This is a genomic window from Roseobacter sp. TSBP12 (genome assembly GCF_009129705.1).
GTDB lineage: Bacteria > Pseudomonadota > Alphaproteobacteria > Rhodobacterales > Rhodobacteraceae > Celeribacter > Celeribacter baekdonensis_A.
Map to the genome: position 1 here is coordinate 1 of NZ_PYIB01000094.1, position 83,432 is coordinate 83,432.

General features: G+C 59.1%; 78 protein-coding genes and 4 pseudogenes. 48 read left to right on the top strand and 34 right to left on the bottom strand.

Annotated elements, in window-relative coordinates; genetic code table 11:
* Positions 1-465: 465 nt before the first annotated feature.
* Positions 466-864: a hypothetical protein gene (locus C8029_RS21465; protein ID WP_152003715.1), complete on the top strand. Its 399-nt coding sequence runs from the start codon at positions 466-468 to the stop codon at positions 862-864.
* Between the two features lie 279 nt (positions 865-1,143).
* Positions 1,144-1,976 (top strand): annotated as a pseudogene (locus C8029_RS21470) (IS110 family RNA-guided transposase).
* Between the two features lie 441 nt (positions 1,977-2,417).
* Here C8029_RS21470 and C8029_RS21480 read toward each other — a convergent pair.
* Positions 2,418-3,443, bottom strand: coding sequence for a LacI family DNA-binding transcriptional regulator (locus C8029_RS21480; RefSeq protein ID WP_009574077.1), 1,026 nt, complete (start codon positions 3,441-3,443; stop codon positions 2,418-2,420).
* Between the two features lie 309 nt (positions 3,444-3,752).
* Between C8029_RS21480 and C8029_RS21485 the strand changes: the two genes are divergently transcribed.
* The 6 genes from C8029_RS21485 (at position 3,753) to C8029_RS21510 (ending at position 11,949) form a co-directional block, all read left to right on the top strand.
* Positions 3,753-5,126: an ABC transporter substrate-binding protein gene (locus C8029_RS21485; protein ID WP_152003716.1), complete on the top strand. Its 1,374-nt coding sequence runs from the start codon at positions 3,753-3,755 to the stop codon at positions 5,124-5,126.
* A gap of 77 nt (positions 5,127-5,203) precedes the next feature.
* Positions 5,204-6,184 (top strand): carbohydrate ABC transporter permease, encoded by a 981-nt coding sequence (locus C8029_RS21490; RefSeq protein ID WP_152003717.1) that lies wholly within the window; start codon positions 5,204-5,206, stop codon positions 6,182-6,184.
* 11 nt (positions 6,185-6,195) lie between these two features.
* Positions 6,196-7,347 carry a carbohydrate ABC transporter permease gene (locus C8029_RS21495; protein WP_152003718.1) on the top strand — a complete coding sequence of 384 codons (1,152 nt, stop codon included), beginning with the start codon at positions 6,196-6,198 and terminating at the stop codon, positions 7,345-7,347.
* Between the two features lie 54 nt (positions 7,348-7,401).
* A complete protein-coding gene (locus C8029_RS21500; RefSeq protein WP_152003719.1) occupies positions 7,402-8,535 on the top strand; it encodes an ABC transporter ATP-binding protein in 1,134 nt (377 codons plus the stop codon).
* 83 nt (positions 8,536-8,618) lie between these two features.
* Entirely contained in the window at positions 8,619-10,220 is a 1,602-nt protein-coding gene (locus C8029_RS21505) for an alpha-amylase family glycosyl hydrolase (RefSeq protein WP_152003720.1), read from the top strand.
* A gap of 49 nt (positions 10,221-10,269) precedes the next feature.
* Entirely contained in the window at positions 10,270-11,949 is a 1,680-nt protein-coding gene (locus C8029_RS21510; RefSeq protein WP_009572940.1) for a glycoside hydrolase family 13 protein, read from the top strand.
* Positions 11,950-12,722: 773 nt separating this feature from the next.
* Here C8029_RS21510 and C8029_RS21515 read toward each other — a convergent pair.
* Positions 12,723-13,085 carry a carboxymuconolactone decarboxylase family protein gene (locus C8029_RS21515; RefSeq protein ID WP_009572941.1) on the bottom strand — a complete coding sequence of 121 codons (363 nt, stop codon included), beginning with the start codon at positions 13,083-13,085 and terminating at the stop codon, positions 12,723-12,725.
* Positions 13,082-13,840: an SDR family NAD(P)-dependent oxidoreductase gene (locus tag C8029_RS21520; protein WP_009572942.1), complete on the bottom strand. Its 759-nt coding sequence runs from the start codon at positions 13,838-13,840 to the stop codon at positions 13,082-13,084. Before C8029_RS21520 ends, C8029_RS21515 begins: the two co-directional genes overlap by 4 nt.
* 101 nt (positions 13,841-13,941) lie before the next feature.
* On the opposite strand from C8029_RS21520, the gene C8029_RS21525 reads away from it, so the two are divergent.
* Positions 13,942-14,832 (top strand): LysR family transcriptional regulator, encoded by an 891-nt coding sequence (locus C8029_RS21525; protein WP_152003721.1) that lies wholly within the window; start codon positions 13,942-13,944, stop codon positions 14,830-14,832.
* A 334-nt stretch (positions 14,833-15,166) separates the two neighbouring features.
* On the opposite strand, the gene C8029_RS21530 is transcribed toward C8029_RS21525, so the two are convergent.
* From C8029_RS21530 to C8029_RS21545, 5 genes are all read right to left on the bottom strand, one after another.
* Positions 15,167-16,402, bottom strand: a complete 1,236-nt coding sequence (locus tag C8029_RS21530) for an efflux RND transporter periplasmic adaptor subunit (RefSeq protein ID WP_226946429.1) — start codon at positions 16,400-16,402, stop codon at positions 15,167-15,169.
* Positions 16,399-17,676 (bottom strand): ABC transporter permease, encoded by a 1,278-nt coding sequence (locus C8029_RS22615; protein ID WP_226946430.1) that lies wholly within the window; start codon positions 17,674-17,676, stop codon positions 16,399-16,401. Before C8029_RS22615 ends, C8029_RS21530 begins: the two co-directional genes overlap by 4 nt.
* 30 nt (positions 17,677-17,706) lie before the next feature.
* Positions 17,707-18,762 carry an ABC transporter permease gene (locus C8029_RS22620; protein WP_226946431.1) on the bottom strand — a complete coding sequence of 352 codons (1,056 nt, stop codon included), beginning with the start codon at positions 18,760-18,762 and terminating at the stop codon, positions 17,707-17,709.
* Positions 18,762-19,469 carry an ABC transporter ATP-binding protein gene (locus C8029_RS21540; RefSeq protein WP_152003722.1) on the bottom strand — a complete coding sequence of 236 codons (708 nt, stop codon included), beginning with the start codon at positions 19,467-19,469 and terminating at the stop codon, positions 18,762-18,764. The genes C8029_RS22620 and C8029_RS21540 overlap by 1 nt, the downstream gene beginning before the upstream one ends.
* Positions 19,470-20,630: 1,161 nt before the next feature.
* Positions 20,631-21,641, bottom strand: coding sequence for a LacI family DNA-binding transcriptional regulator (locus C8029_RS21545; protein WP_152003723.1), 1,011 nt, complete (start codon positions 21,639-21,641; stop codon positions 20,631-20,633).
* A 165-nt stretch (positions 21,642-21,806) separates the two neighbouring features.
* Here C8029_RS21545 and C8029_RS21550 point away from each other — a divergent pair, with 165 nt between their 5' ends.
* The 9 genes and pseudogenes from C8029_RS21550 to C8029_RS21590 all read left to right on the top strand — a co-directional run bounded on the left by C8029_RS21550 (position 21,807) and on the right by C8029_RS21590 (position 31,594).
* Positions 21,807-22,865, top strand: coding sequence for a sugar phosphate isomerase/epimerase family protein (locus C8029_RS21550; protein WP_152003724.1), 1,059 nt, complete (start codon positions 21,807-21,809; stop codon positions 22,863-22,865).
* Positions 22,866-22,869: 4 nt separating this feature from the next.
* The gene (locus C8029_RS21555; protein ID WP_009572949.1) at positions 22,870-23,994 is read left to right on the top strand and encodes a Gfo/Idh/MocA family protein; all 1,125 of its coding nucleotides are present in this window, start codon (positions 22,870-22,872) and stop codon (positions 23,992-23,994) included.
* Positions 23,987-25,491 (top strand): annotated as a pseudogene (locus C8029_RS21560) (sugar ABC transporter ATP-binding protein). The gene C8029_RS21555 and the pseudogene C8029_RS21560 overlap by 8 nt, the downstream one beginning before the upstream one ends.
* Complete coding sequence (locus C8029_RS21565) at positions 25,488-26,492, top strand: ABC transporter permease (protein ID WP_009572951.1); 1,005 nt, start codon at positions 25,488-25,490, stop codon at positions 26,490-26,492. Before C8029_RS21560 ends, C8029_RS21565 begins: the two are co-directional and overlap by 4 nt.
* 34 nt (positions 26,493-26,526) lie before the next feature.
* Positions 26,527-27,461 (top strand): annotated as a pseudogene (locus C8029_RS21570) (ABC transporter substrate-binding protein).
* Between the two features lie 155 nt (positions 27,462-27,616).
* Positions 27,617-28,507, top strand: a complete 891-nt coding sequence (locus C8029_RS21575) for a hydroxypyruvate isomerase family protein (RefSeq protein ID WP_009572953.1) — start codon at positions 27,617-27,619, stop codon at positions 28,505-28,507.
* A 34-nt stretch (positions 28,508-28,541) separates the two neighbouring features.
* Positions 28,542-30,230, top strand: a complete 1,689-nt coding sequence (locus C8029_RS21580) for a GMC oxidoreductase (RefSeq protein WP_152003725.1) — start codon at positions 28,542-28,544, stop codon at positions 30,228-30,230.
* Positions 30,230-30,778: a gluconate 2-dehydrogenase subunit 3 family protein gene (locus C8029_RS21585; protein ID WP_152003726.1), complete on the top strand. Its 549-nt coding sequence runs from the start codon at positions 30,230-30,232 to the stop codon at positions 30,776-30,778. Before C8029_RS21580 ends, C8029_RS21585 begins: the two co-directional genes overlap by 1 nt.
* 63 nt (positions 30,779-30,841) lie before the next feature.
* Complete coding sequence (locus C8029_RS21590; RefSeq protein WP_152003727.1) at positions 30,842-31,594, top strand: 3-keto-disaccharide hydrolase; 753 nt, start codon at positions 30,842-30,844, stop codon at positions 31,592-31,594.
* Between the two features lie 69 nt (positions 31,595-31,663).
* Here the strand turns inward: C8029_RS21590 and C8029_RS21595 are convergent, their stop codons facing one another.
* On the bottom strand, positions 31,664-32,515 hold the full coding sequence (locus tag C8029_RS21595; RefSeq protein WP_152003728.1) for a sugar phosphate isomerase/epimerase family protein: 852 nt from the start codon (positions 32,513-32,515) through the stop codon (positions 31,664-31,666).
* 549 nt (positions 32,516-33,064) lie between these two features.
* Here C8029_RS21595 and C8029_RS21600 point away from each other — a divergent pair.
* The 5 genes from C8029_RS21600 (at position 33,065) to C8029_RS21620 (ending at position 37,990) form a co-directional block, all read left to right on the top strand.
* A complete protein-coding gene (locus C8029_RS21600; RefSeq protein ID WP_152003729.1) occupies positions 33,065-34,126 on the top strand; it encodes a Hint domain-containing protein in 1,062 nt (353 codons plus the stop codon).
* A gap of 224 nt (positions 34,127-34,350) precedes the next feature.
* On the top strand, positions 34,351-34,971 hold the full coding sequence (gene rpsD, locus C8029_RS21605) for a 30S ribosomal protein S4 (protein ID WP_009572959.1): 621 nt from the start codon (positions 34,351-34,353) through the stop codon (positions 34,969-34,971).
* A 249-nt stretch (positions 34,972-35,220) separates the two neighbouring features.
* Complete coding sequence (hisC, locus tag C8029_RS21610) at positions 35,221-36,309, top strand: histidinol-phosphate transaminase (protein WP_009572960.1); 1,089 nt, start codon at positions 35,221-35,223, stop codon at positions 36,307-36,309.
* The gene (locus tag C8029_RS21615) at positions 36,306-37,229 is read left to right on the top strand and encodes a prephenate/arogenate dehydrogenase family protein (protein WP_009572961.1); all 924 of its coding nucleotides are present in this window, start codon (positions 36,306-36,308) and stop codon (positions 37,227-37,229) included. Before hisC ends, C8029_RS21615 begins: the two co-directional genes overlap by 4 nt.
* Positions 37,230-37,453: 224 nt before the next feature.
* A complete protein-coding gene (locus tag C8029_RS21620) occupies positions 37,454-37,990 on the top strand; it encodes an extensin-like domain-containing protein (protein WP_009572962.1) in 537 nt (178 codons plus the stop codon).
* A gap of 3 nt (positions 37,991-37,993) precedes the next feature.
* On the opposite strand, the gene C8029_RS21625 is transcribed toward C8029_RS21620, so the two are convergent.
* Positions 37,994-38,995, bottom strand: coding sequence for a DUF2125 domain-containing protein (locus C8029_RS21625; RefSeq protein ID WP_152003730.1), 1,002 nt, complete (start codon positions 38,993-38,995; stop codon positions 37,994-37,996).
* A gap of 104 nt (positions 38,996-39,099) precedes the next feature.
* Here C8029_RS21625 and C8029_RS21630 point away from each other — a divergent pair, with 104 nt between their 5' ends.
* The 3 genes from C8029_RS21630 (at position 39,100) to C8029_RS21640 (ending at position 42,584) form a co-directional block, all read left to right on the top strand.
* A complete protein-coding gene (locus C8029_RS21630) occupies positions 39,100-39,672 on the top strand; it encodes a gamma-glutamylcyclotransferase (RefSeq protein WP_009572964.1) in 573 nt (190 codons plus the stop codon).
* A gap of 85 nt (positions 39,673-39,757) precedes the next feature.
* A complete protein-coding gene (locus C8029_RS21635; RefSeq protein WP_009572965.1) occupies positions 39,758-40,939 on the top strand; it encodes an AAA family ATPase in 1,182 nt (393 codons plus the stop codon).
* A gap of 1 nt (position 40,940) precedes the next feature.
* Entirely contained in the window at positions 40,941-42,584 is a 1,644-nt protein-coding gene (locus tag C8029_RS21640; protein ID WP_009572966.1) for a peptidoglycan -binding protein, read from the top strand.
* 6 nt (positions 42,585-42,590) lie between these two features.
* On the opposite strand, the gene C8029_RS21645 is transcribed toward C8029_RS21640, so the two are convergent.
* The 3 genes from C8029_RS21645 to gloB form a co-directional block, all read right to left on the bottom strand.
* On the bottom strand, positions 42,591-43,562 hold the full coding sequence (locus tag C8029_RS21645) for a M23 family metallopeptidase (protein WP_009572967.1): 972 nt from the start codon (positions 43,560-43,562) through the stop codon (positions 42,591-42,593).
* Between the two features lie 89 nt (positions 43,563-43,651).
* Entirely contained in the window at positions 43,652-45,985 is a 2,334-nt protein-coding gene (gene clpA / locus C8029_RS21650) for an ATP-dependent Clp protease ATP-binding subunit ClpA (RefSeq protein ID WP_009572968.1), read from the bottom strand.
* A 238-nt stretch (positions 45,986-46,223) separates the two neighbouring features.
* On the bottom strand, positions 46,224-47,003 hold the full coding sequence (gene gloB, locus C8029_RS21655) for a hydroxyacylglutathione hydrolase (protein ID WP_009572969.1): 780 nt from the start codon (positions 47,001-47,003) through the stop codon (positions 46,224-46,226).
* Between the two features lie 62 nt (positions 47,004-47,065).
* Here gloB and C8029_RS21660 point away from each other — a divergent pair, with 62 nt between their 5' ends.
* The 8 genes from C8029_RS21660 (at position 47,066) to C8029_RS21695 (ending at position 54,995) form a co-directional block, all read left to right on the top strand.
* Positions 47,066-47,815 (top strand): class I SAM-dependent methyltransferase, encoded by a 750-nt coding sequence (locus C8029_RS21660; RefSeq protein ID WP_009572970.1) that lies wholly within the window; start codon positions 47,066-47,068, stop codon positions 47,813-47,815.
* Between the two features lie 288 nt (positions 47,816-48,103).
* Positions 48,104-48,952, top strand: coding sequence for a DUF481 domain-containing protein (locus C8029_RS21665; protein ID WP_009572971.1), 849 nt, complete (start codon positions 48,104-48,106; stop codon positions 48,950-48,952).
* A 520-nt stretch (positions 48,953-49,472) separates the two neighbouring features.
* On the top strand, positions 49,473-50,033 hold the full coding sequence (locus C8029_RS21670) for a F0F1 ATP synthase subunit delta (protein ID WP_040402703.1): 561 nt from the start codon (positions 49,473-49,475) through the stop codon (positions 50,031-50,033).
* Positions 50,033-51,568 (top strand): F0F1 ATP synthase subunit alpha, encoded by a 1,536-nt coding sequence (gene atpA / locus C8029_RS21675; protein ID WP_152003731.1) that lies wholly within the window; start codon positions 50,033-50,035, stop codon positions 51,566-51,568. The genes C8029_RS21670 and atpA overlap by 1 nt, the downstream gene beginning before the upstream one ends.
* A gap of 23 nt (positions 51,569-51,591) precedes the next feature.
* Complete coding sequence (locus C8029_RS21680) at positions 51,592-52,464, top strand: F0F1 ATP synthase subunit gamma (RefSeq protein WP_152003732.1); 873 nt, start codon at positions 51,592-51,594, stop codon at positions 52,462-52,464.
* A gap of 19 nt (positions 52,465-52,483) precedes the next feature.
* Complete coding sequence (gene atpD / locus C8029_RS21685; RefSeq protein ID WP_009572975.1) at positions 52,484-53,908, top strand: F0F1 ATP synthase subunit beta; 1,425 nt, start codon at positions 52,484-52,486, stop codon at positions 53,906-53,908.
* A gap of 136 nt (positions 53,909-54,044) precedes the next feature.
* Positions 54,045-54,455, top strand: coding sequence for a F0F1 ATP synthase subunit epsilon (locus tag C8029_RS21690; protein ID WP_009572976.1), 411 nt, complete (start codon positions 54,045-54,047; stop codon positions 54,453-54,455).
* 270 nt (positions 54,456-54,725) lie between these two features.
* Positions 54,726-54,995, top strand: coding sequence for an H-type lectin domain-containing protein (locus tag C8029_RS21695; RefSeq protein WP_332835021.1), 270 nt, complete (start codon positions 54,726-54,728; stop codon positions 54,993-54,995).
* Positions 54,996-55,081: 86 nt separating this feature from the next.
* Here the strand turns inward: C8029_RS21695 and C8029_RS21700 are convergent, their stop codons facing one another.
* The gene (locus C8029_RS21700; protein ID WP_009572978.1) at positions 55,082-56,098 is read right to left on the bottom strand and encodes a ribose-phosphate pyrophosphokinase; all 1,017 of its coding nucleotides are present in this window, start codon (positions 56,096-56,098) and stop codon (positions 55,082-55,084) included.
* 209 nt (positions 56,099-56,307) lie between these two features.
* Between C8029_RS21700 and C8029_RS21705 the strand changes: the two genes are divergently transcribed.
* Complete coding sequence (locus C8029_RS21705; RefSeq protein WP_009572979.1) at positions 56,308-56,907, top strand: 2-hydroxychromene-2-carboxylate isomerase; 600 nt, start codon at positions 56,308-56,310, stop codon at positions 56,905-56,907.
* Here C8029_RS21705 and C8029_RS21710 read toward each other — a convergent pair.
* The 8 genes from C8029_RS21710 to C8029_RS21745 all read right to left on the bottom strand — a co-directional run bounded on the left by C8029_RS21710 (position 56,904) and on the right by C8029_RS21745 (position 63,419).
* Positions 56,904-57,938 (bottom strand): threonine aldolase family protein, encoded by a 1,035-nt coding sequence (locus tag C8029_RS21710; protein ID WP_009572980.1) that lies wholly within the window; start codon positions 57,936-57,938, stop codon positions 56,904-56,906. The genes C8029_RS21705 and C8029_RS21710 overlap by 4 nt on opposite strands.
* On the bottom strand, positions 57,938-58,387 hold the full coding sequence (locus C8029_RS21715) for a YcgN family cysteine cluster protein (protein ID WP_009572981.1): 450 nt from the start codon (positions 58,385-58,387) through the stop codon (positions 57,938-57,940). Before C8029_RS21715 ends, C8029_RS21710 begins: the two co-directional genes overlap by 1 nt.
* Positions 58,384-59,310, bottom strand: a complete 927-nt coding sequence (locus tag C8029_RS21720) for a bifunctional riboflavin kinase/FAD synthetase (RefSeq protein ID WP_009572982.1) — start codon at positions 59,308-59,310, stop codon at positions 58,384-58,386. The genes C8029_RS21715 and C8029_RS21720 overlap by 4 nt, the downstream gene beginning before the upstream one ends.
* A 27-nt stretch (positions 59,311-59,337) precedes the next feature.
* Positions 59,338-59,781, bottom strand: coding sequence for a MaoC family dehydratase (locus C8029_RS21725; protein ID WP_009572983.1), 444 nt, complete (start codon positions 59,779-59,781; stop codon positions 59,338-59,340).
* 179 nt (positions 59,782-59,960) lie between these two features.
* Positions 59,961-60,836, bottom strand: a complete 876-nt coding sequence (locus C8029_RS21730) for a TIGR01459 family HAD-type hydrolase (protein WP_009572984.1) — start codon at positions 60,834-60,836, stop codon at positions 59,961-59,963.
* A 96-nt stretch (positions 60,837-60,932) separates the two neighbouring features.
* Positions 60,933-61,412, bottom strand: coding sequence for a GNAT family N-acetyltransferase (locus tag C8029_RS21735; protein ID WP_009572985.1), 480 nt, complete (start codon positions 61,410-61,412; stop codon positions 60,933-60,935).
* A 62-nt stretch (positions 61,413-61,474) separates the two neighbouring features.
* The gene (locus C8029_RS21740; RefSeq protein ID WP_009572986.1) at positions 61,475-62,395 is read right to left on the bottom strand and encodes a manganese-dependent inorganic pyrophosphatase; all 921 of its coding nucleotides are present in this window, start codon (positions 62,393-62,395) and stop codon (positions 61,475-61,477) included.
* A 124-nt stretch (positions 62,396-62,519) separates the two neighbouring features.
* Positions 62,520-63,419, bottom strand: coding sequence for a hypothetical protein (locus tag C8029_RS21745; protein ID WP_009572987.1), 900 nt, complete (start codon positions 63,417-63,419; stop codon positions 62,520-62,522).
* A gap of 119 nt (positions 63,420-63,538) precedes the next feature.
* On the opposite strand from C8029_RS21745, the gene C8029_RS21750 reads away from it, so the two are divergent.
* From C8029_RS21750 to C8029_RS21765, 4 genes are all read left to right on the top strand, one after another.
* A complete protein-coding gene (locus C8029_RS21750; RefSeq protein WP_009572988.1) occupies positions 63,539-64,201 on the top strand; it encodes a DUF2161 domain-containing phosphodiesterase in 663 nt (220 codons plus the stop codon).
* Between the two features lie 233 nt (positions 64,202-64,434).
* Positions 64,435-64,722 (top strand): co-chaperone GroES, encoded by a 288-nt coding sequence (locus C8029_RS21755; protein WP_009572989.1) that lies wholly within the window; start codon positions 64,435-64,437, stop codon positions 64,720-64,722.
* A gap of 42 nt (positions 64,723-64,764) precedes the next feature.
* Positions 64,765-66,408, top strand: coding sequence for a chaperonin GroEL (gene groL / locus C8029_RS21760; protein WP_009572990.1), 1,644 nt, complete (start codon positions 64,765-64,767; stop codon positions 66,406-66,408).
* Between the two features lie 299 nt (positions 66,409-66,707).
* On the top strand, positions 66,708-67,208 hold the full coding sequence (locus tag C8029_RS21765; protein WP_009572991.1) for a GNAT family N-acetyltransferase: 501 nt from the start codon (positions 66,708-66,710) through the stop codon (positions 67,206-67,208).
* A gap of 6 nt (positions 67,209-67,214) precedes the next feature.
* On the opposite strand, the gene C8029_RS21770 is transcribed toward C8029_RS21765, so the two are convergent.
* The 3 genes from C8029_RS21770 to C8029_RS21780 form a co-directional block, all read right to left on the bottom strand.
* Positions 67,215-68,297 (bottom strand): 5-(carboxyamino)imidazole ribonucleotide synthase, encoded by a 1,083-nt coding sequence (locus C8029_RS21770; protein WP_152003734.1) that lies wholly within the window; start codon positions 68,295-68,297, stop codon positions 67,215-67,217.
* A complete protein-coding gene (gene purE, locus C8029_RS21775) occupies positions 68,290-68,775 on the bottom strand; it encodes a 5-(carboxyamino)imidazole ribonucleotide mutase (protein WP_009572993.1) in 486 nt (161 codons plus the stop codon). The genes C8029_RS21770 and purE overlap by 8 nt, the downstream gene beginning before the upstream one ends.
* A 99-nt stretch (positions 68,776-68,874) precedes the next feature.
* Complete coding sequence (locus C8029_RS21780) at positions 68,875-69,093, bottom strand: YdcH family protein (RefSeq protein WP_074645749.1); 219 nt, start codon at positions 69,091-69,093, stop codon at positions 68,875-68,877.
* Between the two features lie 210 nt (positions 69,094-69,303).
* Here C8029_RS21780 and C8029_RS21785 point away from each other — a divergent pair, with 210 nt between their 5' ends.
* The 3 genes from C8029_RS21785 (at position 69,304) to C8029_RS21795 (ending at position 70,716) form a co-directional block, all read left to right on the top strand.
* The gene (locus C8029_RS21785; protein ID WP_009572995.1) at positions 69,304-69,717 is read left to right on the top strand and encodes an Hsp20 family protein; all 414 of its coding nucleotides are present in this window, start codon (positions 69,304-69,306) and stop codon (positions 69,715-69,717) included.
* Between the two features lie 4 nt (positions 69,718-69,721).
* A complete protein-coding gene (locus C8029_RS21790) occupies positions 69,722-69,961 on the top strand; it encodes a DUF1150 family protein (protein WP_009572996.1) in 240 nt (79 codons plus the stop codon).
* A 272-nt stretch (positions 69,962-70,233) separates the two neighbouring features.
* Positions 70,234-70,716 (top strand): cytochrome b, encoded by a 483-nt coding sequence (locus tag C8029_RS21795; RefSeq protein WP_009572997.1) that lies wholly within the window; start codon positions 70,234-70,236, stop codon positions 70,714-70,716.
* Between the two features lie 75 nt (positions 70,717-70,791).
* Here the strand turns inward: C8029_RS21795 and C8029_RS21800 are convergent, their stop codons facing one another.
* Positions 70,792-72,504: a bifunctional sulfate adenylyltransferase/adenylylsulfate kinase gene (locus tag C8029_RS21800; protein ID WP_009572998.1), complete on the bottom strand. Its 1,713-nt coding sequence runs from the start codon at positions 72,502-72,504 to the stop codon at positions 70,792-70,794.
* Positions 72,505-72,809: 305 nt separating this feature from the next.
* On the bottom strand, positions 72,810-73,754 hold the full coding sequence (gene trxB / locus C8029_RS21805; RefSeq protein ID WP_009572999.1) for a thioredoxin-disulfide reductase: 945 nt from the start codon (positions 73,752-73,754) through the stop codon (positions 72,810-72,812).
* Between the two features lie 345 nt (positions 73,755-74,099).
* Here trxB and C8029_RS21810 point away from each other — a divergent pair, with 345 nt between their 5' ends.
* The gene (locus tag C8029_RS21810; protein WP_009573000.1) at positions 74,100-74,600 is read left to right on the top strand and encodes an Lrp/AsnC family transcriptional regulator; all 501 of its coding nucleotides are present in this window, start codon (positions 74,100-74,102) and stop codon (positions 74,598-74,600) included.
* Positions 74,601-74,712: 112 nt separating this feature from the next.
* Here the strand turns inward: C8029_RS21810 and C8029_RS21815 are convergent, their stop codons facing one another.
* The 5 genes from C8029_RS21815 to lgt all read right to left on the bottom strand — a co-directional run bounded on the left by C8029_RS21815 (position 74,713) and on the right by lgt (position 78,953).
* On the bottom strand, positions 74,713-75,522 hold the full coding sequence (locus C8029_RS21815; protein ID WP_193217712.1) for a Hint domain-containing protein: 810 nt from the start codon (positions 75,520-75,522) through the stop codon (positions 74,713-74,715).
* Between the two features lie 242 nt (positions 75,523-75,764).
* Positions 75,765-75,911, bottom strand: a complete 147-nt coding sequence (locus C8029_RS22175) for a hypothetical protein (protein WP_193217713.1) — start codon at positions 75,909-75,911, stop codon at positions 75,765-75,767.
* Between the two features lie 317 nt (positions 75,912-76,228).
* A complete protein-coding gene (pgeF, locus tag C8029_RS21820) occupies positions 76,229-76,987 on the bottom strand; it encodes a peptidoglycan editing factor PgeF (RefSeq protein WP_152003736.1) in 759 nt (252 codons plus the stop codon).
* On the bottom strand, positions 76,984-78,063 hold the full coding sequence (locus C8029_RS21825) for a class I SAM-dependent methyltransferase (protein WP_152003737.1): 1,080 nt from the start codon (positions 78,061-78,063) through the stop codon (positions 76,984-76,986). Before C8029_RS21825 ends, pgeF begins: the two co-directional genes overlap by 4 nt.
* The gene (gene lgt, locus C8029_RS21830; protein WP_009573004.1) at positions 78,060-78,953 is read right to left on the bottom strand and encodes a prolipoprotein diacylglyceryl transferase; all 894 of its coding nucleotides are present in this window, start codon (positions 78,951-78,953) and stop codon (positions 78,060-78,062) included. Before lgt ends, C8029_RS21825 begins: the two co-directional genes overlap by 4 nt.
* A 102-nt stretch (positions 78,954-79,055) precedes the next feature.
* Between lgt and C8029_RS21835 the strand changes: the two genes are divergently transcribed.
* From C8029_RS21835 to C8029_RS21850, 4 genes are all read left to right on the top strand, one after another.
* Complete coding sequence (locus tag C8029_RS21835) at positions 79,056-79,304, top strand: accessory factor UbiK family protein (RefSeq protein ID WP_009573005.1); 249 nt, start codon at positions 79,056-79,058, stop codon at positions 79,302-79,304.
* A 318-nt stretch (positions 79,305-79,622) separates the two neighbouring features.
* Entirely contained in the window at positions 79,623-80,123 is a 501-nt protein-coding gene (locus tag C8029_RS21840) for a type III secretion system chaperone family protein (RefSeq protein WP_009573006.1), read from the top strand.
* Positions 80,124-80,278: 155 nt separating this feature from the next.
* The gene (gene proC, locus C8029_RS21845) at positions 80,279-81,082 is read left to right on the top strand and encodes a pyrroline-5-carboxylate reductase (protein ID WP_152003738.1); all 804 of its coding nucleotides are present in this window, start codon (positions 80,279-80,281) and stop codon (positions 81,080-81,082) included.
* Entirely contained in the window at positions 81,082-81,423 is a 342-nt protein-coding gene (locus C8029_RS21850) for a tRNA-binding protein (RefSeq protein ID WP_009573008.1), read from the top strand. Before proC ends, C8029_RS21850 begins: the two co-directional genes overlap by 1 nt.
* 44 nt (positions 81,424-81,467) lie before the next feature.
* On the opposite strand, the gene C8029_RS21855 is transcribed toward C8029_RS21850, so the two are convergent.
* Positions 81,468-82,055: a thymidine kinase gene (locus tag C8029_RS21855; RefSeq protein WP_009573009.1), complete on the bottom strand. Its 588-nt coding sequence runs from the start codon at positions 82,053-82,055 to the stop codon at positions 81,468-81,470.
* Positions 82,056-82,462: 407 nt separating this feature from the next.
* Between C8029_RS21855 and C8029_RS21860 the strand changes: the two genes are divergently transcribed.
* On the top strand, positions 82,463-82,927 hold the full coding sequence (locus tag C8029_RS21860; protein ID WP_009573010.1) for a hypothetical protein: 465 nt from the start codon (positions 82,463-82,465) through the stop codon (positions 82,925-82,927).
* A gap of 116 nt (positions 82,928-83,043) precedes the next feature.
* On the opposite strand, the pseudogene C8029_RS21865 reads toward C8029_RS21860, so the two are convergent.
* A pseudogene (locus tag C8029_RS21865) lies at positions 83,044-83,432 on the bottom strand (DEAD/DEAH box helicase); the annotation flags it as partial.

Here is an 83,432-nt window from a genome sequence, read left to right on the forward strand (position 1 = left end):
GCCAGACTCCCGTGTTGCCGCATTGCGGCTTCCCGAGACCGGCCATTCGCGCAGCGTGCAACATTTTCGAGGGGCGAAGGTCCGGTGAGCGGGACATAGCGCCAATTCGCCGCAAGCAACCCAATGTCTGCTGTATCTAATCTGTTCGTTGTCCGGAACTACTCCGGGTCGAAAGAATGGGCGTATCACCGGCCTTTTCGGAGAAGTGTTTCGCGACCAGCAACCATCCGGTCTACCGTTACGGACTAATCGCCATAGAGTAAGCTCGCATCCTCGGCTAAACGGAACCAAACGGTGCATCTGAATCTGAGAACTAACATGAGAACTTGCCTTATAGCGGTCCTTCTAATCTTCGGCCTTCCCTTACACGCGGAAAGCCGATCGTCGCTAGCAGCAGCGATAGAAGACGCCGCGACCAACGCGTTCAAAGATGAGCGGCATTCTGTAGAGATAGAAGGCTGTCAGATGACAACCTACAGGTGGCGAGACAGACCTGAACAAGGCTGGGTTCTGTGGACATCTGTTCAGGTTGATATGGTCGATGCCGAGATCAATGAAAACAAACTCCGGCCAGGGGAGAAATTTGGTTACGCTGTTCTCGATCCGGGACCACCAGAAATCGGATTTGGGCTTATTGGCTTTACAATGCGTCCCTCAACTCTTGCACGACAAGAACGCTCCATCCTGCGGGAGCCATCGAGAGAAACCCACCCCTCTCCGAGAGGGGGTGGCTCTACGCATTACTATGAGTATCGGGAAGAGTTCATCTTCACGCTGGAAGGGCCGGGCGTATCAGAAAAGGTGCGCAAGTTCCCGGCACTGTATGACCGATATGTCAAAGCGTACTGCACCTTTACGGGGTGAACTCCAAAGCAGCCGCTCGCGCACAACGCAGCATGTGTGACTCTGGGCTCAAACCGGACTTGCGTCGGCGCGGCACGCGAATCTTAACCTTTCAGGCCTCGGCGCGACCAACCGGATGACCTCTTATCAGCCAAAGGGGACATGATCTTCGCGCCCGCAGCATCGGAGCCTCTAGGCAAGAGGGCGGGAAGGTGATGGGGTGGATGGCTCCTGCTCCAACCGGCGTCGCGATGCGCCATAGTGCAGGTGTCAGAATCTGCTTATGAGAGGAGCCACCCCATGCAAGTTACCACAATCGGCGTTGATCTGGCGAAGAACGTCTTCCAAGTCCGCGGTATTACAGAAAGCGAAGAAGTGGTGTTCAACCGCCCGCTGCGACGAGCGCAATTTCTATCGTTCTTTGAAAAACTGGATCCCTGCCTGGTCGGCATGGAATCGTGCAGCAGCGCCCATCACTGGGCGCGCGACCTTTTGGTTCGTCAAAGAACGCAGTTGATCAACGGCTTGCGAGGACGGTTGCCGAGTTCGGCATTTTCATTCCGAGAGGCTTGGCCCGTGTGATCAGCTTTGCCGAAGACATCACCCTTGGTGAAGTGCTCGACCTGCCGGAGATCGCCAACGAGGTGATCCTCAATCTGTCGGAACAACTTATGTCGCTGCATAAACGGATCTGCTGGTATGAGGAACGCCTAAAGCTGGTCGCCAAAGAAGATGCGCGTGTTCGTTTGTTGCGCACGATACCCGGTGTCGGCGCGGTAACAGCTTCCGCGATTATTGCCAGCATTGGCGACGGGCATCAGTTCCGAAATGGCAGGGAGTTTGCTGCCTGGCTGAGCCTGACACCCGCAAACAAATCGAGCGGCGGCAAAGAGAAGCTTGGGCGGATCACCAAGATGGGGGATCAATACCTGCGGCAGCTGCTTGTCGTCGGCATGACCTCACTGGTCCGACAAACACGATCCCACCCCGAGCGGGCCAGCAAATGGTTGACGTCATTGCTCGAACGCAAACGCGCCCGTGTCGCGACCGTCGCCATGGCCAACAAGACGGCCAGGATCGTCTGGGCTGTTTTGACCCGCAATGAGCCATACAGCCCACGCGCTGCAGTCTGAGAGGAAAGGAACGACGCGTTAGCAAGACCTGCGAGATGATGGTGCATAAGTCTGCCGCCAAAACCAAGACACTCCGCCGAATGGCAGGGGCGTAACAGTCCGCTAAGCTGATAGGAACTTGGTTTGCGGAACCCATCAGGGCCAGCGGTCAAAACCGCACAAACAGGCCGGACACATGACTGCTTCTGACAAATGCACAAATCACTTCAAAAATGTCTTACTATGCAGGAGCCATCCACACATGTCATTCGCTGCGCCTGCCAAGTTGAGCAACACCAAAGATTACAATTTGCGGACACCAATCGCCCAACACAGCGCTCTTTCAATGCTGTCACCTCTACCCAATAGTTGGATCTGAGGGAGGCCCCTCCGCTTCACAAGTTCAAGATCTGCGACGCGCGGCGGCCCACATGCGCGGTGATCGCATGTTTGGGTCGGCCTTTACGAAACAGGAACCTGTGCCACCGAATTCCTATCAATCCAGCGGGCTTTTTCCAGCCTGTGCAGATTCGCCGCCGCCACGCCTTTCAACCTCTGCTGCAAAAGTTCCGCAAGCGGCTCTCCCGCGTTGCGCACCGCGTCGCAGGTCACGGTGAGCGGCGGGACCAGCTTTGCGGTGTCTACACCGGGCAAGCGGTCGTCATGTGCGACGATGGAAACGTCCCCGGGGACAATCAATCCCGCCTCCGTGATCGCTGAAAGCGCGCCGATTGCCGTGAGTGAATTGCAGCAGACGAAGCCGGTTGGTCGGTCCGCCAATTCCAGCAGCGTCCGCGCCGCGTCCTGTCCAAAGCGCTGAGACGTGTCGCCGTAGCGGATCAGGTCCGGCAATGGCTCAAGGCCGGCCTCAGCCAGGGCGGTCTTGAAGGCCTGTGCGCGTTCGCGCGAAACCATCCAGCTTTCGTTGCCATTCAAAAGCGCGATCCGCCGATGCCCGTATTCGGCAAGATGCGCCACCGCCTTCCTCGTGAGATCCGCGGTATCAACATCGAAATAAGGGTACTCCGGCGCCTCGACATGCTTGCCATGCACGACAAACGGCACGCCTTTGCTGCGCAGGAACTCCATCCGCGGATCGTCCGCCAGGGGGAACAGCAGCACGAATGCGTCGATCATGCCTTGCCCGATCAGCCGGTCGTAGGTCTTCAGAGGGTCTTTGTCGGTCGAGATATGCAGGAACAAATCGAGTCCCCGAGTTGCCATGGCCTGCGTGAGTGCGTGGGTTATTTCGAAGAAATGCGCCGCTTCGAAGCCAGCGGGCGGTGTGTCGAGGACAAGGCCGACGACGCCGGACCGTCCGGACACTAGTTTTCGTGCGCTGTGGTTCGGACGGTAGTTCAGCTCCCGTGCGACCTCCTTGACCCGCTCGCGGGTCGATGGCGTGACATCGTCGAACCCGCGCAGGGCACGGCTGACGGTGGTCGCCGAAAGACCGGTGAGCTTTGCGATATCCTTCAAAGTCGCCACGTAATAGTCCGTCCCTTGCCGTTGTCACCAATCGAAAACGCGCCGCCGAACGGCGCACGGATCGAGAGGTTCTGCGCGCGTCCAGTCGGCTTCTGAAGAAATAGAAATCGCCGCGAAGGTCAATGACTTTTTGCGAGTCTCGGAATTTTATCGTTGATTTTAACGTTCCGATTTGTGATCTTAACGTTAAGATAATGAATAAGATGGATTCGCAAACGCGCTTCGGAGCACACCACTCCGGGGCGCAAGGCCGATACGCCCGGAGCCAGCGCACCTGCTCCGGCGCGGCAAACTTGAAAGGGAGGACACATGACATCCAAATTCCGCACTGCGCTCTTTTGCTCCAGCGCGATCCTCGCGGCATCGCTCGCCTGCGCGGCATCGGCGGACTCGCACCTGCGCTTTCCCATCGGAGAGGGGCCCTTCGACTGGGCCGAGTTCCAGGCCTTTGCCGACAGCCATGATTTCTCGGGCCAGACACTGGACATCGCCGGCGCGGGCACCGGCCGAGACGCCGATCTGCTGCGCGAGATCTTTGCCTATTTCGCCGAGGCTACGGGTGCCGAGGTGAAATACTCCGGCTCTGACAGCTACGAGCAGGACATCGTGATCGCCGTGCAGGCCGGGACCCCACCGGACGTGGCGCTGTTCCCGCAGCCGGGACTTGCCGCCGACCTTGCGAAGCAGGGCAACCTTGTGCCGCTCGCCGAGGACACGCAGCAATGGTACATCGACAACTTCGCAGCCGGAGAGTCCTGGGCCGATCTGGCCAGCCCGACCGGTCCGGACGGCAAGCCGCATGTCTACGGGATCTTCAACGCCGTCGACGTGAAATCATTGGTCTGGTACTCGCCTGAAGCCTTTGACGAAAACGGCTATGACATTCCCGAAAGCATGGAGGAGTTGAAGACGCTCACCGATACCATGGTGGACGACGGGCTGACACCGTTCTGCCTCGGGCTGGGCGCGGGCGCCGGCACCGGCTGGCCCGCGACCGACTGGGTCGAGGATTTCATACTGCGCACGCAACCGCCCGAGGTCTATGACCAGTGGGTGAAGAACGAGATCCCCTTCAACGATCCGCGCGTGGTGGCAGCCATCGAGGAATACGGCTATTTCGCGAGGAACGACGACTATGTGGACGGCGGTTCCAGCGCTGCGGCTACCATCGATTTCCGCGACAGCCCGGACGGGCTATTCGAATTCCCGCCGAAATGCATGATGCACCGCCAGGCGTCGTTCATTCCGACATTCTTTCCCGATGGCATCGTCATCGGCGAGGATGCCGATTTCTTCTACTTCCCTGCCTATGAGGGCAAGGATCTGGGTCGGCCGGTTCTGGGCTCCGGCGGGCTGGCGACGATCATGCAGGACAAGCCGATCGCGCACGCCTTCATGGCGTTTCTCCAGACCTCTCTGCCGCACGCGCTGACTGCCGCGCAGGGCAAGACCCTGACGCCGCACACGGGCGTCAGCCTCGACGCCTATGCCAACGACACCGGGCGGGCGCTGGCCGAAATCCTGCTGAGCGCGACGACCTTCCGGTTTGACGGCTCGGACCTGATGCCGGGCGAGATCGGCACCGACGCGTTCTGGAACGCGATGGTGGAATACACCACCGGCAGCCTGACTGCCGATGAGGCAGCCGCCGCGATCCAGGCGCGCTGGGACTCGATTCGCTAAGCGCATCCCCCAACATCATGCGCCGCGACAAGCTCGCGGTGCCTTTCCAATAACGGAACCGACGGGAGGGCGGACCGATGAATCCCATTATTCAGGGACTTGCGACGATCATTCTGGGGGTTGGGGGCTGCGTAGGCTACTTCTACGCATCGAACCTGCTGCTGGACAAGGTGCTGTACCCGGCCAAGGGGCCGAACATCGCCAGCAACATCCGCCGGGCGAACATCATCCGACCCTGGCTGTTCATCTTCCCCGCCCTGCTGGTTCTGACGGTCTACCTAGCTTATCCGGTCGTGGGGTCCGCCTACCGGTCGCTGTTCAACCGCTCGGGGGATGAGTACATCGCGCTCGGCAACTACTTGGCGCTGTTCGAGTCCCCCGAGTTCCGTCACTCCTTCCTCAATAACGCACTCTGGGCGCTCTTTGTGCCGGTCGTGTCGGTCACCGCCGGCCTGATCGCGGCGCAGCTCAGCGACACGCTGAAATGGGGCAACATCGCCAAATCGCTGATCTTCATGCCGATGGCGATCAGCTTTGTCGGCGCCTCGCTGATCTGGAAGTTCGTCTATGCCGTCGACAGCGATATCGGTCTGATCAACGCGGTGCTTGCGGGACTGTTCGGCGCCGGGCCAATCGACGTGATCCAGATCCCGTTCTGGAACAACTTCTTCCTGATGTTCATCCTGGTCTGGATCCAGACCGGTTTCGCCATGGTCATCCTCTCCGCCGCCCTGCGCGGCATCCCCGAGGAAACCATCGAGGCCGCCATTCTGGACGGGGCGAACCCGTTTCAGATCTTTTTCCGGATCAAGATGCCGCAGATCTTTTCCACCATCGTGGTGGTCTGGACGACGATCACCGTCGGGTCGCTGAAAATCTTTGACATCGTCTATGCGATGACCGGGGGCAATTTCGGCACCGAGATCCTGCCCAGCTACATGATGAGTTTCATGTTCCGCGACGATGGCCGCGCGACTTCGGTGGCGCTTGTCATCATGATCATCGTCCTTCCGGTGATGATCTCGAACATCCGCCAGGCACAAAAAGAACTTCGGTAGGAGGACCGGTCATGGAAAACATTGCAGGAAAGAAGCCCGCGCTGAGCTGGGCCAAGAATATCGCTATGGCGGCCATGGTCCTGATCTGGGTCATTCCGACGTTCGGCCTGCTGGTCTCGTCGTTCCGGGACCGCGACCAGATCTCGGCCACCGGGTGGTGGCAGGCGATGCTGCCCGTGGAACTGACAGCGCGGGCGCGCACCGGCACAGAGGCAACCCCCGACGGCCCCCTCTTCCGGGTCGAGGGCAACATCTTCGATGACGAAGAGGCGCGGTCGTATTTCTCGGGCACGCCCGGCGACATCTCAGCCTTTGGCACCCGCGGGGCAGAGCCCACCACCTATCCGGCGGGCACCACGGGCGATCTGGGCGATGGCGAGACGCTGACGGTGAATGCCGACGGCTCCTATGTCTGGATTACGCCGGAAAAGCCGGGCAGTCGCGGCCAGCGGGTGTATTTCGCGGCTGAGAGCCCGCCCAAGCTGACGCTGGACAACTACCGGACGGTGCTGTCAGGCGACAACATGGGCCGCGCCTTCCTCAACACGCTGATCGTGGCCGTGCCGGCGACGTTCATCCCGATCTTGGTCGCTGCCTTTGCCGCCTATTCGTTGGCCTGGATGGAGTTCCCCATTCGCGGCCTGCTGATCGCCGGGATCGTCGGGTTGCTGGTCGTGCCGATCCAACTGGCGCTGGTACCGGTGCTGAACCTGCACAACGACATCGGCGTGGGGCAGAGCTTCGTGGGCATCTGGCTGGCACATACCGGTTTCGGGATGCCGCTTGCCGTCTACCTGCTGCGCAACTACATGGCCGGCTTGCCGCGCGATATCATCGAATGCGCACGGGTGGACGGGGCGACGGATTTCCAGATCTTCACCAAGATCATCCTGCCGCTGTCGCTGCCCGCGCTGGCCTCCTTCGCGATCTTCCAGTTCCTGTGGACCTGGAACGACCTGCTGGTGGCCAAGGTGTTCCTGCCCTCGGCCGACGAGGCCAAGGTCATGACGGTCAAGATCGCCGACGATCTGCTGGGTTCGCGCGGCGGCGACTGGGGCATCCTGGCGGCGGCGGCCTTCGTCTCGATCGCAGTGCCGCTGGGCGTCTTCTTCAGCTTGCAACGGTTTCTGGTGCGCGGCCTGCTGGCTGGCTCTGTGAAGTGATACCGACGCGGGCCGCGACAATGCGGCCCCCGGACAGCGAAAAAGGATAGCGAAATGGCCAACCTCTCACTAAAGAACGTCGAAAAGATCTATGGCGGCACCGTGACGGTGCTCAAGGACATCGACCTCGAGATCGAAACCGGCGAGTTGATCGTCTTCGTTGGCCCCTCGGGCTGCGGCAAGTCCACGCTTCTGCGCATGATCGCGGGTCTGGAGCGGATCACCGGCGGCGAACTCGACATCGACGGCATGATCGTCAACGAGGTCCCACCGGCACAGCGCGGTATCGCCATGGTGTTCCAGTCCTACGCGCTCTATCCACACATGAGCGTGCGTGATAACATGAGTTTCGCCCTGAAAATCGCGAAAATGCCCAAGGCCGAGATCGACGAAAGGGTCGAGCGCGCCGCGAAGATCCTGCAGCTCGACGCCCTGCTCGATCGCTTGCCCAAGGCGCTCTCGGGCGGGCAGCGGCAGCGAGTGGCCATCGGGCGCTCTATCGTGCGCGACCCCAAGGTGTACCTGTTCGACGAGCCGCTTTCGAACCTCGACGCCTCGCTGCGCGTCGCGACGCGGATCGAGATCGCCCAGCTCAAGGAATCCATGCCCGACAGCACCATGATCTACGTCACCCATGACCAGGTCGAGGCGATGACGCTGGCCAGCCGGATCGTCGTGCTGGCGGGCGGCGGCATCGCGCAGGTGGGCACTCCGCTGGAGCTGTACGAAAAGCCGGAAAACGAGTTTGTCGCCAAGTTCATCGGCTCCCCCGCGATGAATCTGATCCCCGGGGAAATCATCCAGACCGGCGCAGAGACCCATGTCCGCACCAAGGACGGCGGCGAGGCGATCTCGACCGTGCCGACCCTGCCCGAGGATCTGGGAAAGACCGTCAATATTGGCGTGCGGCCCGAAGACCTTGTGGCGATCTCGGACGGCGGGCCGTTCCTCTACCATGGTAAGATCGCCATCACCGAGGCGCTTGGAGAGGTGACCATCCTCTATTTTCACCCGGACGTCGAAGGCCGTGATGCGGTGATCGCCAAGCTGCCCGGCATCCACAAGAACATGCGCGGCGTCGACGTCAAGGTGACCGCCGATCCGTCCAAGGTGCACATCTTCGAAGACGGCCAGTCGCTGCTTTACCGCGACCGCCCGAAGAAACGCATCACCGCTGGTGTGCACTGACGCCACCTGTCCGCCCCCCGGGCAGTTCTCAATACAGCCTCCGCGCGACCGGCGGAGCGCCATCAATCACGGACCAACACGCGATGAATCAGCAAACCATCCAAACCGCCCCCAATACCGCTCAGGAGTGGTGGAAAACCGGCATCATCTACCAGATCTATCCGCGCTCGTTTCAGGACAGCGACGGCGACGGAATCGGCGATTTGAGGGGCATCGAGAGCCGACTTGACTACCTCGTCGACCTCGGTATCGATGCGATCTGGATTTCGCCGATCTTCCCCTCCCCCATGACCGATTTCGGCTATGACATCTCGGACTATCGCGGCATCGACCCGATGTTCGGCACGCTGGAGGATTTCGACCGCCTGGTCGCCGCCACCCATCGGCGCGGGTTGAAACTGATCCTCGATTTCGTGCCCAGCCATACCTCGGAAAAGCATCCCTGGTTCGTTGAGGCGCGATCCTCGCGGACCAGCGCCAGACGCGATTGGTATATCTGGCGCGACGCCAAACCGGATGGCAGTCCGCCAACCAACTGGATCAGCGAATTCGGCCCTTCCGCCTGGACCTGGGACGCGGGCACGGGGCAGTATTACCTCAACATCTTCCTTTCGGAACAGCCCGCGCTGAACTGGCGCAATCCCGAAGTTCAGGCAGAGATGCTGGACACGATGCGCTTTTGGTACATGCGCGGGGTCGATGGCTTCCGGGTCGATGCCATCACCCACGTCGCGCCCGACCCCGACAAGGGCGACCATCCGCCCAACCCCGCCTGGCGCGCCGAAATGAACCCGTCGCAGCGCTTTCTCAAGGTGCATTCTAAGCACCAGCCCGCCGGGTTCGACTATGTGCGGATGATGCGGCAGGTGACCGAGGAATTCCCGGACCGTGTGCTGATCGGCGAGACGGATGGCGAGCTGAAAGAGGTCATGGCCTATTACGGCGCGGATTTCGACGCCTTCCAGCTGCCGTTCAACTTTACCCTGCAGGACGCGCCCTGGGAGCTGCCGGAAATCGTCCGTCGCATCGAGGCCTACGAGGCCGCACTGCCAGAGGGGGCCTGGGGCAACTGGGTACTGGGCAACCACGACTGTGCCCGCATCGCCAGCCGGGCCGGCCCCGCGCAGGCCGCCGTTGCCGCGACGCTGCTGCTGACCTTGCGCGGGACGCCGACGCTCTACCAGGGCGATGAGCTGGGGATGGAGAGCGCGGTCATTCCCCCCGAGGCCGTGCAGGACCCCTGGGAAAAGCAGGTGCCGGGGCTCGGCCTTGGCCGCGACCCCGCGCGTACGCCGATGCCTTGGGAGCCGGGGCCGACCCACGGCTTCAGCAACAGCCAACCCTGGCTACCGGTCTTTGTTCCGGTGGAGGGGGACGCGGCGGCACAACGCGCGGACCCTGCGTCGATGCTGAACCATGTCCGTGCGCTGATCGTCCTGCGCCGCAAGACGCCCGCGCTGACGCTTGGCAGCTATGAGACCATAACGGCCCAGGACGGGGTCTACGTCTTTGCGCGCCATCTCGATGGCGACAGCTACCACGTCTGCCTGAACTTCACCGACACCCCCAGGCCCTGCCCGGTGTCGGGCGAGGTGGTCCTGTCCTCTTACGTCCATGAGGGCGACGGCGCTGCGCATGCAGGCCAGATCGCTCCGCATGGCGCTCTCATCCTCAAAGCAGGCTGACCGGCCCGCGACTTGTTCCGCCTGCACTTCAACCCAACGGAAGACCAACATGAACCACACACTCAGAGAGCCCACCCGCTGGTGGCAGTCGGCCACCGGCTACCAGATCTACCCGCGCAGCTTTTGCGATTCGAACGGTGACGGGATCGGCGACATCCCGGGCATCATCTCCAAACTCGACCACCTGTGCGACCTCGGAATCGGGTTCATCTGGCTCTCACCGGTCTACCGCTCGCCGATGGCCGACAACGGCTATGACATCTCGGATTACAGGGACATCGCGCCCGAGTTCGGAACGATGGCGGATTTCGACCGGCTGGTGGCCGAGGCGAAGGCGCGCGGCATCGGCATCGTCATGGACCTTGTGGTGAATCACAGCTCCTCGGACCATCCCTGGTTCCACGCTGCGCGCACCTCTCGCGAAGCGCCGGAACACGAATATTACATCTGGCGCGATGCGGCGCCGGACGGTGGGCCACCGAACGACCATCAGGCCGCGTTCGGCGGCTCGGCGTGGACTTTCGTGCCAGGGGTGGGCAAGTACTACCTGGGCCATTTCAGCCCTGAACAGCCGGACCTCAACTGGCAAAACCCGGTTCTCCGGCAAGAGATTTATGATATGATGAACTGGTGGTTCGACCGGGGCATTGCCGGGTTCCGCATGGACGTCATCAGCTTGATCGGCAAGGATGTGGATGCCGGATTGTTCGAAGAAGGCCCGTTTTTGCACCAGTTCCTGCAGGAGATGCACAGCGAAACGCTGGCCGACCGCGACATTGTCACCATCGGGGAAAGCTGGTCCGTCAGCACCGATACCGCGCGGCTCTATTGCGGGCGCGACCGGCACGAGCTCGACATGGTTTTCCAGTTCAATCACGTGGTCGAGGGCTGGGATCCGGTGCATGGCAAGTGGAAGCCGAAACCCTTCGACCTGGTCGCTTTCAAACGGGTGCTGAACGACTGGCAGGCAGCGCTGGCCGAGGATGGCTGGAACTCGCTGTTCCTCAGCAACCACGACCTGCCGCGGCAGGTGTCGAAATACGGCGATGACGGCGCATACCGGGTGAAATCGGCGAAGATGCTGGCGACCGTGATCCACCTTTTGAAGGGCACTCCCTTCATATACCAGGGCGAGGAGATCGGCATGACCAACGCCACCTTCACCCGCATCGACCAGTTCCGCGACATCGAGACGCTCGGTCATTACGCAGAAGAGATCGCGCGCGGCGTCGCACCCGAGGATTTCATCGCCGGCGTCAACGAGAACGGCCGCGACAACGCGCGCACGCCAATGCAATGGAATGCCGGACCGAAGGCCGGCTTTACTGACGGCACGCCTTGGATCGAGGTCAATCCGAACCATGAGAGGGTCAACGCCGAAGCCGACCGCACAGATGCGGATGGCATATTCGCGTATTACCAACGCCTGGTCGCTCTGCGTAAGGACTGGCAGGTCATCGTGCACGGCACATACCGCCCCATCGCGAAGGATGACGGCGCAGTTTTCGCCTATCTGCGGGAGCTGGATGGCGTTCGCGTGGCGGTGATCGCAAACTTCACCGCCGAAGAAACGGATTTCGACCTGCCCGTTGAGTTTGTCGGCGCCGGTCGCTGCCTGCTGTCGAACGACGTGCCGCGGACCAGTCTGGAGCGACGCCTGAGCTTGGGACCTTTCGAGGCCTTCGCAATGTCGATCGGATCCGAGCGGTCTTGTGGCGATCGCCAATAGGCATGGTGGCAGCTGCATTTCTTGGGCAGGTTGATCTGCCTTTTCCTGGCAGGCTTTGCATAGGGCGTATGCTTTTATGACGACCTTGTGGGCGGCCACCGTGAAGCCGGCCTGTGTGGGTTTCCGGCGTCAAGAAGCCGATCAGCAAGAGCCTTCAGGACCGAGTCGTGTCGGTTGGTGAAAAGGGCCGCTTGGAACATCGCATGTCGCAACAGGCGTCGTCCGCCTGCAGTGGCGTGCGTGCCGCGCATAGCTCGAATGTTGTGTACAACGGTCGCGTGCCCAAAAGGGCTGCGGTCCGCTCCCCCGAGATTTGGCCCAGATCGACGTTTTGGCAATCGGCATTGTGCCGGCGACCGGATCGAACCCGGGGGCAGACCGTGGAAACTCCGCGGTCACAGCAAGCTCTCCTTTCAACGTGACAGCCCGTTCTATTTGCGCCTCCATGCGGCGTCGCAGAATAGAGCGCTACTTTGGAAGACCCAGAAGGTCAGCTTCCATCAATCAGGCAGAACTGGTTCGCGCACGCAGCAAATGGCAGCAATGCGCAGATTGTGTTGAAAAACTCTCATGCAGCGCTTTGGGGCCAAATTTGGCAGAACAATATTCCGAATTATTCAAATTCTAGCGGCGTCACGGGGTGCAATCAGCTCGTCGAGGAATCGTTTCCCACATTTCCGAAATTTGCAAATGCAGCAAAGACTTTTTCAATAGAATCCGGGACAAAGCGGGCCTTCGCTGCACTGAAAGCGAAGGCCCGGAAACGGCATTCATCACTCGTCATTTATAGACCGCAGCGTATTCAGCGCGTTAATGGCAGCGGGAAGACCACCGTAGAGCGCCATTTGCCAAATTACCTCGGCGATCTCCATTTCGTTCAAACCAACTTTCAATCCAGCTTGAATATTGATCCGTAGTTGCGGTGCAGTTTGGGCCCCCATGGCCGACAATGCCGCGATTGTTGCAATGTACCGACTTTTCAGGTCGAGACCCGGACGCGCATAAAAGCGTTCGTAGGCCATGTCGATCACTGTATCTGCCATGCCCGGCAAGAGGTGCCCATATCGTTCTTCCAATACGGCCCGAACGCCGGGATTGAGATCATCGGCGAGTTGTGCACCGTTCATCGTTGTCATCTCAACGCTCCGCCCAAAGTAAATCCACCATCTACTACGACATCTTGACCCGTTACAAATCCAGAGTTGCCCGACAAGAGCCACATTGCTGTTCCTGTTACGTCCTCTGGTCTACCGTTCCGTCGAAGCGGTGTGTGGTTCGAAAGACGCGCGGAAATTTCTGGATCTAAAACTTCGTCTGCCATTGGGGTCAGAATGATCCCAGGGCTAATCGCATTGATCCGATTGCCACGAGGTCCTTCCTCGACAGCTAACACGCGCATCATCGCAAGGAGCGCGGCTTTTGTTGCCGCATACGCACCAGACCCAGGCATAACAGCGCCAGCCGTCCAAGACGCATTTATCAGCACGACACCATTTTTCATGTGGGATAGACACTGTGCCACCGTTTGCTGCGTGCCAATAAGGTTGGTTTGGATAAGATCCGCAAAGTCGTCAGCCTGAGTATCCCTGAGTGGTTTGAACTCACCCAGATGCCCGGCATTAGCAAAGACCGCATCTAACTTCCCGAAGTGAGCAATAGATGCTTTGAGGTTTGCGGCAATCTCGTCCGGCTTGGAGATGTCGCAGACTTGGAGCAGTGCAGAGCCACCAGCCTCTTGGATTTCTTTTGCAACTGCTTCGAGAGGTGTCTTGCGCCGCCCCCAAAGCGTCACAGAAGCACCTTCACTCGCTAGCGCAAGCGCCACCGCTCGCCCCATGCCAGTTCCTGCACCCGTCACAAGCACGGCGCGGTTTTCAAATTGGTTTTCCATATCGGTCTCTCTCTTAGGGTTGTTCAGAGAGGACGCTATATTAACAGTGGAACTATGATAATTGACCAATATGTTTAGTCATAGAAAGGGATTCCTTTACAATGGATCTATTCACTGCGATGCGCACTTTTGTCGAAGTGGCTCAAGCCGGTTCCATGAATGCCGCCGGGCTTAGGCTCAATGTGAGCGGCGCTTTAGTTGGGCAAAGGATCGCTGGCCTAGAGGATTACCTTCAGGCGAAATTGCTCAATCGAACGACGCGACAACAGAAGCTCACAGATTTTGGCGCAAGCTATCTCGAGCAATGTAGGGACATTCTGGAATTGGTTGATTTCTCCGAGGGCAAGGCAAGCGATCAGCAGCGACAACCTCAGGGGCGGCTGCGTATCGCGGCCCCGGTGAGTTTTGGATCAGCCGCGCTGATGCCCGCCCTAAAGGGCTTCACCGAGATCGCACCAGAGGTAGAAATCGAATTGACCTTATCCGACAACAATGAAGATCTGATCGCCGGAGGGTTTGACGCTGCTTTTCGCATTGGAGAGATGGAAGACAGCGCCCTCCTGCAAATTCAACTCGCCCCCTACAGAATGATGATCTGCGCGTCCGGTGAATATTTAGCAGAACACGGTGAACCGCAGATACCATCAGATCTGAATCGCTTTCGCGCAATTCTCTTTTCAAGAACCGGACGCAAGCCGTGGCGATTCAAACAAGGGTCCGAAGAACGAAGCTGGACCCCTCAAACAAGAATTTCAGTGAATTCCGGTCAGGCTGTACGTGTTGCTGCAATTGCAGGCATGGGCGTCGCCATGTTGCCAGAAATTCTCGTCAGAGGTGATATCTCAGCGGGTAAGTTAGTGCAGCTATTACCTGATTGGAACTTGCCTGAACAACCTATGGCCCTGATCTATCACCGTGACCGGTACAGGCCGCAAAGGCTAACAAAATTCATCGATTTCGTGAAGTCAGTTTTTAGGAGCCAACTCGTATAGCCGACATTTAAGGAAGCTGCAGAATCGGTCAAAGAGGGCTCAAATCGGACTTGAGGCCGCGCGGCACTCCAAACTTGACGTTGCAGGCTGCGGTGCGACCAACCGGATGACCGGTTTTCGCCCAAACCGGACATGACCTTTGTCCTGCAAGAGCGAGAAGCGGCTGTTCACTGCGGAGTGCCCAAAAGTCCGTCGCGCTGATTAAGTAGGCGTCAAAGACGTATTTTTGATGTAGCCGTTAGCCTCAAAGTGTTCCGAGCGTTGTCTATTGCTCCGGTTGATCGTGATACTCCGTTTCCTTCTCATGTGGCCCGATATCAGCAGACACGACCGTTCAGTTGCCGGAATCTGTGCTCAGGGCGCGCGGTTCGATCTTCACGCCAGTTTCGATCGCGGCGCCGGGATAGGCGACGACCCGTTCGCCCAGTTCCACGCCGGCCAGCACCTCGGCCGTATCACCCGACATGTGGCCGATTTCGACATAGCGAAGCGCGGCGCGGCCATCTTCTTCCACGAAGACGGCCCAGCGTTCCGCATGGCGGAAAAGCGCGCTTTGCGGGATCTGCAGAACGTCCGCGCCCGCCCAGGAGACGATGCGTACGAAGACGCGGTACTGGTCGCCCAGACCCTGCCGCTGTTCCGGCGGGGTGAGGATGTCGAGCAGAAGGCGCACGCGCTGTTCCTCGATCCCCAGGGCCGAAACGCGGGCGAAGGCGGAAGGATCGATCCGGCGTACCTGCGCGTCGATCACGCCCGTACCTCCCCAGCGTTCGATATAGGCGCGCGCGCCGCGTTCGATTTCCACCGCGTCGGTGGACAGCAGATTGACCTCGATTTCGAGATCCGACAGGTCGCCGATCGTCAGCAGGGCGGTCCCGGCTTCGGCCAGGCGCGCGTTGACGTCGACCACGTCGAGAACCGTTCCGTCATGGGGCGCGGTGATGCGCAGGCAGCAGTCGCCGGGGTCGCTGTCGGGATCGGGTATGGACGGGGCCGAAAGCTGGGCTTCCATGCGGGCCTTCGTGGCTTTCTGCTGTTCCAGTTCGTAGAATGCGACCTCGCGATCGGTGCGGGCGGTTATCGCGCTTTGCTTGGCATCTTCCAGCACTGTGTGCGACACCGCCCCGCGGTCGGCCAGGATGCGATAGCGTTCCAGTTCGGCCTCGAGATGTTCAAGTTCCGCCTCGCTACGCGCGAGGTTGGCTTCGGCCAGCCGCACCGCGGCGGCGGCTTCTTCCACCGACGCTTCGGCAAGGCGGCGGGCACGCGCGTCAAGAAAAGCGGGTTCGGCTGGCTGGATGACGGCCACGACGGTATTGCCCTTTTCCACCTCGTCGCCGACATCGACGGGGGACCGCAAGGTGTTGCCCGTCACGGGAGCGGTCACGGCCCATTTTTCGCGCACCTGGGTGACGCCTTCGGCAGAAACGGTGATTTCCAACGGACCGCGCCGCGCTTCGGCCAGATCAACAAGCACCGGCTTGGGCAGAAGCGCCCAGACAAGGGCCCCGAGGAGGAGTGCGGCAAGCGCTACGCCTGCGATGATCCGGAACATTCGCATCTGGTTCATTCTTTCTGTTTCAATGCACTGACGATATCGACGCGGTCCAACCTGCGCATGACGAAAAGGACGGCGCCCAGGGCCGAGCCTAGTACGATCAGGGCGGCCAGCGCAAAGGTGCGTTGGGTGACGACGACGGGAATGGTGACCACATCGGTGGAAAAACCCTGCGCCATGAGCAGCGCGAAACCGTATCCGGCAAGCCAGCCCACGGGAATGGCGAAGACGGTCAGCAGCATCTGTTCGACCACCAGAACGTAGCCGACCTCGGACCGTCTGAACCCCAGTACGCGCAGGCTTGCCAATTCATGGGCGCGTTCGGCCAGCTGGATGCGCGCAGCGTTGTAGACGACCCCAACCGTGATCAGCATCCCGAGCGTGGCGAAGATCACCGACATGGTGATAAGGCTTTCGCTGAGGGTGGCGACGAATTCGTTGCGCACATCTTCCCACAGGGTAAACCCCGCGATGGCGGGGGTTTCCTGCACCTTGGCCTGGAGATCGGTCAGCCGGTTCGGATCGATGGCCAGATGGATCATGTTGACCTGCGGCGTCTGCCGCAGCCGGTGAAACAGCGTGTCACGGTCGAAATAGGCGTCCTGCCCGAGGCTTTGGCGGATCACCGATGCGACGGGCACCTGCCAAGTTTCGCGTGGCGGGCTCAGCAGCTCGATGCGCAGACTGTCGCCCGGGGCGACGCCCAGACGCCGGGCCAGTTCCTCGGGCAAAACGACGCCCGCGGTGGAGGGGGTGATCGCGCGGCCTTCGGTATCGAGGATCTGGGTCAGCATGGCGCCCGGCGCGCGAGCCTGAAGCGTTACCAGCCGCGTTTGCGTGCCGTTCACCAGTCGGATCGGAATGGCATAGATGCCCTCGGCCCGCAGCACGCCGGGCAGGTTGCCCGCGTCGATCACGGCGCGGTCGTTCAGATTGCCGCTGAGGGTGAGTGTCGCGTCCTGCCGGTTCGTGTGTTCGAACAGTTCCGCCATGATCAGGTCGATCGCATCGAAGGTGAAGAACGACACCACCAGAACGGCGACCGATCCCGACACCCCAAACAGTGTCACCGCCGCGCGCCCCGGCCAGCGGATGATCGAGCGGACGATCATCATCGTGGTCTGCCGCAGAGACAGCATTTCGCCCAGGCTGTCGGCCCAGCCGCGCTGGAAGACGGGCGGCACGGGTGGCGACATCGCCACGGCCGGGGCAAGGCGCACCGAAGCGCGTACCGCGCGCAGCGCGCCGAGAATCACCGCGGCGATGCCCAGTATGCCCGAGATCACCAGCTGCCAGGGACCGGGGCGGTAGAGCAGTCAGGGAAAGCGGAAGAAATCGGTATACATCTCGGTCATCTCGTGACCCAGCCACCAGCCGAAGCCCCAGCCGATCAGAACGCCTAGAATGCCGATGCCCGCGGTCATCTTCAGGTAATGCAGCGCGATCGTCCGGGTGGTGTATCCTACCGCTTTGAACAGCCCGATCTGCGCTCGGTCAAGCGCGACGAGACGGCTGAGAACCATGTTCACCAGGAAGGCAGATACAACGAGGAAGATCGGCGGCTGCACCGTGGCCAGGGCACCCAGCTGCTTCAGTTCGCCGTCGATGAAGACATTCGATGGCTGCCGGTCACGCCCGTAGGCGCCGGTGCCGCCATACGGGGCGAGGATGCGGTCCACCGCATCGATGACGGCGGCTTCGTTGGCGTCGCGCGACAGGCTGAGGGTGAGGTCGTTGAACGCCCCTTCCAGTTCCTTGACCGGCGCGGAGGCGGTTTCGCGCATCCAGATCAGGCCGAAATGCCGGTCATCCGGCATCAAGGCGCCCGCGCCGATCGTATAGATATATTCGGGCGACAGCACGATGCCGGTGACCACCAGTTCGCGTTTGCGGCCGTTGAGGATGGCGCGGAACGTGTCGCCCGGCCTAAGTCTGTTGGCATCGGCGAAGGGTTCGGAAATGGCGACCTCGTTCTGATGCAGCGCCTCGGGCAGGCGGCCGTGGCGGATCAGGGGCAGGTTCAGGATGGCCCCGCCCGAGGCGGGCAGCGAAATCACCCGGGCAGAAGCCGGTTCGCGCATGTTTTCCAGATCCAGAAGCGCGGTGAAGACGACGCGCCCTTCCACCCGTGTCACGCCGTCGATCCGGGCGATTTCGTCCAGAACCTGCTTGGGCGCGCGGGTGAGGCTGGCGAAGACATCGGCAAAGCGGTGGCGTTCGTAATAGGCCGCGCGCGTTTCTGTCAGGGATCTCTGGGTTCCGGACGCAAGCGTCATGACCATGATCCCGCAGGCCAGTACCAGCGCGATGGCAAGGCTCTGAGCCCAGATATGGCGCATGTCGCGCAGCAATTTGAGGTCGAGCGCCCGCATTACCAGCTGACCTCGGACGGCGCGACCCGTTCGGCGTTTTCCTCGATATGCGAAATCCGGCCGTCGGTCATGTAGATGACGCGATGCGCGATCCGGCGGATGGCGGCGTTATGGGTGATCAGCGCGGTCGCCGTGCCGAGGCTGCGATTGACCTCGATCAGGGCTTCCAGAACGGTGGTGCCCGTCTTGCTGTCGAGTGCGCCTGTGGGTTCGTCGCAAAGCAGGATGTCGGGCCGCTTGGCGATGGCGCGGGCGATGGCGACGCGCTGCTGTTCGCCGCCCGAAAGTTCCGCCGGGAAATGCGACATCCGATCGGCAAGCCCGACACGGTCCAGCGCCTCTTCCGGCGACATCGGGGTTTTGGCGATTTCGGTCACCAGCGCCACGTTTTCGCGCGCGGTGAGGCTGGGAACGAGGTTGTAGAACTGGAACACGAACCCAACATGGTCGCGCCGGAACTCGGTCAGGGCGCTGTCCGACAGGCGGGTGAGGTCTTCGTCGCGGAAAAAGACCCGGCCCTCGCTGGGCCGGTCAAGCCCGCCGAGGATGTTGAGCAGGGTGGACTTGCCGGACCCGGAGGCGCCCAGAAGCACGACGACCTCGCCCTCGAAAAGCGAAAGATCGATGCCGCGCAGGGCATGCACATCCACCGCACCGGTGTGGTAGACCTTGGTGATACTTTCGGTTCTGAGAATAGAGGTTTTCATCTGGTCGGGCTGATTTCCTGTTGCGCCTCAACCAAGTATAGTAGGCGCTGCACGTCCGAGTATTGATCTGCCGCAAGGAAGGCATGAACCGTTCCAGTCTGCCGTGTTTCGATTTTGATCCGACTGGAAAGTGAATGCTGATGTATTATCCAGATGGACAATGAGTAATCATGGAAGATTAGGATTCCGTACTGGTCCGGCTTCGCAGGAAAAGTGCGTATTAAAGGCAAGTTTCTGAAATCGTGGAAAAACGCTTTGAACTCGAGCGGCCATTCGCTAAGCCGCACGCTGATGACTGATATGGGCTGTGCGCTCCGCTTTGCAAAGTCGGCTTCCTACGGATTGCTGTCCTTGGTATGTTGCGCCGCATTTGGCGCTGGTCTGTGAGGGCTTGAATGGCCGCTTTTACCAGTCTGTAAAAGAGCACTCGCAGGTGCAGTAAATGTCAGGAGGTGTGATGACGGACCGCTCAGGAACCACGCTCGCTCCCCTATATATAGCGACCCTTCTTGCGGCTTGGTGCCGAAGGTCCTGTTGGGTCGGAATTGCTTGGCATGGCCCACTGACAAGATTCAAAAGAATCGCCGCCAAGAGACGGAAATGCGCGGCATTCGACACAGTTGTTGAACGTCAGACGAAATTGACTTTTACGTCACTAAACTGACCCAACGCGCTCCGGCCGACCTTTTCTACCACTGCGATCTAATGTCATGTATTCTCTGGAGTTTTCGGCAAAGATCGGTGCTCAGAGATGTCCGCAGGATGAGGCGGCGTCAACTGTCGGCCTTGCAGCACTTGGCTGGAAAAGCCTGGTCGCTTTCGAACGGAAAGAGGCCTAACGAGCACTTGGAGCGGCACGAAAACGCGACACGCCCATTCTGCACATTCTGCGCTTTGTTGCCTGAAGAAGAGCCTTCATTGGACGCAGTTATACTGTGAGGGCCGTGAACGGCTTGAATGCTGGCGCGTCTGTTTGGGCGAATTGGCCGTTGCGGATCATGGGGGCATTTCGATCCCAGCTATCGTTGTTGCGTCGGACTGGAACGCCTTGAAACCGGCGTGCGGCACCGATGTCTTGTTTGTCGTGATGTCGCTGCGCAATGTGTCGATGCTTCCACTCGGCTTATGGCCTCTCATGCGCCTGCCTTGATCGGCGCGGTCTCAGACCCTTTTCGCGGTGCTGTCCCGGATGACGAGTTCGACGGGGAGGATGAGGGTTTCGTCCGGGGTGGGGGCGGTGCGTTGTGCAAGCAGCCTCTCGGCAGCGCAGCGCCCGAGGTGGGCGCGTTTTTGTCGGATGGTGGTGAGGGGCACGCTGGCGTAGGCGGACATCTCGATGTTGTCAAAGCCCACGATCGAGAAGTCGCGCGGCACGTCGAGGCCTTCAGCGCGCAGCCCTGCCATGAGACCGATCGCCATCTCGTCGTTGTCGCAGAAGACGGCGGTGGGGCGGGGCGTGCGCGCCAGCAGAGCCTCAGCGGCGGCGCGTCCCGAACTGAGGGTGAAGGCACCCTCAAGACGGTGGGCAGGCGGCAACCCCGCGGTGGCAAGCGCGGCGTCGACCCCGGCGGCGCGGGAGATCGACAGGGTGTTTTTGGCGGGGCCGGTCAGGTGCACGATGTCGCGGTGGCCGAGTCCGAGCAGGTGCTCGATTGCCAGTCGCGCGCCGGTTTCGTTGTCGGCGAGCACCCTTGGCCCCGCCAGTCCTTCGATCCATTCGCAGGCCTGCACCAGGGGCGGGCAGGAGCTATGGGCAAAGAGCGCGGGGTCGAGGGTGCCGTCGAGTACGATCACCCCGTCGGCCCGCGAACGGCTGAGATAGGACCGAATTCCTCCGTTTGGCGTGTCGGGGTCGGTCCGCAGGGTGTCGAGCACCAGCAGGCTCAGCCCTTCGGCCCGCAGGGTGTCCGAGATGCCGGCGAGGATTTCGGAGAAGAACGGGTTGGCTAGGTTTGGCACCAGCGCGAGCACTGCGCCTACCTGCTGTTGGCGCAGGTTTCGCGCCATGAGATTCACCGTGTAACCGGTTTCCGCGACGGCCTTTTCCACCGCAATCCGCGCCTGTTCCGAGACGATGGCGGGATTCGACAGGGCGCGGCTGACCGTGGCGACCGAGACCCCTGCCAATCGGGCAACATCACGGATTTTGGGTGGGTTGGTGGGGTCAGTCACGGGCGGTTCCTTGCTTGCTTGCAATTGGTGGACGACGATACGGGTAGAAAAGACGATACGGTGGAAAACAGGTGTTGAAAACCTTTTCATCCTGTGTCACGTTCATGAAACCGATTACATTACGACAGTTTCTATGTCGCGTATTGATTGGCAGAGGGAGGAGAGATGCAAACCATGAAGGGCCCCGGCCTGTTCCTGGCGCAATTCGTTGGCAGCGACGCGCCGTTCGACAGCTTTGAGGCGATCACCCGCTGGGCGGCGGGCTGTGGCTATTTGGGTGTGCAACTTCCCACTGTCGAGGCGCGGCTGATGAATCTCGCGCAGGCTGCGGGGTCGCGCGACTATTGCGACACGCTGCGTGGCACCGCCGCTGAGGCGGGGGTCGAGATCACCGAGCTTTCGGCCCATATCCAGGGGCAACTTGTGGCGGTGCACCCGGCCTATGATCTGGCCTTCGATGGCTTCGCCCCCGAAGCGGTGCGCGGCGATCCAAAGGCACGGCAGGCTTGGGCCGTCGATCAGGTGCGGCAGACCATCGACGCCAGTGCCAATCTGGGACTCGACCGTATGGCGGCGTTTTCCGGCGCACTCGCATGGCCCTATTTCTATCCTTGGCCGCAAAGGCCTGCGGGACTGGTGGAGGCCGCCTTTGACGAACTCGCTGCGCGCTGGCGCCCGTTGCTGGACCATGCCGCGCAGAGGGGCGTGAAAATTTGCTTCGAGATCCACCCAGGGGAAGATTTGCACGACGGGGTGAGCTTTGAGATGTTCCTTGATCGTGTCGAACAGCACCCGGCGGCAATGATGCTCTACGATCCAAGCCATTATGTCCTGCAACAGCTCGATTATCTCGATCACCTCGACATCTACGCTGAGCGCATCGGCATGTTCCACGTCAAGGATGCCGAGTTTCGTCCCACTGGTCGGCAGGGGGTCTATGGCGGCTTTCAGCCTTGGGTTGACCGCGCGGGCCGCTTTCGCAGTCCCGGCGACGGTCAGGTGGATTTCAAGGCGATCTTTTCCAAACTCACCGCCATGGGTTTCGATGGTTGGGCGGTGGTCGAATGGGAATGCGCGTTGAAGCACCCAGAGGACGGCGCCCGCGAGGGGGCACAGTTCGTCAAGGATCACATCATCCGCGTGACGGAACAAGCCTTCGACAATTTCGCGGCCACGGGCAGCGACGCGGCCGCCAATCGGCGCATGCTTGGGCTGGAGGGCTAGGTGAATGATACAAACTCCGATTCGACTCGGCATGGTTGGCGGCGGTCTTGGCGCCATGATCGGCGAAGTCCACCGCATCGCGGCGCGACTCGATGGACGCTTTGATCTGATTGCGGGGGCACTCTCCTCGACACCGAGGCGCAACGCCGAAAGTGCAGCCGCCATAGGTCTTGCCCCCGAGCGGACCTACGACGATTTCGTCGAGATGGCGCGCGCTGAGGCGGCGCGTCCTGATGGCATCGAGGCGGTGTCGATCTGCACCCCGAACCATCTGCATTTCCCCGCCGCGAAGGCGTTTCTCGAAGCCGGTATCCATGTGATCTGCGACAAGCCGATGACCTCGACGCTCAACGATGCGCGTGCGCTCGCCCGCATCGTTGAGACATCGGAGGCGCTTTTCGTGCTGACGCATAATTACTCGGCTTATCCGCAGTTGCGGTTGGCGCGCGAGATGGTGGCGCGGGGGGATCTGGGCCAGATCCGGCTGGTGCAGGTGGAGTATGCGCAGGACTGGTTGACTGAGGTTGCGCACAGCAAGCAGGCGGCGTGGCGCGTCGATCCGGCCAAGGCCGGGGCCGGGGGTGCCATAGGCGACATCGGCACCCACGCATGGCAACTCGCGCGGTTCGTGTCTGGCATGGTGCCTGAGCGGATCGCGGCGGACCTGACCAGCTTCGTGCCGGGCCGTCGGGTCGATGACAACGCGCAGGTGATGCTCCGCTACGCCTCTGGAGCCAAGGGTGCGCTTTGGTGCAGTCAGGTCGCGCCGGGGAGCGAGAACGGGCTGACGCTCAGAATCTACGGTGATCGCGCCGGGCTGGTCTGGACGCATGAAACACCCGAGACGCTGTGGTTCACACGGCTGGGGGAGCCGGCGCAGAAGCTGCGCCGTGGCGCCGCGACCATGGCGGGAAGCCGGGTGCCGCCGGGCCACCCCGAGGGCTATCTTGAGGGTTTTGCGAACATCTATGCCGAAGCTGCGGACGCCATTCGCGCGCGCCAGACGGGTCAGCCATATGAGAGCCTGCTGCCCGGCATCCGCGATGGTGTGGAGGGGCTTGAGTTCATCGACGCTTGTCTGCGCTCCGCTGCTTCGGACAATGCCTGGGTGGAGATCGGCCATGTCTGACCCTATTCTGTCCTTGAAAGGCATCAGCAAGTCATTTGGCCCGATTGAGGTCTTGCATGACGTCGATTTCGAACTGCGTCCCGGAGAGATCCATGCGCTGATCGGAGAGAACGGCGCGGGCAAATCGACCACCATGAAGATCCTCGGCGGTTACATCGACGCGACTGCAGGCGAGGTGCTCTGGCACGGCCAGCCGACCCATTTCCCTTCCTCTGATGAAGCCGAGGCGCGCGGGATCGTCATGATCCATCAGGAGTTCAACCTTGCCGAGCATCTGGGCGTCGACCAGAATGTCTTTCTGGGTCGCGAGATCACGCGGGGCTGGCGGCTGGACCACAAGGCGATGCGCACCCGCACCGCCGAGCTGCTGGACCGCCTCGAATGCCGGGTCGATCCTGCGGTGCGGGTCTCGGGGCTGTCGGTGCCGGCCAAACAAATGGTCGAGATCGCCAAGGCGCTGTCGCGCGACCTTCGGGTGCTTATCATGGACGAGCCCACCGCTGTGCTGACCGAACGCGAGTGTGAAATCCTGTTTCGCCAGATCGAGCGGTTGCGGGCCAAGGGCGTGGCGATCCTCTACACCTCGCACAAACTGTCTGAGGTGACGCGGCTCTGCGACCGGGTCACGGTGCTGCGTGACGGAGCCATGGTGCGCTCGGCCCCCGTGTCGGACATCACCGAGGAGGAGATGGCGGCTGCATGGTGGGCCGCGAGCTGTCGGATCTCTACCCAGCTAAGGCGGTGCCGCGCGATGAGGTGCTGCTTGAGGTCGAGAACCTGTCAGTGCCGGGTGTCGTTGAGAGCGCGAGCTTGACACTGCGCCGGGGCGAGGTGCTGGGTCTGGGTGGGCTGGTAGGCTCGGGGCGGACCGAGTTTGCCGAAGCCCTTGCCGGGCTGCGCCCACGCGAGGGCCGGGTGCGGCTGATGGGCGAGGATTTGCCCGCGTCGGAAGTGCGCACGGCGCTGCAGCGCGGGCTGGTCTACCTCACCGAGGACCGCAAGGGTGCGGGGTTGCTGCTCGACAAAGGGCTGCGCGAGAACCTGACGTTGCCGCTGCTTGAGCGCTTCGGTGGCCCGCTCATCGACCGCCGTGCCGAAGAGGCGGCGCTTGATCGTGCTATTGAGGAGTTTGCCATTCGCGCGCCGGATCGGAGGATGCGGGTGGGCAATCTTTCGGGAGGCAACCAGCAGAAACTGTTGCTGGCCAAGACGCTGCTCAGCGACCCGCAGGTGATCCTGATCGACGAGCCCACCCGTGGCATCGACATTGGCACCAAGCAACAGATTTACGCGCTGATCGCCGGACTTGCTGCCGAGGGGTGCGCGATCCTTGTGATTTCCTCTGAGATGCCCGAGCTCATCGGTCTCGCCTCGCGGGTGCTGGTGATGCACGCGGGGCGGATCACCGGCGCACTTGAAGGGGACGATGTAACCGAAGGCGCCATCGTTCGGCTGGCGATGGGGCTCGACGACAACAGAGAAGAAGCGGCGGCATGAGCATGGCCCCGGCACAAAAGATAAGCACGCCCGCACGGCGCCGGATTGACCTGCAGGTCGTTGGCCCGATCGTGGCCCTGATTGCGCTCGTCCTCATCGGTATGGCGCTCAATTCCAACTTTCTGAGCTACGCCAATATCACCAACGTGCTGGCGCGCTCGTCCTTTATTGGCATCATCGCCGTGGGCATGACCTTCGTCATCACGGCTGGCGGTCTTGACCTGTCAGTCGGTTCCATGGCGGCCTTTGTGGCGGGGCTGATGATTCTCGTGATGAACCTTTTGACCGACCGTCTCGGGGTCACGCTGCCTGTGATCTTCGCGGGCGTGGCTTTGGCGCTGATCTCGGGGCTGGTGGCGGGGCTCATCAACGGCTTGCTCATCACCCGCGTCGGCATCGAGGCTTTCATCGTTACGCTTGGCACCATGGGCATCTACCGTTCGCTCATCACCTGGCTCGCAGACGGTGGCACGCTGTCGCTCGGCTTTGAAATGCGCGAGCTTTATCGTCCCGTCTATTACGGTGGCATTGCCGGCATCAGCTGGCCGATCCTTGCCTTCGTGGCGGTGGCAATCATCGGTGAAATCGTGATGCGCCACACCGCTTTCGGACGCCACTGTGCCGCCATCGGGTCGAATGAGCGCGTCGCGCGCTATTCGTCGATCGCTGTGCTGCGGGTGCGGCTGGCGACCTATGTGCTGCTTGGCGTGCTCGTGGGCTTCGCTGTGGTGATGTATGTGCCGCGTCTGGGTTCTGCCTCGGCCTCGACCGGGCTTTTGTGGGAGCTTGAGGCCATCGCCGCCGTCATCATTGGTGGCACACTGCTCAAGGGCGGCTTTGGGCGGATCTGGGGCACCGTGGTGGGGGTGCTGATCCTCAGCCTGATCGGCAACATCCTCAACCTTACGGATTTCGTCAGCCCCTATCTCAACGGTGCCATTCAGGGGGCCGTGATTATTCTGGCGGTCGTGCTGCAGCGCAAGGGTGCGGCGGACCGGTAAACGAAACGTCATCTTTCTTGGGAGGAACTTACAGATGATAAAGACTTTGATTGCAACCACCGCACTCGTCACCGGCTTCAGCGCCGCAGCCGGGGCCGAGACCATCGGCGTCTCGATTCCCGCTGCCACTCACGGTTGGGCGGGCGCGTTGAATTTCCACGCCGAACGTACGGTCGAGCGGTTGGAAAAGGTCTACCCGGATCTCGACTTCGTGTTGACCACCACCCCCGACAGCGCCACGCAAGTCTCGGATCTTGAGGACATGGTCGCCACCCGCGGCATCGACGCGCTTGTGGTGCTGCCCTTCGAATCCGAACCCCTCACCGGTCCAATTCAGCGTATCGCCGACAGCGGCACTTGGGTCACAGTGGTTGACCGCGGCCTTGCCGTGGACGGCATCGAGAATCTCTATGTGGCGGGCGACAACAACAGCTTCGGGCGCACTGCGGGTGAGTATTTTGCCGAGACGCTCGACGAAGGCGCCAAGGTCGTGGTGATGCGCGGCATCCCGTCAACCGTCGACAACGAGCGTGTGGCGGGATTCGAGGCCGCGATTGACGGCGCTGGTATTGAGGTACTGGCGATGGATCATGGCAATTGGAATCGTGACACGGCCTTCACTTTGATGCAGGACTGGCTGTCGCGCTTCGGGCAGATCGACGCAGTCTGGGCCGCCGATGACGACATGGCCGTGGGTGCGCTGGCAGCCATCGAACAGGCGGGCCGCACCGGCGAGATGTTCGTGGTCGGCGGCGCTGGCATGAAGGAGATGGTCGACCGTATCCGCAGCGGCGACAAGAGCGTGCCGGTGAACGTCACATATCCGCCCGCAATGATCTCGACGGCCATCGAGATGACGGCTGCGGGCATCGTCGGCAACGCCCCATGAGCGGCGACTTCATCATCGCCTCCGAGCTCATCACCCCCGATAACGCTGACGACTTTTACTTCGAAGACAGCCCGTACTGATCCGAATTCCTCCGGCGCGCGCTCACCCGCCGCGCGCCGGAGCTGACATAGTGATCCGAGGCGCAGTGCGCCTATCAATGTAATCGGTTTCACGCGCGCATCCGTTTCCGGCGGACTTCCGCCGGGTTCTATCTGTCGCTGTCGAGGAGGACGACATGACTGATCTGTCAGAACGAGGACTCACGCGCCGTGCCCTGATGCAGGGGCTTGCGGTCGCAGGCACCAGCGGGGCGCTCTCTGCCCCGGCTGTTGCTCAATCCACCGCTGCACCGCTCAAAGGCAACATTCGTCATTCCGTTGCGCGCTGGACCTACGGATTCCTGTCGCTCGACGCGCTCTGTGCGCTTTGCCGCGACATCGGCATCGGTGCTGTGGATCTCTGCGGGCCGGACGACTGGCCGATACTAAAGGCGCATGGGCTCGACAGCTCGATGTGCAATGGTGCCGAACTTGGGCTTGAGGACGGCTGGGCGGAATCTGCCAACCACGATGCACTGATCGGGCGCTACCTGCGCCACATCAATCTTGTGGCCGACGCCGGTTACCGCAATCTCATCCTGTTCAGCGGCAACCGCCGTGGCATGGACCCCGAAGCGGGGCTCGCCGCCTGCGCGAGCGGGCTAAAGCGCATCATCGGTGCCGCCGAGGCGCGTGGCGTGGTGCTGCATATGGAACTGCTGAACTCGCGGGTGAACCACCCCGACTATCTCTGTGACACCACCGCATGGGGCGTCGCGCTTTGCCAGCGGTTGGGGTCCGAAAACTTCAAGCTGCTCTATGACATTTATCACATGCAGATCATGGAGGGCGACGTGATCCGCCGGATCACTGAGCACCACGACTGCTTTGGTCATTATCACACCGCTGGGAATCCGGGCCGCCACGAGCCCGACGACAATCAGGAACTGAATTACCCGGCGATCTGTCGGGCGATCCGCGACACCGGCTTTGACGGCTGGATCGCACAGGAGTTCGTGCCCAGCAACAAAACACCGGCCGCGGCCGCGGAGGCGCTGCGCGCCGCCGTCGCGACCTGTGACGTCTAACCGCCAGCATTTTCATCAGGAGGAGGAAAGCCAGATGGCAGACAACATGCACTACGACGCGATCGTCGTCGGATCAGGGATCAGCGGAGGATGGGCCGCCAAGGAACTGACCGAGCGCGGACTCAAGGTACTCATGCTCGAACGCGGGCGCAACATCGAGCACCTGACCGATTACGTGAATGCCGACAAGGAAGCGTGGGACTACCCGCACCGCGGCAGCCCGACGACAGAGATGAAACGCAAGCATCCGGTGCTGCAGCGTGACTACCCGCTCAACGAGCCCACCAACGGCATGTGGGCCGACGAACAGGACAACCCCTATGTCGAGCACAAGCGCTTTGACTGGTTCCGGGGCTACCACGTGGGGGGGCGCTCGCTGCTCTGGGGGCGTCAGAGCTACCGCTGGTCGGATACGGATTTCGAGGCCAACGCCAAGGAGGGCGTCGCGGTTGATTGGCCGATCCGCTACGCCGATATCGCGCCGTGGTACGACCATGTTGAGCGCTTCGCCGGAATTTCCGGGGCGCGCAACGGGCTTGATATTCTGCCCGATGGTGAGTTCCTGCCACCGATCCCGCTTAATATCGTCGAGAAGGACGTGGCGGCCCGGTTGCAAAAGGCCTTTGGCGGCAAGCGCCATCTGATCAACGCCCGCGTCGCCAACATCACCGAACCCAAACCGGAACAGAACCGGCTGAATTGTCAGTATCGCAACAAGTGCTGGTTGGGCTGCCCTTATGGGGCCTATTTCTCCACCCAGTCGGCGACACTCCCGGTGGCGGTGGCGACAGGCAATCTGACGCTCCGGCCCTTCTCCATCGTCCGACAGGTGATGTATGACCGGGACCGCAAGCGTGCCACCGGGGTCGAGGTCATTGACGCCGAGACCGGGCAGACCTACGAATACACCGCCGACGTGATCTTCCTCAACGCTTCGACCTTCAATTCCACATGGGTGTTGATGAACTCGGCCACCGATGTCTGGGAGGGAGGTCTTGGCTCGTCCTCGGGCGAGCTTGGGCACAACGTTATGGATCACCATTTCCGCGTCGGGGCAGAGGGCCGTGTCGAGGGGTATGATGACAAGTACTACTTCGGCCGTCGCCCAGCGGGGTTCTACATACCGCGCTTCCGCAACGTCGAGGGCGCGCCGCGCGACTACCTGCGCGGCTTTGGCTATCAGGGCTCGGCCAGCCGTCAGGGTTGGAAACGCGAGATCGCCGAGCTGAACATCGGTAAGGACCTCAAGGAGGCGCTGTCGAAACCCGGCGACTGGCGTATCGGTATGACCGGCTTTGGCGAAATGCTGCCCGATCACGCCAACCGTATCGCGCTCGATAGCACGGTGACCGACAAATGGGGTCTGCCGGTCCTGGCGATCAGCGTTGAGCTTGGCGAGAATGAAAAGAAAATGCGCGTCGACATGCAGCAGGATGCGGTGGAGATGTTCGAAGCCGCAGGCCTCGTCGACGTGAAGCCAACGGAAAGCGACTACGCCCCCGGTATGGGCATCCACGAAATGGGCACAGCTCGCATGGGGCGCGATCCCGCGACTTCGGTGCTGAACCAGCACAATCAGGTTTGGGATGCGCCTAATGTCTATGTCACCGACGGCAGTTGCATGACGTCGTCCAGCTGCGTCAATCCCTCGCTTACCTACATGGCGCTGACAGCGCGGGCTGCGGCCCACGCGGTTGAGAGCCTCAAATCTGGAGATCTGTGATGAACCGTCGCGACCTACTTGCCTTTATCGCTGCCGCCACAGGGACCGCGTTGATCGGTGCACCTGCGGCGCGCGCCTATGACGAAACCTCGATTGGCGAAAACCTCTTTTCCCCCGAGGATGCCGCGTTTCTCAACGACGTGGCCGAGGTGATCCTGCCTGAGACGGACACGCCCGGCGCGCGTGCCGCCGATGTGGGGGGCTTCATGACCGTTTATGTCAGCGACTGCTACACCGCCGCACAACAGGAGCGTTTCGGCGAGAGTCTCGCCACGCTGCGCGGCTGGAGCGAGGATGTTTACGGCAAACCATTCGATGCGCTTTCGGTATCGGAAAAGACTGCGATGATTGAGGACATCGCGCGGCTTGCACGGATCGAGACGGAAAAGGGCGCAACACCGCACTGGTTCACGCCGATCCATCAGTTGACGCTCTTCGGCTTTTTTACCTCGGAACTCGGGGCGAACGAGGTACTGCGCTACGAGCCGGTGCCTGGCGAATACATCGGTGATCTCGACTATGACGGTGGCCCGGCCTGGGCCACATGATCGACGTGCCGGGGCGCCATGCGCGCGCCCCGGCCTCCCCCCCCGTATGAGGAGAAACGAAAGATGATGGATTATCGTATGGCTGCGGTGTTTCTGTTGGCCCCGGTACTGATGGCCGCTCCAGTGGCGGCGCAGGAGATGAACCGCAAGGCGCAATCGGAAGTGACCGAAATATGGGAGCCGGTGCCGCGCAGCGTCGCGACCACCGAAGGGCAACCGCCCTCGGATGCGGTGGTGCTATTCGACGGCACCGGCTTCGACGCTTGGGAGGCTGAGCAGGGCGGTACGATTGGCTGGAGCCTTGAGGACGGCGCGATGACTGTCGCTTCGGGGTCGGGCGGCATTCGCACGAAAGAGGCGTTCTGCGACGTACAGCTGCATGTGGAATGGCGCGTGCCCGCCGAAACCGAAGGCTTTGACGGGCAGGATCGCGGCAACAGCGGTATTTTCCTGCAGGAGCGGTACGAGATTCAGGTTCTCGACAGCTCCGACAATGCGACCTACGCCAACGGGCAGGCGGGGTCGGTTTACAAACAGCATCCGCCGCTGGTGAACGCCTCACGCGCACCGGGGGAATGGCAAAGTTACGATATTCTCTTCGAGGCGCCGATTTTCTCCGAACATGGCGCACTGCGCCGTCCGGCCTATGTGACGGTGTTGCAGAACGGCGTTGTTGTGCAGAACCATGCCCAGATTCAGGGACCCACGGTCTGGATCGGTGCGCCCAGCTATAAGGCGCATGGCTGTGCGCCGATCTTCCTGCAGGATCACAACTCGGAGGTGAGTTACCGCAACATCTGGCTGCGTCCGATCTGATCCTGGGGATGCGACATGAAAAAGGGCCGCAGGGGACTGCGGCCCTTTACGTTTTTCCGGCTGATGGTGTTAGCGTGTCGCGCTCTCGGGCAGCATTTCGACGAGAAAGTCTGCGCCCTCAGTTGCCACCGCCGCCGCATCCACGGGCAGGTCATGTTCGATGATGTACCAGTGGACTCCGGCATCCTCTGCGGCTTGCAGGATTGACGCCCAGTCGAGTGTACCCTGACCCGGAATGGCAAAGCCGCGCTGGTCTGTGTTCTCGCCCTCGGGGGCGTTGTCCTTGACGTGCACGGCGAAGACGCGCCCGTCGAAGCGCCTGAGGTATTCCGCAGGATCAAGCCCGCCACGATCAACCCACGCCAGATCAATCTCGGCCATAACCTCAGGACCTGCAGCCTCCATCATGATCTCCAGCGCGGTGCGCCCATCGTACTCAACCATCTCGAAATCATGATTGTGATAGGCGAGCGTCATGCCGTCGTCGGCGATCTCGTTGGCAATCTGTTTCAGCTCTTCGCCGAGTGCGGTCCATCCCGCGACGTCGGTGGGGCGCATGTCTTCGGCGAGATAGGGCACGGTGAGATAGCTGTTGCCGAGCGTTTCGTTGAAGGCCATGACCTCGTCGAGGTTATCGCGCAGATCGGCAAGTTGGGCGTGGGTCGAGATTGCGGTGATCCCGTGCGTGTCGAGCAGCGCCTTCAGTGCGTCGGCGGGCAGATTCTGAAAGCCCACGGTCTCGACGGCGGTGATGCCCGCGGCCTCGACGGCGGCGAGTTGCTCCTCAAGGGTGCCATGATCGCGCAGCGTATACATCTGGATTGCGATCGGCAGGTCCGAGACAGCGCGGTTCTGCGCGAGGGCGGTTGTGGCGCAAAGCGCGGCGACAACGGCCACAAGGGTGGTCGATTTGTAAGTCATAGGTATCCTCCCAAGAATGCTGCGACCCCCTCCGCGGAGTCGTGCGAATCAAAATGTAATGGTTTTCATTTGTTGTGAAAACCATTACATAAGCCAACTTGTGAAAATTCTTCACTCAGGGTGTCAATGGTTTAGAGGTTAGGCATGGGGCTGGGTCACATTCGATAGTGTCGGTTGAAGTATCGGTGCCCGGTGCCAGAAACGGGGACAGTGCGCGGGATTGGTCGTAAAAGTCCGTGGATCTGTATTCCGGTCGTAGTTACATATGCCTGTCTCAACGTAACCAAAGAGTGAGGATGAGGCAGGCCTCCAGAATCGTGCAGAGCCACGGCGACCGGCACCGAGGGGGCAGTGGTCCTAGGCGCACCAGCGACAGCTTAGACTTTCGTTTGATCAGGCAGTTTAAAACAAAAGGACAGGTCTGGCCGGACCTGCCGGTCCTGTTTGATTTTCAAGATGCGAGAATAGGACCAGAAAAAGGTTAACAGCACGAATCGCCTGTGTTAGCGTGACGCCAATAAAATAAAAAACTTGGCAGGCATACAGGCAATGAGAACGGGCTTTTCCGGCACGTTTGTCATCGCGTGGGCGCAAGGGGAGGTCGATGGCCTCACCAATGCGCCTCTTTCCGCACTCAGGGTCGGGGCCTCATGGCGCTGGTCGGGGGATGCGGTGTGCGTCGATGGCGCACGCGATGTCTACGTCCTAGACGGCGCAATCGGGCGCGCCGAATTACATCAACGCGCGGCGCAATCTGTGCGTCGTTTGATCGGGTCCGCGCTGGCGGGGGCTCCCATTTACCATGAAACTGACATGAGAGAGCGGCTTTTCGATGGCGGGTTTGACGTCACCGATGGCCTCAAGCGCTATGAGATCACCCTGATTGACAGCGCCGAATTGGGTGCGCCGCTTTTGATGTTCTTGGGCGAAATACCGCAAAAGGACACCGATCTTTGGGTGGTGTCCACCCATATCGCAGGCGCGCGCGAGGCTGAGGAACATCAGCCGGGCGCGGTGATTTGTTTTGCTCAAGGCACAGATATTCTGACGCCGGATGGTCCGCGCGCGGTTGAAACCCTGCGCGAAGGCGATCTGGTTCAGACCAAAGACAATGGCGTTCAGGCTCTGCGTTGGATTGGAGGACGGCGGATTTCGGGGGCGCGGCTTTACGCGATGCCGCATTTGCGTCCGATCCGGTTGAAAGCCGATGCTTTGGGCATGGGGCAGCCGGACGAGGATTTGATCGTGTCACCGCAACACCGGATGGTGGTGCGCGGCGCGGCGGCGCGTGACTTATTCAATGCCGATGAGGTTTTGGTCGCGGCCAAGGACTTGGTCAATGACCGCTCCATTGTCATCGAACGGACACTGCGCGAGGTCCATTATATTCATCTTCTGTTTGACGCCCATCAGGTGATCATCGCCAACGGGTTGGAGACCGAGAGTTTTCATCCAGGCTTTGCCGGATTGCGTGAGATTGGCGAAGATCAACGCAAGCGGTTGTTGGAGCGGTTTCCGCATCTTGCCGAGCAGGCCGAAGCCTATGGTCCTGTGGCCCGTCGCACGCTGTCGGCGGCAGAAGCAGCGATCATGATGCATAATGTGGCGTGATTTTTGCGTATTGGCGTGAATTGCGCGGGGATCGCTTGACTCCGCAAGCCCCGCCTGTATAAGCCCGCCATCCGGTGTGCAGAGATGTGCGCCGGTGCTCTATTTGGTGTTGGCGGCCCTCGCAAGGGGATGCCTGTCGGCCGAAACGATAACTCCGCCCAATGCGGACAGTTCGTGGACGCAAAGGACAGCACCTTTCATTATAACCTGAAAGGATCCAGATCGTGACCAAACGCACGTCTGCCAAGTACAAACTCGATCGCCGCATGGGCGAAAACATCTGGGGCCGCCCGAAGTCCCCGGTCAACCGTCGTGAGTATGGCCCCGGCCAGCACGGTCAGCGTCGTAAGGGCAAATTGTCCGACTTCGGCCTGCAGCTGCGCGCCAAGCAAAAACTCAAAGGCCACTACGGTGACCTGACCGAAAAACAATTCCGTCGCATCTTTGCGGACGCTGAGCGGATGAAAGGCGATACCGGCGAAAACCTCATCGGTTTGCTCGAATCCCGCCTCGACGCCGTTGTCTACCGTGCGAAATTTGTCGCAACCGTGTTCGCAGCCCGCCAGTTCGTGAACCACGGCCATGTGACCGTGAACGGCCAGCGCGTGAACATCCCCTCCTACCGCGTGAAAGAGGGTGACGTGATCGAAGTGCGTGATCGGTCCAAACAGCTCGCAGTTGTTCTCGAAGCCACCCAGTTGGCTGAGCGCGACGTGCCGGATTACATCGAAGCAGATCACCACAAAATGTCCGCGACCTTCGTGCGTCGTCCGGGCCTGTCCGATGTGCCGTTCGCTGTTCAGATGGAACCGAACCTCGTCATCGAATTCTACGCTCAGAACTAATCTGAGCCGATTGACGAAAGACTTTGAAAGACCGCCCTTCGGGGCGGTCTTTTGCATATATAACTGACTTTTGTATGTATGCGGAGGCCATAAATTCAGACAGGCACATCCGACATGCGGCGGAGTGCCTGTCCGCTGTGTGCGAAAACCGACGCGTGTGAGCAACAGCACAGCCTTGGGTGCTCATCTGTCTGGCCTTAGCCGAAAAGCGGCGCTAAGAGAGGCAGGTAATTCAAAGCGAGTGGACCTATGACCCGTTTGATCGAACCGCAGCCCGGCATCCTTGACATCACGCTCTATCAGAGCGGGACAAGCCATGTGGCCGGCGTAGAGAATGTGATCAAGCTGTCGTCGAACGAAAACCCGTTCGGCGCGCCAGAAAGTGCGAAGGCAGCCTTTGCCAAAGCTGCGCACACGCTGCATCGTTATCCCAATACCGATCACTTTTCTTTGCGCAAAGCGATTGGCGATGTGCATGGGCTTGATCCGGAACGCATCATTTGCGGCGTCGGTTCGGATGAGGTCATCACCTTTTTGTGCCAAGCCTATGCGGGCGTGGGCGATGAGGTGATTTATACCGAACACGGGTTCTCAATGTATAAAATCTCGGCGCTGGCAGCGGGGGCGACCCCGGTTTGTGTGGCCGAACGCGAACGCGTGGTGGATGTCGATGCCATTCTGGCGGCGTGCAATGAGATCACCAAATTGGTGTTCATCGCCAACCCGGCCAACCCGACCGGTACGATGATCGGCCAACGCGATATTGCCCGCCTTGCCGCCAACCTGCCGAGCCAGACGATTTTGGTGCTGGATGGGGCCTATGCCGAATTTGTCGAAGGCTTTGATGGCGGCGCCGCCCTTGTTGAGTCGCGCGACAATGTGGTGATGACCCGGACATTCTCCAAGATTTATGGTCTTGGCGGTGTACGCATCGGCTGGGGCTATGGCCCGAAAGACATCATCGATGTGCTGAACCGGGTGCGCGGACCGTTTAACCTGTCCGAGCCGCAATTGGCCGCCGCAGAAGCCGCCGTGAAAGACCGCGATTGGGTCGAAAAATGCCGCGACGACAACACCCGTTTGCGGGCGTGGTTGGCCGAGGCGTTGATGGAACTGGGCGTGCCCTCAGACACATCCTGCGCCAACTTCATCCTCGCGCGGTTTCTGGATCAGGCCGAGGCCGAGGCCTGTGATGACTTCCTCAAACAAAACGGCATCATCGTGCGCCGGGTGGCGGGCTATGGCTTGCCAAATTGTTTGCGCATCACCGTGGGGGACGAAGCGTCTTGTCGTCGGGTCGCCCACGTCATTGGCCAGTTTCGGGAACAGAAAAAGTGAGCACGGTCCTTTATAACCGGGTCGCCCTGATCGGGCTGGGCCTGATTGCGGGGTCGATGTCCTTGGCGATGCGCCGTGCGGGCGTGGCGGGCGAGATCACCGGCTTTGCTCGCTCGCAGGCCACCCGCAACACCGCCGCCGAGATCCATCTGGTTGACCGGGTCTGTGACAGTCCCATTGAGGCGGTGAAAGACGCCGATCTGATCGTGCTGGCCGTGCCGGTGGGGGCGATGGGTGCGGTGATGGCCGAGATTGAACATGTGTTGAAGCCCGGCGCGGTGGTCACCGATGTGGGCTCGGTGAAAAAATCCGTGCTGGAGGCTGTACTGCCGCACACGCCCGAGGGCGTGCATTTCATCGGCACGCACCCGATGGCTGGGACCGAACATTCAGGGCCGCGCTCGGGCTTTGCGGAACTGTTTGACAACCGCTGGTGTCTGATTGTGCCGCCCGAGGGCGCGGATGAGGCTGAGGTTGAAAAGCTTGAACGCTTTTGGCGCGCGCTTGGCTCCAACGTCGAGCGGATGGACCCGGAACATCACGACATCGTCTGTGCCGTGGTCAGTCATGTGCCGCACCTGATCGCCTATACGATGGTCGGTGTGGCCGATGATTTGCGCCGCGTCACGGACCAAGAGGTGATCAAATTCTCGGCAGCGGGTTTTCGCGATTTCACCCGGATCGCCGCCTCTGATCCGACCATGTGGCGCGATGTGTTTATGACCAACAAAGAAGCGTCCCTGGAAATTCTCGGGCGCTTCACCGAAGAATTGTTTGCGCTTCAGCGCGCCATCCGCACCGGCGACGGCGATCATTTGCACGATTACTTCACGCGCACCCGCGCCATTCGTCGCGGCATCATCGAGGCGGGTCAGGACACGGATGCGCCGGATTTTGGACGCGCCAAAAAAGGCACATGAGGGCATGGGCCGGCATAACGCTTGCGCTGATCTCGGCCTGTGTTGCCGGGCCGATCTGGGCGCAGATGGATCGGTCACCCATTCCCTTGCCTCGTCCCGGAACCACCGCTCCTTTAGCTCCCGTCGCTGCGGTCACAGCTGAGGCCTCTCCTTCGGCATATTTCGTCTCACCTCTCCCCAAGCCCCGTCCGAAACTGCGGCCTCCCAGCGGGCAGGTGGCGCAGGTGAGCTATGGCAAAAAGGGCTCGGTCTGTGGATGGAGCGACATCCGAGGCCGAACGATCAGTGCGGTCCGCGGCAAGGCAGGCTGCGGCATTTCCGAGCCTGTTGAGATCACCGAGGTCGCGGGCGTGCGCCTGTCTACACCGGCGATTGTCGATTGCACGACCGCCAAAACGCTTCGAACTTGGATTGAGACCGGCGCGAAACCGACCATCGGACGGCTTGGCGGCGGGCTTGCAGAGTTAAAAATTGCAGCCAGCTATGTGTGTCGACCCCGCAACAATCAAAGCGGTGCGAAAATTTCAGAACATGCCAAGGGCCACGCCATCGACATTTCGGCTCTTACGTTGCGCAACGGCAAATCTTTGAGCGTGCTCACCGGCTGGGATCAGCGGGTTGACGGAAAGCTGTTGCGCAAGCTGCACAGTTCGGCCTGTGGTCCGTTTGGCACCGTCTTGGGCCCCGAGTCAGACCGCCATCACCGCGATCACTTCCATTTCGACACGGCGCGCTATCGCGCCGGAAGTTATTGCCGCTGACATTTACCGGATCACCACGCGCGGGGCAGGGCCCAGCGGAATAAAGCCCAACGTGATCATCCCGTCTTTCAGCGTCAGTTCGGCATCAATCGTGTCTTTGCGCCCTGACATTCCGGCCAGCATCTCGCCTGCGCGCAATGCAAGATTGCTCATATTCTGCGGGATCATGCCCGTTGATATGGCAATTTCGATCATCTCGCGCCAATTCACCGCTTTGATCGCGACTGTGCCCATGGGATAGCCACGCCCATCCACATCAAAAGCCCCGGTCATGCGCAAATCCAGTTTGCCCCATTTGGCCGAGAGATTGGTCAGGTCAATATGGGTCGGCTGCGGGCGCGGGCCTTCGAGGGCGTGAATGTCCCATGGCCCGTTGAATGTGGTTGTCATACGCAGCTCAAGCTGCTCGAATTGATGCGACAAAAGCCCCTGTGGATCGAGCGAGGCCATCAGGCCTTGAGACGGGGTCAGCCCCTGAACCGCTAAATGAATATCATGTTTGAACGGATCGGAAATATCGCGCTGGGTGTTGAAATTCCCGGTTTCAAGCGTCACGCCCCAGCCCAGATTCGATGTCACGGAAAAGCCGTTGAGCACGGCGGAGGCATGATCCAAGGTCAGGCTTGGACCCGGTTCGACAAACAATTCCGCCTCGGCTCTGTCTTGTGTGATCTCCATCCGTTGCAGCGGCGTGGCCAATGTGGCCGTGGGGGCGACCTGCGCGCGGATGCGGGTCGGGCGGTGGCTTTGGCTCAGGATGTCAAACTGCGGGGTCGAAAAGGCCACGCCGGTGCGCGGGTCGGCAAAGCGCGGCTTGGTGATCGTGGTGTCGAAGCGCAGCGGAAACCCATGGGTGTCGATGCCGCTATATTCGGCCTGCCAGCCCTCAGAGGCGCGCGCGGACGCCCATCCCGCAATCGCCTTTTCCGTGCTCTTTGCACCGATGAACCAATAGCCGGTATAGGCCAGCCCCGCGATCACGACGAGCCAGATGAGTTTGCGCATGTGTTGCCCTTTCGCGGCCCGCTCAGGTCAACCTGAGCCAAAGGCTTTTCATTCCGTTTCAGCCCGTGTTTAACGGGCCGGGGGAGCGTCGAAAAGACCTTAGAATGGAAAGCAGGATAACGTTGGATCACGATTTGAACCAAGAGGGGTTTTGGGTCTTTGGCTATGGCTCATTGATGTGGAACCCGGGTTTTGCTTTTGCGGAACGTGTGCCTGCGATCCTTGTTGGTTATGCGCGCAGCTTTTGCATGTGGTCCATTCATCATCGGGGCACGCCTGAGGAGCCGGGTCTGGTTTTGGCGCTGGATCTGGAGGAGCGCGCTTCCTGCCGCGGCTTGGCCTTTCATGTCAGTCGCGACCATGCCGCCACCACGCTTGCCTATCTGCGTGAGCGCGAATTGGTGTCCTCGGCCTATCTGGAGCGCCGGGTGATGTTAACCCTCTCGGATGGGCGTGAGGTCTCTTCGCTGGCCTATGTCGTCGATCCCGATCATGTCCAATACACCGGGCCTCTCTCCCTTGCACGTCAAGCAGAGATCATTGCGCGCGCCACAGGTGGACGGGGGCCGAACTCGGAATACCTGTTCAACACCGCGCGGCATCTGGCCGAACTGGGTATGGAGGATGCAGACCTGACACAATTGGCCGAAATGGTGCGCCAAATTCCAAACGCATAGCCCACACACGCGATTGCGTGTTGGCACATCGTGGTTCCTCGCCTATCGTGACCCTGACAGGCAATGACAGGTCAGGACAAGGTCAATGGGCCAACCGGATCAAAGGCTTCCGCGCGCAGCCAAGCAAAATTTTTTCTCCCAACCCGTACGTCAGATCACCATGATGATCATCGTGCTCGGTCTGGTGGGCTTTGGGTTTTATATGGCGCTGCCGCGGGTCGGCCCGGTGTTTTTTGCCAATCTCTACCTCAATGGGTTCATCGCCTTTGTCTTTGTCATCGGTATTTTCGCCTGTTTCTGGCAAGTGGTGCAACTGGTGGCCTCTGTCAATTGGATCGAACGGTTTTCCGGTCAGCGTCCGAATGTGCCGGGCAAGCATGCGCCACGTCTTTTGGCACCTTTGGCCGCGCTTTTGCGCGATCGCACCGCGCGCACGCAAATCTCGTCCACGTCGGCGCGCTCGATCCTTGATTCCGTGGCAACCCGGATTGACGAGGCGCGCGACATCACGCGTTATATCGCCAACCTTCTGATATTCCTTGGCCTTCTCGGGACGTTTTATGGCCTTGCCACCACGGTTCCGGCGCTTGTCGACACCATTCGTTCGCTCACGCCGAAAGAGGGTGAGGATGCGACCGACGTCTTGACCAAATTGATGGGCGGGCTTGAGGGCCAGTTGGGCGGCATGGGTACGGCCTTTGCCTCTTCGCTTTTGGGGCTTGCCGGCTCACTTGTGGTTGGGATGCTTGAACTCTTTGCCTCGCATGGACAAAATCGGTTCTTCCGCGAGTTGGAAGAATGGCTCTCGACCATCACTCGCATCGGCTTTTCCGCCTCTGACGGTGAGGGCAGCGACATGTCCGGCGCGGCGGTGGTTTTGGATCACATGAGTCAACAGATGGAGGCGCTGCAAGATCTGTTCGTTCGCGCGGATGGATCGCGTGCTGCCCTTGAGGCGCGGTTGGGCGACTTGGCCGGGGCCGTGAACCAAATGGTCACGCGCATGGGGGCCGAAACGCCGACCGACAAAATGCTGATGCGCGTGGCGGAGGGCCAAGAACGCCTGATTGACGCGCTTTCAAGCCGCGAGGCGGGTGACGAAACCTTTGACGCCGAAAGCCGGATGCGCCTGCGCTCGATTGATGTGCAACTGTTGCGCATCCTCGAAGAACTCTCGGCGGGACGTCAAGAAAGCCTTGCCGAACTGCGTGGCGAGATTGCCAATTTGACCCGCACCCTGCGCGCGCTCGGCGAACAGGGACAGTAGAATGGCAGGGTTACGCCGGTCCTCCCATCGCATGTCGGGGTCGATTTGGCCCGGCTTTGTTGACGCGATGACCGCGCTTTTGCTGGTGCTGATGTTCGTTTTGACGATCTTCATGGTCGTGCAATCCATGCTGCGCGACGAGATTTCAGGCCAAGCCACCGAATTGGACGCGTTGACATCCGAGGTCACGGCCTTGGCCAATGCTTTGGGCTTGGAACAGCAAAAAAGCACTGGATTGGAAGACCAAATCGGCACGCTGCGCGCGACCCTGTCTGAAGCGCGGGCCACGGCGGAGGCGCAAGCCAATACCATTGCAGGCCTTGAAGCCACCACCAGCGCGCAAGCGGCGCGGATTGCCTCCTTTGAAGCGCAGGTCGCAAGCCTGTTGACCGAACGCGATGCGGCGCTGACGAAAGGCGCACAATTGGCCGCGCAGATTGAGGATTTGGAGGCGGCGAAAGCCACATTGATTTCCGAACAAGAGGCGGCGCAACTGGCATTGGCGCAATCGCGCAAAGAGATCGACGCCGCTATGGAACAGGCGCGTTTGGCCGCCGCGCGGCGCGAAGCTTTGGATGCTTTGGTGGCACAATTGAAGGCGGAAGCGGCAGATCGCGAGGCGGCGCTGGGCGAGGCCGTGGCCAAGGCAGAGGCGGCTGAGACGCAGATGACGGAGGCCGAACAGGCACGTTTGGCGGATGCGGCGGCGCTCAAGGCCTTGCAGGATCGGATGGCAGCTTCGCAAGATGAGATGACGGCGATGACGCTGGCGCTCGAAGAGGTGCGCCGTGATGCCGAGGAAACACTAACCCTTTTGGCCGCCGCCGAGACCGCGCGCGATCAGCTCAAAGTCGAACTCGATACACAGGTGAGCGACACGGATAAACAGGCGGCGCTTTTGGCTCTGGCGCAAAAGGCGCTTGCCAATGAGGAGGCGAAGACCGCGGAGGAAGCCCGCAAAGTGGCGCTTTTGAACGCGCAAATCGCCGAGATGCGCAAGCAACTGTCCTCGCTGCAATCGACGCTTGATATGCGCACGGCAGAAGATGCGCAAAATCAGGTGCAGGTCGATAGCCTGACCACGCGTCTCAATTCCGCCTTGGCACAGGTTGCCGCCGAAGAAAAACGCCGCGCCGCCTTGGAGGAGGCCGAGCGTAAGCGGTTGGAGCAAGAGGCGAAGAAGTTGGAAAATTACCGCTCTGAATTCTTTGGGCGGCTGCGCGAAATCCTTGGGGACCGCGAAGGGGTCAAGATCGTTGGCGATCGCTTTGTGTTCAGCTCAGAGGTGCTGTTTGAACCGGCCTCTGCCGACCTTGGACCAAAAGGCAAAGCCCAGATCGCCCGTGTCGCCCGCACCCTCTCAGAGGTCGCCGCCGACATTCCGCCAGAGATTGATTGGGTCATTCGCGTTGACGGGCATACCGACAAAACGCCGCTTTCAGGCACCGGGGAATATGCCGACAACTGGGAGTTGTCACAGGCGCGAGCGCTCTCCGTGGTGCGCTACATGTCGCAGGAATTGGGGTTCCCGCCGTCCCGCTTGGTCGCGGCTGGCTTTGGCGAATTCCAACCGATTGCGACGGGCAATAGCCCCGAGGCTTTGGCGCAAAACCGGCGAATTGAGTTGAAACTCACCGAAAAGTAACGGTGATCATTCGATGACGGTGAAGTCGAATTGGCGTTCGTCAAGGGTGTGGCCGTTGCGAATGAGCTGCACCGAGGCGCGGTATCCGCCCGGTTGCCATGCGCCGGGGGAGCGTTTGCCCGCCCCACGAAACAATTGAGCTTGGGTCTTCTCTACAGGGGCGTCATAGCCGACAATTTCGCCTTCGGGGCCTGAAATGGACAGGCGCATGATGTCGCCCGCCAAACCGCCATAGGCAAGGCCAAACACCACCAAGGCCGGGTCGGATGTGGAAAACTGGCCTGTACCGGCCGTGCCCGCTTTGACGCTTTCATACTCCGGCATTTCGGGGCTGACCCCGATGGCCAGCAATCCGCCCGGCACATAGCGCATGTCTTCGTTCCACAATGTGCCGTTCGAAATCGCCTCTATTCCGCAGGAAATCACGCCGTCCGGGTTGAAGGGGTCGATGACGGTGCCGTTGTGGCGCACGGCCAGATGGACATGGGGGAATTGGGTTTGGCCAGACAGACCGACTGTGCCCAAGACGGTTGCGGCGGTCACACGTTGGCCTTTTTCCACCTGAATAGATCCGTTCATCATGTGGCAATATTGCGTGTTCCAACCGCCACCATGATCGACGACAACGCCGTTACCGCATTCTTTTCCGCTCACATCCGGCGCGCCTTCCACACCTTGCGGATGGTCGTCCATGCCGTCGCGGGTGGCCGTGACCGTGCCGGGGGCCGCGGCCAAAACCTCGATGCCGTTCCACATGTCTTTGATCGTGGGCAGGGCGAAATCGGTGCCTGTGTGTCCGTCATAGGATAATGTGCCACAGGTGAAATCCGCAGCGCCCGCGCCTGGATCGGCATCGACGTAGTTTTGGATATAGCAATCCATGCCCAATGTGCAGTTGAGTGGCACCGACAGAACAGGGTCACGCGCCCATGCGGGGGCGGCGGCGGACAGACAGAGTAGAAAAAGGCCAAGGCGCATCGGGAGATCCCTCAATGATATGTGCGCAGGCTCGCCTGTGAAAAAGGCCCCGTCAAGTTTTGACGGGGCCTTTTCAAACAGTGTTGCGATCACTCCGCAGTGAGCAGGGGGGGCTTTTTCTGCCGCCCGATACGCGGGGCGTCCGGCTGTTCGACGCGCAGTTCGATCTGACCATCTTTGACGCCAACCTTGACCACGCCCCCTTTGGCGAGTTTGCCAAACAGCAATTCCTCGGCCAGCGGCTTTTTGATGTACTCCTGGATCACGCGGCCCAGCGGACGCGCGCCCATTTTGTCATCATAGCCCTTGTCTGCCAGCCATTCCGCCGCTTTGCGGGTGAGTTCGATATGCACATTGCGGTCCATAAGCTGGGCCTCAAGTTGCAGCACGAATTTCTCGACCACCTGCATGATGACCTCTTTCGGCAGTGGCGCAAAGGACACCACGGCGTCAAGACGGTTGCGGAATTCTGGCGTAAAGGTCCGTTCAATCGCTGCCGTATCTTCGCCTGTCCGACGATCGCGACCAAAGCCGATGGCCTCTTTCGCTTGCTCGGTGGCCCCCGCGTTTGAGGTCATGATCAAGATCACATTGCGGAAATCGACGGTGCGGCCGTTGTGATCGGTCAGCTTGCCGTTGTCCATCACCTGCAACAGGATGTTGTAGACATCCGGGTGGGCCTTTTCCATCTCATCGAGCAAAAGCACACAATGCGGATGCTGATCGACGCCATCCGTCAACATGCCGCCCTGATCAAAGCCGACATAGCCCGGAGGCGCGCCGATCAGGCGGGAGACCGCGTGTTTTTCCATGTATTCGGACATGTCAAACCGCAGCAATTCAACGCCTAGGCTGTCGGCAAGCTGTTTCGCCACCTCGGTTTTACCGACGCCTGTCGGCCCGGCGAACAGATAGTTGCCAATCGGCTTTTCGGGCTCACGCAGACCCGCGCGGGCCAATTTGATCGCCGAAGACAGGGTTTCGATCGCCTTGTCCTGACCGAACACAACGCGTTTGAGCGTGGCCTCCAGATCTTTGAGCACTTCGGCATCGTCTTTCGAGACGTTTTTCGGCGGGATGCGGGCGATTTTCGCCACAACCGCTTCGATCTCTTTGGTGCCGATGGTTTTGCGGCGACGGCTTTCGGCCACCAGATGTTGCGCGGCACCGGCCTCGTCGATCACGTCGATGGCTTTGTCCGGCAATTTGCGGTCATGGATATAGCGCGCGGACAGTTCGACCGCAGCCTTGATCGCATCATGGGTGTAGCGGATGTCGTGATGTTCCTCGAAATAGGGTTTGAGGCCCTGAAGGATTTTGATCGCATCATCCACGGTCGGTTCATTGACGTCGATTTTTTGGAAGCGACGTGCCAGAGCCCGGTCTTTTTCAAAATGCTGGCGGAACTCTTTGTAGGTCGTGGACCCCATGCAACGCAGTTTTCCGCCCGCAAGCGCGGGTTTCAACAGGTTGGACGCGTCCATCGCCCCGCCGGATGTGGCACCAGCGCCAATCACTGTGTGAATCTCGTCGATGAACAAGACGGCGTCGGGATGTTCTTCGAGCTCTTTGACGACCGCTTTCAGACGTTCCTCGAAATCACCGCGATAGCGTGTCCCGGCCAAAAGCGCGCCCATATCGAGCGAATAAATCGTCGACTGCGCCAAGATGTCCGGGGTTTCGCCATCAACAATCTTTTTGGCCAAGCCTTCGGCAATGGCGGTTTTGCCAACGCCGGGATCCCCGACCAAAAGCGGGTTGTTTTTGCGGCGGCGGCAAAGCACCTGAATACAGCGTTCGACCTCATGGGCGCGACCGATCAGCGGATCAACATCGCCTTTCATAGCCTTTTTGTTGAGATCGACACAGTATTTGGCCAGCGCGGATTCTTTGTCCTCACCGCTGGGCTGATGCGAGGAGGTCTGACCCTCATCCTCATGCTCTTCTGCGCCGGTGATCGGGCGCGCCTCACCAAAGGCGGGGTCTTTGGCCACGCCATGGGCAATGAAATTCACCGCATCATAGCGCGTCATATCCTGTTCTTGCAGGAAATAGGCGGCGTTCGATTCGCGTTCGGCAAAGATCGCGACCAACACATTGGCACCGGTGACCTCGGTACGACCAGAGGATTGGACATGGATGGCGGCGCGTTGAATCACGCGTTGGAAGGAGGCGGTGGGCACCGCCTCAGATCCTTCAACATCGGTGACGAGTGTTGAAAGATCGTCTTCTATATAATCCAGCAGGGTTTTTCGCAACTCCTCGAGCTCAACATTACAGGCCTGCATCACGCGCGCCGCGTCGGGCTCGTCGATCAGGGCCAGCAATAGGTGTTCCAGGGTCGCAAGCTCGTGACGGCGGGCGTTCGCCAGCGCCAAGGCTGCATGGATGGCTTGCTCAAGGGTGTTCGAAAATGACGGCACGTCTTTTGTGCTCCTTGCTTTCGGGGTCTGGAGGGGGGCGTTTCATGGCCCCGCAACCATAACCGTGGCCTCATACTCTTAAAGTTCGATTGAAACGCGCGCGCTTCAAGGAAAAAAGTGGTTAACACCCCTACTTTTTTGTGAGGCATCAAGATTTGGGCGGTTTGGTACGCAGATTTCCCTCTTTATCTCTTAAACATGTATGACAGTGCGGAGGGATTGCAAGGAGATAGCAGACTCAGAATTGGTCCTTTCGCGCGCGGATTTCGGTAAACGCTTCGAGATCGGAGGCTCCGGTCAGCCCCAGATGCGTTTTTACCTCGAAGAGTCCTGCGCGTAAAAACGGATTGGTGGCGCGCTCCAAGGCCAAAACAGAGGGCACGGTGGGTTGGTCTTTTGTACGCGCGGCCTCGATGTCGTTGATCCGCGCCAAAAGGGCCGCATTGTCGGGCTCAATCGTTATGGCAAATTTGGCATTGGCGGCGGTGTATTCATGGCCGGAATAAATCACCGTATCGTCGGGCAGCGCCATAAAGCGGCTGAGCGTGTCCCACATCTGCGCAGGCGTGCCCTCAAACAGGCGGCCACAGCCAAGCGCCATCAGGCTATCGGCGGTGAAAAGCGCCTTGGCCGAAGGCATGTGATAGGCGATGTGACCAATGGTGTGCCCATCGGCGGCCAAGACATTGACCTGATGCCCGGCAAACGCAAAGCTCTGTCCCGGTTCCACCACGCGGGCCATAGGCGGCAGGCGGTGTTGGTCGGCTTTCGCGCCCGTCACCTGCGCGCCCGTGGCCTCAACCAGCGCTGCCGTGCCGTCAATGTGATCCCAATGATGATGGGTCAGCCAAATTTCGTCCAAGTGCCAGCCGCGCTCTGCCAGTGCCGCCAAAATCGGTTCGGGATCGGCGGCGTCAACCAAAGCCGTGCGGCCACTGATCGGATCATGCACGAGGAAATCGTAATTGTCAGACAGGGCTGAGACAGTGACGATCTCGACGTCTCTCTCATGGGCCATAGCATTTTCTCCGGCTTTGGGTCATTGTTCCCTTAACATTTGGCGCAAGGCTACCGATTGCAATGCATCTCGACGTTGTTGAGCTTAGAAATTTTTATTACCGGACCGGATTGGGGCGCGCGGCACAGCGGGCGATCCGTACTCAGGTCGTGGAATTCTGGCCCGATGCCTCGCGTCAGACCGTGGCGGGGTTTGGCTTTGCCGCGCCATTGTTGCGGCCCTTTCTGGAAGATGCGCGCCGGGTTGTGGCCTTGATGCCGGATCAACAGGGGGTGATGCATTGGCCCGCAGGTTTGCCCAATGTGTCGGCGCTGTGCCCGGAAACGCGCTGGCCGATCCAGACCGGGTTTGTTGATAAACTGGTGGTGATGCACGGGCTGGAAACGTCGGACAATCCACAGCCTTTGCTGGCGGAATGCTGGCGGGCGCTTGGTCCCGGCGGGCGGGCGCTGTTTGTGGTGCCAAACCGGGGCGGGCTTTGGTCGCGCTCAGACAGCACGCCCTTTGGCTACGGTCGTCCTTATTCGTTGGGCCAACTCGAAAGCCAATTGCGCCAAGCCGGGTTTATCCCTGAACGTCACGCCGCCGTGCTGTTTCAACCACCCTCGCACAAACGCTTTTGGTTGCGTTGGGGGCCGGTGTGGGAACGGGTCGGGCGACGTGTCTCCACCGCTCTGGCGGGGGGAGTGTTGATGGTCGAAGTGTCGAAACAGGTCTACGCCCAAACCGGATCAGGCACCCCCGAAGCGGTCCGTCGCCCCAGCCGGGTGTTGGAGGGGTTGCGGCCTGTCCCGGAGGCAAAGCCGGTCTGATTGATTTGCCGATGTCAGAGGGCTCGGCACTTTGCCGAATTACCGTGCTGAATTTCTATATTCTTTGACAAGGGCTTTCACGCAGATGTGAAAATGTCGGCTTATTGTCGCCAGAAAGGGCGAAAAATGGCGAGATTTTATCGGCATAAATCTGCTCAAGTTGCTGAAATACAATGAATCCTCGAATTTTCCCGGCGGCTCTGGTGCTTCTTGGGCAAGCGTTTAGATGAGGCCGTAAGGCGCGCAGGATTGCAGCCTTGTGTTCTTAACTAGGAAAGGACTTCATTTATGGGTCTTAAGAAAATCACCCCCGCCCTCGCCGCTCTTTTGCTCTCGACCGCAGCCCTCCCGGCCTTTGCCGAGAGCACGACGGTATTCAACAGTGTTGATGCTGTTGGCGATAATGTCGAGGCGATCGAAGAACGCATCCAGGACGAGTTCGACGACGCGCGCAACTCGCGCAATTTCGGTCGCGGCGCAGGCATGAACGGGGCTTATGGCTCTGTCTCCGCAACGGCCAATGCCACCTCCGGCAACTCTGACACCAAAGATTTCGGTGTTGGCGCACGCCTTGGTTTTGGTGATGGTGTCAACGGCCATGATTTTGCCTTGAGCTACAACTACAGCGAAGACGAAGACGATACGACCGCGAACTCTCTGGCTGCGGCCTATGACTACACCCGGATGTTCAATGAGAACCTCTACGGCTATGGTCAAATCCGCACCAAATACGACGAGTTCAGCTCTTATGAGACGGACAGCTTCGTGGGGATTGGTCTTGGGTACCGTATCGTGAACACCAACGACGTCTCTTGGTCGCTTCAGGCGGGTCCAGGCTACCGTTATGCCGAAGTTGCGGATGGCTCTCTCGAAGATGATATTGATGAGGTCGCTGGATCTGTCAGCTCCAAGTTCTTTTATGACATTGGCAATGGCATGTTCTTCACCAACGACACCGACATCATCGCCTCTGACACAGACACGTCCGTGACCAACGATTTGGCGTTCAACGTGGCGCTGAACGGCCCGCTCGCCATGCGCACGTCGCTTTTGACCGAGTTCAACAGTGATCCGCTCGCGGGTTTTAAGCACACCGACAACACACTCGGCGTGTCACTGGTCTATTCGCTGAAATAACGCGATCGCTTTTTGAACATCAGGTATGCAACGGGAAACGGGGGCCGCAGGGCCCCCGTTTTCGCGATGTTTCGTTTTATATGCCCCGTTCTTCCGGGCAGATGAAATGGGTTCGAAAACCCTGTGTCTTTCATGGCGCGGGCTGTGCGCGAACTGTGCCGCACGCGGCCCTAAAAAGGCATCCGGGAGATGCCCGATGGCGGGGAATCGCACGATTCCGTGAACGCGGTACAGGGGACGGAACTTTGGGCGGAACTTTCTGCTACAATTTTTTTTTGTGCCGTCACGTCGCGGATTTCTTAACGTATTGAAATACAAACGAAGCAACTTTCAAACTGTTGGCGCTAAAGTCGCCAATCTGTCGCGCAACAAGGTTGCGGCATGGATGAGCCTCTGCTACATCCACGCTGATTTTGCTGCTCGCGCGTGATGCGTGGGTTTATCACGCTGCCCAATCTCAGTTCACAATCCCGGCAACGGGGCGGCTGGGAGACGGCCCAAAGACATCGGAAGGGTGGACGTGTCCGAACCAGCTTCGATCTCCCGCGGCATCGCCGCACGCTATGCAACGGCCATTTTTCAATTGGCCAAAGAAGGCAATGCCATCAAGGCTCTTGAGGGAGACGTGGCAACATTGTCCACGGCCCTCAGTGAGAGTGCCGATCTGACGGCTCTTATCTCATCGCCGCTCTATTCACGCGAAGAGCTTGAGGCCGCGATTGTTGCCATCGCCAAAAAGGCCGGCCTGTCGGACATCTTGTCCAACACTCTGGCACTGATGGCTCAGAATCGCCGGATCTTTGCCCTGCCGCAACTCGTGGCCTCTTTGAGCGATATGCTTGCCGAAGAGCGTGGTGAAGTGACGGCCGAGGTTGCGTCCGCAAAGGCGCTGACCAAAACGCAGACCACCAAACTTGCCAAGACCCTCTCGGAGACTTTTGGCAAGGACGTGACTATCAATGCGACCGTGGATGAAGCCCTCATCGGCGGTCTTGTCGTTAAAGTGGGTTCGAAGATGATCGACACGTCGATCGCCTCCAAACTCAACTCCCTCCAGAATGCAATGAAAGAGGTCGGATAATGGGAATCCAGGCAGCCGAAATTTCTGCGATCCTCAAGGAGCAGATTAAAAACTTTGGCCAAGAGGCCGAAGTCGCTGAAGTGGGGCGCGTGCTCTCCGTCGGGGACGGGATCGCGCGCGTGTACGGTCTCGATAATGTTCAAGCCGGTGAGATGGTCGAATTCCCCGGTGGTATCCGCGGGATGGCGCTCAACCTTGAAGCCGACAACGTCGGTGTCGTGATCTTCGGGTCCGACCGCGCGATCAAAGAAGGTGACGTTGTGAAACGCACCAAATCCATCGTGGACGTGCCCGCAGGTGACGCCCTTTTGGGTCGCATCGTGGACGGTCTGGGCAATCCGATTGACGGCAAAGGTCCGATCAACACCGCCGAGCGTCGCATCGCAGACAGCAAGGCACCGGGCATTATCCCGCGTAAATCCGTGCACGAACCGATGGCCACTGGCCTCAAATCCGTGGACGCGATGATCCCGATCGGCCGTGGCCAGCGTGAGCTGATCATTGGTGACCGTCAGACCGGCAAAACCGCTGTGGCACTCGACGCGATCCTCAACCAAAAATCCTACAACGATGCAGCCAAGTCCGAAAACGACAAACTCTACTGCATCTACGTTGCTGTTGGTCAGAAACGCTCCACGGTGGCTCAGCTTGTGAAAAAGCTCGAAGAAACCGGCGCGATCGAATACACCATCGTTGTGGCCGCAACCGCGTCCGATCCGGCCCCGATGCAGTTCATGGCCCCCTACGCCGCGACCGCAATGGCCGAGCATTTCCGCGACAATGGCCGTCATGCTTTGATCATCTACGATGATCTCTCGAAACAAGCTGTGTCCTATCGCCAGATGTCCTTGCTTCTGCGTCGTCCGCCGGGGCGTGAAGCCTATCCGGGTGACGTGTTCTACCTCCACTCTCGCCTGCTGGAACGCTCTGCGAAACTCAACGAAGATTTCGGGTCTGGCTCGCTCACCGCTCTGCCGATCATCGAAACTCAGGGTGGCGACGTGTCCGCGTTTATTCCGACCAACGTGATCTCGATCACCGACGGTCAGATCTTCTTGGAAACCGAACTGTTCTACCAAGGCATTCGTCCTGCTGTGAACACCGGTCTCTCCGTGTCCCGCGTTGGGTCCTCGGCTCAGACCAAAGCCATGTCCTCTGTGGCGGGTCCGGTGAAACTGTCGCTGGCTCAGTACCGCGAGATGGCCGCGTTTGCTCAGTTCGGGTCTGACCTCGACGCTTCCACTCAGCGTTTGCTGAACCGTGGCGCGCGTTTGACTGAACTGATGAAACAGCCGCAGTACTCGCCGCTGACCAACGCCGAAATCGTCTGCGTCATCTTCGCTGGCACCAATGGCTACCTGGACAAAGTCCCGGTGAAAGAGGTTGGCAAGTATGAAGCACAGATGCTTGAGTTCCTGCGCAACCAGCACGCCGATATTCTTGAGTGGATCACAAACGAAGATCCGAAGATCAAAGGTGAGCCTGCAGATAAGCTTAAGGCTGTTCTGGACGAATTCGCCAAGACTTACGCGTAATCCCGAGGATTAAGGACAGCTAGATGCCCAACCTCAAGGACCTTAAAAACCGGATCGCCAGCGTGAAATCCACGCGGAAGATCACGAAGGCCATGCAAATGGTGTCTGCCGCAAAATTGCGGCGGGCCCAGGATGCGGCCGAGGCCTCGCGCCCCTATGCAGAGCGTTTCAACGCTGTGCTGGGTGCGTTGTCGGCCTCTGTAGGTGGCTCTGATACCGCGCCCCGGCTTCTGGCCGGGACGGGGAAAGATGATGTGCAGCTGCTCGTTGTCATGACCTCTGAAAAGGGGCTGTGCGGTGGCTTCAACACCAATATCGTAAGATTGGCGCGCCTGCGGATCGCTGAACTCAAAGCCCAGGGCAAAACGGTGAAAATCATCACCGTTGGCAAAAAGGGCCGTGAACAGTTGAAACGCGACTTTTCGGACCTGTTTGTCGAACATTTTGACCTCTCTGATGTCAAAAAGCTCGGCTATGTCCACGCGCAGAACATCGCCAAAGGTCTTTTGGCCCTCTTCGACTCGCTTGAGTATGATGTGGCCACGATCTTTTATGCGAAGTTCCAAAACGTGGTGACACAGGTGCCGACCGCCCAGCAGATCATCCCCGCCGCCTATGAGGCAAGCGAGGATACCGGAGGCTCTTTGTACGATTATGAGCCGTCCGAAGAGGCCATCTTGGCTGACCTTCTGCCGCGCGGCGTGGCCACGCAAATCTTTGCAGCTCTTTTGGAAAACGCGGCCTCCGAACAGGGTGCGCGCATGTCCGCAATGGACAACGCAACCCGCAACGCAGGCGATATGATCGACCAACTGACGATCCAGTATAACCGCTCGCGTCAGGCCGTCATCACCAACGAGCTTATCGAAATCATCTCGGGCGCTGAAGCGCTCTAAGAACACCGGAGACAGATACATGGCACAAGCAAAAGGCAAGATCACGCAGGTGATTGGCGCCGTTGTGGACGTTCAGTTCGATGGCGACCTTCCCGCTATTCTGAACGCTCTTGAAACCGACAACAACGGCAACCGTCTGGTTCTCGAAGTTGCTCAGCACCTTGGTGAAAACTCTGTGCGCACCATCGCGATGGACGCCACAGAAGGCCTCGTGCGCGGTCAGGACGTGACCAACACCGGCGGCCCGATCACGGTCCCTGTGGGTCCGGCCACCTTGGGCCGCATCCTGAACGTCACCGGCGATCCGGTTGACGAAAAAGGCCCGATCAACGCCACCGAATTCCGTCCGATCCACGCAGAAGCACCGGATTTCGACCAGCAGGCGACCGAAGCCGAAATCCTCGTCACCGGCATCAAAGTGATTGACCTTCTCGCTCCTTACTCCAAAGGCGGTAAAATTGGTCTCTTCGGTGGTGCGGGTGTTGGTAAAACGGTTCTCATCCAGGAGCTCATCAACAACATCGCCAAAGTGCACTCCGGTTTGTCCGTGTTTGCCGGCGTTGGCGAGCGGACCCGTGAAGGGAACGACCTTTACTACGAAATGATCGAATCCGGCGTTTTGACTCCTGACAACCTCACGGACTCCAAGATTGCTCTGGTTTACGGTCAGATGAACGAGCCTCCCGGCGCTCGTATGCGTATTGCGTTGACCGGTCTGACCCTGGCCGAGCAATTCCGTGACGCGACCGGCGCAGACGTTCTGTTCTTTGTGGACAACATCTTCCGCTTTACACAGGCTGGTTCCGAGGTGTCCGCACTTCTCGGTCGTATCCCGTCTGCTGTGGGCTACCAGCCGACATTGGCCACCGACATGGGCGCGATGCAGGAACGCATCACCTCCACCAAAAACGGCTCGATCACCTCGATCCAAGCTGTGTACGTTCCGGCCGATGACCTTACCGACCCTGCACCGGCAACAACCTTTGCTCACTTGGATGCAACCACGGTTCTTAACCGCGCGATTTCCGAGCTTGGTATCTACCCGGCTGTTGATCCGCTCGACTCGACCTCGCGTCTCATGGACCCGCAGATCGTTGGCGAAGAGCACTATTTGGTGGCACGTGATGTTCAGAACATCCTTCAGCGCTACAAGTCGTTGCAGGACATCATCGCCATCCTCGGGATGGACGAATTGTCGGAAGAAGATAAGCTGACCGTGGCGCGTGCCCGTAAAATTCAGCGTTTCCTCTCTCAGCCGTTCGACGTGGCAAAAGTGTTCACCGGCTCTGATGGTGTGCAGGTTCCGCTCGAAGACACGATCTCTTCGTTCAAAGCTGTTGTCGCTGGCGAATACGATCACCTGCCGGAAGCTGCCTTCTACATGGTTGGTGGGATCGGTGACGTGCTCGCAAAAGCCGAAAAACTGGCCGCTGAAGCTGCTTAATCGTTCACCCTAAGCGTTTCGAGATACAGCCCCCCCCTGGGATTGATCTCGAACGCTCGCGACATCAATATCGGGCACAGGTTTTCCCCAGTATTGTGAGCGACTTGCCGGGAAAACCATTTGAAGGAGGCCATTCATGGCTGCTAATGTCCAATTTGATCTCGTCTCTCCTGAGCGGAAATTGACCTCCGTTCTCGTGGAGCAGGTGCAGATTCCGGGGGCCGATGGTGACCTCACCGCGATGGCTGGTCATGAGCCGACCATCTTGTCGCTGCGTCCCGGTCTTTTGACCGCGACGGGGGCAGGCGTTGAGGAGCAATATGTCGTGACGGGGGGCTTTGCCGAGCTGTCCGCCGACACGATCTCTGTTTTGGCCGAACTGGCCCTGCCGCGGGGCGAAATGTCCCAAGAGGTCGTCACCGATCTTCTCAAGCAGGCCACCAAAGCCCACGAAGAAGCGCATCCCGACGAACACCACATGACTCAAAAATTCCTCGCTGATCTGGTTCATATCGCCGAGGATCTTGGGTTCCACACCAATCTCTGATTGGCTGTGACACAGGTTTGAAAAGCCTCGCAGTTCGCGCTGTGGGGCTTTTTCTTTGCCTGATGTCAGGCACGGCACCCGTCGAGTGCAACCAGAGTGCGCATTCGATTGACTCAGCTCGCCCTTTTCCGCTTCCCTTTCAGATACCTTTTAGGCAATCTGAACCGGGGACAGAGATCAAAAGACCAAATGTTACGAATTGATAGTCATCAAATTGGAATAGAACAGGGGTCCATCCTGCTTTTTTCGGATTTTCAGGACGGCGGAGCGATGTGGACGGGCAAAGGCCCGCGCGAGTTGCGGCGTGTCGTCGAATTTGACGAGGCGTTTAGTCAGCGTCCCATGGTTCAGGTCAGCTTGTCGATGCTCGACATTGACCAAACCACCAACCACCGCGTTGATATCACAGCCGAAATGGTCTCCGAGGACGGGTTTGTGATCGTTTTCCGCACCTGGGGCGACACAAAGATTGCCCGTGTGCGTGCCGATTGGATGGCCATCGGCCCGGTACGTCACGAGGATGACTGGGACCTCTATTGAGCCAAGGCTGACATGAAAAAGGCGCGTGGGGACCCCATCGCGCCTTTCGTGTGTCTCACCTATCAGATCGTTAAATCCGAAACGCTTCAGGGGTGATAGACACCCTCATAGAGCGGCACCAGTGTCTTGTCCTCAAACAAGCTTGACACGGAGGTGCCGTTCCACGTGTTGATGATCGCCTGCGCAAACAGCGGCGCGGTCGGCACGATGCGGATGTTTTTACAGGCTTTCGCCGTATCTGAGGCCTCAATCGAGTCGGTGATGACCAGTGAAGAGAGTTTGGAATTGGTCACGCGCTCAACAGCCGGGCCTGAGAGAACGCCGTGAGAAATATAGGCGTGCACCTCAGCCGCGCCGTGTTCCATCAAAAGATCGGCGGCTTTGCACAGCGTCCCTGCGGTATCGACAAGGTCATCGACGATGATACATTTTTTGCCGGCGACATTGCCGATGACGGTCATTTCGGCCACTTCACCGGCCTTTTCGCGGCGTTTGTCGACGATGGACAGCGGCGCTTCGATGCGTTTCGCCAATTCGCGGGCGCGGGCCACGCCGCCAACGTCGGGGGACACGATCATGATGTCCTCCAAGCCCTCTTTGAAATTGTGTTTGATGTCGAGGGCGAACACCGGCGAGGCGTAAAGGTTGTCCACCGGAATGTCGAAAAAACCCTGAATCTGGGTCGCGTGCAGATCCATCGTCAACACCCGCTCAATCCCCGCTTCGACCAACATGTTGGCGACGAGTTTGGCGGTGATCGGTGTGCGGGCTTTGGTACGGCGGTCCTGACGAGCATAGCCGAAGTACGGGATCACAGCAGTGATCCGACCCGCGCTGGAGCGGCGCAGAGCATCGGTGATGATCAGCAATTCCATCAGGTTGTCATTGGCTGGGTTTGAGGTCGGTTGAACAATGAACATGTCCTCGCCGCGCACGTTTTCATAGACCTCGACGAAAATCTCGCCGTCATTGAACCGCTCCACACGCGCATCGCACAGGTCGATGGACATGCCCCGGTGCATTGACAAGCGCCGGGCGATGGCGTTGCCAAGCGTGCGGTTGGCATTTCCTGAAATGATTTTCGGTTCGTGAGTGGAGGGCATGAGCGCATTTCCCGAGGTGATTTGGCCAGATCTGTCACGGAATCGTAACGTGCCCACCGCTTACCACTCAGACCGCGCATCGTCTATGTCAGAGGTAGGGTGGCGCTGCGTGAACTGTGTCTTTCTCGTTCTTTTGCGGTGAAACTGGTTTTCCACCAGGGCCGCGCACAGTAACGTCATGGCGAAACGCATCCATCGGGAGGGACCAAATGGCCCATATTGATTACTATTTTTCGCTCTTGTCGTCCTTCACCTATCTCGCGGGTGACCGTTTTGCCGAAATCGCTGCCAGTCATGGCGCGACCGTGCACTACAAACCCTATGATATTCTCGCCATGTTTGACCGCACAGGCGCACCGCGTCCGGCGCAGCGCACCGAAGGGCGCAAACTGTACCGGATGCAGGAACTCAAACGCTTTGCCGCCAAATTGGACAAGCCAATGAAGTTTGAGCCGGCATTCTGGCCGACCAACGTTGCGCCTGCCTCCTATGCGGTGATCGCGGCGCAAGAGGCGGGGGGTGGTGATCTCGACGGATTGGTGCAGCGCCTGTTGAACGCGGTCTGGGAAGAGGACAAAAATATCGCCGAGGATGCGGTGATCACCGAGGCGCTCAAGGCCTCTGGCTTTGATCCGATGTTGTCGATGACCGGGATGTTGAAGGGCGCCGAGGTCTATGCGCGCAACCTGGAGGACGCGCTTGCGGCCGGGGTGTTTGGCTCGCCATTTTATATCGTGACCGACACGGACGAGCGGTTTTGGGGGCAGGACCGGTTGGAAGATCTGGACGCTTATTTGGCGGCGCTTTAGTCGGTAAGCGTCGCCAAAAGCGCGTCGACATCGGCCTCAGTCGTGGACCAGCTTGCGACAAACCGCGCGAGCATCGGCTGATCCGGGTCACCTATCACGGGCTGTGCGCCCCAAAGATTATAGACCGCGCCGCGTGCCTTTGCCTTGGCGTGTTGGGCGCGAGTCAGGCGGGCGAACACCATATTGCCCGCCACCTCATAGGCCAACTCGCCACCGATCTCGGTGATCCCGGCGGCCAATCGTGCACCCATGGCATTGGCCTGGGTTGCCAGCTCAAGCCATAGATCATCCTGAAGCCACGCCAGTATTTGCGCCGAGACATAGCGCGCTTTTGAGAGATTGTGCCCGCCGCGCATCCGGTTGCTTTCAAAGGCATTTTTGAGCGATGGATCAAACAGGATCGCCGCCTCTGCCGCCATCGCGCCGGTTTTGGTCGCTCCCAAAGAGAGCGCCGAAATTTCGCGGGTCATTTCCCATGGCGAGGCGTGCGAGGCCGCCATCGCATTGGCAAACCGCGCGCCATCTAAGTGCAGTGGCAACTGTGCGGCATCAGCGATCGCGGCGATGTCCGCCGGGCGATAGAGTTCGCCAAATTCGGTCAAGTTGGTCAGGGACACGGCAGCGGGCGGGCTGGCGTGAATGTCGTCTTTGGCGCCGTCAGAGATGACTTCACCGTGCAGCTCCTCAGGGGCCAGACGGCTGGCCGTACCGGGCAAAGGTTTGAGTTTCGCCCCGCCGGAATAAAATGGCACGGAGTTGCGTTCATCCACCTCGATATGCGCGGTTTTATGGCAATAGATGATGCCCCAGGGCGGGGTCATCGCCGCCAGAATCGCCGCATTGGTGCCGGTGCCGGAGGTCATCGGATAGACCAATGCGTCCGGGGCCTGAAACAGGTCGCGCAGCCGCTCGGTCAATTCCGCCGTCCAGCGGTCCGTGCCGTAGGGGGAGGCGTAGCCGTCATTGGCTTTGGTCAGCGCTTCCATCAGTTTTGGATGCACGCCGGAGGTGTTGTCAGACCCAAAAAACATCAGCTCGGCTCCTCAATGATATAGTCTTCCCACTCGTCCTCATCGACCTCGAATTCCGGGACGGTGCGTCCGCGCACAGAGACGCCTGCGGCATGGACGCTTTCGGGATCGCCGGTCAACAGCGGATGCCAGTCGGGCAACTCGCGCCCCTGCCACAACAGGCGATAGGCGCAGGTGACGGGCATCCAATAGGCATGGGTTTCGATGGTCTCGGGGCTGAGTTGAATGCACTCAGGCACAAGGTTTTTGCGGATCTGATATTGGCCGCATTGGCAGGACTGATCATCCAAAAGCCGACAGGCGACGCGGGTTAAAAACACCTCGCCGGTGTCCGCATCCTCGATTTTATTAAGGCAACATTTGCCGCAGCCGTCACACAGCGCTTCCCATTCTTCGGGGGTCATCTTTTTGAGCGGGACGGTTTCCCAAAACCGGGGGCGCGTGCTCATTCCAGAGCGCCAAGGATCTGACGCGCCCGCTCGCAATCGGCATTCATTTGCACGATCAGCGCATCCAAATCAGTGAACACCAATTCGGGCCGCAGGTAATCGACAAAGGCGACGGAGAGATGTTCGTCGTAAAGATTGCCTTCAAAATCAAACACAAAGGTCTCAAGGCAGGGCAGATTTGCGCCAAAGGTCGGTTTGACGCCCAGAGACGCCGCGCCTTGATAGCTGCCTTTGTTCGGGCCGGTGAGGACATCGACCAGCACCGCGTAGACGCCAAATTTCGGCGCATGCAGCCCAGCGATGGACATATTGGCCGTCGGAAAGCCAAGATCGCGACCGCGTTTGTCGCCATGCCCGACCATGCCCTCGATGCGGTGCCAGTGACCCAGCATATTGGCGGCATCTTTCGGTCGGCCTTCGGCCAAAGCCACGCGGATCGCAGAGGAGGAGGAGACGCCGCCATCGGTTTCCAAAAGCTCGGCCACGGTGACGCCAAAGCCCATCTCTTCGCCAAACCGTTTGAGGTCTTCGACTTTGCCGGCGCGTTTGGAGCCAAAGCAAAAATCGGCCCCGACCACGACATGGCTCAGGCCAAGCCCGTCTTTGATCACGCTGCGGGCAAATTGTTCTGGCGTCATCGCTGCCATATCGGCGTCAAACGGCAGTTGAAACAACTGTTCAACCCCGAGTTTCGCCAGTCGATTGGCCTTGGCTTCGGCATTCATCAGGCGAAAGGGCGGGGCGCCGGGGGCAAAATATTCACGCGGATGGGGTTCAAAGGTGACAAGACCAAGTGGGCCATATTGGCGCGCAAGGTCAATGACACGGCGGTGACCAAGGTGCACACCATCAAAATTGCCAATGGCGGCAGAACAGCCTTTGGCCTCGTCAGGAATGTCGGTCCAGTGCGTGTGAATCTGCATGGGGCTCCTCGCGGGGAGCCCCCCGCGTCAGTCGAATTTGCGGCTCGGCGCAAGCACCATAGCCTCGCCTTTCAAGACTACGGTATCGCCTACGGTACAGCGACATTCAAGAGCAACCCGGCGTTTTGCGTGGATGATGTCGGTTACGGTCACTTCGGCCAACACGGTGTCGCCGGGGCGCACGGGGGCGAGGAATTTCAAAGTCTGGCCCATATAGATGGTGCCATGGCCGGGCAATTGCTCGCCAATCACCGCCGAAATGAGACCCGCCGTCAACATGCCATGGGCGATGCGGCCTTCGAAAATCGTGTCGTTGGCATAGTCATCGTCGAAATGCACGGGGTTGCGGTCGGTCGAAACTTCACCAAACAACTCGATGTCATGATCGGTGATGGTTTTGCGCAAAGAGCGCGTCATCCCGATTTCGATGTCCTCGATGCAGATGGTTCCGCGGGGCATATTGTCCAACATGATCTCCGAATCCTTCGCTGTGTTGCAGTGCAGCATAGACTCAAATGATAAACGAAACAATATTGCGCGAAAGAAAAAAACTAAAATGTGATGTTGTGTGCAAATATATTTCGCACAACATGTCTCTTATTTGAGGCAGTTTGTGGTGTGGCGCGGCCTGTTTGCCACGCCACAGCCACTTAGCGCAGAAGGGAAATGGCCGCTGTCGGAGCCAGGTTTTGCTCGGAGAGCCACATTTTCAACCGGGCAGGATCGGGGTTGATCGGATCGGGGCCGAATTCTTTGGCCGCCAAGCCGCCGGTGATGAACAATACGTCCAAGCCCTCGCCAATGCCGCCCATCACATCGGTGCCGATGCCATCGCCAATGCATAGGATGCGCGCGTCCTCGACCTCAGCGATGCGCGACAGGCGACGCCGCGCCAGATCATAAATCGGCGGGTGCGGTTTGCCGAAATAGAGGCTCTCACCGCCCATTTCGGTATAAAGCGCGGCCAAAGCCCCGGCGCACCATTCGCGGATTTCACCCCGATCGACAACAATGTCAGGGTTGGCACAGAGCAGTTTCATGCCCTTTTGCTTGGCGTAGAGGAAGGTGCCGCGATACTCTTCGGGATCGGCCAGAGGGTCTTCGGGACCAGAGCAGACAATGCCCTCCGCGTCCTTCAGCGGCACTTCGGTGATCTCAAGCGCTTCTTCCATAATGATGTCCATCGGCTGCATGAAATCGTCTTTGAACATGTCGCCGATGTGATGCACTTTTTGCCCCACCACGCCCAGATACATCGCCAAACGCGCCGAATCGCCTGAGGTGGCAATGGCGTCATAGGCGTCATCCGGCACGCCGAACTCTTTGATTTGAGTCGCAACCGAGCGCCAAGGTCGCGGCGAGTTGGTCACCAACACCACCTTGCCGCCGGTTTGACGGTACGCTTGCAGGGCCGCACAGGCCTCGGGGTAGGCGGTTACGCCGTTGTGGACACATCCCCACAGATCGACGAACAGCGCGTCGTAATTGGTGGAAATCTCGGGGAGCGATTGGATCAGGCGGGTCATTGGGGCCTCTGAATTTAGGGTCGCCTTTGATATAGGCTATTTGGGCGGAAAGGGGAGGGGCGGCATCAAGCGCAACGGATCGGGACCCTCAGCATGTCAGCCTTCAAAGGCTCTGGGGTAGATCAGCGCGGGAGTCTTCGTCTGTGTCGGGCCTGCGATCAAGGTGTGGTCCAGCGGATAGGGAGAGGTGAAGCCCGCCGGGATCGGGGCAAAACCGCAGCGGGTGTAAAATGCCGGATCGCCCAAAACGACCAAGCTGTTGCCGCTCATCACCGACCATTGCGAGATCATGCCAACAAGGCGTCGACCATGGCCATGACGTTGCAGATCGGGGCGGATGGCGACCGGGGCGAGGCAGAGCCAGCCTTTGGGTGAGACCATGGTCGAGAGCGCGGCATAGCCGACAATCCCCTCGGAGGAGGGCAGGACCATTTCGCCGGCGATCGCGCGGGTTTTGCGCAGATCATCGACCAGTTTGGCCTCGTCTTTTTGGCCAAAAGCGGCGGTCAAAAGGGCGAAGACCTCGTCCTCTTCGCCGCGTTTCAGTTCGCGCATGAAATCCGGGCGTGTCGCCATGAACGGCTCCTCAAACGAAAAAGGCCCGCCGGATTGGGCGGGCCTTTGGGCTATCGCTTAGATTACAGCTTCAGGTTCGGAATGATCTGTTTTTTGCGGGACATGATGCCCGGCAGCACAACAGAGTCGCCCGTCACAGTGGCGCCAAAGGATTTCTCCGCCACGGCTTTCACCACATCGTTTTGCACGAACATGGTGGCTTCTTCATTCAGAATATCGACCACGAACAACAGCACATGATCCACGCCGTCTTCCTTGGCGACATCGACCATGGAAGCCAACAGGCTGGCTTTGCGGTCCAGCACGATTTTCGGCGCGGTGGTTTCCAACACGGAGACGCGGAATTTGGTGCCTTCGACGGCGTATTCTTTCGAATCCATCCGCAACAATTCGGCGTCAGAAAAGGCGGAGACATCGGATTTGGCTTCGAACATTTCAGAGGCGTATTGGCCCAAGTTGATGTTCAGTTCAGAGGCCAGTTTTTCGGCCAGGGCTTTGTCCACGTCCGTGGTGGTTGGGGACCGGAATTCCAATGTGTCGGACAGGATGCAAGACAGCATCGCGCCTTTGATGTTGTCGGGCATTTTGGCGGCATCGTCGCCCATCAGGTCATACATGATTGTCGCGGTGCAGGCGAGCGGGCGGATGGTGATGTCGATCGGACCTTTGGTCTCAAGGCCGCCCACAAGTTTGTGGTGGTCAATGATGGCGATGACATTGGCGTCATTGATTGCGTCCGGCAATTCGGCCGGGTTGTTGGTGTCGACGATGACAACGTTCTGGCCTTCAGCAACCTCAGAAATGATCTCGGGCATTTCAAAGCCCCATTTCTCAACCACAAACGCGGCTTCTGTGTTCGGCGCGCCCAAAAGCACGGGTTTGGCGTCAACGCCTTTCACTTCGTTGAGGTACCATGCCCAGATGAGCGGGGAACCGGTGGAATCTGTGTCAGGGGATTTGTGGCCGAAAACGAGCGTGGTCATATGTCTGTCCCATAGATAGCGTGAGGATATTGGTATTTCGCGGTCCTTATAGGCGGTGCAGCATGGCTTGTCACCTGTTGAGCGCAGGGCTGTTTCGGTCGGTCGCGTGCAGGAGCATGTGGCGCTAAAACGCCCCGATATATCGAGGGGCGAGGCGAATGATATATTCTTCCTCATCGCGCGGCTCGACCCGCCAGCCCTCGTAAATCAATTCCAGCCGTTGGTTTAAAAAACTGGCCGCATCACCGGGAGCCGCTTTGAGGTCAAAGGGGCGATCCATACCTGTCTCGATCAACGCGCGGACCTGATCGGCGCCGCGACCAAAACCACGGATGCCGCGCGGAATGCGTTCGTCCCTTGTCCGTGCGCGCCGTGTTGCGATGCGCGCGTCATGGGCCAGCGTGTCGTAATGCGATTGCCACAGTGCGCTGTCCAACAGTTTCAAATGCGCCAACATCAACGCGCTATCCACTTTGAATTTTGTGTGCTTGAGGGAATGCCCGCCGGGCATCATTTCGACCGGCGCTGTGATGATGCAGGGTTTACAAAACCGCGCGCGCAAAACGGCATAGGGCGCCTGTTCAGACAGAGGCTTGTCCCAATCCAGTCCCGCAAGATTGTTTTGGTCGCCATTCAGGGGCAGGACGTCATAGCCGACAGGGGCAAAATGGCCCTGATCCGCCAAAGACAGCAAATACTCTTTGCGGTCCGTGCCCACCTCGGGGTCCAGGACGATCAACTCATCGACGTCGTTGACCTGAACAACCTTGTAATATTCCAACAGGCCGGAGGCGTAGTTGGACAGGAACCGCCACCGGATCGCATCGAATTCCGCGTTGAATTCGCGCGGCAGGGTGATGTAATTTGTGCCCTCTGCGACGGCGGCTTGTGCCGGATCATCGCCGTGAGAAATGACAAACAGGTTTTCGCGGCCATAAGCGGCGGCGTTATGCTCGACCCATTTTTTGAGAAGTACGGGAGAATTCCATGCCATCGTGACTGCAGCAACTTTATTCGGTTTCACGTCAATCCCTTCTGTTCTCAAATGCGAGGCGATATCTTATGAGCGCAGATATAGCAGAAGTTCCCGATGAGGAATTCGTTAGTTGCCGGAATGGGGTGTGAATTGGAGGGGATACCGTCATGACCCTGAAAGAAACCGATCTTTATTCGCCCGTCAAAGCCCATTTCGAGGGGCTTGGTTATGACGTGAAAGCCGAGGTCAGGGGCGCCGATGTGATGGCGGTGAAACCAGATGAGGCCCCGGTGATCATTGAGCTGAAGACCGGGTTTTCGCTGATTCTGTTGCAACAGGGCATAGCCCGTCAGGCGTTGACTGATCGGGTCTACCTTGCCGTGCCGCGGTGGAAGGGCAAGGCGGGCTGGCGGATGTTCAAAGGCAATCTCGCGCTGTGCAAACGTCTGGGGCTTGGGGTGATCTCGGTGAATGTGGCGGAGCAGGCGGTGCAGGTGCATCACGATCCCCGGCCCTTTGTGCCGCGTAAGAACAAGGCCAAGTCTGCCAAACTGGTCAAAGAATTTGCGACCCGCGAGGGCGATCCTAACCTTGGTGGCACCCCGGCAGGTGGGCGGGTGACGAGTTATCGCCAAAACGCCGTGCGCTGTCGGGCGCATCTTTTGGAACATGGGCCGAGCAAAGGTCATGTGGTGGCAAAAGCCACAGGGGTGGCTCAGGCGACTCGGATCATGGCCGACAATCACTATGGCTGGTTTATGCGTGCCTCTCTCGGCGTCTATGCGCTCACAGATGCGGGCTTGAATGTGGAAATACCTTTGAAATCCTAGAGTTTATTGCAAAATTGCACCGTGGGCGCACCGGTGGTTTCGCCATTGGTCGCCAAGCAATTTGAGCGCAGGCTTTGGCATAAATTTTTCAAATCACGGCTGTTGACAGCTCTCCTTGTCCTCCCTAACTATGCAGCGTTGTCACTCACAGGCAGTGAGTGCTAACGCAAGATTTACGCCCACCCAAAGAGGTGGTGCTGACAACTGAAACTTTGAGCAAGGGAGCCTCGAAGATGGCATTTAAACCGCTGCATGACCGCGTTGTAGTTCGTCGCGTTGAAGGCGATGAAAAAACCAAGGGCGGCCTGATCATCCCCGATAGCGCAAAAGAAAAACCGGCCGAAGGCGAAATCGTCTCCGTTGGTGAAGGCGCACGTAAAGACAGCGGCGAGTTGATCGCGCCGAGCGTCAAAGCAGGTGACATCGTTCTGTTCGGCAAATGGTCCGGCACCGAAATCACCGTTGAGGGCGAAGAACTGCTCATCATGAAAGAGTCGGACATTCTCGGCATCATCGCCTGAGATCGCCCCCCTTTTCCTTTCACCTGAATTCAGGAGCTTACCATGGCTAAAGAAGTCAAATTCGACGTCGATGCACGCAACCGCATGCTGCGTGGCGTGAACATCCTCGCAGATGCTGTTAAAGTGACCCTCGGCCCGAAAGGCCGTAACGTTGTCATCGAAAAATCCTTCGGGTCGCCGCGCATCACCAAAGACGGTGTGTCGGTTGCCAAAGAGATTGATCTCGAAGACAAGTTCGAAAACATGGGCGCGCAGATGGTCAAAGAAGTGGCCTCGCGTACCAATGACGAAGCTGGCGACGGTACCACCACCGCCACCGTGCTTGCTCAGGCGATCATCAAAGAAGGCCTCAAGCAGGTTGCTGCTGGTCTGAACCCGATGGACCTGAAGCGCGGGATCGACCTTGCGACCCTCAAAGTCGTTCAGGCGATCAAAGACGCGTCTCGTCCGGTGAGCGACACTGCCGAAGTGGCTCAGGTTGGCACCATCTCCGCCAACGGCGAAGCTGAAATCGGTCGTCAAATCGCCGATGCGATGCAGAAAGTCGGCAACGACGGCGTCATCACTGTCGAAGAAAACAAAGGCATGGAAACCGAGACCACCGTGGTCGAAGGCATGCAGTTCGACCGTGGCTACCTGTCCCCGTATTTTGTCACCAACCCGGACAAAATGATCGCAGAACTCGAAGATTGCATCGTGCTTTTGCACGAGAAAAAACTCTCTTCGCTGCAGCCGATGGTGCCGCTTCTCGAGCAGGTCATCCAGTCGCAAAAGCCGCTTCTCATCATCGCTGAAGATGTGGAAGGCGAAGCGCTTGCAACCCTCGTGGTCAACAAACTGCGCGGCGGTCTGAAAATCGCAGCTGTCAAAGCACCGGGTTTCGGCGATCGCCGCAAAGCCATGTTGCAAGACATCGCGATCCTCACCGGTGGTCAGGTGATCTCCGAAGATCTCGGCATGAAACTCGAAAATGTCACCATGGACATGCTCGGTTCCGCCAAGAAAATCTCGATCACCAAAGACGAAACCACCATCGTTGATGGCGCAGGCGCCAAGGCCGAGATCGAAGCTCGCGTGGCTCAGATCCGCACCCAGATCGAAGAAACCACCTCTGACTACGATCGCGAAAAACTCCAGGAGCGCGTGGCCAAACTCGCTGGTGGTGTGGCCGTGATCCGCGTTGGCGGCATGACCGAGGTCGAAGTGAAAGAGCGCAAAGACCGTGTGGACGATGCTCTCAACGCAACCCGCGCCGCTGTCCAAGAAGGCATCGTCGTTGGCGGTGGTGTGGCTCTGGTTCAGGCTGGTAAAGTGCTCGAAGGTCTGACCGGTGAAAACTCCGATCAGAACGCCGGTATCGCCATCGTGCGCCGTGCGCTCGAAGCTCCGCTGCGTCAGATTGCTGAAAACGCTGGCGTCGATGGCGCTGTTGTGGCTGGCAAAGTGCGCGAATCCACCGACCTTACCTTTGGCTTCAACGCTCAAACCGAAGAATATGGCGACATGTTCGCGTTCGGTGTGATCGACCCGGCCAAAGTGACCCGCACCGCTTTGGAAGATGCGTCTTCCATCGCTGGTTTGCTGATCACCACCGAAGCCATGATCGCCGACAAGCCGTCGAAAGATGGCGGCAATGGCGGTATGCCCGACATGGGCGGCATGGGTGGCATGGGCGGCATGATGTAAGGGATTTCCACTCGGAAATCGCTTGGTCTCAGCCCAATCGCTAAATCATCTAAGGGTCGCTTTCGGGCGGCCCTTATCTCTTTGTCCGGGTTGGTTCTGGTGCGGGCACCAAAGATGTGGGGCGCGTTAAGTGCGGTGGGGGCGAAAAAACTTTCTTGATGCCATATGTCGCACCCTGCCTGCCCAGAAAAACAACATATTCGCCTCAGTCCTATGATTTTACAAAGATAAGCCAGTTGCCGCTTGCATGCCCCGCGCTCGCCCTGCAAAGTTTTAACAACCCTTTTAGAGATATAGACATGTTCTTGCGCCCCCTGACCTCTGACGATGATTTGCCGCTGTCCATCTTGTTGGACGGCACTTTCGGCGGGCCGGAGATGTACCGATTTGCTCTGGCATTGCGTCAGGAAGACGCGGTCGCGATGGAGCGCGTGGCAGTCGAAGACGGGCGGATTATCGGTTATATTTGTTGCGCACGCATGATTGTGCCGCAAGATTGGTGGGCGCTGTCGATTTTGGCGGTTTCTCCCAACCGTCACAAACGTGGGATGGGGCGTGAATTGGTGACCCGTGGCATGAACCATGCCAAGCGCGAAGGCGCCAAAGCTGTGGTCGTTGTCGGTGATCCGGCCTATTTCCATCGAGTTGGGTTTTCAACGCTGGCGGCATCGCGTTTGGAAACGCCTTTTGCCTCCGAATACACCTCGCTCTATCCGATTGCGCCGGGCACCGGGATGCAATCTGAGCGATTGATCTACCCTAATGCCTACACGCGTCTCAATGAGAACCTTGTCACCTAAAGCGGTTTAGCTCGCAGGCCCCAAGACCGTGTTCACATGGCCCATTTTACGGCCCGGTTTCGCATCCGCTTTGCCATAAAGGTGGATCGCGACAGCGCTGTTTTTGGCAAACTCGGGCATGCGGTCCACATCGTCGCCGATGAGATTGAGCATCTCCACATTGGAGTGGCGCGTTCCGTCGCCCAAGGGCCAACCGACCACGGCGCGGATATGTTGTTCGAACTGATCAATCACACAGCCGTTTTGGGTCCAATGGCCCGAATTGTGCACGCGCGGCGCGACTTCATTGACCACAAGCCCTTGCGGTGTGACAAAGAGTTCGACCCCCATGACGCCGACATAATCCAGCGCATTCAATATTTTAGCGGCCAAAAGCACAGCGTCGGTGCGTTGGGCGGGGGAGAGGCGTGCGGGCACCGTGGTGGTGTGCAAAATGCCGTTGGTGTGGACGTTTTCACCCGGATCGAAACAGGAAATATCCCCCGCCTGACCGCGCGCGGCAATCACCGATACCTCATGGGTAAAGCTGACGAAGCCTTCCAAAACTGCCGAAGCGCCTGCCATATCGGCCAGCGCTTGCGGGGCATCGTCGGGCGACATGATCCGCGCCTGACCTTTGCCGTCATAGCCAAAGCGGCGGGTTTTCAGGATGGCGGGGGTGCCAATTTCGGCAATGGCTTCGGCCAAATCGACCGCGTCATCGACGGCGGCAAAGGGGGCGACCGTCAGGCCCAAACCCGACAAAAATGCCTTTTCCGCCAAACGGTCTTGCGACACGGCCAAGGCTTTGCGGTTTGGGCGGATCGGAACGATGGATTCGATCAGATCAAGCGCCGACGTTGGCACGTTTTCGAACTCATAGGTCACCACATCGACCGACTGCGCGAATGTTTTCAATGCCTCGACGTCGTCATAGCCAGCCTGGACATGAGCGTTGGCGACATGGGAGGCCGGGCAATCGCCGCCGGGTTCGAACACGCAGGTTTTGAATCCCAGACGGGAGGCGGCGACCGACAACATGCGGCCCAGTTGACCACCGCCCAAAATGCCGATGGTTGTGCCAGAGGGGAGGGGGGTCACATCAGTCATCCGTGGGCTCATCCGGGATAGAGGCAGAGAGGGCGTCGCGCCACGCATCCAGGCGCACGGCCAAACCCGCATCGGTGATCGCCAAAATGCCTGCGGCCATCAGGCCGGCATTGGCTGCGCCCGCTTCGCCAATGGCCATGGTGGCGACCGGAAAGCCCTTGGGCATTTGAACGATGGAATAGAGGCTATCAACGCCGGACAAGGCGCGGGTTTGCACCGGCACGCCGACCACGGGGATGCGGGTTTTCGACGCCATCATGCCGGGTAAATGCGCCGCCCCGCCGGCCCCCGCGATGATCACTTTGAGACCCCGGTCTGCAGCCTCTTTGCCATAGCTCCAAAGCCGGTCCGGCGTGCGGTGGGCGGAGACGATTTTTGCCTCATAAGAGATGCCCAATTCGTCCAGAATTTCCGCTGCGCGTTTCATGGTCGGCCAATCGGATTGGCTGCCCATAATGATGCCGACGTCGACGCTCATATGATTGATCCCTCAGAAGATAGGTTCGCGATGTGTTGCACTCGCCCGCCTTATAACGTGCAGCCGATTTTTCGCAACGGGACGTTTGGAAAAGCCGCTTCAGGCGATGATATCTGGAGTGATTTCATCTTCGATGACCGCGATCCGGTCCTTGAGCGACAGCTTTTGCTTTTTCATTCGCTGAAGCCGCAGGGCATCCAAATGACCGGTTTGCTGCATCGCTTCAATGGCGACATCAAGATCACGATGTTCGCGTTTGAGCACTTCAAGTTTCACCCGAAGCACGTCGTTATGATCCATTCGGTTGGACACGTTCATCGCGTTGTCTCTATCTGTTTTTCTGGTCTGTTGTCGCCGCCAATATTGCGGGCGCACGGTCTGTTTCAACTCTACTCCTAAACTTTCAAAACTCAAAGCACTCTGCTCGCCTCTCTTGAAGCCCGCGTTGCAACTCCCATATCTTAACCAAAGGGCCGCCGCTTTTGGGGCCCTTGATGGAACACAGTCGCTTCTGGGAGAGGACGTGTAATGACGAAAGTAAGTTTTGGCGCCCATCCGTTTTTATTGGGCTTCGACCAATTGGAACGTTTGGTGGAACGCACCGCAAAATCGGACGCGGGGGCTTATCCGCCTTATAATATTGAACAATCCTCCGATCACACCTATCGGATCACCCTTGCCGTGGCTGGGTTTTCGGATGCGGACCTGTCGATCACGCTGGAGGACCGGCAATTGGTTGTGCGTGGACGCCAAGCCGAGGATGCGGAGACGCGGGTTTTCCTACATCGTGGCATCGCGGGCCGTCAGTTTCAGCGTGCTTTCGTGTTGGCCGATGGGGTCGAAGTCACCGGTGCGTCAACGGAAAACGGGCTATTGCACATAGATCTCAATCGCGCCGTGGCCGAAAGCGTTGTTCAAACCATTCAAATACGGAAGGGATAAGCCCATGAATGCTTCATACCCACATTTCCCGGCGGCAGGCGTCGGATCAGAGGAAAAAATTGTCTATGTACGTCCCGTTGCCGTGTCTGATTTGCCCAAAGAGGTGCAAAGTCAGGCCGAGGGTCTCGACCATATCTATTCGGTGAATGACGCTGAGGGCACACGGCTTGCGCTTGTTGCCAATCTTCCTTTGGCTTTCGCTTTGGCGCGTGAACATGACTACGCGCCGGTGAATGTGCACTAAAGCGTTTTGCTTTTGATCTGATTAAGATCAGGAGCAAAGCGCCCGCAACTTCGAAGGCGCGTGGGACTTTTGCAAATTTCCTGATTCAGGAAAGATGCAAAAGACTTTAAAGACCCGAATCCTGCGCCAAACCGGGTAAACCCAAGGTATAGTCCCCCTAAAAAGCCAAAACAGTATTTGCGCTTGGGGGGCTTTTATCCCTATCTCTAGGTCAGGCACCACCGAGCCGGCACGCTCGGTCTTTCCCCAACTGACCTGAGAGTGAGCGTCATATGAAAACCTCCCAATCTTATTCCATGCTGCAAAAGCTGTTGCACTGGGCCGTCGTTTTGACCTTTGCGTTTAACTATATCGTCTCTGATGGCATGGGGCGTGCGCTTGATGCGTTCTTGAAGACGGGGGTGAATGACACTCTCACCGCCAAATTCCATGTGATCGTGGGTGTTGTCACGCTTGTCTTGATGATCCTGCGCGTCCTTGTTCGTCTGATCCAAGGCGCGCCCGCCATGCCGCCCGCGCCGCACCCTTTGATGGAAAAAGCCGCGCAACTCGTGCATGTCGGTCTGTATGCGACCATGATCCTGACGCCAATGGCGGGGGCGTCCGCTTGGTTCCTTGGGGTCAAGATTGCAGGCGACGTCCATGAGGTTTTGGTCAACCTGACCGTCCTGCTCATCCTCGTTCACGTCGCGGCGGCGCTCTATCATCAGTTCATTTTGAAAGACAATCTGCTCAAACGGATGTCACTGCGCTGAGATCTCTCGCGCTGATTACGCAAAAAGCCCCGATCCTCAGGACCGGGGCTTTTTCATGACAAAGGCGTTGGGTTGTTATTGAGCGGCAATCAGACCCATGGCTTCGAGTTTCAAAATCACCTGATGCGCACAGTTGTCGACATCGGCACCAACCGTATCCACGCGCAGTTCGGGTTTTTCCGGGACATCGTAAGGATCTGAAATCCCGGTGAATTCTTTGATCTTGCCTTCGCGGGCCAGTTTGTAGAGCCCCTTGCGATCACGTTTTTCACATTCTTCGATCGAGGTCGCGACATGGACTTCGACAAAGGCACCAAAGGCTTCGACATCTTCGCGCACGGCGCGGCGGGTCGTTGCATAGGGTGCGATCGGCGCACAGATGGCGATGCCGCCATTTTTGGTGATCTCAGAGGCAACATAGCCGATGCGGCGGATGTTCAGGTCACGGTGCTCTTTCGAGAAACCCAGCTCAGAGGACAGGTTTTTACGCACGATGTCGCCATCGAGGAGCGTGACCGGGCGCCCGCCCATTTCCATCAGTTTAACCATCAAAGCGTTGGCGATGGTGGATTTGCCAGAGCCAGAGAAACCGGTGAAGAACACGGTGAACCCCTGTTTAGAGCGCGGCGGTTTGGTGCGGCGCAGCTCTTTCACAACTTCCGGGAAAGAGAACCATTCCGGGATTTCAAGACCTTCGGCCAAGCGACGACGCAGTTCGGTGCCGGAGATGTTCAGGATGGTGATTTTATCCTTGTCTTCGATCTCGTCAATGGCTTCGTACTGAGCGCGCTCCTGGACCCAAACCATGTGTTTGAAGTCGACCATTTCGATGCCCATTTCCTCTTGATGCTCGCGGAACAGGTCCTGCGCATCATAGGGGCCATAGAAATCTTCGCCTTTGGAATTGTTGCCGGGGCCTGCGTGGTCACGACCGACGATGAAATGGGTACAGCCGTAGTTGGCGCGGATCAAGCCGTGCCACACAGCTTCGCGGGGACCCGCCATACGCATGGCCAGCGGCAAAAGCGACATCGCAGTGGTCGAGGCCGGGTATTTGTCCAGCACGGCCTCGTAGCAACGCACGCGGGTGAAGTGATCCACGTCGCCCGGTTTGGTCATGCCAACGACCGGATGAATCAAAAGGTTGGCCTGGGCTTCTTTCGCGGCGCGGAAGGTCAGTTCCTGGTGCGCGCGGTGCAACGGGTTGCGGGTTTGGAAGGCCACAACTTTGCGCCAGCCCATTTTGCGGAAATAGGCACGCAGTTCGTTCGGCGTGTCGCGACGGCCACGGAAATCGTAATGCACCGGCTGTTGAATGCCGGTGATCGGACCGCCGAGGTAGACTTTGCCGGCGGTGTTGTGAAGGTAATTCACGGCCGGGTGGGCGTCATCATCCGCGCCAAAGACGCTCGCGGCCTCTTTCGCTTTGTTCGGCACCCAATTATCGGTGACCGTCATCGTCGCAAGAATCACGCCCTCTTGGTCGCGCAGCGCGATGTCTTGGCCGTCTTCGAGGGCTTCAGCGAAGGCTTCGGACACATCCAGTGTGATCGGCATCGGCCAAAGCGTTCCGTCCGCCAGACGCATGTTGTCGACGACACCATCATAATCGGCCTCGGTCAGAAACCCTTTGAGCGGGTTAAACCCACCGTTCATCAGCAACTCAAGGTCGCAAATCTGGCGCGGGGTCAAGTCCCAGCTTACGAGATTGGCGGCCTCAACTTTCAGCTTTTGTGCGCTCTCATAAGAGACGTAAAGCTCAGGGATCGGTGCAAGGTTTTGGGACATACGGAAGGCCTTTTTTGGCTGGACAGTTCGACGATGTACAATAATTGACCCTGATCGGGTCAATCTCGTCCGATTAGCCTGAGCTCGGCATGAAAATCAACATGCTGCAGGTGCAGAAAGATGAAATGAGGCTCAAAGGCCTCATTCTTTGATCTATTCCGACCAATTTTCCGACAAATGTCGATCTTGAGAGATCAATATCCCGGTTTCGTCATTTTCATAGACACCGCATGCTGCCCGTCAGAGACCGGGCCGCCCGTGGGAGCGACTCAGTTTCGGGCGGGCAGTATGTGGCATGGCGGAGCTTACTCTTGGGCGGCAAGCCAATGTTCGGCGTCAAGGGCGGCCATACAGCCCATGCCTGCGCTTGTCACCGCTTGGCGGTATTTGTGATCGGTCAAATCACCCGCTGCAAACACACCGGGGATTGAGGTTTCGGTCGATCCCGGTTTCACCTTCACATAGCCGCCGTTGTGCAGTTCCAATTTACCCTTGACCAACTCCGTCGCGGGAGCGTGCCCAATGGCGACAAACACGCCTTTGGCCGGAATTTCGGTGATTTCTCCGGTTTTGACATTGCGGGCGCGCACGCCGTTGACGCCTTTGAGCGGGGCTTCGTCGCCAAAAACTTCAACCAATTCGTGATTCCAGAGCGGATGAATTTTCTCATTCTTCATCAACCGATCAATCAGGATTTTTTCCGCCCGCAAGCTGTCGCGGCGATGGATCAGCGTCACTTTCGAGGCGAAATTGGTCAAAAACAGCGCTTCTTCGACTGCCGTATTGCCGCCGCCGATCACAACGATCTCCATGCCGCGGTAAAAGAACCCGTCACAGGTGGCACAGGCCGAGACGCCAAAGCCCTTGAACGCCTCCTCAGAGTCGAGCCCAAGCCATTTTGCCCGCGCCCCCGTGGCCAAAATCACCGCATCCGCCGTGTAGATCGTGCCGCTGTCGCTTTTGGCCACGAAAGGGCGCACATCGGTGTCGAGCTCGGTGATCAGGTCGGAAATGATCTCCGTGCCCATGGCTTTGGCGTGCTCTTGCATCTTGACCATCAACTCGGGGCCTTGAATTTCGCTTTCGCCCGGCCAGTTTTCGACCTCGGTCGTGGTGGTCAATTGCCCGCCCGGCTCCATTCCTTGCACAAGGATCGGAGACAACATCGCGCGGGAGGCATAAACGCCCGCCGTGTAACCCGCCGGACCTGACCCGATGATCAGAACTTTGGTGTGTTTCGTGTCCGCCATTTTGGGGCCTCTTTCTTGGGATCTGTCGTGTTGGCTCCGATATAGGCATGACTGCGGCGTAGCGCAAACCCCGTTGGCTGTTCCTTTCTGCGCGGATGGGCGTTCAAAACGGCGCAGCGCTTGTGCGACCGTGTTGCCCCATTCAGCGGAATAAGGTCCGTTTTGATGGCGGATTTGGCCGATTTTGGCTGAAAGCATGGGCATGTGCTGCGATCTTGATCATCTCTTCGGTGAAATCCTCTTGAAATGATCTTGCTTAAATGAGAAAGAATGTTGCGCGCGGAGCCGCCTGCGCACATGTTTCGAAAAACATGCCCGATTTGGCCAAAAAGACCGGAGAAAAACATGCCCCCTCACAAGCTCGACGACATCGACCGTAAAATCCTTGCTGAATTACAGGCCGACGGTCGGATGACCAACGTTGAGTTGGCCAAACGTGTGGGGATTTCCGCGCCGCCCTGCCTGCGCCGGGTGCGCACCTTGGAAGAGAGCGGCTACATCAAAGGCTACCACGCGGTCGTCGATGCGCGGGCACTGAATTTTGAGGTTCAGGTGTTTGCCATGGTCGGGCTGCAAAGTCAGGCCGAGGTCGATCTGTCGAAATTCGAAGCGAAATGCCGCGAATGGCCCTTGGTCCGCGAATGTCACATGTTGAACGGCGAGGTGGATTTCATCCTCAAATGCGTGGCACCCGACCTGTCGACCTTTCAAAGTTTCCTCACCGGAGAGCTGTTGTCGACCGAGAATGTCGCCAGCGTCAAAACCTCACTGGTGATCCGCTGTGCCAAGGATGAACCGGGTGTGCCATTTGAAGTGCTCGAAGCCCGTTTGGCGCAAAACGCCTAACGCGGCCTGTCCACCCCATAGATGAAAAACGGCCCGTGCCTTTTGGCCGGGCCGTTTTCTTTGATCGCCACCTGGAGGGATTGGGATCGAAAGGCGTGGAGATCTGCGGCGATCAGGCTTTGTCTAACATGATCAAATCGGTCGGTGACAGGCGCGGATAGGACATCGCGCCAAAGGCCCCAAGCCCGTCCAAATGCGGAAACAGCGCCATGAATTGCGCCCGCAGCTCGCTTGGCAATTGGCGCGACGCCGTGGTGCCCGGATGATAGCTCTCAAGTTCGACCCCGTTGACGCGGATCAACCGATGCTGGCTGAGGCCAATATGGTAGCTGCGCACGGAGGACATCGGCGTCACTTCGATCACAGAAACCCCATCCACCAGACTGGGCACAGGGGCCAGCGCTTGGGTCGTGTCAAGATAGGATTTGAGCGCCTGGGCGCGGTAGAGATAGCGAGCGCCTGCCCCCAGCATCAAATCCGGTGACGGGCGGCCAAGACCAAAGGTGTCGGCGGTGATCCGGTACAGGCGTTCAGGTTTTGCGTCCTGCGCGCGTGTGCCACCTGTGTCGATCTGCATCGAGCCGATCCATCTTACCGTCTGCACATCGCCTTCGACGGTCTCCACTTGATCGCCGGGCAGCAGGTCTTCGATCGCGACGGGTCCCATGGGGGTGGGGATCAACGCGCCACGGGCAAAGGCATTAAAGGCGGCTTCAAAGATGGGCAGGGCCGGGGCCGACAGCGCCGCATCGCGAATGTCACCGTTTGCTGCAAGCCATTGAATATCATAGCTGCGCCGCATGACGGTGGGCTGATCGGCGGGGCGTTCATAGGGACGGGTGCGCCTCACCGTCCACGCGGGCTGACCTGATCTGTCATGATGAGAGAGACCCGGATCGGCAACGGTATGGGCCTGGCGCATCGCTATGGATGCACCTCTTAGGGGCTGCGACATAGGTCACCTCGTCACTGTGTCGGCCCCCACCGGAACAGTGCGTCAACGATCACCCGGTTTCGTATGCATTGTCAAAAATTTTATCTAATTACGGTTAACGGCGGACCCAGTCCGCTGGCCCGCCGTTTCATTGTTTCTCAAATCTGATGCAATCCTGCGGTGACCTTACCCGCTGCGCCCCTGTCCGAAGGAAAAAGCGGCGAATCGATTTAGGCCGAAGCGACGAGTTTCATCGACCGTACGCCGGTCTTTTTGGCAATGAACGCATCGCGGCGTAGGCCACGGGCCCATGGCATTTGCACGTCGGTCTTTTTGGCTTCGGCGATCATTGATTTCATCCAACGGCGGTTTTTCATCTCTGCTCTCACTTTATGTCATCGGGGCGCTCGGCCCGGTTTACCGTTTTGTTGCTGCCAATATGCAGGGAGGCTTCGGCAAAAATGCGGCGTATGGGGCAGAAAATTTGGCGAGATGTGTGGGAGAGTATGTCGATGGTGCGCAGAGCGGAGATGTCGCGTTAACCATGGAGAATGTAAGGTTAATTTCCAAACCTTGGAAACAATAGGCGCAAGTTTTGGGGATTGTTTCGGGCAAAAATAGGGCAAGGCTACGCCGCATTCGTGCCACAATGCGCCGGGGCCGCGCCTGCCCCAGGCCCGAAAGTTCGGTCGTCTTAAAGCCGGATCACCGATATGAGTCGCCCGTAATCCGCCTCTTTGCGATGCACCGAGCGGCGGTAGGAATAAAACCGGGACGGGTCGAAATAGGTGCAATGGCGGGTCCATTCGGCATGGCCAACCCCCGCTTCGCGCAGGCGATATAACCCAAAAGCCGGAAGGTCAAAGAGGTAGCGGTCGCCTGAGCCATTGGTGAAAAACCGCGCGTAGATCGGGTTCTCGGCATAGAAATCTTCAAAGAATTCAGGACCAACCTCATAGGCGCGTTGGGAAATCGACGGGCCGATGACGGCGGTGATCGCCTCCCGTTTTGCCCCCAATGTTTCCATCGCTTCAATCGTGGCCTCCAACACTCCGGCCGCCGCGCCTTTCCACCCAGCATGGGCCGCGCCAATGACGCCGGTGTCACGATCGGCAAACAGCACCGGCTGGCAATCGGCGGTGAGGATCACCAAGGCCAATCCCGGTTGATCGGTGACCAAAGCATCGGCCTTTGGAACATCGCCGCTTTGCGGTCCGGTGACAATCGCCACATCGGCGGAGTGGATTTGATGCGCGGCGCAGAGCTGATCCGGTGTCAGATCCATGGCCTTGGCCACCCGCGCGCGGTTGATTTTTACGATGTCGGATTGATCGGTGGAGCCAAGCCCACAGTTCAGCCCCTCAAACACCCCCGAAGAGGCCCCGCCTTTGCGGGTGAAAAACCCGTGTGTCACGCCATTGAGCGCGTCGGAGGTGATGATTTCAAGGCTCATGCGTCAAATCCTGGAGGCAGTAATTTGGCTGTGGGGGCGAGGGCGAGTGCTTTGAAAAGCGTTCCCATTTCTGCGGGTGAGGTCAACCTGTCAAATGCGGCGATGTGAGATTTAAGGGCATCACCGCTCAACTTTGTGGCAAGCGCTTCGGCGCGCGCGGAGATCCCGAGCCGTCCCAAGAGCATCCCTTGCGGGATCATCTGAGATGCCACCGCGCCTGCACTTTGCGCCGCGCGCGCCAAGGCGTCGAAATCCACATGGGCGGTGAGGTCGGCGCAACCGGGCCGAATGAGAGGATCGACCATCTGATGCGCCTCAAGCGCCTGAAACGTATCCCCCAGCGAGCGCCAATCGCCATAATCGACAAAGAGCGCCGCACCGCCATGTCGTGCAATGCGCGTGGCGATCTCGGTCACAATCGGCGTGCTTGCGGGGCAGGTCTCGACGATGTCGCCGTCTTTGGTGTCGTTCAATCTGTGTGCCAGCTCTGGCATGGGGGTGGCGGCGGAGAGGCCAAGGGTCAAGGCACCGTTGAGCAATCCCACATGTGTCTCGCGCCAGCCCGCGCCATCGCGGGTGAACTGGCGGATCGGCAGGGCGTCGAAAAACTCGTTGGCGACCAGCCACAAAGGCAACTCGGGCAGGTCCGCCACACTCTCAAGCCATGTGACGTTATAGGCGGCCAACGTCTTGGCCTGCGCGGCTTTCAGGGTGGGAGAGGCCTCGATCAAATGTACTTTCATTGCGGCGTGCAGGCCCGGCACGGCTTTGGTCACGCGCAAAATGTCGGCCGTCAAGGTGCCGCGTCCGGGGCCGATCTCGGCGAGGGTAAACGGCGTGGGCGCGCCTTGGCCTAGCCAGCTTTGCGCCAAACATAGCCCGATCATCTCGCCAAACATCTGGCTGATTTCCGGCGCTGTGGTGAAATCTCCGCCTGCGCCCAAGGGATCGCGCGTGGTGTAATAGCCGTGGTCGGGATGCAGCAGGCAGTCGGACATGAAGTCCGCCAAAGACATCGGTCCGGCATGGCGAATACGACGGATCAAAAGATCGGCAAGCGGCGTCATCTGGGTCATGCGGGGCGCGGTCCACGCAGCGCCCGGACGGCGAAAAACACGCCGATCAGGATCATCGGCAGGGACAGAAGTTGGCCCATTTGCATCCCGGCAAACACGGCGCCGTTGGGGTTGGTTGCGGTGATGAATTGGCCGTCGGCTTGGCGGAAAAACTCAACGATAAAGCGCGATAGGCCATAGCCCGCAAAAAACACGCCCGCGACAAGGCCCGGACGTTTGAAGGCGCGAAATCCCCAAACCATCACCAACAACAGGCTGCCCAGAATCAGCCCCTCCATCCCCGCCTCATAGAGTTGCGAGGGGTGGCGGGCGCAGGGGGCGCTCAGTGTGGCACAGGCCTGTGCTGCATCGCCGGGAAAAATCACCGCCCAAGGGCCGTCCCACGGTTTGCCCCACAATTCCGCATTCACGAAATTGGCGATCCGCCCCAGCATCAGGCCCGGAGGCGTGGCCATCGCCAACATGTCGGCGAGCGAGCCAAGCGGCACTTTGTGTTTGCGGCCCCACAGGGCTGCGGCAATCACGACGCCAATGAAACCGCCATGAAAGGCCATGCCGCCTTGCCACACCATCGGGATTTCAATCGGATGGGAGAGGTAATAACCCGGTTTGTAAAACAACACATAGCCCAGACGCCCGCCGACGATGACGCCCAAAATCAGCCATGTCAGCAGGTCTTCGAACGCGCTGCGATCCATCGGTGGAGTGTCATTCGGCCAAAGCCGCGGCGTTTTGAGCGCGCGCATGATCAGCAGCCAGCCGATCAGAAAACCACCGATATAGGCCAGCGCATACCAATGCAGCGCAAAGTGAATCGGTCCAAGGTCCAGCTCAAACAAGATGGGCGACAGGTCGGGGAATTGTATCACGGCGGGGATCATTTGAAACATGGCGCAACTGTCTCAAGAGCGGCGGGGAAGTCAACCTTGTGATTTGCCCTTTTGCCCCCCATATAGGGAAGAGATATTCACGAATGCGTTTCGGAGACAGCCATGCAAACCCGCAACAAGATCCTCGATGACATCTCCCAGTTGATGACCAACGCCATGGGCGTGGCTCAGGGAGCGAAAGAAGAGGCGGACACCGCGCTCAAAGGTTTGGTGGACCGCTGGTTGGCCGACCGCGATTTCGTCACCCGCGATGAATTCGACGCGGTGCGCGCCATGGCGCAAAAGGCCCGCGAAGAGAATGAAGAGTTGAAAAAACGGCTCGACATGATGGAACGCAAGAAAAAGGTCTGAGGGGCTCGGGTCAAACCGACCGCCTTTTCCAGCATTATGACCGGGCCTGTGCCCGGCGATCAGGCTCCCGTTTCGGGGGCCTTTTTTCTTGTCCACAGGCGGGGTTACAGCTCTGTGGAAAAAAATGGGCAAGCTGTGGATGAGCGTCGATTGCTGGGGATAACATAAATATTTCGCTTTACAGGCCCAGTGCTTTGCGCACACCATATCTGGTAAGGGAACGCGGTAAACCCGCCGCCCCTAGAGCAGGCACCAAGTCTTAGTGGTCGTTACGGGGATGTCGCGCAGGCCACAGGACGCAAACAGACGAGGCCGCGTATGTCGTTTATTGAGCAAAATTTTTCCAGCGAAATCCATCCGATCGACCTGTGCGAGCATTTGGCCGAACACAATGATTGGGAATTCGATCGGGTGACCGAAGATCAGATCGCCATGGCGGTCGAGGGTCAGTGGCGCACCTATTCGCTCACGCTCGCATGGTCTGATTTTGACGAGACCCTGCGTCTGATCTGCACCTTTGAAATGGAGCCGCCCGAAGACAAGCTGCCGCACATCTATGAGGTGCTCAATCGCGCCAATGATCAGATTTGGACTGGCGCTTTCACCTATTGGCCGGAACAACATCTGATGGTTTATCGTTATGGTTTGGTGCTCTCGGGCGGTCAAATCGCTGGGCCGGAACAGGTCGACCGTCTGATCGGGGCTGCAGTGGGCGCGTCTGAGCGGTTTTACCCGGCCTTCCAATTGGCCGCTTGGTCGGATCGGACGCCCGCCGAGGCGATGGAAGTCGCCATTTGCGAGGCCTATGGTCGGGCGTAAGCTGCGCGCAGAAATGCAAGGCCCCATGAGAGCGTCGGGCAAGGTGCCCGCGCAGAAACGCAAGGCCTCAGTGCGTTGCACTCGGAATGAGGATTGATAAAGTGCCCCCTGACCCCTCAGGGGGTCTTTTTTTGGCCAAGGTGAAGGATACGATCATGGACGATTTGAAAACACGAGGGCTCGTGCTTTTGGGCTGCGGGAAAATGGGCTCGGCCATGCTCAAGGGCTGGCTCGCGGGTGGTCTGCCGCCCAGCTCGGTCACCGTGCTTGATCCACATCCCTCTGAGTGGCTGCAATCGACCGGCGTGGCGCTCAACACCGATCTGCCCGCCAATCCCGCCATCGTTTTGGTCGCGGTCAAACCGCAAATGATGGGCGATGCCTTGCCCACGCTGCAAAAGCTTGGCAATGGCGACACTGTGTTCCTGACCGTGGCCGCCGGGATTTCCATTGCCACTTATGAGACCATGTTGGGCGCAGACACGCCGATCATTCGCGCCATGCCAAACACCCCCGCCGCCATCGGGCGCGGCATCACCGGGATCGTTGGCAATGCCAAGGTTTCGGGTGCTGCCCTTGATATGGCCGAAGGCTTGCTCAAAGCAGTGGGACAGGTGGTGCGGCTCGACACCGAGGCGCAAATCCGGCCTTTGACGGCGATTTCCGGCTGTGGTCCGGCCTATGTGTTCCACCTCATCGAAGCTATGGCTTTGGCCGGTGAAAAGGCGGGTTTGTCCGCAGATATGGCGATGCAATTGGCCAAAGCGACCGTGGGTGGCGCAGGGCAATTGGCCGAAGACTCGGACGAAGGCCCGGCACAGTTGCGCATCAACGTGACCTCTCCGGGGGGCGTCACCGCCGAGGCGCTGCGGGTCTTGATGGATGAGACGGACGGATTCGTGCCTCTGATGGAGCGCGCCGTTGCCGCTGCGATCACACGCGACGAGGAACTGGCCTGATGAGCGATCCTATCAGTTTTGACGATTTTCTCGCCGTCGACATACGCGTCGGCACCGTCCTGCGCGCCGAACCCTTCCCCGAGGCGCGCAAGCCCGCGATCAAGCTGTGGATCGACTTCGGGCCTGATGTGGGCGAGAAAAAAACATCGGCCCAGATCACCGTGCATTACACGCCCGAAACCCTGATTGGCCAACAGGTCATGGCGGTGGTGAATTTTCCACCCCGCCAAATCGGCCCCTTCATGTCGGAAGTCTTGGTGTTGGGTTTTCCCGATGAAAACGGTGCGGTGGTTTTGGCCCAGCCCAACCTGTCGGTGCCCAACGGCGGGCGGATGCATTGATCTTTGCCGCTGTCTTTACCGTGACCTAAACACTCAGATCGGGCTCAATCGGCCCGATCGCCCACGGCCTCGCGCCAATGGCGGCGGCACAGCGACACGTAGCGCTCGTTACCGCCAATCTCGACCTGCGCCCCTTCGGTCAACACCATGCCACTCTCCGACATGCGCACCACCATCGTTGCTTTTTTCCCGCAATGGCAAATCGTGCGCACTTCGCGCATCTCGTCAGCCAGCGCCAAAAGGGCGGCAGAGCCGGGAAACAAATTGCCCTGAAAATCGACGCGCAAGCCGTAGGCCATCACCGGTACGTTCAAATCATCGACCACGCGGGCCAATTGCCAGACCTGATCCTTGGTCAAAAACTGGGCTTCGTCGATAAAGACGCAGGCCACGGAGCCTTGCGCCAGGCGATCGTTGATCTTGGCAAACAGATCATCACCCTCGTCAAACGTATCCGCCTCTTCGCCGATGCCGATCCGGCTGGCGATGTGACCTTCTCCGGCGCGATGATCAAACCGCGCCGTGATCAAATAGGTCTCCATACCGCGTTCGCGATAATTATAAGACGCCTGAAGCAGCAGGGTCGATTTGCCTGCGTTCATCGTGGAATATTGGAAATAGAGTTTTGCCATGGCGGCGGTGTGCCAGAAAGGGCTGGTTGGGATCAAGATGCCTCGGGGGGGCTAAGCGAAAAATTCTACCCGTTCTCGCGGTCAGAATGTATAGTAAGGCCACCTCGGAACACGAACGGGTGGAAGCCGGAAGAGGGGGACACATCCAAGTAAGAACCGGCGGTTGCCCAGATGGGCAGGGGATGAGGGTGCCGAGATCTGACAGTGTTGACGCAACGTCCTTCCCAAACTGGCTTCCACCCGACCCGATGTTTTAAGGCATCGGATACTGATGAATTCCCTGCAACGGCAGGTAGACACTTGTATGTCATGTGATATTTAGGAATTTAATGGGAAAGGGTGGGGTGAATTCCCCATCGGGGGAATGTCCCAAAGAATGGGTCGTGGTTCGTGTTAGGACGGTGTTTATGGACGCAGCTGGAAATTATTTGAAAAAGCACACTGAGGCTTTGGTCAAAGACGTTGGGCTTGAGGCCGCATGTGCCTTGACTGGAAAATCCAAGGCCACTTTAGGTCGGTATTATTCAACGTCTGAGGAACATGCTGATCGTTTTATGCCCGTGGACGCTGTGGCCCAACTGGAATCGGCGGCGAGCTACCCACATGTCACTTCCGCCTTGGCAGAACTGAAAGGCGTGGCCCTCTCCTATGATGCGGCGCGCAACGAGGGCGCGCGTGCGGGCAACGGTGGAGTCAACACCGATGTCGTGGCCCTGTCGCAGCGTTTTGCGATGCTGATGGCCGAATATTCCGGTGCCATCGAGGATGGGATCATCACCATCAACGAAGCAAAACGGCTTTTGCGTGAGACGCTTGAACTGCAACATGTGCTGATTTCGATGAAATTGCATTTGGAGCATGAGGTGACCTAAAGGGTCGCTTTGCCTTGTTCGCGAGGCTATCTAAGAGATCAGGCCTCTGATCCAAACGCAAAAGAAGCGGCCAAAGCCGCTTCTTTTTTCAATTCTATCAGGTTCTTAATGCCGATTTACGCCTCAGCGCTACGACCACGGTTGCGCTGGGGGCGTCCGCCATTGGCCGCTTTCGGCGCGCCGCCGGGTTTGCCAAAGCCACCGCCGCCGCGACGCTGACCGCCACCATTGCCGCCGCCAAAGCCGCCGCCGCCACCGGGACCACCCCGACGACGACCGCCGCCTTGTTTGGCCTTTGCCGGGGCTTTCGCGTCGGCATGGGCCCAAGAGGCCGCCGTGGCAATCGGGATCGACAGTTTCATCACTTTTTCAATCGCGCGGAAATCGCCAAGCTCGTCAGGCGCACAAAACGCAATCGCTTTGCCGGCGCGGCCCGCCCGCGCGGTCCGACCAATTCGGTGCACAAAATTCTCCCGGCACGTTCGGCAACTCCGTAGTTCGCTAG

What these genes read in the sequence shown, in the direction of transcription:
- C8029_RS21465 (WP_152003715.1), top strand. Translation starts at nt 466, where the DNA reads ATGACAACCTACAGGTGGCGAGACAGACCTGAACAAGGCTGGGTTCTG.
- C8029_RS21485 (WP_152003716.1), top strand. Translation starts at nt 3,753, where the DNA reads ATGACATCCAAATTCCGCACTGCGCTCTTTTGCTCCAGCGCGATCCTC.
- C8029_RS21490 (WP_152003717.1), top strand. Translation starts at nt 5,204, where the DNA reads ATGAATCCCATTATTCAGGGACTTGCGACGATCATTCTGGGGGTTGGG.
- C8029_RS21495 (WP_152003718.1), top strand. Translation starts at nt 6,196, where the DNA reads ATGGAAAACATTGCAGGAAAGAAGCCCGCGCTGAGCTGGGCCAAGAAT.
- C8029_RS21500 (WP_152003719.1), top strand. Translation starts at nt 7,402, where the DNA reads ATGGCCAACCTCTCACTAAAGAACGTCGAAAAGATCTATGGCGGCACC.
- C8029_RS21505 (WP_152003720.1), top strand. Translation starts at nt 8,619, where the DNA reads ATGAATCAGCAAACCATCCAAACCGCCCCCAATACCGCTCAGGAGTGG.
- C8029_RS21510 (WP_009572940.1), top strand. Translation starts at nt 10,270, where the DNA reads ATGAACCACACACTCAGAGAGCCCACCCGCTGGTGGCAGTCGGCCACC.
- C8029_RS21515 (WP_009572941.1), bottom strand. Translation starts at nt 13,085, where the DNA reads ATGACAACGATGAACGGTGCACAACTCGCCGATGATCTCAATCCCGGC.
- C8029_RS21520 (WP_009572942.1), bottom strand. Translation starts at nt 13,840, where the DNA reads ATGGAAAACCAATTTGAAAACCGCGCCGTGCTTGTGACGGGTGCAGGA.
- C8029_RS21525 (WP_152003721.1), top strand. Translation starts at nt 13,942, where the DNA reads ATGGATCTATTCACTGCGATGCGCACTTTTGTCGAAGTGGCTCAAGCC.
- C8029_RS21530 (WP_226946429.1), bottom strand. Translation starts at nt 16,402, where the DNA reads ATGAACCAGATGCGAATGTTCCGGATCATCGCAGGCGTAGCGCTTGCC.
- C8029_RS22620 (WP_226946431.1), bottom strand. Translation starts at nt 18,762, where the DNA reads ATGCGGGCGCTCGACCTCAAATTGCTGCGCGACATGCGCCATATCTGG.
- C8029_RS21540 (WP_152003722.1), bottom strand. Translation starts at nt 19,469, where the DNA reads ATGAAAACCTCTATTCTCAGAACCGAAAGTATCACCAAGGTCTACCAC.
- C8029_RS21550 (WP_152003724.1), top strand. Translation starts at nt 21,807, where the DNA reads ATGCAAACCATGAAGGGCCCCGGCCTGTTCCTGGCGCAATTCGTTGGC.
- C8029_RS21555 (WP_009572949.1), top strand. Translation starts at nt 22,870, where the DNA reads ATGATACAAACTCCGATTCGACTCGGCATGGTTGGCGGCGGTCTTGGC.
- C8029_RS21565 (WP_009572951.1), top strand. Translation starts at nt 25,488, where the DNA reads ATGAGCATGGCCCCGGCACAAAAGATAAGCACGCCCGCACGGCGCCGG.
- C8029_RS21575 (WP_009572953.1), top strand. Translation starts at nt 27,617, where the DNA reads ATGACTGATCTGTCAGAACGAGGACTCACGCGCCGTGCCCTGATGCAG.
- C8029_RS21580 (WP_152003725.1), top strand. Translation starts at nt 28,542, where the DNA reads ATGGCAGACAACATGCACTACGACGCGATCGTCGTCGGATCAGGGATC.
- C8029_RS21585 (WP_152003726.1), top strand. Translation starts at nt 30,230, where the DNA reads ATGAACCGTCGCGACCTACTTGCCTTTATCGCTGCCGCCACAGGGACC.
- C8029_RS21590 (WP_152003727.1), top strand. Translation starts at nt 30,842, where the DNA reads ATGATGGATTATCGTATGGCTGCGGTGTTTCTGTTGGCCCCGGTACTG.
- C8029_RS21595 (WP_152003728.1), bottom strand. Translation starts at nt 32,515, where the DNA reads ATGACTTACAAATCGACCACCCTTGTGGCCGTTGTCGCCGCGCTTTGC.
- C8029_RS21600 (WP_152003729.1), top strand. Translation starts at nt 33,065, where the DNA reads ATGAGAACGGGCTTTTCCGGCACGTTTGTCATCGCGTGGGCGCAAGGG.
- hisC (WP_009572960.1), top strand. Translation starts at nt 35,221, where the DNA reads ATGACCCGTTTGATCGAACCGCAGCCCGGCATCCTTGACATCACGCTC.
- C8029_RS21625 (WP_152003730.1), bottom strand. Translation starts at nt 38,995, where the DNA reads ATGCGCAAACTCATCTGGCTCGTCGTGATCGCGGGGCTGGCCTATACC.
- C8029_RS21630 (WP_009572964.1), top strand. Translation starts at nt 39,100, where the DNA reads ATGGAAAGCAGGATAACGTTGGATCACGATTTGAACCAAGAGGGGTTT.
- C8029_RS21635 (WP_009572965.1), top strand. Translation starts at nt 39,758, where the DNA reads ATGGGCCAACCGGATCAAAGGCTTCCGCGCGCAGCCAAGCAAAATTTT.
- C8029_RS21640 (WP_009572966.1), top strand. Translation starts at nt 40,941, where the DNA reads ATGGCAGGGTTACGCCGGTCCTCCCATCGCATGTCGGGGTCGATTTGG.
- C8029_RS21645 (WP_009572967.1), bottom strand. Translation starts at nt 43,562, where the DNA reads ATGCGCCTTGGCCTTTTTCTACTCTGTCTGTCCGCCGCCGCCCCCGCA.
- gloB (WP_009572969.1), bottom strand. Translation starts at nt 47,003, where the DNA reads ATGGCCCATGAGAGAGACGTCGAGATCGTCACTGTCTCAGCCCTGTCT.
- C8029_RS21660 (WP_009572970.1), top strand. Translation starts at nt 47,066, where the DNA reads ATGCATCTCGACGTTGTTGAGCTTAGAAATTTTTATTACCGGACCGGA.
- C8029_RS21665 (WP_009572971.1), top strand. Translation starts at nt 48,104, where the DNA reads ATGGGTCTTAAGAAAATCACCCCCGCCCTCGCCGCTCTTTTGCTCTCG.
- atpA (WP_152003731.1), top strand. Translation starts at nt 50,033, where the DNA reads ATGGGAATCCAGGCAGCCGAAATTTCTGCGATCCTCAAGGAGCAGATT.
- C8029_RS21680 (WP_152003732.1), top strand. Translation starts at nt 51,592, where the DNA reads ATGCCCAACCTCAAGGACCTTAAAAACCGGATCGCCAGCGTGAAATCC.
- atpD (WP_009572975.1), top strand. Translation starts at nt 52,484, where the DNA reads ATGGCACAAGCAAAAGGCAAGATCACGCAGGTGATTGGCGCCGTTGTG.
- C8029_RS21690 (WP_009572976.1), top strand. Translation starts at nt 54,045, where the DNA reads ATGGCTGCTAATGTCCAATTTGATCTCGTCTCTCCTGAGCGGAAATTG.
- C8029_RS21695 (WP_332835021.1), top strand. Translation starts at nt 54,726, where the DNA reads ATGTGGACGGGCAAAGGCCCGCGCGAGTTGCGGCGTGTCGTCGAATTT.
- C8029_RS21700 (WP_009572978.1), bottom strand. Translation starts at nt 56,098, where the DNA reads ATGCCCTCCACTCACGAACCGAAAATCATTTCAGGAAATGCCAACCGC.
- C8029_RS21705 (WP_009572979.1), top strand. Translation starts at nt 56,308, where the DNA reads ATGGCCCATATTGATTACTATTTTTCGCTCTTGTCGTCCTTCACCTAT.
- C8029_RS21710 (WP_009572980.1), bottom strand. Translation starts at nt 57,938, where the DNA reads ATGTTTTTTGGGTCTGACAACACCTCCGGCGTGCATCCAAAACTGATG.
- C8029_RS21715 (WP_009572981.1), bottom strand. Translation starts at nt 58,387, where the DNA reads ATGAGCACGCGCCCCCGGTTTTGGGAAACCGTCCCGCTCAAAAAGATG.
- C8029_RS21720 (WP_009572982.1), bottom strand. Translation starts at nt 59,310, where the DNA reads ATGCAGATTCACACGCACTGGACCGACATTCCTGACGAGGCCAAAGGC.
- C8029_RS21725 (WP_009572983.1), bottom strand. Translation starts at nt 59,781, where the DNA reads ATGTTGGACAATATGCCCCGCGGAACCATCTGCATCGAGGACATCGAA.
- C8029_RS21730 (WP_009572984.1), bottom strand. Translation starts at nt 60,836, where the DNA reads ATGACCCGCCTGATCCAATCGCTCCCCGAGATTTCCACCAATTACGAC.
- C8029_RS21735 (WP_009572985.1), bottom strand. Translation starts at nt 61,412, where the DNA reads ATGGCGACACGCCCGGATTTCATGCGCGAACTGAAACGCGGCGAAGAG.
- C8029_RS21740 (WP_009572986.1), bottom strand. Translation starts at nt 62,395, where the DNA reads ATGACCACGCTCGTTTTCGGCCACAAATCCCCTGACACAGATTCCACC.
- C8029_RS21750 (WP_009572988.1), top strand. Translation starts at nt 63,539, where the DNA reads ATGACCCTGAAAGAAACCGATCTTTATTCGCCCGTCAAAGCCCATTTC.
- C8029_RS21755 (WP_009572989.1), top strand. Translation starts at nt 64,435, where the DNA reads ATGGCATTTAAACCGCTGCATGACCGCGTTGTAGTTCGTCGCGTTGAA.
- groL (WP_009572990.1), top strand. Translation starts at nt 64,765, where the DNA reads ATGGCTAAAGAAGTCAAATTCGACGTCGATGCACGCAACCGCATGCTG.
- C8029_RS21765 (WP_009572991.1), top strand. Translation starts at nt 66,708, where the DNA reads ATGTTCTTGCGCCCCCTGACCTCTGACGATGATTTGCCGCTGTCCATC.
- C8029_RS21770 (WP_152003734.1), bottom strand. Translation starts at nt 68,297, where the DNA reads ATGACTGATGTGACCCCCCTCCCCTCTGGCACAACCATCGGCATTTTG.
- purE (WP_009572993.1), bottom strand. Translation starts at nt 68,775, where the DNA reads ATGAGCGTCGACGTCGGCATCATTATGGGCAGCCAATCCGATTGGCCG.
- C8029_RS21780 (WP_074645749.1), bottom strand. Translation starts at nt 69,093, where the DNA reads ATGAACGTGTCCAACCGAATGGATCATAACGACGTGCTTCGGGTGAAA.
- C8029_RS21785 (WP_009572995.1), top strand. Translation starts at nt 69,304, where the DNA reads ATGACGAAAGTAAGTTTTGGCGCCCATCCGTTTTTATTGGGCTTCGAC.
- C8029_RS21790 (WP_009572996.1), top strand. Translation starts at nt 69,722, where the DNA reads ATGAATGCTTCATACCCACATTTCCCGGCGGCAGGCGTCGGATCAGAG.
- C8029_RS21795 (WP_009572997.1), top strand. Translation starts at nt 70,234, where the DNA reads ATGAAAACCTCCCAATCTTATTCCATGCTGCAAAAGCTGTTGCACTGG.
- C8029_RS21800 (WP_009572998.1), bottom strand. Translation starts at nt 72,504, where the DNA reads ATGTCCCAAAACCTTGCACCGATCCCTGAGCTTTACGTCTCTTATGAG.
- trxB (WP_009572999.1), bottom strand. Translation starts at nt 73,754, where the DNA reads ATGGCGGACACGAAACACACCAAAGTTCTGATCATCGGGTCAGGTCCG.
- C8029_RS21810 (WP_009573000.1), top strand. Translation starts at nt 74,100, where the DNA reads ATGCCCCCTCACAAGCTCGACGACATCGACCGTAAAATCCTTGCTGAA.
- C8029_RS21815 (WP_193217712.1), bottom strand. Translation starts at nt 75,522, where the DNA reads ATGCGCCAGGCCCATACCGTTGCCGATCCGGGTCTCTCTCATCATGAC.
- C8029_RS22175 (WP_193217713.1), bottom strand. Translation starts at nt 75,911, where the DNA reads ATGAAAAACCGCCGTTGGATGAAATCAATGATCGCCGAAGCCAAAAAG.
- pgeF (WP_152003736.1), bottom strand. Translation starts at nt 76,987, where the DNA reads ATGAGCCTTGAAATCATCACCTCCGACGCGCTCAATGGCGTGACACAC.
- C8029_RS21825 (WP_152003737.1), bottom strand. Translation starts at nt 78,063, where the DNA reads ATGACCCAGATGACGCCGCTTGCCGATCTTTTGATCCGTCGTATTCGC.
- lgt (WP_009573004.1), bottom strand. Translation starts at nt 78,953, where the DNA reads ATGTTTCAAATGATCCCCGCCGTGATACAATTCCCCGACCTGTCGCCC.
- C8029_RS21835 (WP_009573005.1), top strand. Translation starts at nt 79,056, where the DNA reads ATGCAAACCCGCAACAAGATCCTCGATGACATCTCCCAGTTGATGACC.
- C8029_RS21840 (WP_009573006.1), top strand. Translation starts at nt 79,623, where the DNA reads ATGTCGTTTATTGAGCAAAATTTTTCCAGCGAAATCCATCCGATCGAC.
- proC (WP_152003738.1), top strand. Translation starts at nt 80,279, where the DNA reads ATGGACGATTTGAAAACACGAGGGCTCGTGCTTTTGGGCTGCGGGAAA.
- C8029_RS21850 (WP_009573008.1), top strand. Translation starts at nt 81,082, where the DNA reads ATGAGCGATCCTATCAGTTTTGACGATTTTCTCGCCGTCGACATACGC.
- C8029_RS21855 (WP_009573009.1), bottom strand. Translation starts at nt 82,055, where the DNA reads ATGGCAAAACTCTATTTCCAATATTCCACGATGAACGCAGGCAAATCG.
- C8029_RS21860 (WP_009573010.1), top strand. Translation starts at nt 82,463, where the DNA reads ATGGACGCAGCTGGAAATTATTTGAAAAAGCACACTGAGGCTTTGGTC.